Annotated in this window: 103 protein-coding genes and 6 tRNA genes (2 of these 109 only partly in view); 53 read left to right on the top strand and 56 right to left on the bottom strand. The window is 43.6% G+C overall.

Annotated features, from left to right (window positions below; translation table 11 throughout):
* The 5 genes from tssI to R7040_RS05390 form a co-directional block, all read left to right on the top strand.
* A protein-coding gene (tssI, locus tag R7040_RS05410; protein ID WP_047101024.1) for a type VI secretion system tip protein TssI/VgrG crosses the window boundary here: on the top strand, positions 1–344 show its 3' end. It extends 1,492 nt beyond the left edge of the window; only the last 344 of its 1,836 coding nucleotides appear in the window; its start codon lies beyond the left edge, outside the window; the stop codon is at positions 342–344.
* Between the two features lie 11 nt (positions 345–355).
* Positions 356–646 carry a PAAR domain-containing protein gene (locus R7040_RS05405; protein ID WP_005375969.1) on the top strand — a complete coding sequence of 97 codons (291 nt, stop codon included), beginning with the start codon at positions 356–358 and terminating at the stop codon, positions 644–646.
* Complete coding sequence (locus R7040_RS05400; RefSeq protein ID WP_318095468.1) at positions 647–1,486, top strand: NAD/NADP transhydrogenase subunit beta; 840 nt, start codon at positions 647–649, stop codon at positions 1,484–1,486. It abuts the gene before it with no gap.
* Between the two features lie 361 nt (positions 1,487–1,847).
* Positions 1,848–2,981: an exonuclease SbcCD subunit D gene (locus tag R7040_RS05395; protein WP_005375971.1), complete on the top strand. Its 1,134-nt coding sequence runs from the start codon at positions 1,848–1,850 to the stop codon at positions 2,979–2,981.
* Positions 2,982–2,990: 9 nt separating this feature from the next.
* On the top strand, positions 2,991–6,047 hold the full coding sequence (locus tag R7040_RS05390; RefSeq protein WP_213967646.1) for an AAA family ATPase: 3,057 nt from the start codon (positions 2,991–2,993) through the stop codon (positions 6,045–6,047).
* Between the two features lie 59 nt (positions 6,048–6,106).
* Here R7040_RS05390 and R7040_RS05385 read toward each other — a convergent pair whose 3' ends face one another.
* On the bottom strand, positions 6,107–6,487 hold the full coding sequence (locus tag R7040_RS05385) for a cystatin family protein (RefSeq protein WP_172563844.1): 381 nt from the start codon (positions 6,485–6,487) through the stop codon (positions 6,107–6,109).
* A 304-nt stretch (positions 6,488–6,791) separates the two neighbouring features.
* On the opposite strand from R7040_RS05385, the gene R7040_RS05380 reads away from it, so the two are divergent.
* On the top strand, positions 6,792–7,325 hold the full coding sequence (locus R7040_RS05380) for a lipocalin family protein (RefSeq protein WP_054576742.1): 534 nt from the start codon (positions 6,792–6,794) through the stop codon (positions 7,323–7,325).
* 207 nt (positions 7,326–7,532) lie between these two features.
* Here the strand turns inward: R7040_RS05380 and R7040_RS05375 are convergent, their stop codons facing one another.
* From R7040_RS05375 to R7040_RS05355, 5 genes are all read right to left on the bottom strand, one after another.
* Positions 7,533–8,528, bottom strand: coding sequence for a succinylglutamate desuccinylase/aspartoacylase family protein (locus R7040_RS05375; RefSeq protein WP_213972164.1), 996 nt, complete (start codon positions 8,526–8,528; stop codon positions 7,533–7,535).
* A 110-nt stretch (positions 8,529–8,638) separates the two neighbouring features.
* Positions 8,639–10,171 (bottom strand): putative basic amino acid antiporter YfcC, encoded by a 1,533-nt coding sequence (yfcC, locus tag R7040_RS05370; RefSeq protein ID WP_005387492.1) that lies wholly within the window; start codon positions 10,169–10,171, stop codon positions 8,639–8,641.
* 212 nt (positions 10,172–10,383) lie between these two features.
* Positions 10,384–10,704: a c-type cytochrome gene (locus R7040_RS05365; RefSeq protein ID WP_017633643.1), complete on the bottom strand. Its 321-nt coding sequence runs from the start codon at positions 10,702–10,704 to the stop codon at positions 10,384–10,386.
* A 78-nt stretch (positions 10,705–10,782) separates the two neighbouring features.
* A complete protein-coding gene (ltaE, locus tag R7040_RS05360; RefSeq protein WP_213967648.1) occupies positions 10,783–11,787 on the bottom strand; it encodes a low-specificity L-threonine aldolase in 1,005 nt (334 codons plus the stop codon).
* 22 nt (positions 11,788–11,809) lie between these two features.
* Positions 11,810–12,325, bottom strand: a complete 516-nt coding sequence (locus R7040_RS05355; RefSeq protein ID WP_151515526.1) for an NUDIX hydrolase — start codon at positions 12,323–12,325, stop codon at positions 11,810–11,812.
* A gap of 269 nt (positions 12,326–12,594) precedes the next feature.
* Between R7040_RS05355 and R7040_RS05350 the strand changes: the two genes are divergently transcribed.
* The 6 genes from R7040_RS05350 to dld all read left to right on the top strand — a co-directional run bounded on the left by R7040_RS05350 (position 12,595) and on the right by dld (position 19,342).
* Positions 12,595–14,256, top strand: a complete 1,662-nt coding sequence (locus tag R7040_RS05350; protein WP_054576741.1) for an ATPase RavA domain-containing protein — start codon at positions 12,595–12,597, stop codon at positions 14,254–14,256.
* 9 nt (positions 14,257–14,265) lie between these two features.
* The gene (gene viaA, locus R7040_RS05345) at positions 14,266–15,720 is read left to right on the top strand and encodes an ATPase RavA stimulator ViaA (RefSeq protein WP_213967650.1); all 1,455 of its coding nucleotides are present in this window, start codon (positions 14,266–14,268) and stop codon (positions 15,718–15,720) included.
* A gap of 204 nt (positions 15,721–15,924) precedes the next feature.
* A tRNA-Cys gene (locus R7040_RS05340) sits at positions 15,925–15,998 on the top strand.
* A 37-nt stretch (positions 15,999–16,035) separates the two neighbouring features.
* Positions 16,036–16,111 (top strand) — tRNA-Gly (locus R7040_RS05335).
* 239 nt (positions 16,112–16,350) lie between these two features.
* Positions 16,351–17,253, top strand: a complete 903-nt coding sequence (locus R7040_RS05330; RefSeq protein ID WP_017820200.1) for a LysR family transcriptional regulator — start codon at positions 16,351–16,353, stop codon at positions 17,251–17,253.
* Between the two features lie 382 nt (positions 17,254–17,635).
* Positions 17,636–19,342, top strand: a complete 1,707-nt coding sequence (gene dld, locus R7040_RS05325) for a D-lactate dehydrogenase (RefSeq protein WP_104980721.1) — start codon at positions 17,636–17,638, stop codon at positions 19,340–19,342.
* A 140-nt stretch (positions 19,343–19,482) separates the two neighbouring features.
* Here the strand turns inward: dld and R7040_RS05320 are convergent, their stop codons facing one another.
* From R7040_RS05320 to R7040_RS05305, 4 genes are all read right to left on the bottom strand, one after another.
* The gene (locus R7040_RS05320; protein WP_005375985.1) at positions 19,483–19,791 is read right to left on the bottom strand and encodes an AzlD family protein; all 309 of its coding nucleotides are present in this window, start codon (positions 19,789–19,791) and stop codon (positions 19,483–19,485) included.
* Positions 19,788–20,519, bottom strand: a complete 732-nt coding sequence (locus R7040_RS05315) for an AzlC family ABC transporter permease (RefSeq protein WP_017820197.1) — start codon at positions 20,517–20,519, stop codon at positions 19,788–19,790. The genes R7040_RS05320 and R7040_RS05315 overlap by 4 nt, the downstream gene beginning before the upstream one ends.
* A gap of 311 nt (positions 20,520–20,830) precedes the next feature.
* Complete coding sequence (alr, locus tag R7040_RS05310) at positions 20,831–22,060, bottom strand: alanine racemase (protein ID WP_064354819.1); 1,230 nt, start codon at positions 22,058–22,060, stop codon at positions 20,831–20,833.
* 201 nt (positions 22,061–22,261) lie between these two features.
* Positions 22,262–23,893, bottom strand: a complete 1,632-nt coding sequence (locus tag R7040_RS05305) for a methyl-accepting chemotaxis protein (protein ID WP_017820195.1) — start codon at positions 23,891–23,893, stop codon at positions 22,262–22,264.
* A 550-nt stretch (positions 23,894–24,443) separates the two neighbouring features.
* Between R7040_RS05305 and R7040_RS05300 the strand changes: the two genes are divergently transcribed.
* From R7040_RS05300 to R7040_RS05285, 4 genes are all read left to right on the top strand, one after another.
* Positions 24,444–24,530: transfer RNA gene (locus tag R7040_RS05300), tRNA-Leu, on the top strand.
* A 36-nt stretch (positions 24,531–24,566) separates the two neighbouring features.
* Positions 24,567–24,640: transfer RNA gene (locus tag R7040_RS05295), tRNA-Cys, on the top strand.
* Positions 24,641–24,947: 307 nt separating this feature from the next.
* Positions 24,948–26,471, top strand: coding sequence for an alpha-amylase (gene amyS, locus R7040_RS05290; RefSeq protein ID WP_318081112.1), 1,524 nt, complete (start codon positions 24,948–24,950; stop codon positions 26,469–26,471).
* A gap of 130 nt (positions 26,472–26,601) precedes the next feature.
* Positions 26,602–26,856: a hypothetical protein gene (locus tag R7040_RS05285; protein ID WP_005375990.1), complete on the top strand. Its 255-nt coding sequence runs from the start codon at positions 26,602–26,604 to the stop codon at positions 26,854–26,856.
* A 74-nt stretch (positions 26,857–26,930) separates the two neighbouring features.
* Here R7040_RS05285 and R7040_RS05280 read toward each other — a convergent pair whose 3' ends face one another.
* Positions 26,931–27,719, bottom strand: coding sequence for a lipase family protein (locus tag R7040_RS05280; RefSeq protein WP_005375991.1), 789 nt, complete (start codon positions 27,717–27,719; stop codon positions 26,931–26,933).
* Between the two features lie 69 nt (positions 27,720–27,788).
* Positions 27,789–28,718 carry a CHAD domain-containing protein gene (locus R7040_RS05275; RefSeq protein WP_064354817.1) on the bottom strand — a complete coding sequence of 310 codons (930 nt, stop codon included), beginning with the start codon at positions 28,716–28,718 and terminating at the stop codon, positions 27,789–27,791.
* Positions 28,719–29,507: 789 nt separating this feature from the next.
* Between R7040_RS05275 and R7040_RS05270 the strand changes: the two genes are divergently transcribed.
* From R7040_RS05270 to R7040_RS05250, 5 genes are all read left to right on the top strand, one after another.
* On the top strand, positions 29,508–31,100 hold the full coding sequence (locus R7040_RS05270) for a hypothetical protein (protein WP_212734075.1): 1,593 nt from the start codon (positions 29,508–29,510) through the stop codon (positions 31,098–31,100).
* 153 nt (positions 31,101–31,253) lie between these two features.
* Complete coding sequence (locus tag R7040_RS05265) at positions 31,254–32,444, top strand: site-specific integrase (protein ID WP_169644543.1); 1,191 nt, start codon at positions 31,254–31,256, stop codon at positions 32,442–32,444.
* A 79-nt stretch (positions 32,445–32,523) separates the two neighbouring features.
* Positions 32,524–32,913, top strand: coding sequence for a hypothetical protein (locus tag R7040_RS05260; RefSeq protein ID WP_169644541.1), 390 nt, complete (start codon positions 32,524–32,526; stop codon positions 32,911–32,913).
* A gap of 29 nt (positions 32,914–32,942) precedes the next feature.
* A complete protein-coding gene (locus R7040_RS05255) occupies positions 32,943–33,500 on the top strand; it encodes a hypothetical protein (RefSeq protein ID WP_169644539.1) in 558 nt (185 codons plus the stop codon).
* 62 nt (positions 33,501–33,562) lie between these two features.
* Positions 33,563–33,985: a DUF2787 family protein gene (locus tag R7040_RS05250; RefSeq protein ID WP_169644537.1), complete on the top strand. Its 423-nt coding sequence runs from the start codon at positions 33,563–33,565 to the stop codon at positions 33,983–33,985.
* A gap of 801 nt (positions 33,986–34,786) precedes the next feature.
* Here the strand turns inward: R7040_RS05250 and R7040_RS05245 are convergent.
* Positions 34,787–35,668: a helix-turn-helix transcriptional regulator gene (locus R7040_RS05245; protein WP_169644535.1), complete on the bottom strand. Its 882-nt coding sequence runs from the start codon at positions 35,666–35,668 to the stop codon at positions 34,787–34,789.
* Positions 35,669–35,935: 267 nt separating this feature from the next.
* On the opposite strand from R7040_RS05245, the gene R7040_RS05240 reads away from it, so the two are divergent.
* Both R7040_RS05240 and R7040_RS05235 read left to right on the top strand, forming a co-directional pair.
* A complete protein-coding gene (locus tag R7040_RS05240; RefSeq protein ID WP_169644533.1) occupies positions 35,936–36,193 on the top strand; it encodes a hypothetical protein in 258 nt (85 codons plus the stop codon).
* Between the two features lie 296 nt (positions 36,194–36,489).
* The gene (locus R7040_RS05235) at positions 36,490–36,666 is read left to right on the top strand and encodes a hypothetical protein (RefSeq protein ID WP_019280745.1); all 177 of its coding nucleotides are present in this window, start codon (positions 36,490–36,492) and stop codon (positions 36,664–36,666) included.
* A gap of 345 nt (positions 36,667–37,011) precedes the next feature.
* On the opposite strand, the gene R7040_RS05230 is transcribed toward R7040_RS05235, so the two are convergent.
* Positions 37,012–37,686 carry a hypothetical protein gene (locus tag R7040_RS05230; protein WP_025607861.1) on the bottom strand — a complete coding sequence of 225 codons (675 nt, stop codon included), beginning with the start codon at positions 37,684–37,686 and terminating at the stop codon, positions 37,012–37,014.
* Positions 37,687–38,231: 545 nt separating this feature from the next.
* The gene (locus R7040_RS05225) at positions 38,232–38,951 is read right to left on the bottom strand and encodes a DNA polymerase (protein ID WP_225492308.1); all 720 of its coding nucleotides are present in this window, start codon (positions 38,949–38,951) and stop codon (positions 38,232–38,234) included.
* Between the two features lie 114 nt (positions 38,952–39,065).
* Here R7040_RS05225 and R7040_RS05220 point away from each other — a divergent pair, with 114 nt between their 5' ends.
* Positions 39,066–40,091 (top strand): hypothetical protein, encoded by a 1,026-nt coding sequence (locus R7040_RS05220; RefSeq protein WP_169643906.1) that lies wholly within the window; start codon positions 39,066–39,068, stop codon positions 40,089–40,091.
* A 60-nt stretch (positions 40,092–40,151) separates the two neighbouring features.
* Here R7040_RS05220 and R7040_RS05215 read toward each other — a convergent pair whose 3' ends face one another.
* From R7040_RS05215 to R7040_RS05155, 13 genes are all read right to left on the bottom strand, one after another.
* Entirely contained in the window at positions 40,152–42,194 is a 2,043-nt protein-coding gene (locus tag R7040_RS05215) for a DNA polymerase (RefSeq protein WP_213965039.1), read from the bottom strand.
* Positions 42,195–42,260: 66 nt separating this feature from the next.
* Complete coding sequence (locus R7040_RS05210; protein ID WP_169643915.1) at positions 42,261–44,084, bottom strand: helix-turn-helix transcriptional regulator; 1,824 nt, start codon at positions 44,082–44,084, stop codon at positions 42,261–42,263.
* A gap of 2 nt (positions 44,085–44,086) precedes the next feature.
* Positions 44,087–44,743 (bottom strand): hypothetical protein, encoded by a 657-nt coding sequence (locus R7040_RS05205; protein WP_169643909.1) that lies wholly within the window; start codon positions 44,741–44,743, stop codon positions 44,087–44,089.
* Positions 44,744–44,872: 129 nt separating this feature from the next.
* A complete protein-coding gene (locus R7040_RS05200) occupies positions 44,873–45,493 on the bottom strand; it encodes a hypothetical protein (RefSeq protein ID WP_169643911.1) in 621 nt (206 codons plus the stop codon).
* Positions 45,494–45,636: 143 nt separating this feature from the next.
* A complete protein-coding gene (locus tag R7040_RS05195; protein WP_169643913.1) occupies positions 45,637–46,200 on the bottom strand; it encodes a hypothetical protein in 564 nt (187 codons plus the stop codon).
* Positions 46,201–46,689: 489 nt separating this feature from the next.
* Entirely contained in the window at positions 46,690–47,610 is a 921-nt protein-coding gene (locus R7040_RS05190) for an IS5 family transposase (protein WP_213895869.1), read from the bottom strand.
* 166 nt (positions 47,611–47,776) lie between these two features.
* A complete protein-coding gene (locus R7040_RS05185) occupies positions 47,777–48,478 on the bottom strand; it encodes a response regulator transcription factor (protein WP_169643992.1) in 702 nt (233 codons plus the stop codon).
* 107 nt (positions 48,479–48,585) lie between these two features.
* Entirely contained in the window at positions 48,586–49,467 is an 882-nt protein-coding gene (locus R7040_RS05180) for a hypothetical protein (protein WP_169643994.1), read from the bottom strand.
* Positions 49,457–51,841, bottom strand: a complete 2,385-nt coding sequence (locus R7040_RS05175) for a fimbria/pilus outer membrane usher protein (RefSeq protein ID WP_169644015.1) — start codon at positions 51,839–51,841, stop codon at positions 49,457–49,459. Before R7040_RS05175 ends, R7040_RS05180 begins: the two co-directional genes overlap by 11 nt.
* 91 nt (positions 51,842–51,932) lie before the next feature.
* Entirely contained in the window at positions 51,933–52,628 is a 696-nt protein-coding gene (locus R7040_RS05170; RefSeq protein WP_169643996.1) for a fimbria/pilus periplasmic chaperone, read from the bottom strand.
* A gap of 2 nt (positions 52,629–52,630) precedes the next feature.
* Positions 52,631–53,338, bottom strand: a complete 708-nt coding sequence (locus R7040_RS05165; protein ID WP_169643998.1) for a molecular chaperone — start codon at positions 53,336–53,338, stop codon at positions 52,631–52,633.
* 75 nt (positions 53,339–53,413) lie between these two features.
* Positions 53,414–53,914, bottom strand: a complete 501-nt coding sequence (locus R7040_RS05160) for a hypothetical protein (RefSeq protein WP_169644000.1) — start codon at positions 53,912–53,914, stop codon at positions 53,414–53,416.
* A gap of 77 nt (positions 53,915–53,991) precedes the next feature.
* A complete protein-coding gene (locus R7040_RS05155) occupies positions 53,992–54,498 on the bottom strand; it encodes a hypothetical protein (RefSeq protein ID WP_225492135.1) in 507 nt (168 codons plus the stop codon).
* A gap of 481 nt (positions 54,499–54,979) precedes the next feature.
* Here R7040_RS05155 and R7040_RS05150 point away from each other — a divergent pair.
* Positions 54,980–55,066: transfer RNA gene (locus R7040_RS05150), tRNA-Leu, on the top strand.
* Positions 55,067–55,102: 36 nt separating this feature from the next.
* Positions 55,103–55,176, top strand: a tRNA-Cys gene (locus tag R7040_RS05145).
* 5 nt (positions 55,177–55,181) lie between these two features.
* Here the strand turns inward: R7040_RS05145 and R7040_RS05140 are convergent.
* The 5 genes from R7040_RS05140 to rnk all read right to left on the bottom strand — a co-directional run bounded on the left by R7040_RS05140 (position 55,182) and on the right by rnk (position 60,565).
* A complete protein-coding gene (locus R7040_RS05140) occupies positions 55,182–56,174 on the bottom strand; it encodes an LLM class flavin-dependent oxidoreductase (protein WP_025767734.1) in 993 nt (330 codons plus the stop codon).
* A gap of 235 nt (positions 56,175–56,409) precedes the next feature.
* Complete coding sequence (locus tag R7040_RS05135) at positions 56,410–57,615, bottom strand: GGDEF domain-containing protein (protein ID WP_226977227.1); 1,206 nt, start codon at positions 57,613–57,615, stop codon at positions 56,410–56,412.
* A gap of 133 nt (positions 57,616–57,748) precedes the next feature.
* Positions 57,749–58,735 carry an ABC transporter substrate-binding protein gene (locus R7040_RS05130; RefSeq protein WP_005376042.1) on the bottom strand — a complete coding sequence of 329 codons (987 nt, stop codon included), beginning with the start codon at positions 58,733–58,735 and terminating at the stop codon, positions 57,749–57,751.
* A 227-nt stretch (positions 58,736–58,962) separates the two neighbouring features.
* A complete protein-coding gene (locus R7040_RS05125; RefSeq protein WP_025767735.1) occupies positions 58,963–59,922 on the bottom strand; it encodes a GGDEF domain-containing protein in 960 nt (319 codons plus the stop codon).
* 235 nt (positions 59,923–60,157) lie between these two features.
* Positions 60,158–60,565, bottom strand: coding sequence for a nucleoside diphosphate kinase regulator (gene rnk / locus R7040_RS05120; protein ID WP_005394604.1), 408 nt, complete (start codon positions 60,563–60,565; stop codon positions 60,158–60,160).
* Between the two features lie 526 nt (positions 60,566–61,091).
* On the opposite strand from rnk, the gene nirB reads away from it, so the two are divergent.
* The 4 genes from nirB to cobA all read left to right on the top strand — a co-directional run bounded on the left by nirB (position 61,092) and on the right by cobA (position 66,001).
* Positions 61,092–63,656 (top strand): nitrite reductase large subunit NirB, encoded by a 2,565-nt coding sequence (nirB, locus tag R7040_RS05115; RefSeq protein ID WP_318081111.1) that lies wholly within the window; start codon positions 61,092–61,094, stop codon positions 63,654–63,656.
* A 13-nt stretch (positions 63,657–63,669) separates the two neighbouring features.
* Positions 63,670–63,993, top strand: coding sequence for a nitrite reductase small subunit NirD (gene nirD, locus R7040_RS05110; RefSeq protein WP_005387969.1), 324 nt, complete (start codon positions 63,670–63,672; stop codon positions 63,991–63,993).
* Positions 63,994–64,188: 195 nt separating this feature from the next.
* Complete coding sequence (locus R7040_RS05105) at positions 64,189–65,037, top strand: formate/nitrite transporter family protein (protein WP_138940309.1); 849 nt, start codon at positions 64,189–64,191, stop codon at positions 65,035–65,037.
* 205 nt (positions 65,038–65,242) lie between these two features.
* Positions 65,243–66,001, top strand: coding sequence for a uroporphyrinogen-III C-methyltransferase (cobA, locus tag R7040_RS05100; protein ID WP_086047380.1), 759 nt, complete (start codon positions 65,243–65,245; stop codon positions 65,999–66,001).
* A gap of 16 nt (positions 66,002–66,017) precedes the next feature.
* Here cobA and R7040_RS05095 read toward each other — a convergent pair whose 3' ends face one another.
* Positions 66,018–66,458: a DUF4174 domain-containing protein gene (locus tag R7040_RS05095; protein ID WP_017820187.1), complete on the bottom strand. Its 441-nt coding sequence runs from the start codon at positions 66,456–66,458 to the stop codon at positions 66,018–66,020.
* Positions 66,459–66,577: 119 nt separating this feature from the next.
* Here R7040_RS05095 and R7040_RS05090 point away from each other — a divergent pair, with 119 nt between their 5' ends.
* The gene (locus R7040_RS05090) at positions 66,578–67,066 is read left to right on the top strand and encodes an NYN domain-containing protein (RefSeq protein ID WP_086047381.1); all 489 of its coding nucleotides are present in this window, start codon (positions 66,578–66,580) and stop codon (positions 67,064–67,066) included.
* A gap of 86 nt (positions 67,067–67,152) precedes the next feature.
* Here R7040_RS05090 and R7040_RS05085 read toward each other — a convergent pair whose 3' ends face one another.
* Entirely contained in the window at positions 67,153–68,484 is a 1,332-nt protein-coding gene (locus tag R7040_RS05085; RefSeq protein ID WP_318081110.1) for an anaerobic C4-dicarboxylate transporter, read from the bottom strand.
* Positions 68,485–68,903: 419 nt separating this feature from the next.
* Here R7040_RS05085 and R7040_RS05080 point away from each other — a divergent pair, with 419 nt between their 5' ends.
* Positions 68,904–69,641, top strand: coding sequence for a siderophore ferric iron reductase (locus R7040_RS05080; protein WP_213967654.1), 738 nt, complete (start codon positions 68,904–68,906; stop codon positions 69,639–69,641).
* An 89-nt stretch (positions 69,642–69,730) separates the two neighbouring features.
* Positions 69,731–71,902 (top strand): TonB-dependent receptor, encoded by a 2,172-nt coding sequence (locus tag R7040_RS05075; RefSeq protein ID WP_213967655.1) that lies wholly within the window; start codon positions 69,731–69,733, stop codon positions 71,900–71,902.
* Between the two features lie 49 nt (positions 71,903–71,951).
* Here the strand turns inward: R7040_RS05075 and R7040_RS05070 are convergent, their stop codons facing one another.
* Positions 71,952–72,143 (bottom strand): DUF2986 domain-containing protein, encoded by a 192-nt coding sequence (locus R7040_RS05070; protein WP_005376066.1) that lies wholly within the window; start codon positions 72,141–72,143, stop codon positions 71,952–71,954.
* A gap of 136 nt (positions 72,144–72,279) precedes the next feature.
* Between R7040_RS05070 and R7040_RS05065 the strand changes: the two genes are divergently transcribed.
* Complete coding sequence (locus R7040_RS05065) at positions 72,280–72,789, top strand: GNAT family N-acetyltransferase (protein WP_047101056.1); 510 nt, start codon at positions 72,280–72,282, stop codon at positions 72,787–72,789.
* A gap of 14 nt (positions 72,790–72,803) precedes the next feature.
* Positions 72,804–73,193, top strand: a complete 390-nt coding sequence (locus tag R7040_RS05060; protein ID WP_025767744.1) for a nitrous oxide-stimulated promoter family protein — start codon at positions 72,804–72,806, stop codon at positions 73,191–73,193.
* A gap of 49 nt (positions 73,194–73,242) precedes the next feature.
* On the opposite strand, the gene R7040_RS05055 is transcribed toward R7040_RS05060, so the two are convergent.
* A complete protein-coding gene (locus R7040_RS05055; RefSeq protein WP_017634647.1) occupies positions 73,243–74,403 on the bottom strand; it encodes an MFS transporter in 1,161 nt (386 codons plus the stop codon).
* 176 nt (positions 74,404–74,579) lie between these two features.
* Entirely contained in the window at positions 74,580–75,014 is a 435-nt protein-coding gene (trxC, locus tag R7040_RS05050) for a thioredoxin TrxC (protein ID WP_213967656.1), read from the bottom strand.
* Between the two features lie 162 nt (positions 75,015–75,176).
* On the opposite strand from trxC, the gene R7040_RS05045 reads away from it, so the two are divergent.
* Positions 75,177–76,271 (top strand): ketoacyl-ACP synthase III, encoded by a 1,095-nt coding sequence (locus tag R7040_RS05045; RefSeq protein WP_053349917.1) that lies wholly within the window; start codon positions 75,177–75,179, stop codon positions 76,269–76,271.
* Positions 76,272–76,357: 86 nt separating this feature from the next.
* Here the strand turns inward: R7040_RS05045 and R7040_RS05040 are convergent, their stop codons facing one another.
* From R7040_RS05040 to R7040_RS04995, 10 genes are all read right to left on the bottom strand, one after another.
* Positions 76,358–77,683: a DUF1501 domain-containing protein gene (locus R7040_RS05040; RefSeq protein ID WP_064354811.1), complete on the bottom strand. Its 1,326-nt coding sequence runs from the start codon at positions 77,681–77,683 to the stop codon at positions 76,358–76,360.
* Positions 77,684–77,692: 9 nt separating this feature from the next.
* Entirely contained in the window at positions 77,693–79,261 is a 1,569-nt protein-coding gene (locus R7040_RS05035) for a DUF1800 domain-containing protein (RefSeq protein WP_318081108.1), read from the bottom strand.
* 407 nt (positions 79,262–79,668) lie between these two features.
* Complete coding sequence (locus R7040_RS05030) at positions 79,669–80,931, bottom strand: hydroxymethylglutaryl-CoA reductase (RefSeq protein ID WP_005376082.1); 1,263 nt, start codon at positions 80,929–80,931, stop codon at positions 79,669–79,671.
* Between the two features lie 352 nt (positions 80,932–81,283).
* Entirely contained in the window at positions 81,284–82,501 is a 1,218-nt protein-coding gene (manA, locus tag R7040_RS05025) for a mannose-6-phosphate isomerase, class I (RefSeq protein ID WP_005376084.1), read from the bottom strand.
* Positions 82,502–82,625: 124 nt separating this feature from the next.
* Positions 82,626–83,966 (bottom strand): MFS transporter, encoded by a 1,341-nt coding sequence (locus tag R7040_RS05020; protein ID WP_005480243.1) that lies wholly within the window; start codon positions 83,964–83,966, stop codon positions 82,626–82,628.
* Positions 83,967–83,972: 6 nt separating this feature from the next.
* Positions 83,973–85,475, bottom strand: coding sequence for a signal transduction histidine-protein kinase/phosphatase UhpB (uhpB, locus tag R7040_RS05015; protein WP_064354809.1), 1,503 nt, complete (start codon positions 85,473–85,475; stop codon positions 83,973–83,975).
* Positions 85,475–86,083 (bottom strand): transcriptional regulator UhpA, encoded by a 609-nt coding sequence (uhpA, locus tag R7040_RS05010; RefSeq protein ID WP_005376090.1) that lies wholly within the window; start codon positions 86,081–86,083, stop codon positions 85,475–85,477. Before uhpA ends, uhpB begins: the two co-directional genes overlap by 1 nt.
* Positions 86,084–86,221: 138 nt before the next feature.
* Complete coding sequence (uhpT, locus tag R7040_RS05005; protein ID WP_005479317.1) at positions 86,222–87,616, bottom strand: hexose-6-phosphate:phosphate antiporter; 1,395 nt, start codon at positions 87,614–87,616, stop codon at positions 86,222–86,224.
* A 406-nt stretch (positions 87,617–88,022) separates the two neighbouring features.
* Complete coding sequence (gene fdhD / locus R7040_RS05000) at positions 88,023–88,853, bottom strand: formate dehydrogenase accessory sulfurtransferase FdhD (RefSeq protein WP_017634640.1); 831 nt, start codon at positions 88,851–88,853, stop codon at positions 88,023–88,025.
* Positions 88,854–88,906: 53 nt separating this feature from the next.
* On the bottom strand, positions 88,907–89,791 hold the full coding sequence (locus R7040_RS04995) for a LysR family transcriptional regulator (RefSeq protein ID WP_005376096.1): 885 nt from the start codon (positions 89,789–89,791) through the stop codon (positions 88,907–88,909).
* Between the two features lie 667 nt (positions 89,792–90,458).
* Between R7040_RS04995 and R7040_RS04990 the strand changes: the two genes are divergently transcribed.
* Positions 90,459–92,783 carry an FdhF/YdeP family oxidoreductase gene (locus R7040_RS04990; protein WP_064354808.1) on the top strand — a complete coding sequence of 775 codons (2,325 nt, stop codon included), beginning with the start codon at positions 90,459–90,461 and terminating at the stop codon, positions 92,781–92,783.
* Positions 92,784–92,978: 195 nt separating this feature from the next.
* Positions 92,979–93,455 carry a DM13 domain-containing protein gene (locus R7040_RS04985; protein WP_005376099.1) on the top strand — a complete coding sequence of 159 codons (477 nt, stop codon included), beginning with the start codon at positions 92,979–92,981 and terminating at the stop codon, positions 93,453–93,455.
* Positions 93,456–93,653: 198 nt separating this feature from the next.
* Here the strand turns inward: R7040_RS04985 and R7040_RS04980 are convergent, their stop codons facing one another.
* Positions 93,654–94,103, bottom strand: coding sequence for a YkgB family protein (locus tag R7040_RS04980; protein ID WP_053303648.1), 450 nt, complete (start codon positions 94,101–94,103; stop codon positions 93,654–93,656).
* Between the two features lie 147 nt (positions 94,104–94,250).
* Here R7040_RS04980 and R7040_RS04975 point away from each other — a divergent pair, with 147 nt between their 5' ends.
* Positions 94,251–95,051 carry a PhzF family phenazine biosynthesis protein gene (locus R7040_RS04975; RefSeq protein WP_064354807.1) on the top strand — a complete coding sequence of 267 codons (801 nt, stop codon included), beginning with the start codon at positions 94,251–94,253 and terminating at the stop codon, positions 95,049–95,051.
* Positions 95,052–95,187: 136 nt separating this feature from the next.
* A complete protein-coding gene (locus R7040_RS04970) occupies positions 95,188–95,886 on the top strand; it encodes an aspartate/glutamate racemase family protein (protein ID WP_017820174.1) in 699 nt (232 codons plus the stop codon).
* A gap of 67 nt (positions 95,887–95,953) precedes the next feature.
* Here R7040_RS04970 and R7040_RS04965 read toward each other — a convergent pair whose 3' ends face one another.
* The gene (locus R7040_RS04965) at positions 95,954–97,657 is read right to left on the bottom strand and encodes an FAD-dependent oxidoreductase (RefSeq protein WP_258470672.1); all 1,704 of its coding nucleotides are present in this window, start codon (positions 97,655–97,657) and stop codon (positions 95,954–95,956) included.
* A gap of 151 nt (positions 97,658–97,808) precedes the next feature.
* Here R7040_RS04965 and R7040_RS04960 point away from each other — a divergent pair, with 151 nt between their 5' ends.
* The 3 genes from R7040_RS04960 to R7040_RS04950 are packed head-to-tail and all read left to right on the top strand — an operon-like array spanning position 97,809 to position 98,973.
* On the top strand, positions 97,809–98,099 hold the full coding sequence (locus R7040_RS04960; RefSeq protein ID WP_005376206.1) for an ArsR/SmtB family transcription factor: 291 nt from the start codon (positions 97,809–97,811) through the stop codon (positions 98,097–98,099).
* 5 nt (positions 98,100–98,104) lie between these two features.
* Positions 98,105–98,518 carry a YeeE/YedE family protein gene (locus R7040_RS04955; RefSeq protein WP_373417491.1) on the top strand — a complete coding sequence of 138 codons (414 nt, stop codon included), beginning with the start codon at positions 98,105–98,107 and terminating at the stop codon, positions 98,516–98,518.
* Between the two features lie 14 nt (positions 98,519–98,532).
* Positions 98,533–98,973, top strand: coding sequence for a YeeE/YedE family protein (locus R7040_RS04950; protein WP_017820171.1), 441 nt, complete (start codon positions 98,533–98,535; stop codon positions 98,971–98,973).
* Between the two features lie 36 nt (positions 98,974–99,009).
* Here the strand turns inward: R7040_RS04950 and R7040_RS04945 are convergent, their stop codons facing one another.
* Positions 99,010–99,873 (bottom strand): endonuclease/exonuclease/phosphatase family protein, encoded by an 864-nt coding sequence (locus R7040_RS04945; RefSeq protein WP_025767757.1) that lies wholly within the window; start codon positions 99,871–99,873, stop codon positions 99,010–99,012.
* 309 nt (positions 99,874–100,182) lie between these two features.
* Between R7040_RS04945 and nrdD the strand changes: the two genes are divergently transcribed.
* On the top strand, positions 100,183–102,303 hold the full coding sequence (nrdD, locus tag R7040_RS04940; protein ID WP_005388026.1) for an anaerobic ribonucleoside-triphosphate reductase: 2,121 nt from the start codon (positions 100,183–100,185) through the stop codon (positions 102,301–102,303).
* Between the two features lie 83 nt (positions 102,304–102,386).
* A complete protein-coding gene (gene nrdG / locus R7040_RS04935; protein WP_005376213.1) occupies positions 102,387–102,857 on the top strand; it encodes an anaerobic ribonucleoside-triphosphate reductase-activating protein in 471 nt (156 codons plus the stop codon).
* A gap of 84 nt (positions 102,858–102,941) precedes the next feature.
* Here the strand turns inward: nrdG and R7040_RS04930 are convergent, their stop codons facing one another.
* The gene (locus tag R7040_RS04930) at positions 102,942–104,327 is read right to left on the bottom strand and encodes an MATE family efflux transporter (RefSeq protein ID WP_206225686.1); all 1,386 of its coding nucleotides are present in this window, start codon (positions 104,325–104,327) and stop codon (positions 102,942–102,944) included.
* 120 nt (positions 104,328–104,447) lie between these two features.
* On the opposite strand from R7040_RS04930, the gene R7040_RS04925 reads away from it, so the two are divergent.
* The 3 genes from R7040_RS04925 (at position 104,448) to R7040_RS04915 (ending at position 107,343) form a co-directional block, all read left to right on the top strand.
* Positions 104,448–105,305: an AraC family transcriptional regulator gene (locus R7040_RS04925; RefSeq protein ID WP_025767758.1), complete on the top strand. Its 858-nt coding sequence runs from the start codon at positions 104,448–104,450 to the stop codon at positions 105,303–105,305.
* Between the two features lie 155 nt (positions 105,306–105,460).
* Positions 105,461–106,648, top strand: a complete 1,188-nt coding sequence (locus R7040_RS04920) for an aromatic amino acid transaminase (RefSeq protein WP_025767759.1) — start codon at positions 105,461–105,463, stop codon at positions 106,646–106,648.
* An 11-nt stretch (positions 106,649–106,659) separates the two neighbouring features.
* Positions 106,660–107,343, top strand: coding sequence for an ATP-dependent zinc protease (locus R7040_RS04915; protein ID WP_213967854.1), 684 nt, complete (start codon positions 106,660–106,662; stop codon positions 107,341–107,343).
* Positions 107,344–107,472: 129 nt separating this feature from the next.
* Here R7040_RS04915 and R7040_RS04910 read toward each other — a convergent pair whose 3' ends face one another.
* Positions 107,473–108,009 carry a hypothetical protein gene (locus tag R7040_RS04910; RefSeq protein WP_017634623.1) on the bottom strand — a complete coding sequence of 179 codons (537 nt, stop codon included), beginning with the start codon at positions 108,007–108,009 and terminating at the stop codon, positions 107,473–107,475.
* Between the two features lie 154 nt (positions 108,010–108,163).
* Positions 108,164–108,538 carry a YgiW/YdeI family stress tolerance OB fold protein gene (locus R7040_RS04905; protein WP_005376220.1) on the bottom strand — a complete coding sequence of 125 codons (375 nt, stop codon included), beginning with the start codon at positions 108,536–108,538 and terminating at the stop codon, positions 108,164–108,166.
* Between the two features lie 155 nt (positions 108,539–108,693).
* Between R7040_RS04905 and R7040_RS04900 the strand changes: the two genes are divergently transcribed.
* From R7040_RS04900 to modC, 4 genes are all read left to right on the top strand, one after another.
* Positions 108,694–110,145 carry a cobyric acid synthase gene (locus tag R7040_RS04900; RefSeq protein ID WP_053308076.1) on the top strand — a complete coding sequence of 484 codons (1,452 nt, stop codon included), beginning with the start codon at positions 108,694–108,696 and terminating at the stop codon, positions 110,143–110,145.
* Between the two features lie 69 nt (positions 110,146–110,214).
* Positions 110,215–110,970: a molybdate ABC transporter substrate-binding protein gene (gene modA, locus R7040_RS04895; RefSeq protein ID WP_005376225.1), complete on the top strand. Its 756-nt coding sequence runs from the start codon at positions 110,215–110,217 to the stop codon at positions 110,968–110,970.
* Between the two features lie 27 nt (positions 110,971–110,997).
* Positions 110,998–111,687, top strand: coding sequence for a molybdate ABC transporter permease subunit (gene modB, locus R7040_RS04890; RefSeq protein WP_005376227.1), 690 nt, complete (start codon positions 110,998–111,000; stop codon positions 111,685–111,687).
* Positions 111,684–112,790 (top strand): molybdenum ABC transporter ATP-binding protein ModC, encoded by a 1,107-nt coding sequence (gene modC / locus R7040_RS04885; RefSeq protein WP_005376229.1) that lies wholly within the window; start codon positions 111,684–111,686, stop codon positions 112,788–112,790. The genes modB and modC overlap by 4 nt, the downstream gene beginning before the upstream one ends.
* Positions 112,791–112,866: 76 nt before the next feature.
* On the opposite strand, the gene R7040_RS04880 is transcribed toward modC, so the two are convergent.
* Complete coding sequence (locus R7040_RS04880) at positions 112,867–113,304, bottom strand: DUF3069 domain-containing protein (protein ID WP_005376232.1); 438 nt, start codon at positions 113,302–113,304, stop codon at positions 112,867–112,869.
* 273 nt (positions 113,305–113,577) lie between these two features.
* Here R7040_RS04880 and R7040_RS04875 point away from each other — a divergent pair, with 273 nt between their 5' ends.
* The gene (locus tag R7040_RS04875) at positions 113,578–114,537 is read left to right on the top strand and encodes a diguanylate cyclase (protein WP_005376234.1); all 960 of its coding nucleotides are present in this window, start codon (positions 113,578–113,580) and stop codon (positions 114,535–114,537) included.
* 251 nt (positions 114,538–114,788) lie between these two features.
* Here the strand turns inward: R7040_RS04875 and R7040_RS04870 are convergent, their stop codons facing one another.
* Positions 114,789–115,343 carry the 3' portion of a sensor domain-containing diguanylate cyclase gene (locus R7040_RS04870; protein WP_031778917.1) on the bottom strand. 684 nt of this gene lie beyond the right edge of the window, so the window shows 555 of its 1,239 coding nt (coding positions 685–1,239); its start codon lies off the right edge, out of view; the stop codon is at positions 114,789–114,791.

Genomic DNA, 115,343 nt, shown 5'->3' with positions numbered 1-115,343 from the left:
ATGATAAGCCTGGTGAAGAGCACATTTATCTTCATGCTGAAAAACTGTTCCAAATGCTAGTTGAAGACTGTGTTGATATCGCCGTTGAAAACAGTAAAACCGAAAAAGTGACCAATGATGTTAATCAAGAGGTTGGTCAGAACGCGAGCTTGAAAGTAGGTAAAAACTTTTCGAATGAAACGGGTGAAGTACTGTCTTTTAATGCAGGAAAGAGCGTCGAGATCAAAGTAGGTGGTGCTTCTATTCAGATGTCTAGCTCTGGAGAAATCAATATCAAAGGTAATAAAATATCCATCAACGGCTCAGCTATTGCTCTTAAAGCTGGGCAAATTTCATTGAACTAAGGTGATTTAAAGTGGGTAAACCAGCCGCAATTTTGGGCAGCTTTCATCTTTGCCCTAAAAAAACAGGAAAGATACCGCATGTCGGTGGTCCCGTCGTTGTTGGTTCACCAAACGTAACGATTGGCGGGATACCTGCGGCAAGACAAGGCGACAAGCTTATTTGTATCGGTCCTCCGGATAGTATCTCAGCAGGTTCTTCTAGCGTAACAATCAACGGTAAACCAGCCGCGAGAGTCGGCGATTCAACGTCTCATGGTGGCAAAATTCTATCTGGTATGCCTACGGTTTTAATCGGAGGCTAGATGCCACTCGCATTTCAAACGCATCTTCTATCCTTTAATGGCCGTTCACACACCGTTCGCGAGATAGCTGATGATTCTTTTAGATTGTCCGAGGAAATCCGACCCCCTGACTTTGCTCAATCAATAGATGAGCATATATTAAGCCTCGTGCGCTCTGAGCGCGAGAGTCTTGAGCAAGCTGATATCAAGGGGAATCTCTGTGTTCTTTTACCATCTTCGGTGGACAAAAGTTTGCTTAAAGCATTGATAAGCGAGCTTTCTATTTTCGTTGGCCAAACTGTCAATACTGAAATTTACTTTTATCCTTATGGCCAAGCTGCATTTTTGATGGCACTAAATCGGATAAATCGTGAAGTTAATGAAACGCAAGCGACTTGGATACTGGCTATAGAGGTTACGAGTGATGTAGAAGGGCATGTCAAACCTCAAAGCTCTATCATTTTAACCAAGTGTTTTTTTCGACATTCAGGTCTTGTGCCTGATGTTGTTCGAATTGATTTAGATGCCAAACAACAACGCATCGCCGTGGACAAGGTGTTTAAGCAATTAGGAGTAAGTTGTGAACATCCACTCAGTCAATTGTATTTATCCGTTAGTAAGGAAGAACCGCAATGGTTAAACTCAATGCAATTCTTGTCTCCGTGGGTGACCGATCAAACTCAGTATCAATTTGTTGATATCAAACTTGGCGGATTGAGTGCATGTGGCGGCGTTTTAAAAGCGTTAGTGATTGATGAGCTTCAAAGAAGCAGCCCCTGCCCAGACTTTCACGTGTTGCAAGCGGACATCGAGTCAGATGGCTATGCGGTAGGAGTAATATACAATTGGCGTAGTGAATAGGTCTGGCTATTGCTTTTCCTTCTAGTAGTAGCTGAGGTTTTAGTGATGCAAATGTTATGGGGGATTGACTCGAAACTGGCCCTTTAATGATGTTTGGACAATGACTAGGCGCAGCTTGCTTTTCAAAATAGCTTTGCTCACCGCGTTTTTACAGTGTTCTTCTCGCTTTCTGATTAAATAGCCAGCCATAGAACACAAACCACATGAAAAGCTGTTCGACTCAAGATATCCTTACCGAAATAAAATAACTTGAGTTTTGGCTTGTTCGAGATCCCACCCGTGACGCATTCCTTTTTATAAACGGTACATGGACTCTGACAGAAGCAAGCCTACTCATAGAATTGGCGGAAAGTGAATTCGAATGAAGTTTATCCACACCTCAGATTGGCATCTTGGTCGACAATTCCACAACGTATCACTACTCGAAGATCAACAAGCAGTACTCGAACAACTGATTAACTATATTGAACGCAACCCCGTCGATGCAGTTGTAGTGGCGGGAGATATCTATGACCGTTCGGTGCCACCAACGGTTGCAATAGAACTGTTAAATCGAGTCGTGAAACGCATTTGTACCGAGTTAGAAACACCAATGATATTGATATCTGGCAACCATGATGGTGCAGAAAGGTTAGGTTTCGGCTCAGAGCAAATGAAAAATGCAGGTCTCCATATTGTTAGCAACTTTGAAGAGATGCTCACTCCCATCATCATAAAAACGGACTCTGCGGACGAGGTCGCGTTTTATGGTATGCCTTATAACGACCCTGAACAGGTCAGGTTTGCCTACAAAGCCTCGGTATCCACTCATGATGAGGCTCATCAATTGCTTGTTGAGCAAATTAAAGAGCGCTTTATCTCTAAGCAAAAGCGCGTGCTCGTGAGTCACTGTTTTGTTGATGGGGCTATCGAGTCAGACTCTGAACGACCATTATCTATTGGTGGTTCTGATCGCGTGAGTCATGAACACTTCTTAGATTTTGACTACGTCGCACTTGGTCATTTGCATCAGCCTCAAAAGAAAGGCGCAGAGCATATCCGTTACTCTGGCTCTCTCATGAAGTATAGCTTTGGTGAACAGAACCAGAGAAAAGGTTTCACGTTAGTTGAACTGGACAAGAAAGGATTCGTTTCTGCAAAGCATATTGATCTTACGGCTCCTCATGAAATGCGTATTGTAGAGGGCGAGCTGGATAAAGTTATTGAGCAAGGGAAAACAGACCCCAAGAATGAAGATTATTTGTTAGTTCGTTTGATGGATAAACATGCGATTTTAAACCCAATGGAAAAACTTCGTTCAGTGTATCCAAACGTTTTACACCTTGAGAAACCTGGCATGTTAATTGGGGTAGAGCAGGAAATGGCGCAAGCAAAGTTGGCGCGAAGCGAAATTGATATGTTCCGAGATTTTTTTATTGAGGCGCAAGATAGCCAGTTGTCTAAAGAGCAAGAGCAAGCTGTTACTGACATTATTAAGCAATTATCACAGCAATAGGGACCAAAGATGAAACCAATTAAACTAACCATGCAAGCCTTTGGTCCGTTTGCAAAAACTGAAATCATTCATTTTGAGAAGCTTGGCAGTAACCCTCTATTTTTGATTAATGGTCCTACAGGTTCCGGTAAAACGTCGATCTTAGATGCCATTTGCTTCGCCCTTTATGGTGAAACCACAGGTAATGAGCGACAAGGTATTCAGATGCGGTGTGACTTATCCGCGCAAGACTTACCAACCGAAGTAGTTCTCGAATTTTCGTTACACGGCAAACAATACCGAGTTGTTCGATCCCCTGAGCAGGAAGCGCCCAAGGCCCGTGGTGAAGGGATGACGATTAAAAAGCACACTGCGGCTCTTTATGAACTCGGTGAGACTGAAACGCTTATCACCAGCAAGACGACTCAGGTTAAAACTGAAGTTAGCAATATTATTGGCTTGAATGAAACTCAATTTCGTCAAGTTATGGTGTTGCCTCAAGGAAAATTCCGAGAACTGTTGCTTGCTAGCTCTAAAGAGCGTGAAGAAATTTTTGGCCAGCTCTTTCAAACTGACATATATAAAAAAATTGAGTACGCGCTCAAAGATAAAGCGAGTGCAATTAGTAAAGCGAAAGGCGAATTTGATAATCAAATTCGAGGTGCTTTACAAGTTGCAGAAGCGAGTTCTGAACAAGAACTATTACAACAACTGGAACAAGTAACTAAGCAATTAGAGTCTGATAAAAAGAATGAGCAAGCAGCGTTAGATAAGCTCAATACTGCTAAATCTGAATTGCAAAAAGCGGAAACCTTGAATGGAGAGTTTTCGAAACGAGAGCAAGCAGAAAGCGCACTCAAGCTGCATCTAGAACACGCAGATTCGATAAAAGCTCGTCAACAGCAATTAGAAAACGCTAAAAATGCCAATAAGATAGAGTTGCCCTACATCTCATTACAAAATGCAAAAGCTCAAACGCAAGAGCTTAGGCAAAAAATCGTAGCTTTGGAAGAGAGTCTCGAAAAAGCTAATGTCGTTGCGAGAGAACAAGAAAACTTGCAGCAAAGTGCAAAAGAGGCAGCGGCAAAGGTCCCGCAGTTAACGCAACTGCAGTATCAGCTTGAAAGTATGAAAAACAAGTTGGTCGAGAAAGACAATTTGGAAAGTAAAATAACGGCGGGTTATCAACAAAAACAACAATTTGAAGCAACGTTAAAACAGTACATAGAACTAAAAGATAAGTTAACGTTACAGGCCCAGCAGGGACAGAAGGAGCTAGAGAAAGCACGAGTTGATGTTGCGCTTATTGGCAGCATCGATGCGGAAATAAAACAAAAACAACGGCTGTTACAGGATCTACAAAAGCTGCATGATCTTACTTTAGAGCTCTCTAAACTCAATGCGCTAACTGTAGGCAAGCAGCAGTCACTACACGAAGCCAGTCAGCGCTATATGCAGTGTCAACAAGACGCTGATACGATAGAGCTTAAGTGGCACAACGCTCAAGCGGCAGTATTAGCGCAGCGACTAAAAGCAGGTGAAGCATGCCCGGTGTGTGGTAGCGAAACGCATCCTAACCCCGCAACGTTTGTTGAAGAAGCCGTTACAAAAGAGCAAGTTCAGGCGGCTAGAGCTAAAGAGCGAGAAGCTCAAACCTTGTTGAACCAACTAAGCAATCAGCTAGAACAACATAACGTTGTCATTAGTCAGTATCAGAATCAGTGTAACCAGTTGAAAGAGGAGTTGGGTGAGTATGCTACATCTGAGATCTCGACGGTTCAAAATGATTTGCAAGCGATCAATGCTCAACTCCTACGTCTACAAGCTATTGATATTGAAAAGCTAGAAAAGAACGTTGAACAGCTTAATCAACGCTGCGTCGTGGGTGAAAATAAAATTCATGAGCTGCAGAATAAAATGGCGGCAAATGAATCAACCGTTAAAGCGAACCAAGAACAATTGGCTCAATTACAAGCTTCTATTGACCCAAAATACAGTTCCGCTGACTTGCTTGAACGTGAAATTTTGCTGACAAAAGAGCAAATTCTGAGTTTGAACACAGGCTTAGAAAAGGCGCAAACCGCTTTGCAGCAAGCGATATTGGAGAAATCAAATGCGGAAAGTCACTTAGCGACGAACAAGCAGTGGTTATCTGAGTCAGAGCAAAAACTTAGCCAAGCAGAATTAGCGTGGAATGAGGCACTACAGGCGAGTAAATTTGAGGATGAAAGCCATTATCTAAGTAGTCGAGTGGGAGATGATGAACTTCAAGCCTGGCAGCAAGAAATAGACAGCTTCAAACAGGCACAAACCAAGCTTGAGCAAACACTACATGATTTAAATCATGCATTGAAAGATCTTGAAAGGCCTAATTTAGAGTCGTTTAACGATAGGTTAACCACTCTGCAGGCGCAATATATTGAAGTAAGGGATCAACTTGATACCACACGCTCAATATTTGAACGTCTTGAAAAGGTTCGTAAAGATATTGCCGTGTTGCATGAGAAAAATAGTAAGTTAGAAGAAGAATACAAAGTCTTTGGTACGTTGTACGACGTTGCTAGCGGTAAAACAGGCAGCAGGGTTAGCCTACATCGCTTTGTTCTTGGTGTACTGTTGGATGATGTGCTGATTCAGGCCTCTCAACGCTTAAGCCTTATGAGTAAAGGGCGCTATATTCTTGCTCGAAAAACAGAGGGCTTCAAAGGCGCTGCGGGTCGCGGCTTAGATTTAATGGTTGAAGATGGCTACACAGGAAAAACGCGTGATGTTGCGACACTTTCCGGCGGTGAATCATTTATGGCAGCGCTTGCTCTGGCACTTGGTTTGTCGGATGTTGTGCAATCCTATAGTGGCGGTATCCGTTTAGACACTTTATTTATTGATGAGGGCTTCGGTAGTTTAGACCCAGAGTCTTTAGATCTTGCTATTCAAACACTAGTGGACCTGCAACAGACTGGGCGCATGATCGGTGTTATTTCTCACGTTTCTGAGCTGAAAGAGCAAATGGCGCAGAGGATTGATGTTGAACCATCAAGACTTGGTTCAACGGTGTCGATTAAATCTCAATGTCGCTTCGCTGTCTAATTCAGTGACTACTGTTAGATCAAAAAGCCCCTATTGTTAGGGGCTTTCTGACTAAGTCGCTACTGTTCGCAAAAGTAGCCTTCTTTTGGCGATTGGGTAATCGCATATTCGCCATCGAGGTTGCGATAAACAATCGTGTTCCAAACAGAGCCATCATCCAATTCAAACTCAATAGCATAGTTGACGCCGCTAACGATTTGCGCGTGAACATTCAGTATTTGTTTAAACGACGCTATTGTGTCCATTTTCTCTAAAACAAAGGCCATTGCCTTTTGTGCATCAGGGGTCGCGTTAAACTCATTCCACCCACCTGGCATGTTTCCTTGTGCATTACATACATCTGCCGAGGTCGTTAATTGTGTCGTTTCGCTCGGCTTTTCCTGCTGACAACCTGCAAGTAACACCAAAAGTGCACAAACTGACACTGTTTTTAATTTCATAACAATAACCTCTGTCTATAACGCAACGTATTATAGGAGGGTGATATGCCTACGAATGTCTATGTTGTGCAAAGTTTCTATATGCATAGGGTTAAATGCTGACAAAATGTACAAGCATGGTCAGCTTGTAAGTCAAAAATAGAGCAATCTTGTTAACGATTTGCTGAGATGACGAGGTTTCGGTGTTCAGTGCGCTATTGATGAAGAATTGTGATGTGTACCTATGAAGGTGATGGTGCGGCTTAGTGATCGATTTGTTATCTTCTAGAGTAAAATCAATCACTAATTAAAATTTAGGTGTTGTATGAAATCGATAAAAATATTTTTACTTTTGTCACTTGCAACTTTATTTGGTTGTACCTCGAAGCCGGATGGGGTGGAACCCGTCAATAATTTCGATTTAGAGCCATATCTAGGTAAGTGGTACGAAATTGCACGCCTAGACCATTCATTTGAGCGAGGCTTATCCAACGTTACCGCTGAGTATCAGGTTCGCGAGGATGGTGGGGTTAAGGTGATAAACCGTGGATATTCCGAAGAAGAGCGACAGTGGTCAGAAGCTGAAGGCAAAGCTTATTTTGTTGAAGATAAAACGGTTGGACACTTAAAGGTTTCCTTTTTTGGGCCAATATACTCTTCTTACATTGTTTTTGAGCTAGGTGAAAACTATGACTATGCGTTTGTTTCCGGTTACAACCACGACTATTTGTGGCTATTGTCTAGAACGCCTAACGTTGATGAGAGAGTAGTGGAGCGCTTTAAGTACGTAGCTAAAGAGAAAGGTTTCGCTATCGACGAGCTCATTTTTGTTGAACAAGAGAAACAAAGACAGCTTTAAGTTCATCAGCGTGGCTGAAAAAGCGGACAGAGGGGCAGCTTCCTAATTAAGAGCTCAGTTTGTCATTTCGCTTAACAGTAATTTGTTACCGCGTAACTTAATGTGGTCAAAATGGATATAGCCCCATCATTTGTGATTACTCGTGATGGGGCTTATATAAATTTGAGTGAGCGTCGAAAGGTTGATCTATCAACAAACGGTTATGGTTTACTTAATCAAACGAACGATCAGGGAACCTGGTGCTCGAATAGATTCAACATTGTGGCTAAGTACTGTGCCGCTTGTTGGGGCGGTGTAGCGTTTAATCTCAGCGCCAAAGCTGTCGTATTGAATCGCAAGAAGTTGGCCTTGCTCGACAAAATTCATCAAACTGACATGAGGCAGTACAAAGCCGCCGTGTGTCGCTTTCACACTGATGATTTCGTTTCCTTCCAAGCATGACGTAATAGGGTCCATATCACCTTCAACAATGTTATGCTTTTTCAGCACATTAAAAATGCCTGTTACAGTTCGACTGATAAGTTCTTGCTCGGTATATCGCCCCATACCTACTTCAACAGTAATACTTGGGACACCATGGTTATTCCAGACCGTTTCAAGGACGCCAGCATCTCCAGGATCATTTAAAATCGCATCAGGATTAATGAGGCGAGCCATTTCTAATGATTGCTCGATTCGGAAATCTGCAAACACGTAAAGTGGATAGGCCGCACCACTGGTTTGAGTGTGAAGGTCAATGGCTAAATCAGCATTTGGCTTGAGCAAATCATTCCACAATGCATATAAGTAGCGTTGGGCTTCATTGCCGTTTTGGTCACCAGGAAAAAAGCGGTTTAAGTTTGCAGGAGACGCATCAGGGTCTGCGGAATAGAAATCACGGCTGTGGTTTAGCATACCTGGCATGTTAACGGTTGGAACAATAGTGACAGTACCAGCGACTTCAGTGCCGATGAGCTCTCGAGCAGTTTGCTGCGCTGCTAACACACCATTGTACTCATCACCATGAACCCCTGCGGTAATCATGATTTTCTTGCCAGGTTTTTCACCTTTGAACACTAGCACAGGTAGGTGTTGCCACTGAGAGAGAGCATTCGTTGCGATGCGAAACCAAAACTTATGCTCGCCCGAATTTAGGTCTGCTACATTGAGAGATTGAATCACTTGATGACCTTGAATCACGTCATCGAGAAATTGTGTTGCCATTAAAGTTACCACTCCAAAACCATGAGCTAATCTAAAACCTTAGCGTCGTCATACCATGAATATTAATAAGGCGAGAACATGTCTCGCCTTAATTACCAATTGGCTTCGTTTTACGCAAAACCCATAATATGAGCTGCGATAACGACGATACTTGATAGGGTAAAGAGTAATAGAATAAATCGCCAGCAGAATTTTGCCCAGTCACCCCAGTCGATACGGCAGACACCAAGCGTTGCCATGAGAGATGCCGAAGTAGGGACGATAACGTTAGTAAAGCCATCGCCAAGTTGGAATGACAAAACTGCCACTTGGCGCGTAACTCCTGCAATGTCTGCCAGAGGGGCCAGTAGAGGCATCGTTAGTGCCGCTTGTCCGGATCCTGAAGTGACGAAGAAGTTGAAGATAGATTGGAATACATACATTAACCATGCCGCAGCCACGTCAGGAAGCCCGCTAATTACGCCGCCAGCACTGTTTAGAATTGAATTCAGTACACTCGCTTCATCAGTTGTACCACCACCAAGGATCAACAATACACCTTTTGCACAACCCACTAATAGGGCAGGTGCAAGCATAATAGCTGCACCTTCTTTAAATGCATCAGCTGCGCAGTTTAGCGTCATACCGTTCAGGCGAAAAATCGTACCGATGATCGCGACAACAAAGCCCATAGTGAAAAATTGAGACGCGATTTCTGGGATGTACCATGCGTTAGCGACTACGCCCCAAACGACCCACACCGTGGTCGCAATAACCGTAAGGATAACGAGTGTGTCACCTAGGTTCCAACGAGAATCTTGATTGCCAAGCTCTTGCTGACGGAAATACTGGTCTGTGCGATGGCTGTAAGAAAGTTTAGGATTTGACTTCACACGAGCGGCGTAGATCATTGTGAAAGCGATACCGATTAACGTAAAGCCAGCCCATAACCCCATGCGTACTGTCATGCCGGATAAAACAGGTACACCCGCAATGCCTTGCGCAATAGCGACGGAGAAAGGGTTCATCCAAGAAGTAGCAAAGCCAATTTGAGTCGCAACATAGGTAACCATTACCGTTGTGATACCATCATAACCAAGGCGAACCATAAGCGGCGCGATAATAATCGCAAACGCTACGGCTTCTTCACCCATACCAAATACCGCACCGCCTAGCGAGAACAGCAAAAATAGCACTGGAATGAATAGCGCTTCGTTACCTTTGGTCTTATCGATAAGGCGCAGGATACCGTTATCGATTGTGCCTGTGCGCATTACAACGCCGAAAGCACCGCCGATAACCAACATGAACATAATCACGCCGATTGCGCTGCCCCATTTAGAGCCAGAAACTAGCCCTTCGAAAGGGAAGTTCATCAGACCAATGCCACCACCAGAAGCAAACAGGCCAACCTTGTTGTAAACCAGTTCACCGTTTTCGTCGGTTGCATAAGAGAAAGAAGAAGGATCGATAACTGTGCGAGTTTTTTCTGCACCGTCTACCATGTAGGTCACCTGTTGGCTATCAAAATGACCAGCAGGAATTAAGTAGGTAAGAATCGCAGCAAGAATACCAACAATGAAGATCAAAATGAGGGTATCTGGCATCTGCCACGACTTAGGGGTAGCAACCGAGTCTGCTGGTTGCGCATGTGTGTGAGACATAACTTACTTCACGTCAAATTCAATAAAGCATGAAATATCGATAAAATAGAATAAAAAGTCAATATTAATGCTTATGTTGAACTATAAATTCATCAAATATTTGAAGTGAAGTTAATTTGATTGTTTTGTGGTCAAATGTTGGGTTAATGTTTCAATATGCGTTGAGTTTGGATGATTCACGAGCTTTCATAGTACATCTACAGGTGATCTAATCACTTGATTTCTGTCTGTTCTGCATAAAAAGCAGCGACATCACGAAGGTCTTCATCATTTAACATTTTTAACTGTGCTGCCATCATTTCTGCAAGTGGCCCTTTACGCTCACCGGCTTGATAAGATTTCATTGCATTGTAAAGGTACTGAGCATTTTGACCAGCAAGGCTTGGATAGGTGTTGTTCGTTGCGATGCCTGTAACACCGTGACAATAGACACAGCTAGGTGATTTGATTTTACCTTTATCAGCATCACCAAACGGCTCGGCATGGATAGCGGAAGAGAAAATAAAAGAGATTAGAAGTACAAATCTGAGCATGGAGGTTATCTATTCGCTAAAAATCATGCCGATACAATAAAGCTTCCCCTTAGGGGAAGCTCAATGATCAAAATCAAATTAAAGTAGAGATTTTATACTTGATAAGAAAGTGTCGATGTCTTTCGCTGAAATATCTTTATGAGTTACAAAACGAATTGGATTTCCAGGGGTTATCGTGATGTTTTGTTCCTTTAGTTTCGCAGCGATACTTACTATGTCCACTTGAGGAGCAAGCTTCGCGAACACGATGTTCGTTTGAACAAATTCAGGGTTGACTGAAAAAACAGGCAGTTCTGCTAAACCTTCCGCTAAGGTTTTTGCGTTGATGTGATCTTGTTTTAGCTGTTCCACTTGTTCGGTAAGGGCAAGTTTGCCTGCTGCGGCAAGAATACCCGCTTGACGCATACCACCGCCGACCATCTTTCTTAAGCGACGTGCTTTTGCTATGTAGTCTTTGCTACCAAGCAGTAGCGAGCCAACAGGGGCAGCCAGACCTTTCGACAGACAGATCGTCATTGAATCAAAGTACTGACCGATCTCTTTTACCGGAACATCAAGTGCAACGGCTGCGTTAAAAACGCGAGCGCCATCTAGATGCATCTGCAAGTTATGTTTATTCACGAAGTCACGTGCTTCTGCTAAGTAAGACAGAGGTAGTACTTTACCATTAATTGTGTTTTCTAAGCTGAGAAGCTTAGTGCGAGCAAAGTGACAATCATCTGGTTTAATCGCAGCAGCCAGTTTATCAAATGGTAGCGTGCCATCTGGGTTATTTTCGACTGGTTGAGGTTGAATTGATCCCAAAACCGCCGCGCCACCAGCTTCGTATTTGTAGTTATGTGCTTGTTGCCCACATAGATATTCATCTCCCCGCTCGCAATGCGCCATTAAACCGAGCAGATTGGCTTGAGTGCCTGAAGTGGTAAACAAAGCTGCTTCGAAACCAGCAAGCTGCGCAGCAAATTTTTCAAGCTCATTGACCGTAGGGTCATCACCATAAACATCATCCCCAACGGGGGCCTTAAACATGGCTTCTCGCATGGCTTGGGTGGGCTGTGTAACGGTATCTGATCGAAAATCCATGAATGTCTCCTTGGTCAAAGTCCTAAATATATCCGCAAAGGCGCGCTTTGCTTAAGCAAGCGATCGTTTTGGCATCGGTGATCGAGCCATCGACAATCTTTTCTTCGAGTTGCTTGATTGACAAGGTGACGACCTCAATCACTTCGTCTTCATCGCACTCGTAACGGTTTGTTTTGTTGAGCTTTTCGGCAACAAATAGATACTGTATCTCATCACAAAATCCGGCAAGAGGGGTGACTTGGCCGAGAGACGTGAATTTCTCTGCACTAAACCCAGTTTCTTCCTCTAACTCTCTTTTGGCGCAGCAGAGTGGCTCTTCGTTGCCTTCTCTGGTACCAGCAGGAAGTTCCAATAGCCATTTATTAAGTGAAGGCCGAAATTGGTGGACAAGGACAATGTGACCCTCCGCTGTAATAGGGAGAATCACCGCAGCACCCGGATGATGGATTGTGGTGTGCGTAATTGCCTGTCCTGTAGGAAGCACAACGTCTTCTTCAATCAGAGAAATTTGCTTCCATTTATGAATTATCTTGCTCATGCAGTTATGAACCCTAGCTGTTACCGCATTTTTGACGTTTTTCGACATTAACCACAAATGGTGGGAAACAAAAGCAAAAAATACTGCAACACGACGAAAGCGTTTGCACTTTAAGTGAGCAATGTCTCATAAATGGAAACTTTGATTGCTTCGTCAAGAAGGGGAAAAGCATCTGCTATAAGGGGAATTCGACAAAATACATTTGTAACAAAGTTATAACAAGTGTATAAAAATGTTAACGCAATACCACTTCAGTAGCCGGAGAACGTATGACACAAACCTTATTTGCCTCAAATGCCGAAAAAGCGCTTCTCTCAGAACGCATCAATAAATTGGCGAAAGCGTTAACGGATGGCGTTTATGAGCGTGAACATACGATCAAGCTCTGCCTTCTTGCTGCACTTGCTGGTGAAAGTGTTTTTCTTTTAGGCCCCCCTGGTATTGCAAAAAGCTTAATTGCCAAACGACTCATCCAAGCGTTCGATAACAGCAGTTACTTCGAATACCTGATGACGCGCTTCTCAACCCCTGAAGAGGTGTTTGGGCCACTGAGTATCCAAGAGCTAAAAGACAACGGCCGTTATGTTCGCTTAACTAAAGGGTATTTGCCAACTGCACAAGTCGTATTTTTGGATGAAATCTGGAAGGCGGGGCCTGCAATTCTTAACACATTGCTGACAGTGGTTAATGAGAAAACATTCAAAAATGGCAGCGATATCGAGCGTGTGCCAATGCGCCTGTTGGTATCGGCTTCCAATGAATTACCCGATGAAGATAGTGGATTGGATGCCCTCTACGACCGCATGTTGGTGCGTGTGTTTGTGAATCGAATTCAGAATAAACAAAACTTTAAGTCGATGTTGACTGTGGGCACATCGCAAGAGGCACAAGTACCAGAAGGCCTAGCGATAACTGATGAAGAATATCATCAATGGCAACAACAGCTCGACAAATTGACGCTAACCGATAATGCATTCGAAAAGCTTTTCCAGCTTAAAACGATGTTAGAAAGCAAAGTTGAAGCTCAGTTTGGTGATGTGGCCAATACCGACATGTATGTCTCTGACCGCCGCTGGAAGAAAGCCGTGAAGTTGTTAAAAGCGAGCGCGTTTTTTAATGGTCGCGATGAAATCAATCCTCTTGACCTTCTACTGCTGCAAGATTGTTTATGGAACAGTCCTGAATCGCGAGATGTGGTACGTGAAGTGGTTCAAGAGTTCGCCTTAAAACATGCATTTGATCAACAAGACGCGGAGCAGGAAATCGAGTACTGCCGTGAGTCTTTGGTTGATGTTCAACATGAACTTGAAGATGCCTACCGCATGACGTTAACGTCTGAAGCGGCAACGGGTATTTTGCGCAAAGAAACCATGCGCTTTGATACCTCTAAAGCCAAGATGTACAAAGTTGGCGCAGCCGTTAACTTAGTTAAATTGGTGGTCTTGCAAAGCAACATGTCGGTTTCAGAATCAGAAAAAGGTGATAGCCGCTGGGTTTATGTACCCAAAGATGAGTTAGATCGAGTCATTAAAGAGGGAAGCGGTGATGTGTATGGTTACGTCAATCAAAACACCAACATGTGCCGTTTACGATTTGACGTTGACGCGGCGAATAACCTAGTTATCCGTGATATCGCGAACCGAGGCATTCTGGTTAGCCTAGTGACTCAAGAGGGCTTGGATGTAGAGCTTTACCAAAAGTGGTTAACGCAGAGCGAAAAAGCCGTAAATCAGCTTAGTGAGGCAGAACACCATATGCGTAAGGTGAAAGCGAACTTTCATGATGCGCTTCCGCATAGCTTTGTTGATCCTGAATTACCCCGCCTAATGGAGTCGAGTCTGCAACAGGTCAGTCAGAGGCTTGAATCAATCCAAGCAGAAAGTGAAAAAGTTATCCAACGCTTTAAAAACTTAAATCAGTTTTTCTCATAAGGAGACGACATGCTAGGTGCAGACGGACTTAACCTCGCGCTGATGGTGGCCGACTCCGGCATCATCGATAGCGCAGTTAATGATTTGATGGCTCGTTCACAAGTCATGATGATGGCAGAAAACCGAGGTGTTAAATCTTCGGTCAAAGGTCACTTGTTAAAGTGGCGAGGCAGCGTTAAAAAACGGATCACCAAGGTATGTGAGACAGAGCGTTTCCAACAAGAGCTGTCTTTATATCAAGAGGTTATTCACTGGGATGAAGAGGCGTTTTTTGAAAACATCGAAGATGTGATTAAAAAGCTGGAATGGCACTCTGCGTTTTACATGCAAGCTCGCCGAATGATGGAAAAGAACAAAGGGATGAATAACCCTATGTTCCCACATTACTTTTGTGACCAATGGTACCAAAGCCTCACCGATGCAATAAAACAAGCGCAAGTAAGCGAGCTTGAAGCCAATAAAGAAAAGGTGCTGAATGACCTGTATCAACGTATGGAAACCATGCGTAATATGGATAAAGTCACGGAGTCGGGTGATGCTGAAAGTGTAGGGCGCCTGTGGGATATGGCATCTGCCAAGTTGAGTAAAACAGACTTAACGGTGATGAAGCGCCATGCTGAGTTTCTGAAGAAGCACCAAGGCTTGCAAGAAATTGCGGAGCAACTCGGTCGTATGGCGGGGCAAGTAAATGATCCTGAACTAAATCGTGCGCCCACTGAAGAACTTCAATTGGTCGAAGAGAAAAGTGATGAGGCGACGGATGATATTGTCGGTATTCACGAAAGCGATGATCTAAATAAGCTACTTCCCAACGAAACGATGTTTTTGGCGTATCCTGAACTTGAAGTTGTGTTCTATAAACACTTAGTTGATAAACGGCTCATGAACTATCGTACACAAGGCAAATCGCGCACGTTACGTAAAGTTAAAGCTCACCGACCTGACCATAAAGCGGTAGATATCGAAAAAGGCCCCTTCATTGTTTGTGTGGACGCGTCCGGTTCCATGAGTGGCTTTCCTGAGCAATGCGCCAAATCCATGGCTTATGCTCTGATGCAAATCGCACTAGCGGAGCAACGTGATTGCTATGTCATTATTTTTTCTACGGAACACATTACCTACGAACTAACCAAACAAGATGGTCTGCGCGAGGCGGCGGACTTTCTAACTTATAGCTTCCATGGTGGTACAGACTTAGAGCCAACTTTGATTAAATCTATCGACTTGATGAGCGGTGATAAATATAAAAACGCAGACATGGTAGTCATTTCCGACTTTATCGCGCCAAAACAACAAGACGAGTTACTGGCCAAAGTGGATGCGCTCAAAGCGAAGAAAAACCGTTTTCACGCGATTAGCTTATCGAAATACGGAAATCCTGCATTAATGTCGATGTTTGATCACACTTGGTCTTATCACCCTAATGTTGTGGGAAGATTGCTAAAAAGGGTCAGCAACTATTAAACGCCTTAATGTTTCATGGGACAAAACGAACTGAAAGCGAGATTTATATTGCTTCGTTTTAAGCCAATAAGATCGAACTTTGGTCGAATTGACTTAAAAGAAATCAAACGAACAGAAAATGAAATGTTTTTGTTTGACTATCTTCTCTCAATCCGTAAAGTAGCCACCAACGCAACGGGGTAGAGCCCTGAAGCGTAATAAAAAGGCGCCTTGGCAGAGTGGCTATGCAGCGGATTGCAAATCCGTGGACCTCGGTTCGACTCCGGGAGGCGCCTCCATTATTCTTTTGAGAGCGAATGGCTTTCGAGAATAAATGCGACACTAGCTCAGTTGGTAGAGCGCAACCTTGCCAAGGTTGAGGTCACGAGTTCGAACCTCGTGTGTCGCTCCAAATTATTCAGATATGGCCATGGCGGTATCTCGATGCCAAGTGCATCAACTTAAAACCAGCGAAAGCTGGTTTTTTTGTATCTGAAGACTGATAAATTCACACCATCTCTTTTTCATTACCTGTGAGCTTAGCAACCCCATCTCTGTCACGAGTTTCTGATATTAAGTGTGACCCGATGCTTCGCACCTCAGCCAATTTCAGTTTACAATACGGGCTTCCAAAGGATTTGACGAAGACGCATGAGAAATACCGACGATTACATCATTTTCTATCACTTGATCGAGCAAGGCTCATTCAGTGCTGCCGCTAGACATATGTCACTGACTAAATCGGTCGTCAGTAAACGCATTGCCAAGCTTGAACAAGAGCTTGGTGTACAGCTTCTCTACCGAACAACGCGAACGCTAACGTTGACTGAAGCAGGACGAGCGTTTTTTACTCATGCAAAAGCGGTTTATCAAGCAGTGGCAACGGCGGAAGAATCCATTGTGGGTTTAGGTAAAAACTTATCTGGACACATTAAAATTTCGGTGCCTACTATCTCTGGTGAATTAATTCTTCCTCAAGTGATTAATGAATTTAATCAGAAATACCCAGACATCAATATCGATATGGATCTAGATAATCGTTTCGTCGATATCATGAATGAACGTTTTGATTTGGCAATTAGAACGGGTGTGTTGCCAGATTCTAGTCTGATTGCAAGAAAGCTGGTGGATGCGAATTGGATCATTTGCGCGTCACCCCAATACCTAGCTAAACATGGCATACCTAAACAACCTCAAGCCTTGGCTAAACACAATTGTTTAGTCTATTCCTACCAAGAAACCGGAGCGCATGAGTGGGCGTTTAAAGATGGAGACGAGGTATATCAAATCACCGTCGACGGTAACCTCTGTACCAACAATTCTTCTGTATTGAGAAATGTAGCGCTGTTAGGGCTGGGAATCATCTATGTACCGCGTGTATTGGTTTATGAAGACTTAAAACAAGGCAGTCTGATTCAGTTATTTAAAGACGAAACAGCCAAATGTTTGGGTATTTATGCGGTGTATCCCTACACTCGTCAGCAACCAGAAAAAATTAAGATCTTTATCGATCATCTATACTCAAGCTTTCAAAGTCAAAACCATCGATTTTAAGCCAATAACTCAACACCGATCGTTATATTGGTGTTGAGCTTATGTTTCCATCTTCATTTCTAAGAATCCTCTTAAATTTAGGGGCTTACGCTTCTCCTCGTTTTCTTCACTAATATTGATAACAAGATACCCCGCACAACTGTTAACAAATGGTTTTGCTATTGTTTCTTTTAAGAAACGGTCTGTTTCTTACGTTAAATTTCTCAAATGTGAAAGATAAGTGACAGAAAAATAAAGAATTATTTTGTTTGTTGTTTATTGATTACGTATTGCTCGCCCGTCTGACATAGACGCAGAGAAATGGACTGCTTATAGTGGCTCAAACGCTATGCCTGCCGCTAAGCGGTGTTGTGAGCGAAGTACAATAACTAGAGATACGGATATGAAACAAAAGCAGCTGATTGAAGAATTTAAAACCATCGTTGGGGAAGAAAATGTTCTAACCGACGAGGTTAAAACGAAATATTACCGCTCGGGGTTTCGTTCGGGTAGTGGTAATGCGCTTGCTATCGTGTTTCCTAACACTCTTCTAGAACAATGGAAGATTATTAAACAGTGTGTTGAAGCAAACTGCATCATTATCATGCAGGCGGCTAAAACAGGTTTAACAGAGGGCTCGGCTCCGAGTGGTAATGATTATGATCGCGATGTGGTTGTGGTCAATATTACCAAAATCAAGAAGATTCACTTATTAGATGGTGGTAAGCAGGCGGTTTGCTTGCCTGGTGCGAGCTTACACTCTTTGGAGAAAGAGTTGAAGGCAGTGAACCGAGCACCGCATTCTATCATCGGCTCTTCATCGCTAGGTGCCACTGTGGTCGGTGGTATCGCCAATAACTCAGGCGGTGCGCTAGTTAAGCGTGGTCCTGCTTATACGGAACTGGCGCTCTACGCGCAGGTCGATAAGCAAGGCCAGTTACATTTGGTGAACCACCTTGGTATTGAAGGGTTAGGTGAAACGCCAGAAGAAATTCTAACAAACTTGCAAGAAGGGAACTTTGACCCAGCGAAGATCATTCATGATGAGCGAATGGCATCAGACAAAGAATACGATGAACGTGTTCGAGACGTGACTTCTGACATTCCTTCTCGCTTTAATGCCGATGAACGCCGATTATTTGAAGCCAGTGGCTGCGCTGGTAAGTTGGGGGTTTTTGCCGTTCGGGTTGACAGCTACCCAGTACCCGAAAAAGAGCAGGTTTTTTACCTTGGCACCAATGACCCTGCGAAACTAACGAAGTTGCGAAAAGACTTCTTATCTACGTTTGATAACTTGCCTGAGATGGGAGAATACTTGCATCGAGATATCTTCAACATGGCAGAGAAGTACGGCAAGGATGTGTTCTTATCCATCGACTTGTTAGGCACAGATAAGCTGCCAAAAATGTTCGCACTTAAAGCTAAGGTAGAAAACTTCTTAGAGCGCATCCCGTTTGTCAGTAAATATCTGCCAGACACCATTTTGTACTACGCGAGCAAGTTGTTCCCACAACATTTACCAGAGCGAATGCTGGATTTCCGTGACAAGTATGAGCATCACCTGGTATTGAAAATGAGTGATGGTGGTATTGCTGAAGCACAAAAATACCTCAAAGAAGTTTGGGCTGTTGAAGACGACTGTGATTTCTTCGAGTGTACGCCGGAAGAAGGTAAAAAAGCTTATTTACATCGCTTTGCAGCCGCTGGTGCAGCAATTCGGTACGAGACGATTCATCGAAAAGACGTAGAAGACATCGTTGCACTTGATATCGCATTGCGACGCAATGATGAAGAGTGGCTAGAAACTTTGCCTGAAGAGGTGAGTAAGAACCTTGTTCAAGCGCTCTATTATGGTCACTTTATGTGTTACGTCTTCCATCAAGATTACATTTTCAAAAAAGGGACTGACACGAAGTTGATGAAAAAGCTGATGCTAGAGCACCTCAATAGCCGTGGTGCCAAATACCCAGCAGAACATAATGTGGGTCACTTGTATGAAGCCGAAAACTCGTTGCAGAAGTTTTACCACGAATTAGACCCAACCAATACCTTTAACCCTGGTATTGGTAAAATGGACAAATATAAGCGCAATTGTAACTGCTGTGCGTAATGTGCTGTCTCACTATGATTAATAATCGTTGTTCATCGTTCAAATGATGAGCATAAGATAAGCCCTGATGACACTTGTGACATCAGGGCTTTGTGTTTTGGGTCTTTTATTGATGACTGGTATCGGCGTTGAAACAGCGACTAAAGAGCACGTACCGCGGCGGCGGCGATGATGCCTGCTGCAATTGCTGGTAGAGGCTTTTTCACGATGAACATGACAACAGCAGTAGAAAACAGTGCTGCTCTAGCACCATTATCACCCTCTACTGCTAGCGGAGCTAAAAGGGCAACCAGTACGGAGCCTGACATCGCAGTAATGAAACGTTGAACCCGTTCGCTAATTGGAATGAATGACATAACATACACTCCGCCCCAGCGGGTTATGAGCGTGACTAACGCCATAGCGATGATGATAAGCAGTGTGCCACCTATGGTTGTTTCGATGTTCATGCTTTCTTCTCCTTCCAACAAGCACCCAATACTCCGCCAGTAATGGCGCCAACCACTACGTGGCTATTCTCTGGCAAATACCAATACGCCAACATAGAAGAGGCTGCTGCTATGGCCCAAATCGCAAAGATTCTTAAGTCTTTCGGCCCGGCCACCACCATAGACAGCAGGAAGCATCCCATAACCATATCGAGCCCGAGGCCCACCGGATCTTTGATTGCGCTACCAAAATAAATGCCGATCCAGGTGCCCACAATCCAAAAAGACCACATCGCTAAGCCGCCACCAACAAGCAAGCCAAAGCCTGGTTCTTTTCTACCAAATGCATTGAGTGCCATTGCCCAGTTGGCGTCTGATGCAACCAGCATTACACCGTAACGTTTTGTTGGTGGGAGTTGTCGTAACCATGGATAAAGTGTGGCTCCCATCAAGAGGTGACGAGCATTAATAGCAAATACAGTAATAAGAACTGGAATGAGAGGAACTTCTGCTCCCCACATTTCTAACGTGGCAAATTGTGAAGCACCGGCGAAGACCAGTGTGCTCATCAACATAGTGGGAAATACATCTAGTCCAGTCTGTACGGCAGCAACACCGAAAGCGAGGCCAAATATGACCACGAACATAGAGAGAGGTAAAAGTTGGGTGAAGCCGTTCCAGACGTCAAGCCGATTAAATTCGTGCAACTCAGTGGAGGAGCGTTGAAGATGTTGAGTATTTTCTGTCATAGAGATACCTAGCTAGCAGGCAAAGGGGCAGTGCCATACGAGTGTGTTTGTTATTCTTTTGTAAACTTCATGTTTAACATCAATTAGAGGGGCTTTCAAACACTAAGTGCTATATAAAAATGAGCCATCCAAGCGGCTTTAAGAAACAGAGTGTAGAGAGTCGCACTTGGTAGTGCTAAAGAAGAGTAAAACAACAGAAATAGTAAGCTCTGTTTAATTGATAGAATCACGAGCTAGTACAAATTAGTAGATAAGAAAGAAAGCGAGCACCAGGCTCGCTTTTTCGCTCTGTTACGAATAACTTAGTAGGTTTATTTTACGTAGACACGAGGGTTCGCGCTTCCCCAAACCGTATATAGTTCAGGGAAGATGACTTCTGCGTGTTTTTCCATCTCAGCAGCTGAAATCGTTTTGCCTTGTTGGGAGCCAAACAAAACAACTTCAGAACCAGGCTCAACATCTTTGATACCTGTAACATCTACCATTGTGGTGTTCATTGAAGCAACGCCCGCAACTTTTGCACGTTGGCCATTGATCAGAACTTCTGCTGTATTCCCCATTTTTCGTGGATAGCCATCAGAGTAACCAACAGGAATGTTCGCCATTAAGCTTTCTTTGCTTGTTGTGTAGCTGCTGTCGTAACCGACTGTGCTATTTTTTGGCAGGTGGTGAACGGATGCCACGCGTGTTTTGAAAGACACGATAGAAGGGTACTCAGGGTTAGTTGGTAAGTCTCCGTATAAAACGCCACCAGGACGAACCATATCAAGCTGGGCCTCAGGAACATTAAGCGCGGTGTAAGAGTTTGCTACGTGCAGTAAAATGTTGTCGCGTTTTAGATTCGCTTCTTTAATCAGCCATGCAGAACTGTCTTTGAATGAAGCTAACTTTTGGCGCACGTCGTCTGCATTGTAGTTAGGGAAATGAGTCATGATACCAACAATATTAACACCAGCTTGTTGAGCGATTTCTAGCGCTTCTTTCTTGCCCGCTTCTGTCGTCATATCAACACCATTACGTCCCATACCACCGTCGTTCAGAGCAAGGTGAGCTTTGATTTCTTTACCAGCTTTCTCGGCTAGTTTAGACAGTGCTTTAGCTTGCTCTGCTGTGCCTATCAACTCTTCGACATTTAGGTCGATTGCGGCTTCAATCTCGCCAATATCCGCTGAGCGTACACGCATAAGTTGGCCTTTAAAGCCACTGTCGCGAACAGTTTGTGCTTCGGCGTTACTTGCAACGGCAACGCAAGGAATTTGTTGTTCGATAATAGTCGGCATCAGGCCTGCGATACCATTGCCGTATGCGTCGGCTTTCATCACGGCGCAGATTTTCGTTTTGCCATCCATGTGCGATTTAAACTGCTCAATATTATCGCGGAACTGACCTAAGTTTATTTCTAGCCAAGCGTTAGCACCTTGAACTTGCTCTGCTTTTGCTGCTGTATTGCTAATTTGAAGAGGAGCAGCAGTAGCTTGCATTACAGGAGCCGCGATTGCAGCAGCGATAGTCAGTGATAGTAAGGTTTTATTTAAGCGCATAAAGTCTCCGTACGCGTTTTTTGTATTGGTTATGTTATTGAGTACTTGGGGAAAGTACCTGACGAAGTAAAACGCTCCAAGTGGTGCTTTGGAGCGTTTATGAAGATAGTGATTTAATATATACCTAAATATACCTCAGTGATGACATTCAATTTAAGCAAATCGGGATTGATTTGATATCTACTAAGGTACCCACTGAGTTTAACTCAGTTTAAAGCGGCTCATTACATCTTTAAGAGAAATGGATAGCTGGCTTAGTTCGCGGCACGCCTGTGCGGTTTGCTCCGAGCCTTGCGAGACCTCTTGAGATGCCAAATGTATGTTTTCAATGCTGCGGTTAAGCTCTTCCGCAACAGAGTCTTGCTGGTTACAAGCCGTGGCGATTTGGGCACCCATGTCTGAGATGTCCGAAATCGAATGCTCAATGTCGCTCATCAGCTGTTTTGATTGAATGCCTTGTTCTGCACATTCTGAGATGCTGGTTCTAGAAAGTTCAGTAGCTGATTTTGCGTCTTTTGCAAGTGATTGTAGCTGCTCAATGATCGAAGTGATTTCACTCGTTGAATCTTGCGTACGGCCGGCAAGAGTTCGAACTTCGTCTGCAACGACGGCAAAGCCACGACCAGACTCACCAGCACGCGCCGCTTCAATGGCTGCATTAAGTGCAAGTAGGTTGGTTTGATCGGCGATGTCGCGGATAACATCCACGATCACGTTAATTTTATTCGATTGCTGTTCAAGCTCTGCTACGGTATCGCCTGCAGCGCCAATTACGTTTGAAACTTCTTGAATCGCGTCAACCATACCTTGGGTTTCACGAACACCGTGTTGTGTGCGGCGGTTTGCTTCGTTAGCTTGGTTCGCTGAGTCTTCAGTGTTACGAGCAACATCGGCTACGGCCGCTTTCATTTCTGTCATTGCTGTTGCGATGTGCGTAATTTGCAGCTGTTGATCTTTCATACCAGACGCAGAAATATCGGAGATTTGGTTCATCTCTTCGACAGCGCTGCTTAACTGAGTAACTGCAGCAATCACATTATCGATAACTTGGCGTAAGTCGTCTTGCATCTTAGTGGTCGCGTCTGCCAGTTCACCAAGCTCGTCATTGCCGATTGCTTTACGGTCAATGTCACTTGATAGATCACCTGTCGCGATGGCATTTGCTTGCTCAACAACAAGTTTAAGTGGGCCACAAATTAGGCGAGTCAGCACGTATGTCATGCCTACCATGATCAGTAGAATAATCACGTTACTTGCAATTGAAGAATTACTCAATCCATTTACAGAGGACAGGATATGAGTTTTGTTGCTATCCATAGCTTCTTTAAGGAGACGGATTAGTTCGCCTAACTCTGAGTCAACCGCTTCGAAAGCAGACAAAGAGTTCGCCAAAATAGGGTGGGCCTTGCTTTTGTCGTTAGCTAGCATCGCTTCATTGTACTGGTCCATAGTAACCAAGTACTTTTTCCACTGACGCATAAGACGCTGGTAAGTTTGCTGCTCTTCGCCAGGCCAGATAGTTTCACCGTAAGCGTTGAGCTCTCTAGTGATCTTTTCGCGTTCTCTAATATTGTTAGAAATTTTAGTTTTGACTTGGTCTGCGTCTTCATAAGTGTACGCAGCAAATTGAGCTCGGCGCCAGCGAGACAAATGATCTCGAATCGAATCGACCCTTTCCATTGCAGGAAGCGTATCGTCGGTATAGTTTAAAAGCTCAGATTTGATGCTTTTGAGCTCTGTAGATAAAAATACGCCAAATGCAATGTTGACGATGGCAATGAGTAAAAACGATAGCGATATCTTTTTCGCTATAGAAAGATTCTTGATAGACATTAGTGATATACCTTGTTTTTCTTATGTTGTGTCGCCAAAGTAAACCACATCCTTATATGTGATATATGTCCATTAAATTACTGCAACTCGTGTAACGTACCATTATTTATTGATATTTTCGATAATGAATTGAGCTTTGTTTGAAAATAAAAAAAGTCAATGATTTTATAAAGGTACGACCACATTCGATATAAAGTTATCGGTAACAAAATATGATGTTCTGTACGCAGTCGTGCCAAGAGTAGGGAATCAAATTGTTACAGATGTTACAACGATGAAAAGATCAGCGTTCATAACGTGATAGTCGCGTGTTTACCTCGAAGCAGTTACGGACACTAGTATGCGTATGACTTCATAGCTAATGAAAGGGAACGGGTGCTTATTGGTCTAATTGAATGCCAAATATACTAGGCAGATCGCTTTTTAAGCACTTAAATCAAAAAGATAAAATTTATTGTTGACCAGATAAATTAATCCGTTAAAGTACGGCTCGTTCTCACGGCAAAGGCCGCTGAGACAGATGGTGTCTAACCCATCGCATGATTGCGTTGCCCTGGTGGTGGAATTGGTAGACACAAGGGATTTAAAATCCCTCGGCGTTCGCGCTGTGCCGGTTCAAGTCCGGCCCGGGGCACCATCAAAATCTTTGGTGACAGAGATACAAAATCAGAAAGGCGCCTTGGCAGAGTGGCTATGCAGCGGATTGCAAATCCGTGGACCTCGGTTCGACTCCGGGAGGCGCCTCCACTATTTCGAAAGCCAGTCTTAAATGACTGGCTTTTTTCGTTTTTAGTCCACCTTTTCGTAACCCTTCGCGCTTTCCTAAAGTCTCCCATGTTTTGATCACCATTCAATATTTTTAACGCGCTAATCATTGATTTTATAAATGTTAGACAACTCAATAATTGTATAGTGTGATTGGTGATAGTTTCTCTTCGATTGTAATCCGAACTTTTTGTATTACAGGCAGCAACCTAGCTAGCGTCATAGTTAGTATCGCTTGGTGCGTATATGCAGAAAGGAGGATTCTAGTCCTTAACGTGAGAGAAAAATAATGAAAACATTCAACCTTAAACCTACACTTTTACCCTTAACTTTGCTGCTCAGTTCGCCTGTAATGGCGGCACAAAATGGCACCATGATGCAGTATTTCCATTGGTATGTGCCAAATGACAGTGCGCTCTGGACACAAGTTGAAAACAACGCTTCGGCACTATCTGGCAACGGCTTTACTGCGTTATGGTTACCGCCCGCCTATAAAGGTGCTGGTGGTAGCAACGACGTCGGTTATGGCGTTTATGATATGTATGATTTGGGAGAGTTTGATCAAAAAGGTTCGGTGCGCACCAAGTATGGCACCAAAGATCAGTACCTAAGCGCCATCAATACTGCCCATAAAAACAATATCCAGATTTATGGCGATGTGGTGTTCAACCATCGCGGTGGTGCGGATGGAAAGTCTTGGGTTGATACCAAGCGAGTCGATTGGAACAACCGAAATATTGAACTTGGTGATAAATGGATTGAAGCGTGGGTAGAGTTTGATTTCCCTGGGCGCAACGACAAGTACTCAAACTTTCATTGGACGTGGTACCACTTTGATGGCGTGGACTGGGACGATGCTGGCGAAGAAAAAGCTATCTTCAAATTCAAAGGTGAGGGTAAGGCATGGGATTGGGAAGTGAGCTCGGAAAAAGGCAACTACGATTACCTTATGTACGCTGATCTAGACATGGATCACCCTGAAGTTAAGAAAGAACTTAAAGACTGGGGTGAGTGGTATATCAACATGACTGGTGTTGATGGGTTTAGAATGGACGCGGTGAAGCACATCAAATATCAATACCTGCAAGAATGGATTGATCACCTACGTTGGAAAACAGGGAAAGAACTATTCACGGTCGGAGAGTACTGGAACTACGATGTGAATCAGCTGCATAACTTTATCACCAAAACCTCTGGCAGCATGTCTTTGTTTGATGCACCGTTACATATGAACTTTTATAATGCGTCTAAATCGGGTGGTAGCTACGATATGCGTCAAATCATGGATGGTACGCTGATGAAGGACAATTCAGTCAAAGCGGTAACCTTAGTAGAAAACCATGACACTCAACCTTTGCAGGCTTTGGAGTCGACGGTTGATTGGTGGTTTAAGCCGCTCGCTTACGCGTTTATCTTATTGCGTGAAGAAGGCTATCCATCCGTGTTTTATGCAGATTACTACGGCGCGCAGTACAGTGATAAAGGGCATGACATCAATATGGTCAAAGTGCCTTACATTGAAGAGCTAGTAACACTGCGTAAAGATTATGCGTATGGCAAACAACATTCTTATCTCGACCACTGGGACGTAATTGGTTGGACTCGAGAAGGTGATGCAAAGCATCCACATTCAATGGCCGTGATCATGAGCGATGGACCTGGCGGCTCGAAGTGGATGTATACGGGTAAACCAAGTGCTCGCTACGTAGACAAGTTGGGTATCCGAACTGAAGAAGTTTGGACTGATGCGAATGGTTGGGCTGAGTTCCCAGTAAACGGCGGATCTGTCTCGGTTTGGGTTGGCGTTGAATAATCCATTCCTGTGATTTTGATACAGAGTAGGCAATTCTTGATAAATCTTTTCAATGAATCAATGTGTTATTTGATATTCATTCAACAAATGAGTAACTTATATTTGAGCATAATCTAGAGGAAGATAAAGAATGGAATCTATTGCTGATGTATTGGTTGTGGCTATTGTGTTCGGTGCCATATTTGGGGGCGGGATAATAAAGTTAATCTTGAACCATCGTAAAGAAGTAAGAGCGTTGGAGATATCTGAACGTAATACGATGAGCCGAGAAGAACAAGATAACCTTAACAAGCAAATTGGTGACTTGAAGCGACGTGTTGAAGTGTTAGAGCGAATTGTCACAGATAACAAATATCAACTTGAAAAAGAAATTGCCTCTCTGTAGATCACCACTTAATCGTAAAGCCGGCGAAGTCCGGCTTTTTCGTGTCTGTACGTCATACCTTTCGGATGTTTAACTCAGCGTTCATCAAAAAAGTCTTTGTCGCGAATGTATTTACTCATAAAGTGATAAGAGAACGGTCGCATTAGCCAACTAAATAAGGAGCGCCCAAGCCGTATGAGCGTTGGGGTGTTCTCGTATATTCTCCCGTTATATAACCATAGCATTTTGCCTACATGCCAATACAAAAAAGGTACGGGCGGCATAAAGGTCACGATGTCGATGTCGCAACAAATCCTGTATGTTTTGTGCCCCAAACGGTAGCGTTTCTTAAACGTCCAATCCCCGACAGCGGGCTGTCCGAAAGTGACCACGCGTTTAATGCTTTTGGGGTATTTTTTCTCAATATAGTCAGCAAAAACACTGCCAATCGCGCCACCTGAAGAGTGGCCAGTAATAGTGATTCTTTTTCCCCTGAGAATAAGTGGTACAACGATACCTTCGAGGCGTTCGATCACGGTCAACCCTAACCGATCTTCATTCCGGCTCGGTAAACTTTCTTGGAACAACAGATGATAGAAACCCGCGTGAATGCGATAGTTTAGTCCCAACCTTCGACAGCTTCTCGTCCACATCGCGAAGTTCAACAACCAATCACTGATACTGTGTGAGCCTTTAATCACTACGACCACTTCACTCTGTTTTTTACTCCAGAGCACGCGAATCATAATCTTACCGTGTTCATTTCTAATGACTCGTTGCCCATTAGGATCGAACCCGTATTGAGTTTGCCTGAAGACGCGAGGGTAGGCGAGATTACAAAGCACCGCATAGCGCTCGTATTGGTATCGTTTTAATGGTTTCACGTTAACTTTCTTAGTGGAGCCTAACGGTTGACTGTAATTAATGAATATTAAAAATACGTGAACCTTGATTTAGGGTCGGTAGAGATTCTGTGTATTGGTATCGCGAATGAAAGACTCAAACTGGCTTAAATGCGTCAAGATGGTTTGGCGAGAGAGTTCATGATGTTCGCTAAGTACGTTAATTAGCTTTTTCAAAGCCTTACGATCTTGTTTATTGAGATTTGCTGTCTCTTTGAGTTGTGCGAAAAATTCAATTTGACTTGAAGTGTCGTTAAAGTCACCGAGCTTGTCTTGCAATAGTTTTAGTTGTTTCACGTTGTTTTTGTGCTGTTGGGAAGGATAGAGCGTGGAAAATCCTTCTAACAAATAACGCAGCGCTTTGCACTTTATCCGCATCGAATGAATCACACTGTCGCGACTTTTGTCCGAGATCTTGCGTCGTGCTTTATCAACTTTTTTAAATTGATCGGAGATTTTTTGGCTTGCGAAGAGTAACGCAGGTACGTTGCTATCCACTCGTTCGTGTTGCGTACTTCGCAGCAGACTATTCCTGACCAAAGTGCAGTGCGTTGTGTATTCTTCTGTAGCTAGCCAACGCGTAACTTTTGCCTGTTCGTAAGCACGTTCGGCTTCGATAAAGCCAAAAAGCTGCTCAAGAGACGATTTGTGGTTTGGGAGCATTTCAATGTATTGGTTTTTGCCCAAGATAAATACGTCCAAATCACGCAGCTTATTTGTTTTCTTCATCATTATTTTTAAATGAGGTTTCAAAATACGCTGCTCAAAAGGAGGGATCAGTTCGCGAAGTAGTAAGCATAGTGAGCGTATGCGCCTTAGTGTGACGCGATACTGGTGTGTATATTCAGGGTCCAAGTCATGGACGATCCCCTGTTCCAGAGAGCGAGCATAATCAAATTCAGTAAGTAAGAAGTGGGACACTACGAAGTCGAGTTCGGAATCAGTATGTAGCGGTAATTGAAATGATGACTTTCGAAACATGATGAGCGCTTATTTGTCCCCTGCAGTACGAGTTAAGTTTATACCCATACTGCCAATTTGTGCGACTTGTCGATTCCTCATTGACATGAAGTGATGAAGCAAAGTAAACGAGAGCAAAACATGCTGATGTTCTTGTGAGCAAAATGATCGCCCTTTGTTCGTTTGAGTTGGCTTTTTAACCATTTGAATAAAAGAGACTAATTTTTTGTTGACCAGATAAATTAATCCGTTAAAGTACGCCTCGTTCTCACGGCAAAGGCCGCAGAGACAGATGGTGTCTAACCCATCGCATGATTGCGTTGCCCTGGTGGTGGAATTGGTAGACACAAGGGATTTAAAAATCCTAGAAAAATTGCGGTGTCGTAATCAGTAAAAATCATATCAAGCCGGCTTAATGCTGGTTTTTTTGTACCTGAAATTCAGGGTAAGCCTTCTCCTCAAACCTACCTCCTGTCTATCTCCTGTTCTCTGTGCAGATTTCCTGTGCGATTAAAGTGTCAAGAATCTCCTGTGCTGATGAACTGTGCGTGATTTACGTGCCAATATAGCCAAGGCTGAATTGCTGTGGGTCTCTTGTCTGTGTCCGGTCTGGTGGGGCGTGATGAAGCGGACGCGAAACCTAATAAAAGTTTTTACTTAAGGGTTAGTGTCCACTTTATAGAAAATTAACTAGTAATCATCCCGGCCCAAACGTTATCAGTTCACAATTTTTGGCAAGTATGCGCATGCTGGAATATCTTTCTTATGCAGCGTGTTGATATGATTGTGTGCTAAAGATCAGCTTGAAATATGTCTATCGAAAACCTGTTTGTTGAAGACATTCAAGATTCATATTTGGAAAAGGGCGAGTTAATGAGTAAAGTATCATTGTTTTTTGGTGCTGGTGCCGAAATTGGCTATGGTTTACCGTCAGGAGGGAAATTTGCCCTCGACATATTTAGAATGGATGTTGCTGAAGACAAAAAACGGTTAAGAGAAGCAAGGGAAAAAGTCAATAAACGCTCAAATTATGCCAAGAATTGGCTACCACAAGACTATGAGAAGAAGCCCATATCATCATTTGGTAGAACTCAATATGAAAGCTTGGTTAAAAGTAGTTTAGAGTACAAACGTTTTGATATTATTAGATATCTATCAGAATTTGACTCTAGAGTCTCAGAATTAGCCCGTAAGTTTGATGAAACATTTGATAGAAACATACGCGAAGCTTTTGAAAGGGTTTTGGGTATATCATTTGGTTCAGAAACATTTAGCCATGAAATTAGAATTTCTGGTATTTTGGGAGATTATAATCAACTGTTCTCAAGCGACTTTTTCTCGAGTTACTTGAAAGCACTTGAGCTCCCATCCACGGATGAAAACTTCTTTATAAGAAAAAGGTGCCGTGACTTTTGTCGTTCTGTCCTTGAGCTGCTTATAGGGGCTTGTGGCGAAGAATTAGTGCATAATTTAAATGATGGCATTTTTGAAAAGAAACCTGATGAGATTGACATATTTGATGATCTCGGGGCTATTTTTTCTTTAGATTATAGAGGGGCAGGTTTGACAGGCCTCGAAGTTATCTTAGATGGCGAGCCAATTGCAATAACAGCTGATACAAGTGATGAACACCTTATATGTGCATTTGCCCTAGAAATTCTTGAAGATATCTTTGCTGCTTCACTAGACTATCAATCACTGATTGATTCTAACTGGCGCTATCTTTATAGCCCAAAAACAGATTGGGCCAAATTTTGCAAGATAAATATATTTTTGAATACGGCTCAACGATATATATCATCTATAGCTGATAAATTCCATGAGAAAATAATAAGTGGTGATGGTTACTATCATGATATTCTAAATATTAAAGAAGAGCATGAAATTAAGGCTATTGGTACAACGAACTATAACAACTTTATCGGAACAATATCAGATGAAGATGTTTATTATTTGAATGGTTCAGTTGATGACTGCTATGATCCTTACCTAAATACTATTGTATCTAAAGAAATCTCAGCCGATAGTCAGCATTTTACAGTTCCATTTTTATTTACTCAAAGTGGGATTAAACCTCTCACATCAATTAAAATGTCTGAACGTTATGTGAAATTATACAATAACCTAAAGGAGTCTGATGTAGTCGCAGTTATAGGCTATGGTTTTAATGTGGATGACGGGCATATTAATGGCCTATTCCGTTCTTGTATAGAAGATGATGGAAAGGAACTAGTTATTTTTCACTACACAAATGACTTTGGTGCAGAATCTGATTTAAAGCTTAAAGAGTATTATCAAGAAAGATTGAGGTTGAAAGACCATTCAGGAATTACCGTTATTAAAGTAGGGAATGACCGGAAAACACCTGAAGGTAGTTTTTGGTACGATACGTTGAGAGAGTAAAACAGTTGAACTTTCTTTGTCAGTAACCTGGAATAGATGTGAAGCCTGACTTGTCTGTATTACATTAGGCTTCGTGTCCGACTTTCTTCCGGATTAGTACAAAAATTAGACATATATTCTTATTGAGTAAGCCAGTAAAGAGGTTCACTTAATATGGAGAAACGTTTTAAATTCACTACGGCTAAGATCACTAGCTTACCTTCCAATGATCCTAATTCTCGGTCCACTGAAGCAGAGTATTCCTGTTCCGAATTATCGGGCTTCAAGGTTCTGGTTGGTAAAAATGGGCGAAAGAAGTGGTTGGTTCGATATACTTTGAATGGTAAAAAAGGCTCTTTATCTCTTGGTACGTTTCCAGAAGTTTCCTTGGCGGATGCAAGGAAGCAAGCGCAACGTATTAAGCTAATGGTTGCTGAAGGAATAGATCCAAAAAACTCAACCGTCAAACCAGACATACCTACTGTATCTGAATACTTCAACAATCACTTCATTAAAATTTCTAAGTCACGCAAGAAAAGCTGGCGTCATGATATAGCAAGATTTAACCACTGTGTTGATATTTGGGATATCAGTTATGACCAGCTTAAAGTTTCACACATACAGTCCATGGTTGCAGGATTGATGGATAAGGTTCATTTACGTGGTAAGAAGCTAAGTCGTTCAACAATTAACCGTGTGTTATGTTTGCTCAAGCTAATGGGCCGCATGATAGAAGAAGAGTACTCCATTCCCAACGTTGCGGCTCGTGTTAAGTTGTTTCCAGAAACAGGAGCTAGGGAGCGATGGCTATCGCCTCAGGAGATAAAACGGATTTTCGAAGAGCTAAGAAAACCGGATTATTGTCCTATTCGTAGCCGGTTTATTATTCTGCTTTTCATGCTGGGATGCAGAGAACGCAGTCTCAGGGCTGCTCGTTGGCCAAATATTGACCTTGAAAATGGTGTGATGCGTATACCAAGGGAAGACTCAAAGAATGGGTTTCAACACCAGATCCAGCTTACACCCCAGGCGATTCAAGAGTTTCGTTTTTTGCTAAGGCTCAAGAAGAAGGGGAACCCATATGTATTTCCAGGGCAAAAAGAAAAGTCACACATCAGCCAACCTCGACATTTGTTCAACAAGATCAAAAAAGAATTGATGCTTAAAGAACCCGATCAGATCGTTTTTCATACAGCACGTCACTCTTATGCATCATCACTTATATCTGCAGGCGTTGATGTTGGTGTGCTAAAGCAACTTCTCGGCCATAAGTCCATTAGTAGCACAATGCGTTATGCGAGAGCTGGGAATGAGTCTCTTCGTCAATCTTCGCAAGTTCTAATCCAATTAATCGACGAAGCCTAATCGCTTCGATATTAAATCAACATATCAAGCCCGAACTCAACGAATGAGTTCGGGCTTTCTTATATATGGAGTTTTGAAAATGAAAATAATCACACAATTCAATGAGCTTGACTCTCTACCATTATCGAAAGAGACGATAGCAGCTTTACGACACCACATGACTGAACCATTCGAATTTGATGATGTAATTACTGCTGAATTCTGGCAAGAGGTTAGCACTAGCCTGATATTAATCGAAGAGTCAGATACGGATGAATCCATTAATCAGCAACCAGAGAGTGTTCAGCATCTTATTCGTTTTGTACAAAACTACCCCGAAACGGTTTACCTTATTAACAGTACTGACACGGATTTTATCATTGCCCTTGCCATCATCACATCAGCAGGGGGCGGCGTTTATTTAGTTAGTCCGACATCAAATACGTCTCACCCTGTACAGGTTTTGTTACCGCACGCAGAGTCGCTATAACTCAAGCCAAACAATAAGGATAAATATCTATGTCCCGCAAAACCGCCAGTAATAAAAATAAAGCCGATAGCGAGGTAGAAGTTATGGAAGAAAACTTACAGACAGGAATGGAACCGGAGAAAGTACAAGAGACACAAGACCAAGGTAATCAGGAAGCAATAGAGTGTGAGAATACTGCCACTTTGCTATCAGGGAAAGCTAAAAAGCTTAGTCCAAAGAGCGAGAGTTACATTTATTTCGACTTGGTCAAAACAATAGAAGATGAAGAACTGCATCTAAAGCTAACGGGCAATGATAGTGGGGGCTTATTTACCAAAGAACTCATTTCAATAAGAAAATTGATAAATATTCTTAAGGAGTACAAAGATAAATCATTTAAAAGTACAGTGTTAAAACCAGCAATAATCGGCGGAAGTGCTAATAATCCCTCGTTTACAGCTAGTGCACTGAGATCTGATACGATTGGACTAATAAAGGCTGCGCCGAATAGTCTGTTTCTTCACGTTCTGTCGACAAATTTTGATGAACGTCGTGATCAACTGCTCGCATTAGTTGACGCTGACACCTCCACCGAAACTACCGCATAAACCCCTTTCATACTGCGCACTAATCAAGAGCGCAATCCTCGAAAAATCAAAGAGAAATTATTATGAAACTGACCTATGGCGAAAAGCTAGGGCTACCTGTGTCTGATGCTTTTAAACAACTAATTAATGAAGAAGTCAGTAAACATCAAATCAACAATGACGTTACCGCAATTACGCTTAATTACCGTGATAGTTTATATACACCCGAAGATGGAGGATTTCACCCAGTAGAGCTACGTTTTGAGAAAAAAGATAACTGCTGGCATCTGGCTTACCTGACTGACTTTTCCTATGCTGGCCTTTACTCTGAACTTGAGAAAGAAATTGATTTCGATGTGACTCACGATGTCGCTTTCATCCGGTTCATGGGCGAAGTACCACTAAGCAGGCCAGATGTGCAGGACTTCTTTAAAACTTACCAGGCTAACTTTATCAGCTATGTAGCAATGGAAGCTTACGATGACGTTAAGCTAACTGTGGACTGAAGGAACGACCAGACCGGGACAAGAAATGAACAGGAGAAATTTTCACGTTGCTCTGGTCTGTACATTGGACAAGCCATCATGCCAGTGAAAACAAGGTGCGATGGCTTTTGCCTTTTCATTACTGGTCACCGAGCCAAGGGATTAGAAAATCCTTGAACTTCAAAGCCAAAGGAGGAGATCTGAATGACCTTGTGTCAAATCAGTAGTTGGAACTGTCAGGGAAAATTCCCGAGAAAGTTAGCGTTCGACTCATGGCTACATGTAAAAGCAAGGGCTGAAAACAGGTGCGTTGTGTTTGTGGAAGGTCAAAGCGGCCACGGAGCCTAAATCACATTGTTATAAGGTGAACTGGCCGGTTGATGGGGGACGGATTAGTAATCGGCTATTCCGGCCCCATTACTATTACTGGCAATGAGGAAGGGTAATGGATCGCCAAACGGACAATTTTCGTTAAACGTGATGCACTCTAACGATAGCCAGAGGTGATTGAATCTGTAATTTCAATAGCTATATATTATTAACAATTCGGCCCCTAGCGGGTTATTTATTAGTTTATTAGGATGTACTAAAAAATAGCAACGTTTTAAGTTTTCCCTTATTCGGTATCAGTCTACGATTCCATCAAGTCAAGGGCTTTGTATGCGGAGCATGGAAAGACAAGAAAATGGCTCATACTGGAATGTTCAAGGCTAGGGCCGAGGAGTTGGGTAACTCGCGGCTTGATTATGTAGCGGGGTGTCTACGACGGAGATGTCAGCCAACACCAAGATTTAGACGGTGATTGACTAGGAACTGTGGCTTTTACATGACGGTGTTCAGGTAGATCTGAAGTTCTTGCTTCAACTGGTACCGCAACCAGTCGGGTGACAATACCTCTGCATCAGGAAGCCACGCCTTTAGCTGACGAAGCAAGTGTGGAATGTTATTGGTTTGGTTACAGGCTAATACGTCTCCGGAATCCAGTACTTTCAACATTCGAAAATCATGGTCGGTGCTTTCATTGAAGAAGGCATCGGCAATTCGTCCCCGAATCTGTATAACCACGTCAACAGGAGTTATTAACTCAACATCTGATCGCCAACCAGTGATGCTCTGCTCGACGTTAGTATCGGGAGAGTATTTGTCCTCATATCGGACTAACTCGGAAATTCTGGCAACTCTGAGTAAATCTAGGCGGTTTCTGTGTGCTCCGGCGAGATACCAGAGTCCTCTATCGTTCACCAACCGGTATGGGTGGAACTGATCATAGGCCTGTCCATCGCAGACAAAGCTGATTACGTGCCGTAGTTGAACCGATTCGATAAGTTTCTGGAACATAGAAGCGTTTTCGCTGATGTCTTCAATCCGTGGGTTCTTGAATAGAAACGGCGTCGTCGGTTTGTTGTTAAGCACTCCGTTACTCAGGTAGTGCTTGCCTGAAAACAGGGTGTCGAGTCCCATGTTGGCAAGTAATGTTGATATTTCGTGGTTAGTCTGCTTACCCAAGACTTTTGGATCAAGAAAATAACATGCACCTTCGCGTTGAATAGGGAGGTAATTTAATCGCTCATTGAAATCCCTCTGCAGGGTTCTTTCACTCACACCGAACTCTCGCCTCAATTCTTCCAGATATAGCCGTTCTCCCGTATTCAAACGGGTCAAAATAATACCAAGTCTTTTCGCTAGGGTGTCGTGTTCTTTCATGCTACGCATTTTAGATAGACCACTCGTCAGGGCATGTCGTGCTTTGAGAGAATCCGATTATTTCTAGCTAAACTTCATAAGGTTACTGATATTGCTATAGCTTTTATTGGTCGCCACAGCGTATGTCTGACAAGGCATATATAACTTGAGTGAAATTGATTCACTCGTCTCGACACTACCTGTCGATCACCCTCTTTAAACTATTAACCATTCTCGCTTTCGGTGCCTTTACCGATGGCGTCATGACGTATTCAAGGAAACAACACAATGAAAAAATCAATCATCCTGCTAGGTCTAACGTGTCTATTCGCTACCACATCATCATTCGCTGGCGGTACGCTCGGCGGTAATCCGGCTGACATTTCGAAGATAGAAAAATCCTGGAATGGGAAAGCAGGTAAACAAGTTTACTCTCAGTCTGGCCCACGTATTGAGTGGTATGCCGATGCCTGTGGAACCATGAATGGCAAAGTCATGGATGTGGCGAAATGCGGTCTAGATACCCCTAAAGGTAAAGCACAATAAGTTTCGTTGCGGAGCTTGGCTCAAGGTACATCGGTTTCGAATTGGACTCTCTAGGCCGAGGTATCAATGAGCTTCGCAACACCCCATTACTTCATCCAATAAACAATAAGGAGTCTTTATATGACGATTAAATCAATCACAACCCTAGTAACAACCTGTCCGGCATGCGGTGAGCGTGCTTATGATGATGGTAGCTGTCAGGTGTGTGGTCACTCTCACTAAGCAGTGTTACAAAAAATTAGAGGACCATGTTCTTTACTGAGCATGGTCCTTTTTCATATATAAAAGAGGCAAACATGCAAAGCAGAACCTTTTCACAATCGTCATCCCAATCCAAAAAGAACACAGGTATTCGTGCAGCGAAAATAGGTGCAGCTCTCGGAGCTAGGTACTATGGGGCCTACGGTGCTTTAGCTGGTGGAGTTGCTGGGTTTTTGATCGGTATTGTCGCCGACGAGGTTATAGATGATTGACTGAGCGCCAGAAGAGCAGGGGAGAACCCTCTGCTTTTTTTTGTTAAGGGGCAATGAGGCTCACAAAAGTGGACGTGTTTCCTTAGTAAATGACTCATTAAGGAATGTCGTCCACTTTCGTTCACGCAGTGATTACACTTGATTTTTGAGTTCTGAGTGTCTCCAAATTATTTTTGGACAGAAGTTACTTAGAGTTTCTACTTAAAGTAGCAAAACACGAATAACTTCAAGTATGGAAAATTCACTTAAGTTCAGTGTCCACTCTGACTGGAGCAGATCAAATTGAAGATATATCTGAGTCTGTACAACCATTCCCAAAAACTATACCTCTTCGTGGGCTAATATTTAGTTTGGAAAGTTTCTGATAAGCCGATATGTAATTTTGGTATTGTCGGCTTCCAAAACATCAATCACAGCGCCCTTATAACCAATTTGATTCGACTCACTTAGGTCATACTCTGCTTCATTATTAAAAGCTGGTCTTGCCATGTCATTGGAAAACTCACGGTAACTAATATTGATTTTATTTCCTACCTTACCGCTGTATATCAAAGTCTGTTGGAAACTGTCTTGGAACTGGGACATTTTCTTAGTGATAGTAAACTTACCATAAGCATCATCTACACAAGACTTCGCACCAAAGATGGTTACAAAACAAACTTCATTTTGTTGATTATTTTCTACGGCAATGCCCTGTATAGGGTCCGCTAATGCCGCTTTAATAACGCCAACAGGAGAGAAAAACTGTTGCTTGTTATCGTATCCGAGTTGATTGTAGTCACCCTGAGGTATGTCATACGCCAAACTTTTAATCATGCTTGATACGCGTAATACGCTCATTTCAGCCATTGTGCCTTTGCTAACCAAATGGTCTCCGACATAAGCTGTTTTAACTTCACCAACAGATGGATAGTCAACTTTAGTGACCGAGTTCGCTGGCGAACCATTGTATTGAACAGATGTACAGCCACCCAACGCAGCTAACGACAACCCTACTAAAAGTAATTTATTATTAAACATATAGTTCCTTTATTTTTAGCCCCATTGAACGGCATATAGTATACACACTTGATTGCATTTTAAAATAAACGTTATTCTTGAGGATAAAGTTAATCGCGGTATAACTTTTTGTATGGTGATACAAATATTCTGCTTTATTTCTCTGAAACTCGAACATTATTTCTCCACTATAGAATGCTTTTAACTCTTTTAGCAGCTTTTCATACTCCTATCATGCAGCCTTTCCAATCATAGTTCATTTGATAATCAATAGGTTAACGAGAGTTGTTGGATCTTAGATTACAAAATGACGCATAATTTTTAAATTGCTTACTTCGACGCGCCCTCGGAAAACTTTGGGTAAGGGGAACTTTCATCCAAGAGAAATTAATTAGCTTCAGTGATAACAAGAAAAGGGGGCATAAGTGTGCTAGGGAATTGGTACCACTAAGAGAGCTATCCAATCAACTAAGTATCGATTTGCCCACTAATCACTATTTGAGAAACAGAAAAAGTGGACACAAAACCTTAATACTAAATCCATTAGGCCTTGCGTCCAGTTCTGGTCATTTAGCTAGCCACACATCAAGTGTGTTCGGATCACCATCTTTGGTCCAACAATCTGGTTGGCTTATGTTGATATCGGCTCTTATCTTCAACTGAGGGTACATCTCCTGCACTACTTGGGTCATGATCTGTGCAGTTAACTCGCTGACTGCGCTTAGGTGTTTTTTCGGTGCTTCGAAAACAAAGGCATCGTGCATCGCAACGATCAATTTGGCGTCGTAACCTTTATACAATTGATGAAGTCGATTTCCGGCTGCTTTGAACAGTGCCGCAGCTGTACCTTGCACTGGCATGTTCACCATCCAGTTTTTCTCAGTATGGCCGCGCTTAGCGTCCAATTGGCGGTATCGGTGCAATCCCGTTGCAGTGCTTACATGGCCTCGCAGAGCGCCATACTGGGGCATTCTCTCAATGGCTTTTTGTAGTTCGGGAAACATCGATAGAAACTTATTCATCAGTTCCGAGGCCTTGTTGACACTGATATTGAGTTTTTTCGCTATTCCAATGCTGGTGATACCGTAAATTAGGCCAAGTGTGCATTGCTTCATGATGGATCGTTTCTCAGAATATTTTTCTTTGAAGGCCGACGAATCGCAGCTGCGGCATTCTGATTCTAACTCATCACAAAAGAACTCTTGCGCCATGGCTGTGTATAGATCGCCTTGGTTATACATCTTGACTAAGTTTGAGCCGCCATACACGCCAGCAGCAATCGCCACGGAGTTGGAGATACCACGTGGTTAAGAGTCTTTTAAAGTCATGTAATAGGATTGGTGGTCATTCCCAATTGCTGTACTATGCGCCTTTGATTTGGCTGGGAAAAGAGAGGGGCAATGGGTTACATAATCAGTAGCAGCGATCCAGATATTATTACTATGAAAAAGTTGTACGGAGATGATCTGGACGTATTCCATCCAAAACATAAAAGAACACACTTACCTGGAACAGAAGCGTACGGCTGGTCTCAGTTAGATCTGTTTTATGGATCCTTGATGAAGCTTTATCTTCGCCACTGTACTGAGCATTGCAAATTTTTGCTGAATGTGAGTGAGAGAAACTTCTCGATCGTGATGAATGTTCTTCCGAGACTTGTTGAGCATAGCCAGCAAGATGAGCGGCTGTATGAGCTGATAGGCAAAGCGTTGCGAAGCATCGATACCTTGGTATCAGATATGGTATCCAGTATTGAGTTTTCAGAAATAATGGCGCTTATTGACGAAGATGAACCGACAAAGCCATTTGTGCCGCCATATGAGCTTGCTTTAGAGAGAAGCAAAGAAAGTTGGTTTCAATTGACGCAGTACTGTGTTGATAAAGGGACCGTATCGGAGGTGACAAAAGATCTTACGTCAGATACGAAAATCCGAGGGCACCATGTTTTTGCAGTACTGGCGCTCAACTTGACTCACTTCCTGAAAGAGCATGAATCGTTATGGACCTTAAATCAAGCTAAGCGCTTGCTCCCTCTGATTTACTCTTTGATAGAGAAAGCTGAAGAAGAGCAAGTGCAGGAAAGATCAACGAAGAAGAAAAGACAGGTAAAGTGTCCCGATCTTTTCTTAGCTAACCAGCTTGGTAAGGCTGGGCGTAAAAAGAAGGCAGAGAGCACGACAGACAAACAAGACATGGAAAAAGTCTACCTGTCTCAGGAAACAGTTAAGCTGGTGTTCTTAAAAGGCTGGCTCTACCACATGACCAACGATGAAAAAGAGTATGCGCAAACACAGTTAGTGTATGAAATCATCGATAAATTTAATTTGTCAGATGGTCAGGGTGATAAATCAAAATCGGTAAATCGTTGGCTCAGCAAGATCAAAAAGCCAGGTGAATTACTAAAATATTACGCGGGTTCTGAATAGTCGTAATCAGATGCTAAAGGCTGATTGTGGGGGTAGCATTGCTAACCCCTCCATATACTGTTAACGCTCTGCAATCCAACGTTCAACACTGCCTGCATCCCCATCTTTAGTCCAGCAATGAGTGGCAGAGTCATTCAGGTCGATGCGTGGCTTGAGTTCAGGGAAGAATTCAACCACAGTCTGAATCATCACGTCGATTGTCAATCGTCCAACCTCTGGCATCTTGTCTAATGGGGCTTCGAAGATAAAGGCATCATGCATAGCCAAGATCAGCTTAGCACCATAGGGCTTGTAAAGTTGGTAGAGTCGATTCCCCGCGATCTTAAACAGAGCGGCAGCTGTTCCTTGAACAGGCATATTCACCATCCAGTTTGTCTCGTGGCGGCTTAGTGCACCGCTATTAGAACGGTGGCGATGTAATCCGGTACTGGTGCTCACACAACCCCGATATGCTGCTTGTTGTGGCGCGGTTTCCATCATGTGTTTCAGGGTAGGAAACATAGCTAGGAACCGATTCATCAACTGTTTGGCTTCGAGTTCTGATATCTCAAGACGGCTACCCAGTCCGAAGGGGGATAGGCCGTACAGAATACCGAGTACACATGTTTTCATGATATCCCGCTTGTCTTTGTGCTTATGCTTGAAAGTGTCGGAATCGCATTGCCGATCTTCGTCATCCAGGTCGTTGGCATAGAACTCCTGAGCCATGACTGTGTAGATATCCCCCGCGTTGAACTTAGCAATCAGATTCTTATCGCTGTAGACCGCAGCTGTGATGCCGACTTCAATCTGGGAATAGTCCGCTTCACCGATTCCATTTCCTGTCTTCGGGATGATGAGTGGGCGCATTGCGCCAGGTAGTCCGAGCAGGTTCGGGCTGGCACAAGATTGTCTCCCGGTTACGACTTCCAGCTGTTTGTGCTCTGGGTGCACGCGACTATCGGAACCGATAATAGTAGGCCGAAGCAGTATATCTCTCTCAATGGCTTGAACCTTGCTAAATTCAGCCAGTAGGCCGATAGCAGGGTGGATATGGGCCAGATCTTTCAATAGTTGTAACTTGAAGCTGTATTTGCCGCCCTTGTTAAAATGATCGAGTAAGTTGAGTTGACGGAAAAACGTTTCTTTTTGTTGGTGACTATTGGGATTGTCTAACCCCATTTGTGCCAGCTGACTTCTGAGCGCTTCCAGCTTAGGCGTACTGGCATTGAGCACAGCGTTGCATTTTTCCCGATCAACACTCACCCCATGCCACTCCATGGCTGCATTGGTGATGGTCCAGGGCATCTCCACCGTGATAAGGTGGTGGTAACTTCCCTGGAGGGTTAACTGCTGCATCTGAGAAAGGTAAAGCTTTGCTGCAACAATAGCGTCTTCAGCTGCATAGTGGATCTGCTCGCTGGTAAATTCTCCACTGTCATAGTCAATAAAGGAGTGCTGCAAGTCTGATTTCACCAAATTGAATCGGTGGTGAATATCATAGCGGCTCGCCACGGTATTCAATGCATAACGGATCCGATTGTTTTCAGCGTGCTCTGCTCTGGCGCAAATCTCTGCGTTCTCTGAATCAAATACCTGATCATTGTCAAACACATGCAGGCCCAGATATCGTGCTCTCTCGGCGATACAGGTGTCCCAGATAGTGCGAGGCTCAGTCAGACCCAGTTGCCAGAGACAATGTAACTCGGCTTTGGCATGGTGGGCGATATAGGTCGTGGGTAGATCAAGTAATGGCTGAAGTCGTTTCGTATCTTTGAGTTTAGTTAAATCAATAACATAATTGTGAAGATGCAACTGATTGCCTGTGTTGGTCATCAAAGTAACAGCCATCAATAGGGGTTGAATACTTCGGATATCCTGTTTTTGCTTGTTACCTCGAAGTGGGATTGCGAGGCGGCTGAACTTAAACTCAAAGTCTAGTGACACGCCGGTCAATGGCAACTGATGAGCTAGATGTATCAGATCTTCCAAGTCTTCTTGGGTTCCAATGTACGTCACCGCCGCTGAATCTAGTGGTGGCAGCATTGGCAATATAATAGCACTTTTCTTTGGCTCGAATTCGGCTTCGTTAAATCGTTTTGCTAGTGCGGGCAATAAATTCATAATCAATATTCTCTCTTGGAAACGTAGGGCCTCCGGGTGGCCAGCAACCCTATAAAAATGGTTTTATTAGGACTTTTGGCCACTCCAGTAGCGACGGACGGTGCGAACGCCTATACCCAACTGCTCAGCAACTTGCTTTTGTGTTAAGCTTTGTTGTTTAAGTTGCTGTATTTCTTGCTTTTTAGTACCAGTTGTTCGTGCGCGCTGACTATCAATGCCGAAGTGCTCGCGTATTTCTGCCAGATTGTTGAACTCAGCATCGTACTGATAGTTAGGGTGCGGATTGTTCTGGAAAGTAATAACCTCACATGGCGATGTGAAAGGACGCACTCGGCCTACAGCCTGTATCACGGTGCCCATTTCTAGGGTCTGCAACATCGGGTCAGTCAGTTGAGCTACATCGGTATATCGGTACTTATTGTCAGCAATGCGGGCATGACGGCGGCGAGGGTTCGGCAGTACTTTGATTTCCATTTCCAGCTGCTCATCACTGGCTCGCATGTCTTGTAGGGCATTCGCTAATATGGTTTTGGTAACGTAGTAGCTATTCAGACAGTAAGCACAGTCGAATTGCTCGAACTGGTTAATGCCAATTACACCGTAGTGGATGACTGGTATCTGAGTGATGGTGCCATTGGAATCGTATTCTTCGCCATCGACGATTTGAACATCATCTATACTACGGACGGTTAGCATCTCATTCAGCGTATCAATGCAATATTGCTTATGCTTTTTCTTTGAGATCAGCAGCACTCGTTTACCTTCCCGGATGCGCTTGAGAGTTAACTCAAGAAAAAAGTCCAATATCTGTGGGGAGTTCTTCAGGAAATGACCAGATGTACCCAGAGAAGAGGCAATATTCAGCCACTGAGTACCATCGCCTTTAAAGGCTGTGTCCTGATAGAAATTGTGAAAATTAAGCCCCAGCTTATGGTTCAGCAATGTTTCATGAGTCGTGCCGCTGTAGAGTAGAACATCGCAGTCCGCCGCAAGTGGTGTTGCAGAAAAGCGTATATCACCGAACTCGGTTTTCTCGCGTGAATCTAAAGGCGAATTCATCAGTGCTTGCAGGTCAAAGTGAATGTTGCGGAATTCTCCCGGCCAGTGGCGCTCCCCAATAGTAACCAGCTCTCGGATTTCCGTCGGATAGATCGAGGGCATAGACCATACGTCAGGCTCTCTCAGGTCATCTGTTGCTGCATTGAGTAGGCTTTGCAAGGCAAACACGCTGGCGGCCTTGCGCTTCTGAGAGATGTCTGATTCGCACAAACAGAAGATTAGGTTCGCTATTTCTTCTTGCGTGATAGTGCGGCTATATGGTGTTAGCGATACCGTCGCTTCATCAAAAATAACCAGTACATTCTGAGCTTCACACTTAGCTTTCATTCGAGCAATAAAATTCAAGTCATTTGTCAAATGGGCTTGGGTAGCGAAGAGCACTTGGGTGCCGCGCAAAACATCACCAAATTGATCTTTCCAGTGGCATTTCTCTTGATTAGGACATAAGGCGCAAATAGTGCGTTTACCAAGTATAGAAAGGCCACGCTGTTCATAGTCCGCCCAGTCAGCATTGCGCTGCTTACCGCACAGCTCTTTAGGACGCGGGCGGAGATTAGTGATTTTGATATTTTCAGGCGGGAACTGGATATAGTCGCGCTCATTGATGATAGCGCGAGTGGGGGCCAGCACGATGATCAAATCATACTGACCTGATTCTATGCCATATTCTATCACTTGATCCATATTGGTAGATTTACCCACACCTACCGCCCAGTTAATCAGCAGGTGAGGGTGCTTCTTAAGAAGTGACAGGACATAGAGACCATTATTTTCTTTTCTGAAACCAGCAAGCGCCATAGCGCTGCTGATTTGATTCAGAGACGAGTTCATTGTTAAGCCGCCGTGTAGCCATAACATTGAAGCATCACTTGGATACTCGGTATTGCTGCCAGCTCTTCGCTAGAACACTTCTGGAACACGTCGCTCAGTTTAAACTCCCCGTTAGCGTAGGCATTATTAAAAACTTCGATCTCTGACTGGCCCAGATCGATGTTCTCAGGTATCGGTTTTAAATCCACGGTATAGCTGTTACGGTGACGACTCATGAGTATCATCATTGGCTCTACAGCATCAAAAACTGGCAGGATTTGCGGCAGAGCTGCTTTGGGATGGGTAGCATCGGTGATTGCCAGAATCTCAACTTGACGAGAGCTGAAGTTAAATACAGGTAGCAGTAGGCGGTTGTATGCTTTGTTGCCAGCACGACATAGCGGGCAACCATTACCGTTACACAGGATGTAGCCTTTCTTCTCTGGCGTATCAATCCAGTGAATATTCACATCTTCATGCTCAACGGAAAAAGCCATGAAGGGAGTTGCGCTTTCGCCCACTCTTGCTTGTTCAAGTACGGTTTGGCTTGGCACGGTATTAGCGGCGGCACGATCTTTAAGTGTCTGGAGTTTCTTTTGTGTATCGTTTAATGATGCTTCCGGAGAAAGGGCACCAGATACGACAGTTGTGACAGCATTAGTTTGGATATTAGTGTTCATATTGAATCCTTCTAAACATAAAAATTTGTTGAATGGGGGCCTCTCTGGGGCCACCCGTAGAATGTAAATGGAATTGTGATTTCGTCCTATCAGAGTGTGTCTCACCCATTCCCACTGAGTGCTAATTCATTAAGCTTCAGCTGGTTGTGTAATCTTTGAGTGGTGTTGCTGACTGTAGTCGAGGTCATGTCGTACAGCGGTTACAATGTCAAAATGCAGTCCAAGGAGACGAGAAACCTCGGTTTGTTGGAGCTCTTCTTCATCCATGAACTCACCCCAGTAAGGCACGGTGATTTGATGTAATAGGCTTCCAAAGATGGCAAGCGTGCCTTCGACGGAATAGGACTTGCTTTCAATCAAATGTGAGAGAAAGTCGTATAGGAACTGCGGATATCCAGGCATTTGATAATCATAAGATGACCAGAACTCTTTATCTTCAAAGTGGATGCCTGCAAACTCTGAGTGCGCGTCGAGTTCTTCTGGAACTTCGAAATAGATGAGAAACTCACTGTCGATGAAATGATTTATGCGACGAGCGTTTTCTTCCTGATCATTCGTGAAAACATCTGAATTGTGACAAATACTAAAGGCACCTGGACCAATATTTTCTGCCCCGATAGATATTCGGTTTTTATTTGGGTTAATGCCCAGGTCTTCATTCGAGTAGAACGGGTCGGTGATAAGACCTAAATATGCCTCAACATAGGCTGTCAGTGGCTTCGGAATAATAGCTTGTACTGAATTGTTCATAATAAATCTCCGTGTTGTATTGGCCGCTTAATAACTTAAGCGGTGATTTCAGGGTGCAAGAGGCCGTCACCGATATTTCACGGCTAGTTGCTTAATTAATATGTGTTTATTTTTCGTGCGGTCTGAATAAACAGACTTAAGTGTTAGTCGCTTTGGTGTTGAAGTCTTACATCGTGGGCAATAGCTCTTTCGACATCAAAGTGGTCGCCCATCGTTCCGGCTAGTCCGGTATGAAATAACTCCTCTTGGTGGAATGTGATTGCACTGGTAATCGCACCAAATATTTCCAGCATAATGTCCAACGGAAGCGAAAGGTTGGAGCGAAGGTACTCATAAGCTTGGTACATCTGCAGAGGCAGTCCTTTGTTATTGTCAAAGTCGTACACGGCTTCAAATTCCGCAGGTTCTACACCCTCGAAGGTTACTTTAGTTGTCAGTATGTGGGTATTACCTACTAGATGTTCAGATTCTGTTCTGAAGTGATCGGTCAGTCTTAAGAAACGTTCGTGGTCATACTCTCCGTTAGTACAGATCAGCGACTCAGAGTTGTTAAAGGCCATGATCAGGCCGCCAAATTCAGAGTCTCCGTATGCGACCAGTTCTACAGTTTCATCTTGCTCGTTAACCAGAGAGTTTTCGTTACCAACCAGTAGGTTAGTCAGAATCTTAATATCTTTTTGGATGGAAGCTGGGATTCTGTTTTCCATGGTTTAGTCCTTATCAAATGTTTCAATATGTGAGCGAACTGCTCAGTCAGGAAGGATTATGTAGTCAGAGCCCAAAATAGGACAGGAAATAGAATCTCACGGATTCCCATAGAGTGGGTCTTGGGGCTATCTGGTTGATTTGTAATGTTATTTACGTAGCGTTTATGTCAGGTGGCGGGGACGTAAATACAGTAAAGTGGCCACGAAGCCTTTAAAAATAATATGTTAAAGGGTTGGTGGCCACTTGGTGAGTTCGAGGTCTGTGATCTGGCCTAGAAATCTGTTGTTGAATATGCGCTATGTTGTATTTATATCAAAATAACAAGCAATCAATAGGCTGGGTAAATGGAACAAATCTCAATAATTCACGTGGCTATCGCTGGTGCTGTCATCGTGGTGATACTTGCGCTTGTCAGTAGCAGAAAAGTAACACGAGGCTTTGTTGCTTAATTCGATGAGAAGACATGGTAGCCCCATGTTGTTCAGTTCTTAAACAACATACTGAGTTTCAGGCATACCTAGCCCTGTAAGCTTGTTCAGCGCTTTGATCATAGCGTAAGTCTCACCAACTTGAGCGTTGTAGTCCCTCAGGCTTAATTTCCCACCTAACAACTGTTTTACCCGATACATTGCTGTCTCTGAGAGCGAGCGCTTATGATAACCATACCGCTTTTTCCATTTCTTGTTAGAGCCGTAGAGCTTCTGGCAACCCACTGCTAAGTTGCGAGGAGGTCCTCGTTCCCAGAAGGCTGCCCCTTCTCGTGGCGGAATGAGCGGAACAGCTCGCTTGAGCCGTATGGCATCATGGCAATTCCTTGTGTCATAAGCACCATCGCCTGATATCTCAATGATTTTACGACGTGTCTGCTTAAGCAAGTTGGGAAGTACTTCGGCATCGGTTACGTTAGATAAGCTCAGCTCTGCTGCGACTATTTCGTGGGTGCTAGTATCTACTGCGATATGCAGCTTACGCCAAACCCTACGCTTCCCGTCAGTACCATGCTTCTTGACCTTCCATTCGCCTTCGCCATAAACCTTGAGGCCAGTGGCATCAATGGCTAGGTGTTGTATCGCACCTCTGGTTTTAGTTTTAAATGAAACCTCAACTTCCTTAGCTCGACGGCTTATACAGGTGTAGTGGGGACAAACTAGCGGGATGTTAGCCAGCTTAAATACCGAGTCTAGAAATCCTTGCAGTGCTCTCAACGGCATAGAGAATATGCGTTTCACCATCAGTGCAGTAGTAATGGCTAAGTCGCTGAATTGGCGAGGTCTGCCGCGCTTGCCTTGTTTGTTTTGCTTCCACTCGGCTATCGCTTCCTCATCAATCCAAAAGGTCAGAGAACCACGGTTTATTAAGGCTTTGTTGTACTGCGTCCAGTTAGTTGTTTTGTAACGAGGTTTAGGCATGAGGCTACGATGATTAATGGGTGTAGCCGATCAGATCGTAGCTTCTTGATTTAGTTCCATCGATTTAAGCAACAAAGCCAGCTCGCGGGTGAATAGTTACTATCAAAGAACTGATAGATGAATTAGATGTTTTCACCGTGAATTTAGTTTGCAAGCAATGAAAAGGTTAGTGATGATACTGGGTAAATAAAATTTTATCATAAATAAAGCTTGCCTTTTGAATGGCTTCCTTACGGTTATTTACTTTTAATTTTTTATATATGTTGTAAACATGTGTTTTAACGGTACATTCAGCGATAAATAAATCTTCAGATATCTCACGATTGGATGCGCCTTTGATGACAAGTTTAAATATTTGAATCTCTCTCTTGGTTAAATGAGTCTGTTTCGCTTGCAGCTGTAGTGCATAAGGACGAATGTCGGTTATCATCTCTGTCATTACTTTTCTTGGCAGCCACAGATCACCATCAATTACGCTTTTTAAACAACGCGTAAAGTGCTCTATAGGTGCATCCTGGTAGATAATCCCTTTCAAATCTATGAGATACATTAATTGTGTTTCTGCTACTATCATTTCTCCAATTTCTTTAGGAAAATCATAAATTATCCATTTATTGGATAATACCTGTGATAACGTTACTTGGATATCGATAACCTTTTCTAAGGTTAGATAACTAATAAGAACGAGATCAGAGCTGATGGTCTTAGTAGATTTATTAATTTCTTGTAAGCATTTTCTTTCAAAAGAAAAATAGCCACTTTTGTTTATTTCTTGTATTATAAATTGGTTGCTAATCCCGTCATCGCCTATCAAAAGTATATGCTTTATAGCCCGATTACAATTATGTTCTTGTTCTACATAACTCATAGTTATAATTTCCGTTTTTTATTGTGCTCACTTATAGATTAGTCAATTCTAGGTAACAACGCGGAAGTTTGCCAATGTGGTATTCATATTTTGATATATGTATCGCTTTATGGCTGTTGGGATAAATTAGGTTCGATTGATATCTGCAATGTGTCTTCGTATTGACCTCCAGGTTTTTCTTCTGCGTTACCAATAACAAAGATCAGAGGAATAGGTTGACCAGTCGTAGCAGCGTGACGTGGGATACGTACACTAAATTGTGTAAGATTGACGTAGTCGTTGTCGAAGATAATTTGATAGGGAATATCCCACTTGGGTTCATGTGATTCGTGGCGTAATGCACCATGATTTGATGACTCCAAAACAACCGCATAGGCAGAGTTACTTTGAACCCATAGGTTAGGCGATGAATTGATTACTTTGTTTGAGTGTAACGTTCCTAAGTCAAGGTCATAATGTGGTTGTGATAATCCGTAAAAATGAATTTTCGCTGCTGGTGGTACATCCACAGTGACAGGAAGCAAAGTAGGACTTATTTCTATTTTGCCGTCTATTTGTGCATATGACGTAGCAACTTCTAATACGCCTCGATAGATCCCTGACGTTAACCATTGTTTAGCGGGAAAGCGCATTTGTACGGTTGCAGCAGGTTGGTTCTCGGTCAAAGTAAAGCGCCATTGATTAGCTATTGTGTTACCTGATTGCCCACTCCACTCGAAAAAGAGCGAATCTTGACGGCTACTTTTCAATGATTTACTTGTATCGTCAAGCTGTAAAACTAAGTTCAGTTTGCAGCCCTCACCAATAATATTTGCACTCACACGATAGGTATTGGTTGTTGCAAAACTGCTGTTATTGAAGACATCGTATTTTGCTTGTGTTGATACTGGTTGGATAGACAGAGAGTTAGCTTCACAAGCCCAAACAGAAGGTATATTAGCCAATGGTAGCAAGAACAACGCGCTCCGCTTTAGTTGTTTAATCGACATATAACTCTCCTAATCTGATCAAGGTGTCACTTCGTTCACTAAGATTAATAACTACTGACTCTTGTTCTTTAGTGTCAAGAACGAGTTTGTATTGCCCCGGTTTTAATCCAGAAATCGCAAAAACACCACTACGGTTTGTAAAGAATTCAATTGGTTGTTGCTGTGTTTTACCAAGGTACTGCGCAAAGCCCGCAACAAGTGAAATAGGGCTGTTACTTTGACGATCGAACAGTTTACCAATGACGGTTAATACCGCATCAGAACCAATTTGCAGTTGGAATCCTTTTTTATAGCCAGGTTTAACCCAAAAAGCGCCTTCTCCGAGATCGTAACCGGGTGGTAAGTTTTCCACGTCGTATCCGATCACTTGGCTGCTATAGGCCACAAGGTCAGGAACCAACGCAGAAGAGTCTTCATAGAGATAGACGCGTGCTTGCTTACCGTCTCGGGTAGGGTCGATGGCAATGTCGTTCTCTGCAAGGCTTTCATGTTTATTAATGATGGCAAACGCTTCTCTAACGGGTCTTCCTATTGTCACTGATGACCCTGCAAATGCCACCGCACTACTAAGCTTAAGATCGGTGCTATGATTTCTCGTATTATCACTGATGCTCTCAAGGCGAGAGGTGTGACTCGCGCTTAATTCATAGCGGTTTGCCGTATAGTTAACCCCAAGATTAACATCCGCGTCAGTCTCTTTGTTATTAATGGCACTGGCAAATGCAGAAACGCCGCCAGTGCTTCCAATATTATTTTGATAACTATAATCTAAGGCACTTTCATTGAGTTCTGTTGAATAACGACCAACGACACGTGTTTGTTTGCTGAGTGGCCAACTTAAGGTGAGAGTCGTGCTAATGTCATCGCTCCCCCTCTCGTTATTCTTATAATTAACACGAGCGCTCCACGTGGCGGGTGTATCGAATAATCTTGCAGATAGGCTGGGGCTTACAATCCAATAGTCGTTTTTTTTATCAACGCCAGCTCGATAATTTAGAGTAACAGCCGCGCGTAATGAACGTGAAAGATAGATGGATCCAAAAGCACTAGCATAATGAGTCGTTAAATTAATATCACTGCTTGATGCTTCATATGCCGATATTCCACTGAAGCTATTGCTTAAATATTCATAACTGAGGCTTAACTGTGGCTCTAGTGAGTTTGATTTAGAAAATTCGGCATCGAATGCTACTTTATAAGCGTCACCGCGACCATAAATCGGATGATCACTGTGTGAAGCGTTTAATTCAGTAATGCCTAGTTTAGAAGCGAAAAGTGCGCTAGCACCATATTGGTATAGGTTTTCACGCACTTGAGAATTAACTCCTAAGGTTAACCAAGGTGAGACACCAACATCGAGATAACCGTGAAAAATACGTTCATCCGTGAGGTATTCTAATTGTTTATTTTGGATTTCTGATGGAACGCCATACATGATACTGTATTCGAATTCGCCACTGTTTAATAAATCATTACCGGTCGCAATCGAAAATTCAATGCGTTCTTCATTTCCTGAACGATCAGTAATAACGAGCTCAATATCATTGTTTCCTTGTGCTAGTGGAATATCACTGAGATTATAACTGCCCGCACCAAGGGTTAATCTTTGTACAGGGATGCCATCGATATACACATCGACATTAGACGTGCGCTGGAGTGTGAATGATTGACTTGCACGAGGGCGTACATTTTTGGTGGGTATAAGAGTGAAGTCACGCGTCACGCCAACTCCCAAAATGTCTGTTCCATCTTGAAAAGCTTGACCACTGTTGTACATATCGCCTATTACTACTCGAGTACCTTGTTGGGGGTAATCGATATTAAGGCGTGTGCCTTCTCTAATGTAGCTTGAACCGGTTAGAGAACCATTTTCTATAAAGGATTCATATTCAAAATTAAGCATGCTTAGATTGAATGCTGAGTCGAATCGACTGCGATATAGGCTTTCTCGAGCAGAGTCTTCGTCGACAAATTGACTTTCATTGGCGGAAAGCGACACATTCACATAGCCACTCAAAAGGCTTGGCTTCGCATAATTATATAAATTTCCCGCTTCGCTCATAGATAAATTCTGTGTCAGGCTGGACTGTGGTGGGATTGTCAAGACACATTCTAATGAAGCAAAATCAAAGGTTAAACTTACCCCTGTTTGTGCGAAGTGCTGTTGAGACAATATGTCATCACCACTGGATTCTTTAAGCGCATTTATTACCTCTTGTGTCACAACTGACGTTAGGAGAGACAGGGTGTCCTCTTTGGGTAATAAAATTTGGTTGTCTGCCGTAATGGTGATGTCTGCTTCACCTAATATAGTATCACTGACCCTTAGTAAAGAGGTGAGTTTAATATCTCGGCCAGTTGGATTAAGCACCATTTCTTGGCTGTGGGCAGCAGAATTTATTATGAATAGAACCAAGCAGCACATGAAAGTGGGCGTAACCAACGTGCGCATGATCTTAAAAATGTCAGTTTTCATAACCATGATATATGCCAACGGGTAATTGAATCGAAGAAGAATGTACAGTAATAGTAGAATGAGGCGGAACAAACTGCTCACCCAGCGCCTTATGCACGGTCTGATTAATATCATCAGGAAGGTTGTCGAACCTGAGTAATGAAGTGAAGGTAAATCGATTCCCGGTGTTAGTGAGCGTTAAACTACCATGTTCACCAATATGTAACTTTATGTCCGGTTGAAGAGAAGACGAGTGAACGTGTAACAGTGCATTGTAGTGGATCTGTAGATTAATCCCAGTAGACAAACCATTCACCTTTTCAACTTGAGTACTGCTTCGATTTATATCGGCGGTGCTAAAGCGGATAAAGTAACTTTGCGACATTTCGAGAGGCACTTTACTTAGCCATTGTATTCTAAATGTTTGACGCTTTCCGGGCGCGAGCATTGCTGCGGGCGGAAACACCAAAATGTCTTCATTTGGTGAGCTAGACGTAGACGTTTCAAACGTACCATTAGGCGCAAATGTCAAACGTCGAACGTTGGCTTCAAGTGCGAGCGTTTTGGTTGAGTTGTTGGAAACTACCAACTGCGAAGTTAGTTGATGATCCGTATTTAGCTCAATGACCGTGGGGGAGAGTGTAATTCCAAACGCTTGAGTATATATAAAGCACACTATCACTCCGGCTAATAAACGCCATTGCATCGTTACTCCTCCTGTTCAATATCAATTGATAGTGTACGAATGTTGAAGTTCTCGAGTGGCAACATTTCAAAAGAACGTTTGGAGTGGGGCAATACTAACGTCCCTGAGATACGTTGTGAAATTTCATTTCCTTTTAAATAAGTAGATTGAGTGCCATCGGATACTTTCCACGTCGTGTTGGTTAATCGTCCGTAACTGTTGCCGCTATTCAGCACATCTAGAACCCAATTGTCTTTGTCGTTTTGTTTTATACTTGTGACGGAAAACTGGGGCGAGGTGTTTTGCGGACGAACATTGATGAGCGTGTTGAATCGAAGAAGTAAACTCACTTGGCCTTGATTGCTGCTGGCTCGTTCCACTTTAACTTGTTTAACCGCAACCCGATACGCTTTAGATTCAGTGATGGATGGATCGCCTAAGTAACGAATCATAACTGATTGTGCCCGGCCTGGTTCTATAATGGCAGTGACGGGTATGACCAATAATTCTTCATCCGCAGGCACAATGGTCTCGTTACCATATTCATCCATGGTCATGAAATAGGGTTGTAGTTCTACCGTCAATGGCACAGTAGAGGTATTCTCCACCCGCATCGTCATTTGAGCACGTTTCCCTAATGGTGCCATCTCGGCAGACATCGGTTCTACTTTAAAAGCATGTGCGAACATACACGTAAACGACAAAAAGAAAAATGTGAACCAACGAATCATAGCAGTGAGCTCCATCAAAAAAATCTTACATGACAATAAAGGAGGAGGCGAAATACGCCCCCTCATTCTGTACGTTTAGTTTGAGGTGATATTCACAGTTAATGTGTCAGAGTAGCCACCAGCCCAAGGAGATGTCTCGGTAGTAACAATGTCAATTGATGCACCTACACCAGTAGCCAAATTGCCTGAACCACCATAAGATTGAGAAGCTGAAACATCGTTTAGACCAGGGCCACCCGGTGCGTTCAATGTAAAGGATGCTAAACCGCCAGCAGGGTTAAATGTTGCGTCATATTTTAGAGCAAAGTCTTCATTATCATCCGACTCCAAACCACCTTCCGCACTGGTCATGGTAACGGTCGCACCATCTGCATCATTACATTTCAATTCCAGACCACCTACACTAACGCTTTGAATTGTTGAGACGTTACCAAAGTCAATTAACTGTGTGGCAAGGCCAGTCACTTCACAAACAGGTGATACATAACCAACTAACTGAACGTCACCTGGAGCGGCGTAAGCGTTAGCACCAAAAATAGCGGTTACAGCAGCTGCACAGAGTGTTAGCTTTTTCATAAGAAATTCCTTTCACTTTTGATTGTTGGCTCAATTACGGCTGAGCGTATATTGCTCTGCAGTTATTTGCAGAGTTCCTACTTTGTTACGCTATGAATTGAAGGGTATACTTCAATTTCAATAACGTCATGATAATAACCCGCATAAAGCAAGTTATTTTCGAGCGTTACCCTAAGTACTCCTCGTTGAGTAAAAGGAATAACACCAGAGCTGTCTATCATTGCGGGCGAAAGCAATTGTCTACTAAGTCGACTTTCATTTAATCGAAGCTCATCGACTTGCAACGATAATTCGTAATTTTCAATTAATTCAACGCCCTGATGTTCATATTTAAGGCCACCATATTGAGAATTGATGGTGATCCCCAAAGGGCGATTGCAATATAGTGAGAAGGGCAATGATTGCGTCTTCTGCTCAGAAAAGGTCATCACATTGCCTGATAAAAAAGTAATCTCACAACGATCTTTAATTTGACCTGCTAACCCCATGGTCAAGGTGTTCGCACGGACATAGAAAGGGATCGATAGGCTCATAACCGTTAGCGTTATCACGAATCTACGAAGAGTAAAAAATATTTTAGTCATTTACTCGCCCCTATCTGTTCAATTGCATTCGTTGTTTAACAATTCAAACTATAGAAAGCACAGACTTTGGCATAGTAGTAAAAAAAGTTGATTATTAATGGAGAGTAGGAGAAATAGTATGAGTTTAGTTAAAAGAAATGAGCCCATTTGTTTGCAATAGGTTGATATAAAATGAGTTGTATTTATTGAGGTTAAAAGTTAGCGAATAAAGAATATTTTACTTATTGTAAATGTCTGATTTATAAACTAGCAGAAGTATGCGTTTACGATATGTTTTCAGGCAACGAATTGCTAGTACAAAAAGGGGATAGGAATCGACATTTCTGGTATTAATTTATACAAATAGGTGGATTTATCTCCAGTCAGTTGATAAATAGAATATTTTTTGTTGACCTAAAATTATTATCCGTTAAAGTACGCCTCGTTCTCACGGCAAAGGTCGATGAGACAGATGGTGTCTAACCCATCGCATGATTGCGTTGCCCTGGTGGTGGAATTGGTAGACACAAGGGATTTAAAATCCCTCGGCGTTCGCGCTGTGCCGGTTCAAGTCCGGCCCGGGGCACCATCAAAATCTTTGGTGACAGAGATACAAAATCAGAAAGGCGCCTTGGCAGAGTGGCTATGCAGCGGATTGCAAATCCGTGGACCTCGGTTCGACTCCGGGAGGCGCCTCCATTCTTTTACTTGTCCATGAGTTCCGATAGTAACCTGTAGGATCTCAACTTCTCAGATTGTTCAAACACCATCGTGTTTACCATAATTTCATCTGCCCCAGTGCGTTCCAAAAGTTTCTCAATTTTCTGTCTTACATATGTTTGATCACCATGGATAGATTCACGTAATTGAGTTTCAACGTGAAGCTTTTCCTGTGTTGACCATAGTGGTGCCATACTTTTCACTGGTGCGCGAAGTTTTTCGCGATTGCCGCGAATCATTTTTAAGAATTTTTGCTTCTCTGTTGTCGCGAGAAAATCTGCATGTGACTGAGTATCCGCTACGATAACGTTGGCACAAATCATCACATAGGGTTGAGCTAAATGCTCGGATGGGACAAACTCATCTCGATAAAAGTTTAGAGCACGAGACATTGCATCTGGAGCAAAGTGTGCAGCAAATGCGAAAGGTAAGCCTCTCTTAGCTGCTAAACGTGCGCTGTATGTACTCGACCCCAGAAGCCAAATCGGCAGAGATGTGTTGTTACCTGGATAAGCCGCGACTGGTTGATTTCGAGATACGGGACCAAGAAAGAAATTAAGTTCCTCCAACAGCTCTTCAAAGTCAGGATCCATATGCTCTGGTTCCCGCCTTAATGCATGCATTGTTTGGTAGTCGGTGCCTGGTGCGCGTCCTAATCCGAGGTCAATACGACCAGGGTATAATGCCTCTAACGTTCCGAATTGCTCTGCAATAACTAGTGGTGCATGGTTAGGTAACATGACTCCACCTGATCCTAAACGGATCGAGTTCGTGTGCGCTCCAATATGACTGAGTAATACACTGGTTGCGGCACTGGCGATGTCGGGCATGTTATGGTGTTCAGCCATCCAAAACCGATGATAGCCCCAGGACTCGATTGATTGAGCTAATTCAACGGAGCGTTCGAACGTTTCGGTGAAGTTTGTTCCGTCGGACACGGGTGCCAAATCCAGAACAGATAAACGAGGAAAAGACATAGGATAGTTATAGCCTGTTAATGAATCTTAACTATCATATGGTGGTGAAAGTTGACGTTTAAAAGGGGAGGATTAACCATTCACAATGGATTATTTTTCTTCAATGCCTGGAGAGCGTTTAGCTTACGAGTTTAGCTTTTGCTATGTGATAAAAGCGGCTTTATTACTGTAAGTGGCCACAGTGGTCGATGTCGTTGAATATTCGCATGTAGAACGTTTCCACAGCTACTTTAGATTAAAACATAGGCCTCTTTAACAGCGAACTGCTGTTGTCGACAATAGTGAACGAGCTAGCTTTAGAACGTTTTGACTGATACATAGACTTGTCTGCCGCTGTTAATAATTCATGTACATTCGACCCATGCTCAGGATAGAGTGCAATACCAATGCTAGCTCCGACGCATAACTCTTTACCTTTAAAATGAATTACTTTTTCTATTTCTTGGATATAGCGTAGTGCACATGCAGACAGAGACGTACCTGTTGTGTGTGAACGATGAATAATAATAAATTCATCTCCACCAAAGCGGCCTACCATGTCTGATTCGTCGATAATACTTGATAATCTACTAGCTACAGATTTTAACACTGCATCACCTGCCTCATGGCCATGGCTATCGTTAATATCCTTAAATAAATTTAAATCTATAAAAAACAAACTAAAACTATTCTCACTGCCTCTGAAATTACGCGTAAGCTGGATCAAATGTTTTTCTATTGCTCGACGATTGTAGATATTAGTTAAGGAGTCGTGCTCAGACAAAAATACCAAACTTTCTTTTTGACGATTTAGAACTGAAGTTTGATTCTCTACTTCTTCTTTAAGTTTTGATTTTGATATTGTTGTGTGGTTTAACAATGCCGCCATTTTATTGAAGTAACAAGACAGATTTTCAAATTCCGTGAATTGATTTTCTGAAGGGATTTTATAGTCAAAATTTGACCTGCTTAATTGTTTTATTCCATTTATAAACCTTTGAAAGCTTCTCTTGAACTTTATTTTTATATAAAAGCATAATAGCATAACAACCAGAGAGATAAAAATAATACCTGCTTGAGTGTAATAATTTAAATTTTGTAGTTTTGTAGACTTATTATTAAGTATTTTTTTATAAATATATATTATTTCATTATTCATATCCTGGGATACAATGTTTATTCTGGATTGTATGACAGGATTTGATTTATTATAATTTACGACTGAATCATAATGGCGATCTTTGTCTAGTAAATGATTATTTTCGTATTGAACTAAAAAATACAGTTCGAGATTCATTTTTTTTAGGTCTTTAGTAAGGTATAAAACATCTTCATTTTGAGATAATAATTCGTTTAATTTGTTATGAGAAATCATGAATTGTGTGAAATTGTTTTTTCCCCTATTTTGAGTGTAAGCCCAAAGATAACTACTTAATGACTCTAATGATATTTGTATGTCCATTATTTGGTTTAATTGTTTCTTGGCTTTATAATCTTCTATTTTTATGAAGCTTATGTATACTATAACGCTGATACATAGTATTACGCTTAGACTGAATAGTGATGCTAAATAGTGGTTTAACGAACGATGCATTTTAATCTAGACCATCAAAATATGAATTGATATAGTTTTCTTTAAATATTTTTCTGTAATTTGGAATCTGTCCTTCTACATAGTTTTGTTTTAATGCCCAATTAGCTTCTGATTGTAATGTAAATAATAAAGAATTCGTTAAATTTAATCGAAAGTTATAATCATCCCAACTCCAAGATATTTCTTCAACTGTTGTGTTAAGTTTTTGTGATAGTATTTTCATTGTTAAATGAGGGTTTTTATCCATCCAGTTAATTGAGTGATGAAGTGACTTTATTATTTTCATTACTTCTTGATCTGATTTTTCAATGTGTATTTCTTTTGATACAAGCAAAAAGTAAAGTTTATACACGCCAATAATTCCTATGTTCTTTACTTCTTCATTTATTCTATTCTTGGCCATAAATCCGTATGGCTCCCAAGTAGATATTGCATCGACGTTTCCTTGCATTAAATGATTTATAATAACCTGCGTTGTTGATGATATTTTTTCTACTTTTTCTAAATCAATGTCATTTACCTGTAGCAACAAGTCTAAGTAATATTCGCTAGCGCTCTTTTTTATTACACCAACCTTTTTTCCTGGTAATTTATCTATACTTTCTATGCCAGACCGCTTTTTAGTTAGCAGCTTAATATCATTCGTAGAAGATGCAAAAGAAGTGATTAATGCTAAATCTTTGTATTCAAAGCTTTTAAACATCAGTACGCTTTCAGAAAAAGTGGCGTAATTAACATGGTTTTCTAGAAGTAGGTTTGAACATTCGACCCCTCCAAAGCACATGATAAGTTCGACGTTTAAATCGTTTTCTTCAAACGCACCTATGTGCTCTGCAATGATAAAAGGGGCTGACAGAGGCGTCTTAGATATACCGATTGTTGTAGGTTTGTGGATAGCATTTGATACCGTTGTTAACTTTAAATAAGCAACTACTAATGCAGAAAGAACTAAAATTATGATAACTGTAGAAATCTGTTTTGTATCCATCAAAAACAACTCCCTTCATAATAGTAGTAATTAATCTATCAGTTAAATGAGTGTAGTTGCTTATTGGGTTGATGCTAGGAGAGGAGGGGATTTATTTGTATCGTGCCAAATTTATGAGTACCTAGGGGTAATTTCGGTAACTGGCTTAGATATAAAGAATTTATCTTTAGTTAGTTCAAGTTGTAGCAAATGACTGATTTCATAACATGATGATTTATGGAGAGATATCAACTTTTTAAGTTGAAAAATTGTACTCCATTTTTGCCATTTTTCTTTATCTCATACATTGCGTGATCGGCTTTTTGATACACTTCATTAAACGGTTGCTTTCCTTTGTTAAAGAGACAAACACCGATACTCATTCCTATCGTTACTTTATGTAAGTCTTGATTTATCGCTGGAATGATTGAATCTAAGAGTTGATTGCAAAGTTGGGATATTTCCTCTCGACTTGAATGCCAGTTTAAGATAACAAATTCATCGCCTCCTATGCGTCCAACTTGAGACTTGCTTGACGCAAGCTCTGTTAAGCTATTGGCGATATTGATGAGGAGGGTGTCGCCAGTATGATGGCCTAGCTGGTCGTTAACTGCTTTAAAATTATCTATATCAACAAACACTAAAGCAGACTGCTGAGACGGTTCGGTTTGAGGTTGATGATTAAAGTTTTCCTCAATTGCTTTTCTATTTAACAATCCAGTCAATGGATCACTCGAAGCCAACTTGGCCAGTTGCTGCTCATAACGCTTTTCTTTTGTAATATCGATATGAGTACCCATCATCCGTAGTGGTTCGCCATCAGAACCATACTCGACGATGCGCCCTCGATCGTAGACCCAGCTATCACTGCCGTCTTTATGAATCATGCGATGCACTACCTCATAAAGGTCGGTCTTGCCTGCTAGGTGATCTTCAAATGCACCCACCGCAAGATCATAATCTTCAGGGTGGAGATTGTTTTTCCACGTTTCAACCGTCGCGGTTAACTCATGGGGCTGATAACCTAGCATTTTTCCCCACTGCATATTGAATATCGTCAAAGTACCTGAAGGAATATGCTGCTCCCACAAACACAGTCCATTACTGTCGAGTGCAGCATTCAACTTTTCTTGTAGTCGCGCATTCTTCCGCTTCAGCTCTTCATTTTCTTTTTCTAAGCAGGCAATTCGAGTTAGATATTCTTCCATTTTGCGCATAATTTACGTCGTTTTCGGAGCGACAATATACGAAAAATACTTTGCAATTTCTATGATTGAGCTTGGAGATATAAGTATTGAATATGCGGTAAATAATAAAAAATCGGTGATGTTACTTAAGAGCAGCAAAGTAAATACTTGGAAAAAGAAGGAAATAGGGGGCAAGCGAGGGGCTCTCCTGGTGCAAAGTCTTAAATGGAGGCCTTTGCACCGGGACTACTGAGGGTTAGCGGTTTAGTGCACCACAACGCTCAGGCTGGTATGTGATATCGACAATTTCAATTGTCTTCACTTGATTATTTGGCATTGGCCATTCAAGTTTTTGACCAACAGACAAACCGATCAGTGCGCTGCCTACGGGCGCAAAAATAGAGATATCATCACTGCTTTTCAGTTCAGAAGGGTAAACCAATGTCTTTGTCATGGTTCTATCTTCACCTGCAAATTTAAACTCTACAGTTGAGTTCATCGTGACCACGTTATCTGGCATTTGTTCTGGCTCAAGAACTGTTGCTCGGTCGAGCTCTGCTTCTAATTCCACAAGCTCCGCTGCGATGTTTGGCATTTTATCCAACAAGGCCGTGATTCGGTTCATATCTAAGCTTGAGATGTAGATAGAATTGTTTTCTGACATTTTATGACTCCCAAATAAAAGGCCGCCTCACAAAAATGGGACGGCACTCTATATGTCAATTACGGTATCAATCATATGGACGCTATTCCATATGAACTAAACCTGATTTTAGTCTTTATAATGCGACTTAGCTAGTAAAAAATTTTTATTGTGAAGCTTGATTTTTCTAAACCTTTCAATCACTTCAGATATTGTTCTCTGATCACCTTGAAACGGTGAAGTCAAGTGAGTGCGTCGTTTAGAAGCAAAACAGGATTTATCGTAGGTGTGCTCGGTTTCGATGGTCAGCCTTACTTCATAAAGCAAAACGGTATAGTCCGTTGCTAGTATGGCTTCGGTTATCTCAGTTTGTTAAAACTACCAATATCCGTTAATAAATTACTTTTTATTTCGCAATAGTCAGATAAATACGTTCATCTACCCCTTTAGGGTAGTTTGAAATTGTAATTGATTTACATCATGTATTAATTTTCTTTCACAATTAACAATGAGCTCAGTGATAAGAACCTAACCCTTAGGAATTATAATGAGCAAGTTGAAGCTAGTAGTCATCGGTAACGGTATGGTAGGGCACCGTTATATTGAAGACTTAGTCGAGAAAGCTGATATGTCTAATATGGACATTACGGTTTTCTGTGAAGAACCTCGTGTCGCATACGACCGTGTGCACCTTTCCTCTTACTTTTCTCACCATACTGCAGATGAACTTTCTTTAGTGAAAGAAGGCTTCTACGAGAAACACGGTATTAACATGCTGATCGGCGAACGCGCGATTAACATCAACCGTGAAAACCGCATTGTTTACTCAAGCACTGGCCGTGAAGTTCAATACGACAAGCTGATTCTTGCTACTGGCTCATTCCCATTTGTTCCACCTATCAAAGGTCACGAAAGCAAAGACTGTTTTGTTTACCGTACTATCGAAGATCTTAAAGCGATCGAAGCGTGTGCGAAGAAGAGCAAATCAGGCGTTGTTGTCGGTGGTGGTCTGCTAGGTCTTGAAGCAGCAGGCGCACTGAAAGCACTGGGTGTAGAAACGCACGTTGTTGAGTTCGCGCCAAAGCTAATGGCTGAGCAACTTGACCTGGCTGGTGGTAACCAACTTCGTCAAAAGATCGAGCGTATGGGCGTGAACGTTCACACCAGCAAAAACACGCTTGAGATTGCGGCAGAAGGCACAAACGCACGCAACGTTATGCGTTTTGCTGACGGTTCAGAGCTAGAAACAGACTTCATCGTATTCTCTGCAGGTATTCGCCCACAAGACAAACTAGCACGCCAAATGGAGCTAGAAGTGGCACCTCGTGGCGGTGTTGCTATCAACGACCATTGTCAGACTTCTGATGAGAACATCTACGCTATCGGTGAGTGTGCGTCTTGGAACGAAATGTTCTACGGCCTTGTTGCTCCTGGCTACAAGATGGCGACCGTTGCTGTTGACCACCTACTAGGTAACACAGAAAGCAAATTCGAAGGCGCTGACATGTCTGCGAAGCTGAAACTTCTTGGCGTGAAAGTAGGCTCTATCGGTGACGCGAACGGTCGTACTGAAGGGTGTAAGAGTTACGTTTACCAGAACGAAGAGCAAGAAGTTTACAAACGTCTTGTCGTTTCTGAAGACAACAAGAAACTGCTTGGCGCGGTTATGGTTGGCGATACGTCTGACTACGGCGACCTGCTTCAACTTATGTTGAACGAAATCGACCTACCAGAACACCCGGATGCGTTGATCCTTCCTGCACACGCAGGCGCTGAGAAACCAGCACTAGGTGCAGATGCTCTACCAGAAAGCGCAGTGATCTGTTCTTGTTTCGACGTGACAAAAGGCAAGATCGCACAGGCGGTTGCTGATGGTAATCATACGCTTGCTGACATCAAAGCAGTGACTGGCGCAGGTACAGGCTGTGGTGGTTGTATTCCTCTAGTGACGTCTGTTCTAAATGCTGAGCTTGCTAAATCTGGTATCGAAGTGAAGAACGACGTGTGTGAGCACTTTGCATACTCACGCCAAGAGCTGTTCCACCTAATCCGTATTGAAGAGATCAAAACGTTTGATGAGCTTCTAGAGAAATACGGTAAAGGTTACGGCTGTGAAGTTTGTAAACCACTGGCTGGTTCTATCTTGGCTTCTTGCTGGGGTGAGCACATTCTTAAGCCACAACTGGTTAAGCTGCACGACACGAACGATAACTTCCTAGGTAACATCCAAAAAGACGGTACTTACTCTGTTATCCCACGTATGGCGGGTGGTGAAGTAACACCTCAAGCACTGGGTGCGTTAGCGAACGTTGCAGCAGAATACAACCTATACACCAAAGTAACCGGTGCTCAACGTATTGGTCTGTTTGGTGCTCAAAAAGACGATCTTCCAGAGATCTGGCGCAAGCTTATCGACGCTGGTTTCGAAACAGGTCAAGCGTACGCAAAAGCCCTTCGTATGGCGAAGACCTGTGTTGGCTCAACGTGGTGTCGTTACGGCGTTCAAGATTCTGTTGGTCTGGGTTCTTACATCGAGAACCGTTACAAAGGCATTCGTACACCTCATAAGATGAAGTTCGGTGTTTCTGGCTGTACTCGTGAGTGTGCGGAAGCACAAGGTAAAGACCTTGGTATTATCGCGACTGACGCAGGTTGGAACATGTACGTATGTGGTAACGGTGGTATGAAACCTCGTCACGCAGACCTACTTGCAAGTGACCTAGATAAAGAAACACTAATCAAGTACATCGACCGCTTCATGATGTTCTACATCCGTACTGCTGCGCCACTACAACGCACATCAGTTTGGATGGAAAACATGGAAGGTGGCGTTGACTACCTACGCGAAGTGATTGTTGAAGACAAACTTGGCATCAACACTCAACTAGAAGCTGATGTAGCGAAGCTTGTAGACGAGTACGAGTGTGAGTGGACTGCGACCATCAACGACGAATCACAACTGACTCGTTTCGCGCACTTCATCAACTCTGACAAGCGCGATGAAAACGTTGTGTTTGTACAAGAGCGTGAACAGCACCGCCCTGCAACCTTCACGGAAAAACATCCTGAAGCGAAAGGCGACATCCTACACGTAGCGATCATTGAAGCATAAGGGAAGGTTGATTATGTCATTTGAAAAGATTTGCCAAATCAGCGACATCGTACCGGGCACAGGTGTTTGTGCACTGGTTGATGGTCAGCAAGTTGCGGTATTCCGCCCAACACAAGCAGAAGAAGTGCTGGCGATCAGCAACACAGACCCGTTCTTCCAATCAAACGTGCTTTCTCGCGGTTTGATCTGTGAGCACCAAGGCGAGCTTTGGGTGGCTAGCCCACTTAAGAAGCAACGCTTTAACCTGACAACAGGTGCGTGCATGGAAGACGAGCGTTTTAGCGTGAAAGCGTACAAAACCCGCGTAACCAACGGCGAAGTAGAAATCTCTGCGTAAGCTTGGTTTTCATTCCCTCCTCTTAGGGGGAGGGAATGAACTGAAACCTAGATTCAATAGACAAAGGCTTTCCAAGCATCATCTCAGGGGAACAGGGAAGCGAGGTGTTGTAGACAGCGTTCAGGTGTCAACGGGAAGCCTTTCTCTATTCAATCTTTAACTTTTTAACTTTCAATTTTGGATAAGGACACATTCATGTCTACTGATTTTAAGCCTGCAGAATTCGTGCAAACCATGATCAATGTTGGTGAAGCGAAAACCAATACAAGCACGCGAGACCTTCTGCTTCGCGGTACGATGGCTGGCGTTATTCTTTCGCTTGCGGTGGTGGTTGCTATTACCGCGATTGTACAAACGGGTATCGGCCTTGTAGGAGCACTTGTTTTCCCCGTTGGTTTCGTAATTCTAAGTGTGATGGGGTATGACCTAGTAACCGGTGTTTTTGGTCTAGCGCCTCTGGCTAAGTTTGCTAACCGTCCGGGCATCACTTGGGGTCGTATCTTCCGTTGTTGGGGGCTTGTAGGCTTGGGTAACCTTATTGGTTCTCTGATCGTTGCTTACCTAGTGGCTATCTCTCTAACAGGTAACTTCTCTCTAGAACTGAATGCAGTAGCGAAGAAATTTGTCGTTGTTTCTACCGCGCGTAGCCTTGGTTTTGAAAACATGGGTATGGACGGATGGATCACGTGTTTCGTACGCGGCATCTTCTGTAACCTAATGGTGTGTCTAGGCGTTATCGGCAACATGACAGCACGTTCAGTATCTGGTCGCGTAGCAATGATGTGGTTCCCAATCTTCATCTTCTTCGCTCTAGTATTCGAGCACACAGTAGTAAACATGTTCCTATTCCCACTAGGTATGATTCTAGGTGCGGATTTTGGTATCGCGACTTGGTTGAACTTCAACCTTATCCCAACCATCCTAGGTAACATTGTTGGTGGTCTAGTAATGACTTGTATTCCACTGTACCTAACTCACGCTAAAACTGCGCCTTCTATCAATGCTGAAGAAGAAGTAAAAGCGCAACCTGCAATGGCTAAATAACCATTAACGGGTAATTCGCTTAATATGGTCCCGCTTCTGGATGGGCGGGACTATTCTCTAACTAGATTTCAATTTTTAACTTTCACTTTCGCGACATATTTTATTGATTTAGCTATAAAAAGTAATAACTCCTTGGGGTGATTTTAACCTTGAGTTAATGACTTGAGTGTTACTTTTTATGTCCAAATTTTCGATAGGCGTTGATATGACTACTGCTCACTCATCTTTAAACAGCGGCTTTATTTCTCTTGTTGGTGCAGGTCCAGGTGATCCTGATTTGCTCACAGTAAAAGGCTTAAAAGCCATTCAAGCGGCTGAAGTTGTTGTATACGACCGTTTGGTGTCGAAAGACATTCTAGAATTGGCTCATGCATCAGCAGAGATGATCTACGTAGGTAAAAAATTAGACTTTCACTGTGTGCCTCAAGATCAAATCAACCAAATCTTGGTGCAGAAAGCACAAGAAGGTAAGCGTGTTGTGCGTCTGAAGGGCGGTGACTCATTTATCTTTGGCCGTGGCGGTGAAGAGTTAGAAGAACTAGCGGAATTTGGTATCAAATACGAAGTGGTTCCGGGTATCACAGCAGCAGCGGGTGCAACGGCTTATGCTGGTATTCCATTAACACACCGCGACCATGCGCAAAGCGTTCAATTCATCACTGGTCACGTACAAAAAGATGGTCGTGAGATTGAGTGGCATTCACTGGCGCAATCCAACAACACGCTTGTGTTCTACATGGGTTTGAAGCAAAGCGGCCACATTATGGATAAGCTGATCACTCACGGCTTAGATCCTGAGATGTCATGCGCCATTATTGAAAACGGTACGCGCCCGGAGCAGCGCGTGTTCCAAGGAAAGTTGAACGAGTTATCGAGCATGGCAGAGCAAGCTGTGAGCCCAGCATTGATTGTGGTTGGTAGCGTTACTCAGCTGCACAACAAATTGGATTGGTTCGCAAAGTAATACTGCCCAGAAGTGACTATATTTTACAGGGGCTTTGTTGCCTCTGCATTTCTTGCTTACGCATAGGCATTTGATCAATGAGGTTGTTGATAAACGGCCAGTCTGTTTCTGCGCCCCAACGGTGCTTTTCTAGACCATCTTTACCAAGCAAAATAGCAGTATGAGAACCTTTTTCGACCGCATAAAGACGAGCTAGCATTTTTAGGTCGAACTCTTCTTTAAGCCAAGCAGGAAAAGTATAACCTTGTTCTGTAATGACCAGTGTGACGACATCTCTGTCTTCCAACTCACACTCATTCATAAGTGTTTCTAGCAAGAATTGTTTGACGTATTCATCATTTTCCGGCGCAAAGTAGAGCACACTTCTATGTGGCCAGTATTTGGAGTGCGCTGGATAACCAAATGCTGTCGATGACAAGATACAAGAAAGCAGTATCACTAGTAACTTTCCGCCCATGACAGTTCCCCTAGAAACCCAAATAACTTTTTATACGTTAAGTTTAGTGGAATTGGCTCATTGTGCTTTTTCCAAAACTGGCATAGGGTAGGCAGCAAATAAATTGAGCGTAGAAATAGATGAGTTCGGAAAGCAAACAAAAAATCGCCATTTTGGTTGATGTACAGAATGTGTATTACACCTGTCGCGAAGCGTATCGAAGCAATTTTGATTACAACCAGTTTTGGTATGTCGCCACACAAGGGAAAGAGGTGGTAAGTGCTCGTGCTTATGCCATCGCGAGTAACGATCCAAAACAACGTCAGTTCCACCATATTCTTCGTGGTGTTGGATTTGAGGTGATGCTTAAACCCTACATCCAGCGTCGTGATGGCAGCTCGAAAGGCGATTGGGATGTGGGTATTACTCTCGATGCAATTGAAATTGCTCCCGAAGTTGAGGAAGTGATTCTAGTTTCGGGAGATGGAGACTTTAGTCTGCTAGTAGAGAGAATTCAGCAGTGCTTCAATAAAACGGTGACCGTTTATGGTGTACCTAAGCTAACATCCCAAACTCTGATTGATTGTGCCGACAATTTTGTCGCGATTGATGACGATTTCTTGCTGTAGTGAATAGTGCAATAAAGAAAGGCGAGTCACTCAGGCTGTACGAAACGTACAATGACTCGCCTCTAATTTATCGTTGATTTGGCTAGTTACGAAGGAATGATCATTTGCCCTAGCAAGTAACCCAAGCAACACGCACCAATCACGCCGATTAAGCCCACAGACATGAATGAGTGGTTGAAGTACCACTTACCAATCTTAGTTGTGCCCGAGGTATCGAAGTTCACAGTCGCGATATCTGAAGGGTAGTTGGGAATAAAGAAGTAGCCGTATACCGCTGGCATTAAGCCGATAAGCAGCGCAGGTTCCAAACCTAAGCCGAGACCAACAGGCAGCATCATGCGAGCCGTTGCAGCTTGAGAGTTCACCACAACCGACACAATGAATAATGCAAGCGCGAATGTCCAAGGATAGTTAGTTACCATCTCTACGATGCCAGATTTAAATTGAGGCATAGCGTACTGGAAGTAGGTATCTGACATCCATGCAATACCGAAGATAGCAATCGCCGCCACCATACCAGATTTAAATACCACCCCATTTGGTACGTCACGCGGGTCAGTTTTGGTCGCAAGCAAAATGATACCGCCGAAGCAGAGCATCATCATTTGAATCACAACTGCCATGCTGATTGGCTTCGAGCCATCTACGATGGTACGAATGTCTGGCCACATCGCGATAATGACGATAACCAAGATCGATGCAATGAACAGCAATACAGAGTTACGAGCACTTGTTGGTAGTACTTCATCAAGAGACGTTGCAGTTGTGTTGAGGATTTTTTCTCTCCACACTGGATCTTTCAAACGCTCTTGGTATTCTTCATCGTCGTCTAGCTCTTTACCACGCTTTAGGCTGTAAAGTGACATCAACAACGTACCGAATAGCGTTGCAGGTACAGTAACGAGCAAAATTGAGAGCAGAGTGATCTCGTGTTGAATATCAGAGAGTTGCGCCAAGTAGTAAACTACGGCCGCTGAAATTGGCGAGGCTGTGATTGCGATTTGAGACGCGACAGAAGCGGCAGCCATAGGACGCTCTGGACGAATGCCGTTTTTAAGCGCAACGTCGCCAATGATTGGCATGATAGAGTAAACCGCGTGACCTGTACCAAGTAGGAAGGTCATAAAGTAAGTCACGAACGGAGCAATAAGGGTGACGCGTTTTGGGTTCTCACGAAGCACACGCTCGGCAACTTGCAGCATGTATTTCAAACCGCCAGCGGCTTCAAGAATGGAAGCACATGTTACCACCGCTAAAATGATCAACATAACGGTGACAGGAGGAGAGGTTGGCGGCATCTTAAAGATGAATACTTCAATCACCAAGCCAATTCCGGATACGACCCCAAGGCCGATACCACCATAACGTGAGCCGATATACAGCATCACGAGCAAAAATAGAAACTCAAGATACAACATGTGGATTTCCTTATTCAAAGCAGAGGGCTACATAGCCAAATTACCTCTTTGTATTGTCTCGATATTCAGAAAGAAAATACTTCATGTTGTTCACAATCCGCTGGATAAGAAACAGCAATATTCAATTATTGGCAATAACTCACGCTACACCGGGAAACTGTTAACACAGTTTTATCAGGGTGTTTTTATGCTGTGTATTTTTGCGATCATGTGAGCGTTAAATGCGAAGAGGTTTAAGAGTTTGTTGCTATTCATCGCATACGTAACCAGACCTTACAGCTTCACAGAACTCGGAAATACATTCATAACTAACCCTAAGACTGCTTCTTTGTTATGAAAACGCAAAGGATAATAGTTTGCATTGCGATTGGTGCTTGGGTATAAAGGTGTCAGAATGACTACACCAACAATAAGCCATCATGTCTGAGCAATTTTTCCCGCAACTGTTTCAAACTTCGAGTGAGATTACACCTTACCTACACGGTGATATCGGCGAGATAGGGCAAGAAGCTATCCATATCGAGAATGATATCAACCCGATCATCCAAGGCCTTTACCAGCAAATCTCGGAGGCTCATCCGGAAGCGGGAAAAGCATATTGGTTGACAAGAACGTGGGATTTACTTTGTTGGCAGCCAGTTTATGTCGCATTCATCTCTATTTACGGTTACCACACGTTGCCAAACATTCGCGAGATAGCGCAGCACCTCAAACCTTGTTTTGTTTCTGGGTACCGATTCGCCGACGAAGCGCATATACATGGCGAGCCAGAAGCGTTGATAAAAGAGGCGGGGCGTCAAATCCGAGAACTGTTCGACTTCTATCAACAAGAGATGAGTCAATGGACACGCATTCGTCCTGGCTTCACCCATCAATTGATGTCGGACGGAATCATGGCTTGTTTAATTCGTCTCCAACAGCGCTTTCCGCAAATGACTAACTCGATACTTCAGGAGCATGCGGTCTTGTGGCTAAGCGCAATGGGTTTGGATGTTGATAATAGCCGCTCACTTCATGAGACGGAATCTGATCAGCCGCTAAAGTTAGTAAGAAAAAGTTGTTGTTTAGTCTATAAGTGTGAAGGCAGAAAGCTTTGTGCAGATTGTCCTCGTTTAGAGGAAAATCGACAGCTTATGAGCAAGAAGGTTCTCAATTAACATTTATTTAACTTGTGTAACAGTGCTCGATTTGAGAGTGAGAATAAGTATCATTGCATGCTCTTGTTGACAACAAAAAGATAAATACAATGATGAAAAGGACGTTTTCTTTCAATCTCATCGTACTTGCGATGAGCAGTGGATACGCAGTTAGCTCAATAGCAGCAGAAAATCTTCAACAAACATCGACTCCGAGCGATGAGCAATTGGTTGTTGTAGGCAGTGTGATGCCGAAATCGATCTCCGATATTCCAGGAACGGTTTGGTTTGTTGGCCAAGAAGAGATTGCTCAGCAATATCGTGCGGGCAAGACACTGGGTGATATTCTTTCTGCGACCATCCCTTCTTTAGACGTCGGCACCGGTGGTCGAACTAACTATGGTCAGAACCTTCGCGGTAGAGCAATGTTGGTAATGATTGATGGTGTCTCGTTACAGTCTTCTCGCCCGATTAGTCGTCAGTTAGACGCAATAGACCCATTCAACATCGAGCGAATTGAAGTACTATCTGGTGCAACCTCCATTTATGGGGCAGGCGCTACTGGTGGTGTTATTAACATTATCACCAAGAAAGCGTACTCGGATGACTTGTCGTTTGAATCCTACGTGAGTGGCACTACAGGTTTTAATAGCAGCGATGACTTTGATTACAAACTCGCTCAGTCTATCTCGGGTGGTAATGAGCGAATTACCGCTAGAGGTTCGGTTGTGTACACCGAGACACAAGGTGCATTTGACGCAAATGGCGACATTGTCACCCCAGACATTTCACAGGGCTCTTTGCAGTATAATTCAACGCTCGATGTTATGGGATCGACCGAGATTCAAATCTCCGATGCCAGCAAGTTAAACCTTGTCGCACAATACTATGACAGCCAGCAAGATTCGCCATACGGTTTGTACATTGTTAACAATAAATTTGTTGATGTACGAGAGGGGTTCGATTCCGACCGTGAACATGGTACAGAGCGAGTTCTCTTAAGTGCGAACTACGCTCACGACAGCGTATTCGGTCATCAACTGATAGGCGAGTTATCTTACCGTAGTGAAGACCAAACCTTTACTCCTTATTACCAAAGTGCCTCTCAACAAAAAACAGAAGTTTTTGCTGGGCGCTTAGCATTAGCTAAAAGCTGGGAGTCATTCAAACTTGTTTATGGTGTCGATGCGTACTTAGACCGTTTTGAAAGTAACCAGGCTCTGTTCGATTCAACCATTGCGAACAGCTCTGGGAACTTAATTAATCGAACCTATGCCGAAGTGGGGCGTTACCCAGATGTTGATGTGGCGTCTTACGCAATGTTTGTCCAAGGGGATTACCAAATCAATCAAGATTGGTCAGTACAAGCAGGCTACCGCTACCAATACATGGACAATAAGATTGATGATTTTGTTGCCTATAGTATACAAAAGAAGATCGCATCGGGTAATGGTGTATCAGCGGATGCGGTACCAGGTGGCAGCACTGACTACTCTGTGAGCTTATTTAATTTGGGCACCATTTATCAGCTTAACGATGAATCTCAGCTTTGGGCGAACTTCTCTCAAGGTTTCGAACTCGCTGATCCTGCAAAGTACTACGGCCAAGGTAGCTACGATGCCGCGGATGCAAATGGTCACTACGCGTTGAACAATAGCATTAACGTATCTGACTCAAAAATGTCGGGCATCAAAACGGACAGCTATGAAATTGGTTACCGATTAGATACGGATACTGTCGCACTGCAAGCGGCGGGTTACTACTCGGTGTCGGATAACTCAATCAAGTATGACAAGAAGACGCTCCTAATCACCAATGTTGATGACGAGCAACGTGTATACGGTGCCGAAGCAAACATTAACTACTGGGTAAACCGTGATATTTTGTTAGGTGCATCAGGTCACTATGTGGTTTCTGAGCTGAAAACCAACGGTAAGTGGGAAGATCTAAGTGCGGGTAAAGCAAGTACATCAAAAGCGAACGCGTGGGCGGCTTACTATCAGGATGGCTATTCACTACGTCTACAAAGCCAGACGATGTTTGATTACGAAGATGACGCAAACAACAAACTAGATGGATACACTACGTTTGATCTTCTTGGTAACGTAACACTACCTATCGGGCAGTTAGGTTTTGGTATTCAAAACCTATTTGACGAAGACTACACAACCGCTTGGGGACAACGTGCGCAGATTCTTTATGCAGCACACTACGATGCAGCAGCGTACGACTACAAAGGAAGAGGTCGCACATTCACACTGAACTACAGTGTTGAATACTAAAGCTAACTCGCTCCAAATATCAAAAAAGCCGCTTGAAGCGGCTTTTCTTTTAGGCTTGATCTGTCTGCGCTGTGTCTACAACGTTTTCCGTGTGTTCTGAAGCTTGGTTTTGTTCTTCAGCTTCCATTTTCGCGCGTTCAGCTTTGGAGATATAACGCGGCTTATTGCTCTTATGTAGCTTAGCGTTATGCTTCTTCTGCTTCGCTTTCAAGATCTGATTGATTTTCTTCTTGCGGTTCATGGTGGTGGTCCTTTAATTTAGCGAGGCAGGATAGTTACTTTTTTATCAAGTTACAACTAAATAAGCGCCGGTATCGGTCGCAAAATTCAAGTACGTTCCTATGTCCAATCATCTATCGCGTTTTAATGGAGCCCAAATGAAAACACTGTACACCGAACGTTTGATACTGCGTCTTGTGAGTGTAAATGATGCACCATTTATACTAGAACTTTATAACCACCCAGACTTCTACCGTTTTGTCGGAGACAAACAAATTCGTACCGAATATGAAGCGGCGCGTTACATAAAAGAAAACATGCTACGCATGCAAAAAATTAGAGGCGTGAGTTTACTCGTTGTAGAGAAGAAAGAAGATGGACAACCCATCGGGATTTGTGGGTTGGTTAAACGTGACACATTACAACACTATGATCTCGGATATGGATTTTTACCTTCCGCTTATGGCTTCGGCTACGGAACGGAGTCTGCAACCGCAGTGCTGGAATACGCTAGAGAGGAAATGAAACTCGATAATTTGGTTGCCATCACCAACAATGACAATATTCGTAGTATAAGTTTGCTCAAAAAACTGGGCTTTGAGTTTGAACGAGTTGAGCAGCAATATGATAATGGCCGCACGTTAGAACTTTACACAATGATGTTGTGATTTTTGGATAGCGCATGAGCGATATTTTACTTGGCAAACTCGCCACTGAATTTAAGACAGTAAAAGCCATGGTAGAGGTTTACTGTCATGACCATCATGGAACAAAACGTGACTTATGCTCAGAATGTCATGAGCTGCTTGAATACGCAGAAGTGCGCCTCGACCGCTGTCCTTATGGAGAGAATAAACCGACGTGTAATAAATGTCCGATTCACTGCTACAAACCAGAGCCGAAAGAACAAATGCGTTTGGTCATGCGTTACTCTGGCCCCAGAATGTTACTGAAACATCCCATCTTGGCGGTTCGTCATTTGCTTCATGAAAAGCGAATGGTACCGGAAAAGCCTGCAGCGAACGCGTCAAACCGTCACAAGCGTTTATCTAAACAAAAATGCGAAGAATAAAAAAACGAGGGCGACATGCCCTCGTTTTCGTTGAGTAGAAGCGGCGTGGTTAGAGGCCAGCGGCCATACGCTGCTTGGTTTTGCTCGCAGCAAGTAGCATGTATACGCCAGTCGCAACCAAAGCGGCAAACAAGTAGCCTAGCAAGCCGTGTTCTTGGCCCATAAATTTATCAGCGACAACAGGACCAGCAACAGAGCCGATGCTGTAGCTAAACAGCATGACTTGTGTCGCAGAGACAATAAAGCGTTCATCAAGTCCTTCGCAACCTAAGTTGATTGCAATCGGGTACAAGGCAAAAGTAGCTGCACCTAAAAAGAATAATGCAGCAGCCAATACCACGGCTGACGAGGAAATAAACGTCATACCGATCGAAAAAATACCCAAAATACAGAAAAACGCCATTAGCACTGTGCGGCTCATGTATTTGTTTAACGCGGTCACCATTGGTTGAACTAGCATGCCACCTAGAATCACTAGCGCCATCAATGTACCAATGTCTTGATGGCTAATTTTACGGTTAGTTAACTCAACTGGCATTAATCCGTAGATCGCGCCTAAGGTCAAACCTGAAACAACACAACCAATAATTGCTGCATGGTTTAGTTTGGCAATTTGCTTAAATGATAAAGCGGTTGATTCATGGCTGTTTGGCTGCTCACACTCAATGAACATTAGCACCAGCATCGCCATTAAGATCAACGTCGTGATCGCAATAAACGGAACGCCGCCACTTACGCCAAGCACGCCAATACCAAACTGGCCTAATGCTGAACCACCATAAAGCGATAGCATGTACAAGCTCAAACGTCTCGCACGCGATGCTTCGTCTCCAGACATTAGCCAAGATTCAACAATGACAAAAACACCAGCAACCGCGATACCCGCAATAAAGCGAGCGGCAAGCCACATCAATCCGTTAGCAAACACGGGTAGTGTGACGATAGTTAGCGAAAATACGGCCAAGCAACCAATAAACGCGTTACGGTGACCAACTTGACGTACGATACGTTCAATAAAAATAGCACCGGTTAATAAGCCGCCATAAAACACACTCGCCAACCAACTCGCGTAATCTGCTGAGATGTTGTATTCACCGAGCATGAGAGGGATCAAGCTCATTAAATAGCCCGAAGCCACCGCATAAAGAGACAGTGCGACGACTGGAACTGTAACTCGTGGTGATGCTGCAGGAACGACTGTGTTTTCCACTGTTTTGCGCCTATAAGTTAAATGAAATCTAAGGGTTATTCGGCGCGAATATGAGGCTAATAGTTAGGCAAGTAAAATGATAAATTTAAGTCGTTTCGATAAATAATATTTGTTAACTAGATAGGTTGATAAGTTGCATAAAAACGCCAACCTACAAACAAGGTTGGCGTGGAAGATTATTTAGTAAGTGCTTGATTTAACCATTGATCAAATTGAGTTTTAGGTAACGCACCATTGATCATATCAACACGTTGACCATTTTTGAAAACCATAATGGTAGGAATGCTGCGAATACCAAATTGCGCCGCAAGTTGTTGTTGAGCTTCGGTATCAATCTTAACAAAACGAGCCGTTCCGGCTTGCTCATGAGCAACATCAGAGAAAACAGGAGCAAAACCAACGCACGGGTTGCACCATGGGGCCCAAAAATCTACTACAACAGGCATATCACTTTGTAATAGAGCAGAAAAGTTATCTTGTGTACCTTCGATAGGCGAGCCGTCTAAAAGTGCACTTTTACATTTACCGCAAGTTGCAGATTCGGCAACGCGCTCATTAGGGACACGATTTAGACCGCCGCACGAAGGGCAGCGAGTTTTAAACGATGGCATGACTTCTTCCTTTATTACGTATTGATGAAAACATGACTTACCAGTCAGCCTCATTATTTGTATACTTATTTTTTAACCTGCCGAAATAACGCAGCGCAGGTTTGTATTTGAGCCTAAGGTTCTAAGAAATTTTATTAAAATACAACAATAAATAGGTCTGCGATGACAAATTACTACGCTGAAATTACAGGTTGGGGGAAATGTGTTCCGCCAGCCGTGCTCTCTAACGATGATCTTAGCACTTTCCTCGATACTTCCGATGAGTGGATTCGTACCCGCACTGGTATCGAAAACCGCCGTATTAGTCATGTAAACACGTCAGACATGGCGACCGTTGCTGCTAAACATGCATTAGCTCGAGCAGGCGTCGATGCAACAGACGTGGATTTAATCATTGTGGCGACTTGTTCACCAGATTCATTGATTCCAAATATCGCGTCTAAGGTACAGCAGAACCTAGGTATTCGTGCAGCCGCTGCCTTTGACTTAAATGCCGCATGTACGGGATTTGTCTATGGCCTAGAAACGGGCACACGTTTGATTCAATCAGGTAACTATCGTAACGCGATCATTATTGGTGCGGAAAGATTGTCTTTCTACATCGATTGGGCAATGCGAGATACCGCTGTTCTATTTGGTGATGGTGCGGGCGCCGTTGTGTTATCAAGAACGGAAAAAGAAACGGGTTTACTACAGTCTCAAATCGGTTGTGACGCAAAAGGCCGAGATATTCTGTCCGTACCAAAGTTTGGTACTTGTATGGATCGCTTTGCGGAAGACAACGGTTACTGGGATTTCAACTTTGTAGGACAAGAAATTTTCAAACGTGCAGTAAAAGGCATGGGGCTAGCTGCGAAAACCGTACTGAAAGCATCACAGTTAACGACGGAACAAATCGATGTTGTGATTCCGCATCAAGCGAATATTCGTATTATTCAAACCTTGTGTGACCTGTCTGGAATTCCACACGACAAAGCGTTTGTTAACATTCAAAACTATGGCAATACTTCAGCTGCGACGGTGCCAATTGCATTGTGTGAAGCGGTAGAGCAAGGTCGAGTTAACCCTGGTGATAACATGCTTCTTGCTGCGTTTGGTGCAGGTTTGACATGGGGGGCGGCAGTATTGAAATGGGGTGACCGCGTAACGCCAGTTTCTGAAAGTGATGCGGTTCTGCCTGAATGTGAGCAATCCGCGTTAGAATTACTTGAGCGTGCCATTAAGCTGTGTAACGAACGCCGTCGCGACGAGGTGTAACGGACACTCTGCAAACATAAGATGAGTAAGGGAGCGCGAGGCTCCCTTATTTGATGATGCGTTCTACAGCTAACCTGTAAAATATCTTAAGCCATAAAACCTAGGTTTGAATGAGTAAACTTACGGATGTTCGGGAACACATATTCCAGTGCAGCGTTATCACTCACGCCCATCCACTGCGCTAGTGTTGAACCAACTTGATCAGCGGCAATTTTGGGTATGAGTCGGCCTTGAGAGTAATCATCGTTTCCGCCCAGTATTAGTTCCGGCCATGTACCGATAGGTTGTTTCCCATTTACCGCGCCTCCAATTAATAGTTGATGGCCACCCCAGCCATGATCGGTACCATTTCCGTTGCTCATCATCCGTCGACCGAAGTCAGACATAGTGAAAGAGGTGACTTGCTTGTTTAGCCCTAACCGTTCGACCGCACGATACATTGCTAAAAGGTTTGTCGCGAGATCCTCAAGTAGCACTGGATGACGTGCCAATTGCGAATCGTGCAGGTCATACCCAGAGTGTTTAACGAAAAAGACTTGTCGTTGCTGCTTCAGGACATCTTGGCTTGCTATCAATTTGTACACGGTTTGCATCTGCTTGCCGAGCGTCGATGACGTAAACAGCGGCTCGTCAGCAATGTGGTTGAGTTGCTCGCTCAGTACACTGCTCATTACCATCGACTCATCAACCATCAAATTAAAATGACCATTAAATGGATTGTCAGTTTGATGAGAGAGAAGGCGATCATAGATCCCCTTGTATAGCGGGTTATCAATCGCGGTAAGCTGAACTGCACGATCTTTTTTCAGGACGGTTTGGCGGTGTTCCATTGCCCGTAACCAAAGCGAGTTGCCATGCACACTGTATAGCGGTGTTATTTCTGATTCAGAGTTTAATACATCCAACATTCTGCCAGCCCAACCAAGATTTTTAGACTCGCTCATTCCACCAAGTAACCAAGCGTCTGTTTGAGAATTATGAGAAAACAGTTGCTCGGGTAGTGATGCTTCACCTTGCTCAATAGCTTGTTTGGTGACGGGATGGTTGAGAATGCCACTATTGAGCACGATGCTGGCATCGCCTTGTTCGAAAACGGAAGTTAACGCATTTAACTTTGGGTGTAAGCCGAGCTTCACTGGGTGATTTGAGCTATCGACAGCACTCAAATTGATAGGGAGTATGTCTTCTTTGGCGACAGAGAGTGGCCCTCTGACTTTGGAATATTGATGATAGTGCGCCTCCGATAATGGCAGTACGGTGTTGAACGCATCGTTTCCGCCAGCTAAATACACACATATTAATGCTCGAAAGTCATTGGATGGCGCTGCGAGAGAGTAACCTGGCAGACTAAGAGAGGCTAGTGCGCCCATTGATAGCGTGCTTTGTATAAAATGTCGTCGTGAAATATCCATAATTCACTCCTAATCCTGAATATAGAATTCGTCGCCAGAAATGGCGGTAAATATCACTAGAGCAAGTTTTGTTGTTGGCACATAGTCCCCACGATAATCATTCAGGGCGGTGAGCATGAGCTCTTTCAATTCAGCAGAAGCCGTTCCAGCAAAGAAACGCTCGTTAACCAATTCGACTAAGGCACGGTGATTGTCCAGAAGAAGATAAAACTCGTTAAGATCGAAGTGGTAGGAATCACCACCTCCTCTACGAGTGCTGGTTAACATATAGTTGACCAAATCGGTATAAACAGACCAATTGAGAAGTTCATACTCTGGAGAGTTAATACCAGACTCCGTAAACTCGTTAGACGGCTGATAGTCTGGAGAGTAAAAATTAAACACGGAAGGAGAACGAAGCGGCCCTTGATTAGCGATGTTCATCATCGTTGTTGCGTCTTCGTAACGTGATCCTTTAACCGTAAAACCTGATGCTCGATGAAAATTAGTCAGGACCAGTATCGGTTCTTTCACTTTTATAGGCGGGGTATCCGTCATCCCTAATGCTTCAGGGTCGAGCAATATGGCTCGAACAACGGCGGTTAGATCGCCTTTTTCTCCTTCCCCATTGTTGTTAAATATCGTAGCAACACGCGCGACGTACTCTGGGCTTGGATTTGAACTGACCAAACGTTGGATAAGTAACTTTGAAACAAATGGAGCAACATTTGGGTGAGACATCAACATATCAATCACTTTTGAAAGCTCTTCTTGTGCGGTTAGACCCGGTGGGATCACGTTCCCTAGAAATCGCTTCTCGCCGGTGTCGTGTCTTTGACTGATAACTCGCATCGGTTTCACGAATGCGATGTCGGAATTTTTCCATCCAGTTAATGCTCGCGCGAGCTCTTGAATATCAGTTTGATTGTACGTGGGGATAGGTTTGCCTGTTGCGTGGTTTAGCTTTTTACTGCCATCTAAATTGAGTTCATACAAACCGATAGTGAATAACTGCATTAACTCTCGAGCAAAGTTCTCATCGGGAAGCGTTCCTGTCGCACTATTTTCTTTTGCACTACCGAGCATAGACAAATAGCTCCCCATGACTGGATGGATGGAAACGTCATACAACAGGTCTCGGTAGTTGCCAAACGCATGCTCAACCAACAGATCGTAGTAATTCACTAACCCTGTAGGTTTGCTGGAAAGAACGCCGCCATAACGAGAAACGACTACGATCTGACTCAATGCATAAGCCGTTCGCTGCCTAAGCTGATCTTCAGCAGTAACAACAATTTGATACCAAGCATTTTCTCGGTTTGACTGTAGGCCTTTAGAAAAAGGCGTTTGATAAAGTGGTTGATGGTAGGTTGCTGGCAGGTTGATTTGTTTCTGTATCCAATCCTCTAACCCGTTTTCCCTAACCTCATTAATTAACGCAGGTGTTGGTCCAAAAGAGGTTTGATAGAGAAAACGCGCAACGGTTTGATCGGATGGGGATTGCTGTATTTGTGCTGATAAATTAGACACATGGCTCAGCAATAAGATAGCCAATCCTAGTACCCAAGCAGAGATTTTATTTAGCTTCTGACGTCTCATAGTTAACTCGCTTACCCGAAGTAACGATTTAAGTCCATTTAACGGGAGTTATTAAGCTCTTTTGAGCTGTTTAGTAAATTTATGAAAATCAAGCAGCTGCATAGGCGAGTATAGTAGCTATAAGTGGTGAACAAAAAACTCAAACGATGAATTTGGTACTATAGTGCTAGAAGTTTTTGATGCTATTTTTTCTAAGATACTGATATTAAATATGGCCAATGAAGAGTAACAAGCAGAGATATCGCAATGGATATAGAAGGGGGACAGCTAAAGTACGGTTAACAAGAGATTGGTATGTTTGTTAAGGCTTAAGTTAGTTTCAAGAAATTATTGAGCCAATAAATAAAGTCCATTGGTTTGCACAAGAGAAAACCACACGGATGTTCTCTTGTACAAAGCAACAAAGGTTATTTTCGGGCAAGCTTATGGTGAGCACGAGAAAAGTGATCGGCACAAAATGCGCCCACAATCGAGAGTTCGCCAGCCAGACAAAGCGAAGCTGCGACTTCGGCTAACGCTTTCGCATTGCCGTTGCCGTGCAAACCCAAAATATCCAAACATGCTTTTTGCGTTGGAAGGCCAGTACCACCGCCAACCGTTCCCACCATGATGTTTGGCAAGGTCACGCACGCGTACAAGTTGCCTTGAGCGTCCACATCCATACGAGTGATACCAATGGCAGACTCTGCAACGCAAGCGGCATCTTGACCACAAGCAATGTAAAGCGCGGCAAGGGCATTTGCGTAATGCGCGTTGACGCCAATTGTCCCGCTGAGTAAACCACCCACCGTGGTCATTTTGCCAAATTGAACCATAGACTCCGGCGTCGTATGCAGATATTTTTCCACCAACTCAGCAGGAATGGTCACTTCGGCGGATACTTTCTTACCGCGTACCGAGCGCAGTGTGTGTGCGTTTGGTTTTTTGTCGCCTGATAAGTTGCCATCCAAGAATGCTTGAGTTGGTTTGATTGGGCTGGTCGCCAAAATATGATGGAACACTTCGTTTGTTGCGATGGTCACCATGTTTTGTCCGGAAGCGTCACCAGTCACGTATTCAAAGACCAAATAAACATGGTTTCCTTCGATATTTACATTGATGTCTTTGAGTTTGCCATGTGAGGTGGTGGATTCCGCAATTTGACGAAATACGTCAAACTGGGTCACAACCCAACTGACGAACTGGCCGGCGTCAGCAAGGTGATTAAAGGCGAATACTGGTGTTCGGCTCACCCCTTCACTTAGTAACAATGCGCTCGCGCCACCAGCGGCGGTGATAAGATTTGCGCCACGGTTGTAGGAAGCGACTAACGCGGCTTCTGTCGTTGCGAGCGGAACCAAAAAGTCATCGTTCGCATACAAGCCGTTGACGCGCAAAGGGCCTGCAATGCCGACCGGCACATTAACAGTACCAATGAAGTGCTCGATGTTGTTGGAGTAAGCATCGCAATGTGACTGCGTGAAAGGATCAAGGAGATGATCTTTATTGGTCACGTGTTCCAATACTTGCCAACGGCGCGCCAAATGCTTATCCGACAGGCCAGGGCTTAAGCAGAGACGTTTCTCTGGCTTGTGAAACTTCGGTTCTAATGCCGATTGAATCTTACTGCTGGTTTCGATATCGGAAAGGGCGGAGCTTTGAACAGGGTTATCTTGGTTTAACTTCGGCATACAAACGTTAACTGAAAAATCGAACCAGAGATTGTAGTGATTGAGGCTTTGATTACAACGTTGATTATACGTTTTGCAACAAATACCACTGTGCAAGCGCCTTTATTATCCAAGTGATTTGATATTGGAGCGACGAATTTACCGGACATAAATGGGTTTTGACAATGAATGTTGCAGTAAATGGCAGATCCGGGAGGTTATGCCTCTTAGAGAAACTGGCCTGTAGGTGTTTGGATTCGACAAGGTGTAAGCATGAGTGCCTTAAAAGCGGAATGGTTCAATCTATGAAAGGAATAAATTGTCTAACCCAGTCCCTTGGGTCAGACGTTAGTTTGAATCAGTTATTCAAAAACTAGTTGAAGGCGCGAGCCACACGTCCCGCACTTTGAATACGGTAATGACCAACGTAAGCAGGAACAAATACAGATTGTCCTTTCGAGGCAGTTAACGTCTCACCGTTATCACTGATGAGTGTCAGGTCGGCATCAATCGCCATCAAAATCTCTGCGCTATTGGCATCAACCACTTCATTGTTCGGTTGGTTAAGAATGCTGAAACTAAAGTCTGCCACTGGAACGGGGTAAAGGCTCTGGCAACCATTGGCATTGGGTTTTAGGACAAGGCTGTGAAACGGCTTAGGCACAAAGTCTGTGCATTTAACCAGTTCTTCAACATCCATATGTTTCTGCGTGAGTCCTGCACGCAAAACGTTATCTGAGTTCGCCATGATCTCTAATCCCGTACCTTTAATGTAAGCGTGTGGCGTTCTTGCGCTCAGGAACATGGCTTCGCCAGGTTGCAGCGTGATGACATTCAACAGTAATGGCGCAAACAAGCCGACATCGCCAGGGTATTGAGTGGATAGATCCAAGATGAGCTGGAAAACGTCGTTGTTAGTACCTTGCTCTGATTGGTCTGAAGCTTGGGCAAGAAGCTGTTTCAGTGCACGCTCTTTTGTTTCGCCTTCCATGGTCAGAATGTGCACAAAGAAATCGCGTAAACCTTGTGAGTTGATTTCGCGTTTGAATGCATCTAGCGGTGTGCGTAGCTCATTGATATCGCAAAGGCCAAATGCCTCAATAATCTCGTCATACGAACGAAAACCGTTCATGGCTTGGTAACTTGTCAGCGCGTACACCAACTCAGGTTTATGGTTTGGATCCTTGTAGTTACGATGGCTTGCGTTTAGTGGGATCCCGGCACTTTGTTCTTTTTCGAAGCCTATTTCGGCATCTTGTTTGCTTGGGTGAACTTGAATCGACAGTGCATGTTCGGCCGCTAAGATCTTAAACAGAAAGGGCAGGTCGCCAAATTTCGCTGCGGTTTCTGCTGATAAGTAAGCGGGTTGGTTTTGTTTGATCAGTTCAGACAAAGGCAGCGTGTTTTGCTCAACCTGAACTTCAGAGCAGCCGTTTGGGTGAGTACCCATCCATACTTCTGCTTGAGGCTCATTCGTTTCGTTAGAAAAGCCAAACAAATCGTGAATAGAAGAGGTGCTTCCCCAGGCGTAGTTTTGGATTTTGTTGTTCATTTGAAAGAAGCTATGCGATGAAATAGTGTTCAAATTCATGAATTTTTCCCATAGTTAACCCTCCGAACTGAATCGGAAGAAAAATTGAGCAGAGATACGTTAAATAAGGAGGGCGAGCGCGGTTAGGTCACTCGCCAATTTGCCCTAAGGGCGATAAGTCGATTTACAACCGAGGCTTTGGTTCGAGTGGTTTTCGTGATGGCTGCGCTTGCAAAAATGGCAGCAACAAAAGGCCAATGACGGCTGCACAAACTGAAATGGTGATGAAGAAACCCGTCCAATGATATTCTTCAAGAATTAACGCCAGTGGATAACCAGACAATGCTGCGCCCATGTAGGCGAACAAGCCCACGAATCCTGTTGCCGCGCCGGCAGAATCTTTGTGAGAGCACTCCGCCGCCGCCATACCGATCAGCATTTGTGGTCCAAAAACAAAGAAGCCGATGGAGAACAATCCCGCCGCTTGGAATGCAAAGTTGGTCAGAGGCATCAGCCAAAGCGCAGAGACAGATAAGAAAATCCCAATCGCGAACAGCAAGTTCATTGGCCCACGGTTACCGCCAAAGAGTTTGTCTGAGCCCCAACCCGCAACCAATGAACCAACAAAACCGCCGATTTCAAACATAGACAGAGCAGCGTTGGCGTTAATCAGGCTATAGTGATGCTGCTCGGTCAAGTACAGGTTTCCCCAGTCATTGATTGCGGTACGAACGATGTAAACCAACACATAACTGAACGCGAGCAGCCAGATGTATTTGTTGTTAAATACGTACGATTTCAGAATTTCGCGGTAGGTGAGGCCACGTCCGTAATTTTCTTGCGCAAGTTCTAGCGCGTCGTTGCGCCATTGGCCGACACTTGGTAAACCCATTGTTGTGGGTTTGTCGCGCAATCGCCAACAAACGAATAGACCGAGTAATACACCGATGATGCCGGGTAGAATAAAACCTTCACGCCAGCTGTAGTGCAACGTTAAATAGCCCACCAAAATAGGGATCAGCGCGCCACCAACGTTGTGTGCGGTGTTCCAAATCGCCCATAAGAAGCCACGCTCGGAACGTGAATACCAAGTCGTTAACAGCTTGGAGCATGAAGGCCAGCCCCAGCCTTGGAACCACGCGTTTAAGATCCACAGAGTAATGAAAGCCGCGAGTGAGCTAGAAAAGCCGAACGCGATGTTGACCAGACCTGTCGCAATCAATCCTAATCCCATGAAATAACGAGGATTAGAGCGATCCGAAATCGTGCCAGAAATAAACTTCGAGCAGCCGTAGGTGATGTAGAAAAGCGTACCGATAAGACCCAAATCGCCTTTATCTAAGCCAAGATCGGTAATCATCGCTGGTGCGGCGTAGTTAAAGGTCTTACGGGTAAAGTAGAAACCTGCGTAGCCGATGTACATCCCCAACATAATGTGCAAACGCCAATGGCGGTAACGCTGGTCGATTTGCTCGTTGCTTAGACTCGGTTGAGTAAATTTAGGTGAACGTAAAAATCCAAACATCTTGAGTTACACCTTAGGTAAAGTAATGCTGATTTGTGTGCCAGTCACTTGATCGCTGGTGGAGTAGATAACCATTTTTCCACCTAACGCGTGCACACGCTCTTGCATGCCGCGAACGCCCATGCCTTTCATACTCTCCTGAACTTTGAAACCGACACCATCATCGTGAATCATCAATGACATCGCCGTTTCTCCAATTGTCAGTTCAATATTGATCAACTGCGCTTCTGCGTACTTGGCTGCGTTATTCAATGACTCTTGGCATAAACGGAATAGGGTGACTTTGAGCGTGTCACTCAAGTTGGTGTAATCGCCTTGCCAGTTCAGTTGAACAGTCGTTCCGTGATTGGCAAATTCCATCTCTCGCGTCAGTTGCTCGACGGATTCTTTCAAGTCCAAATCATCCAGCATTTTTGGTCTTAGCTTGCTTAACAGTCGCTTAGTGGTGTCGTACACGTTGAGGGAAAGCCCTTCGATCATGTCGGCGCAACCCACGCGTGTTTCTGTGTTATTTACCCGCTTAATGATGTTGGCTTGTGTGCGGATTGCCGTGATGTTCTGGCCGATTTCGTCATGTAGCTCGCGCGCAATATCGCGTCTTACCGATTCTTCCGCTTTGATAAGCTGGCGAGACAAATTCTGATTGCGTGCAAGTTCGCCGCGCAGTTTGTGATTGAGGTCTTTTTGTTTCTGAACCCCTAAGCCGAGCATAATGCCGGTGATGGTTTGCGCCGAGAGAGATAATAACAAATCGGTGATTTCTAGATTTGATACGCCGCTGCGAGCCGCAATCAGAGCAATGCTGTTGAGCATGGTGGCGAGCAGGGCTCCTTGCCAGCCGTAACGAAGTGCCAACACGATGATTGGGATAGCCATACAAAATGGCGCAAATCGTTTTAGCTCTTCAGGTAAACTGGTTTGCACCAAAATACTGCCGATCAAAAGCAGCGCATAAAGCACGATATGACGCACCTGAAATACAACGGCATTACTAAGTAGGAGAGAGCTAAGCGGAGACCAACGACTTTGGAACAAATAGCTCCACAACAGGTAGCACATAGGCACCACGAGCAAGCCTCCAGAAATGCTAGCCAGCCATACCATGTAAACAGAAGGCACGTGAAATCCGACCGCCATTACGTTGATGAAGGCGGTAATGATGATCACAATGCCCATGACGGCTAAGTGGCGGTTTTGGTCACCGTAGTAGTATTTTTTCGCAATCAGAGTGACCGGGATACTGGCAATGCTCGCAATCAGCACGGTAAGCCACTGCGGTTGACCCAGTAAGATCGCAAGTGCGATGGAAAGCCCCCACTCTGAAAGATAAATCGTTGGCCAATAAGCGGTGCGAGTGTGTAGGGCGACACCTAATCGTAAAGCGAAAGGAAACAATAAGATCGCCAGCTCGGGATCATTGACAAAGTAATAGGCAATCACCCATAAGCAGAACCAGGCGCAAGCCATAACAAAAAGTCCGCAAATGGTGGTAACAGCATAAGCTCGCATTAAAAGGACTCTTGAGAAAATAGTTTGGCGAGCTCAACGTTGTTTTTCACGCCGAGTTTGTCGATGGCATTCGCACGATGAACATGCACAGTCTTGTGGCTCAAGCCAAGCTCTGCCGCGACAGACTTTACATCCAACCCAGTGGCAAGTAGCTGACATACCTCGTTTTCACGTTTTGTCAGTTGGCATAGAGAGGTGGTGTTGTCGCTAGGCGTTGCAAGTTTAAGTGCAATATCTGATGTGAGGTAACAGCCGCCAGAAGCACTGGTTCTCACAGCTTGAATAAGTTCGTCTGGGCTACAGCGTTTACTAAGATAGCCTTTTGCACCTAGCTTTAGTGATTTTTCCACCATCGCAGGGGAGTCATGCACGCTAAGCATCACGCAGGCAATGCCAGTTGGTATTTCGCTGAGAAAGTTTAAGCCGCTTTCATCTGGCATGGAAATATCTAGGATGACGACGTGTGGGTGTACCGCAGGCAACCCTTTTCGCGCTTCGGCGACAGAGCCGAATTCACCAACAACGGTAATATCACTTTCTAAATTTAATAATTGTGCGAAACCTGAACGCACGATGACGTGATCATCAACTAGAGCAACATGAATCATTATTACAACCAAATAGAGCAGACGACTAACAACAATAAGCTCCAACAGGAGCTAATAGAAAAATCTTTAATGATACTGAATTGAGCCATGCTTTTTAATGATCTTGCGCGCTTTACCGAAGTAAAGCGCGCAGAGAAGTTAGGCTTGGTTTTGTGCAAGTTGAAGCTTCTTCGCGTGTCGAATCTTCTTCTCTTCCGCGATAGCGACGAAAGCAAGCAAAACAATACAAATCATGGCGGAGGTATCTAGGGCTGCGAAGGTACCTTTCCAGCCTGTTAAACCGAAGATTGGTGTACCGTCTGCAATCATACCGAGACCAAGTTTCGCGAAGCTGTCACCGATTAGGTAAGCGAATGTACCTTTCACACCGTCAGCCACACTGATTGCTTTTTTAGGAACAAAACCAACCGCGGCAACACCGATAAGAAGTTGCGGACCAAACACCAAGAAACCAAGTACGAATAGAGATGACAAGTACATGAATTCATTTGTTGCGTGTTGGTAGAACTCAAGCGATACGATGATCAAACCAAGAGACACACAAGCAACCAATGCGCGGCGACCGTTTGCTAGGTCAGATAAGTAACCCCACATCAAAGTACCCACAAGCGCACCGACTTCGAACAGAGTAAAGCCAGAGATTGCCGTTTCTTTTGACAGACCAAGCTCTTGGTACGCGTATACCGTTGACCATTGGTCGATACCAATACGCACGATGTAAAGGAAGATGTTGGCAAAGCAAAGTAGCCAGATAACTTTGTTTTTAAGAACGTATTCAACAAAGATTTCTTTTTTGGTCATCTGGTTTTCTTCAGCGGCGGTGTCTTCTTCACTCACTGCTTCATCGAAAAGTTCTTCTACTTTACCTAGACCGTAAGCTTCTGGTGAGTCGCTACCAAAGCGCATACCGATAAAACCAACGATGATCGCGATGATAGAAGGGAACACGAACATGCCGATTACGTGTCCGTCGAATAGGTAGTTGGCACCGAAAAGAGCAACACCCGCTGCGCCCGCACCACCAACGTTGTGTGACATGTTCCACAAGCCTAGGTAAGAGCCGCGTTTGTTACGAGGTGTCCATTTTGTAATGGTTGAGTAACTAGAAGGGCCACCAGTACTTTGGAAGAAACCACTCAGAGCGTAGAAAGCCACCATCAAGAACAGGCTTGCACTACCGCCGCCCATGCTGAAGCTGAAACCAAGCATTGCAAGACCAGAAAGGATCAGCATAAAAGGGAGGAATTGCTTGGTGTTCTTACCGTCAGCGTAGTAAGACACAACGGTTTTACCGATGCCGTATGTGATGGAGAAGCCAAGGCCAATAAGACCTAGGTCTGTCATGCTCAAACCGTAAGTTGAGATCATGTCGTTTTGCGCGACATTGAAGTTCTTACGAATCAAGTACATGGTTAGGTAGCCGATAAATACGACCAAGTAAGATTGGATGAACGGTTTAAACCACATCTTTCTTCTAACTTCGACAGGAAGATCGAGGGTCGGCTTCCGCACCTGTTCGAGGAATTTTAACATGATGAACTCTCTTGTAATTGTTTTAGAAACACAACGGCGGCCGTTATGCGCTCTTGTTACCTTTGACTGAGCGGAATTCTAGAGAGTGGTTTTGTAAGGCACATGAGATGGTTGCCTAGATCGGCTAGGAAAAATTCCTAGAAATGCCTAGGAAGGCGGAAAAGCGTGAAAAGAGTCACACAAAATCCTTACTAATTTATGGGTTTTTGACAGGGTTCTTATCGGGTTGGAAAGCGTTCAAATGCAAGCAGGTTAATATACGCAAGCTTAGTGCTGACAAGGGGTGAGCACGTTTGGTTGGAGAGAATAGTGTCTTGTCGCTAAGTATCAATTGGGAACGAGAAGCAAACAACAGAGACCCAGAGGTCTCCGTTAGAAATATTAGGAATTCGATTAGGTTGACGTGTTAAGGCGCGGGGCTGTATAGACGCGGCGAGCCGTGTTTTGGCAAGTGAATTAGGTTCAAATGGTTTCTTCTTGCCCATTCGACAGTTAACGCTGTAGGCGCAGATAAGCAAACCAGAGTGGGGATACGCGCGCGAACGGCTTTGTGGATCAACTCCAAGCTGCAACGGCTTGTCATGATTGCGAAGCCACTTTGAGGCTCGATGTGATTGTTGGTCAATGCGCCAATCAACTTATCTAGCGCGTTGTGACGGCCGATGTCCTCTCGGCACAACTTGATGTTGCCTTGTAAATCTGCAAATAAAGCGGCGTGTAACGCGCCAGATTCACGTGCGGCTTCTTGATGCAGTGCGACTTTGTCTCGCAGCCCTTCGAATACATCGGAGCGCGGAGGAAGAGACGGTGTTAGCGGTGCCAAATCAGGCAAAGCTTGTTCCAGAGCCTCTACACCACAAATGCCGCATCCGGTTGTGCCGGCAAGATTTCGGCGCTGTGTTTTTAGCGCCCAGAAAGCGCGGTTGCTGATTTCCACTTCCGCATAGTGAGATTCGTGATCGCCACCAATTTCAATGTCTTTAATCTCTTTGAAATCGTGGACGATGCCTGTGCTTAGGCTAAATCCTTTCACGAAGTCTTCCAGATGGCCTGGCGTCACCATCATGACCGCTTGGCTAATGCCGTTATAGCTGATAGCTAAGGCGGATTCACTCGCCAGCGACATTTGTTGCACTGGGCGGCCATCAATCAATTCTCGGTAATTGAACGCACTTGGTTGAGGTGGTGCTTGATTGAAATCGGACAGTTCAAAATAAGATTGAGTAGTACATCTCATGAAATCACCTCATAAGCCGTTATGTATGCCAAACATTGACGTGTGGGTTGTTGTTATCGATTGAATATGTTTTTTGCTTCTGCGAAGCACTGATCGGTTAGCGCGGAGAAGGGTTCTTGTTTTCGCTTTAACAAACCTAGTGGGGCGTGAACGGCGGCTTCTTCGATAGGGATAATGCGAAGCGTATCGTTCAACTCTTCTAATCCACAGTTCAGCGGCATAATGGCGCAACAAAGGCCACTGGTTACTGCTTGGATCAAGTGAAAGGTGGAGTTACTTTCAATGACGGTTTGCGGAACTAGCCCTTTACTCACAAAGCTAAGATCAATTGAGTGGCGATAGTGCATACCCTTCGAAAGCAGCCCTAGCGGAATGTTATTGAGTGACTCCCACAACACTTCAGATTCGGCAAAATCAAAATGACGCTCATCGAATAAAACGCCAAGTTTGGTCGAGTCGAGCTCGATAACATCGAAGTAAGCGGTGTTAACTTGATCGACATAACACATCCCCAAATCTAGTTGATTGCGATTGAGTTGGTCTATGATCTGTTCGGTCGTCATGGAGAGTATTTGAAAGCGTAACTCAGGGAACTGGTGAGCTAATGGTTTGAGCAATTGCATCGGGTTTTGGCTGGCGAGTGGCACCATTCCAAGCCGAAGAGAGCCGACCAACTGACCACGGCAGTTGGCGGCTTCAGCTTGCAATCCATCATGAGCGGCTAAGACGGTTTTTGCCCAAGCTAAAATGCGTTCTCCTGCTTCAGTAAACCCTTCAAATCGTTGACTTCTTTGGATTAATTCGAGATCGAGTTCTTCCTCTAAGCTTCGGATTCTCATGGACAAGGTAGGCTGCGTAATGTGGCACAATGCGGCGGCTTGACCAAAGTGTTTGGTCTGTTCAAGTGCGATGAGATATTTAAGTTGTTTGATATCCATAATGGCTTGTTAACCTTGCGTTGTGAGTCACATGTACGGGGGGAACTCCCTAAAAAGGGCACAGCACTACCGTACTTTTTAAGCGCTGGAGCGTTTTAACTGGGGAATGGAAAACCAAAACCAAGTCAAGAATAAAACCACACTCAAAATTGATCTGAATCAAGGCTATTCCTGATATTAATTAGGGTCAAATTTAAAGTATCTATAGTGTGATAGATATTATCTATTATCAAGAGGGCCGATTTTATTGAGTTCGTTAAGCGAACTAGGTGGAATCTGATGGGAAAACGATTAACCTCATAAATTGTATTGATTAAAAATGTGACGACCGTCAGTGGAAAAATTCGTCATAGATTTTGCTTATCACTCGGTCAGGATTATCAATTGGACGCATATTGAATAACGACTTAATCTTTGATTTAGATCAAGGCGCAACAATGCGAATTGAATCTAACAGTCTTAGAAACAGTAGGCGGGTATCCGATATCAAGAATCTAGATAAGTAAACGCTCGGACAAGCGAGAGCATGTTGAGTGGTTACTTATTTGGATTAAAAAATACATGGATTAGAAACTAAGCCCTTCAATACTTCCGCATTATCTAAATAAATAACGCGCTTGTTTTCACGGGCACCCTGCTTGCTGGTATATCTGCGAGGAGTAAAGTCGTGAGCCAAAAAGAACAAATAAAAACATACAAAGGTCCAGCTGGTGGTTGGGGTGCACTGAAAGCCGTAACCAGAAGTTGGTGGGGCAGTGAAAATGCAGTTAAAAACATTCGCACCATGCTCAAAACCAACCAAAATGGCGGTTTCGACTGCCCGGGATGTGCATGGGGTGAGTCGCCAGATAGTGGTAAAGTCAATTTTTGTGAGAATGGCGCGAAAGCAGTAAACTGGGAAGCGACCAATCGTCTGGTTGATCCTGAGTTTTTTGCCAATCACAGCGTTTCTTCTCTCTCAACGCAAACCGATTACTGGTTGGAATACCAAGGCCGTATCACGCACCCAATGCGATACGATGCTGAATCCGATCACTATGTGCCAGTCTCTTGGGATGAGGCTTTTGCACTTGTCGCGAAACATCTCAATCAATTGGATTCACCACACCAAGCTGAGTTTTATACCTCTGGTCGTGCAAGCAACGAAGCGGCGTTTTTGTATCAGCTATTTGTGCGCGCATTCGGTACCAATAACTTTCCAGATTGTTCCAACATGTGCCACGAAGCCAGTGCTATCGGGATGAAAGACACCATTGGCGTTGGTAAAGGCACAGTGATCTTTGATGATTTTGAAGAAGCTGATGCGATTTTCGTGATTGGTCAAAACCCGGGCACGAACCACCCACGAATGCTTGAACCTCTGCGCGAAGCGGTGAAACGTGGTGCACAGGTTATCTGTCTAAACCCGCTGAAAGAGCGCGGATTAGAGCGTTTCCAAAACCCACAAATGCCGATTGAGATGTTGAGTAATGGCTCAGAGCCTACAAACACGGCGTACCTGCGTCCTGCTTTGGGCGGAGACATGGCAGTATTTCGTGGCATCGCGAAATTCTTGTTGCAATGGGAACGCGAGGCATTGCAAAACGGTGGAAAAGCGGTATTTGATCGTGAATTCATCAAGCAACACACAACAGGTATTGATGAGTATTTGGCTGAAGTGGACGCAACCTCTTGGGAACACATCGCGGAACAATCGGGTCTTGATTTAAGTGAAATCGAGATGGTGGCGAGCATGTATCGACGTGCAGAACGTGTGATCATGTGTTGGGCGATGGGGTTGACTCAGCATCGTCACTCTGTACCAACCATTAAAGAAGTCGCAAACGTGCAAATGTTACGAGGTAACGTTGGTAAGCCGGGCGCGGGTCTTTCACCAGTACGTGGTCACAGTAACGTTCAGGGCGACCGTACGATGGGCATTGATGAAAAACCTTCAGATCTGTTGTTGGATCGCATTGAAAGTCGATTTAACTTTGCCGTCCCGCGCGGTGAAGGCCACAACACTGTGCAAGCCATTAAAGCGATGGAAGAAGGGCAAGCGAAAGTATTTATCGGTTTGGGCGGTAACTTTGCACAAGCAACGCCAGACACAGAACGTACGCACAACGCGATGCGAAACTGTAATTTAACCGTACACATTTCGACGAAGTTAAATCGTTCTCACCTTGTCACAGGTAAAGATGCGCTTATTCTTCCGTGCTTAGGCCGTACCGAGATTGATCAGCAAGCAACTGGCCCACAAGGCGTGACGGTTGAAGATACTTTCAGCATGGTGCATATCTCATTTGGTCAGCTAAAACCGCGTTCGGAGCATTTGCGTTCAGAACCAGCGATTATTGCCGGTATTGCCAATGCTACACTCGGGGCAAAACCAATTGATTGGTTGTGGGCGATTGAAGATTACGACCGTATTCGCGATTTGATTGCCGACACGATTCCGGGCTTTACCGACTTTAACCATAAGCTTAAACACCCGGGTGGATTCCACTTGGTAAACCCAGCTGCTGAGCGTCGATGGAATACACCAAGCGGCAAAGCACAGTTCAGCTCTAGCGAGTTGCCGAAGCAGTTGATCAGCGAAGCGATACTCGAAAAAGGCCAAAAGCCAGATTTGATCTTGCAAACCATGCGCTCACACGACCAATACAATACGACACTTTACGGCTTGAATGACCGTTATCGTGGAGTATTTGGTATGCGCGAAGTGCTGTTTATCAATGAAGCGGATATTCGTAAACTCGGTTTTGAACCGGGCGACAAAGTGGACATGGTGTCATTGTGGGAAGATGGCGTTGAGCGCCGTGTGAGCGGATTTACGCTTGTTGCCTATGATGTACCAGCAGGTCAGGCGGCGGCTTACTATCCAGAAACAAACCCATTAGTTCCTTTGGACAGTTATGGGGATAGAACGTTTACGCCAACCTCTAAGTTTATTGCGATAAAATTGGAAAAATCGACATCCGATAAGATCGCTTTGGTGGAAGCGGAATAGTGACCAAACCGGCACAACGACATTTCCGATAAGCAAACGGCTGATATTAATTATCAGCCGTTTTTAATTGCGCTCAGTCTGCATTTAGTGCGCATAGCTTGTGTATAATGTTAATGACATTATGCTGCTCGATAATAGACAGATAAGGCCGATTTGAATCTAATTTCAAGTAGTAAAACTAATAAGAAGATGCTTATGACCTTGAAAAATATAATTAAATTAACAATCAGTCACTTAGTGGCAGTTTCTATTGGCATTGCGATAGGTATCTATACTTTACCGATCCTTATTGCACCACCTGCGCCGACCGATGAACAAGTTGCTAAGAGCAAGCAAGGTGCAGAATACAGCGCAGTGTTTAAGAGGGAACTCAAAGGTAGCGACGCTTTTCATTGGGGAGAGGGAGAAATTCATTTGAGTTCTGAAGTCATTACGTTGGTAGGAAAACTCGCTCCCGGACCAGACTATAAACTCTATCTATCTCCTAAGTTTGTCGAAACGGAACAAGAGTTTAATGACCTTAAATCTGAGATGAGCTTAATTGGTGATGTCAAAACGTTCGATAACTTCGTTGTTGAGGTTCCTCAAAGCACTTCAATTTCTGAATACAATACGGTTGTTGTATGGTGCGAGACATTCGGTGAGTTCATTACTTCGGCAAAGTATCAATAAACCTTAGCAGTAGAGTAAAAGGCTTTTCTTTTCACTTTACGCTAGGATGTTGTTTCGCATCATTAGAAGGCAAAGACTCTTAAACATTCTAAATTTAAGAGTCTTTGTTTAGAGTTATTGACAGAACCATTCGACTTGTAAGTCGTTTGCACCTTTCAGGCTACGTTCTGGAAAAACAAGATTTCGAACTATTTAGAGTTATTCTCTGTTTGGCTTGTTTCGTTCGATGACGCTAATCGCAATGGCTAAAAATAGAATATCTTTTACTAAAAAGAAGTTTGTCACCAAAACCCCATCAGACACTTTCCATGTATTCGGTGTTGTAATTAGAAAGCTGAGTGTCGCAAGAAAAATAATTGCGGCGGCTATGCCAGAAAAATAAGCGACTCGTGTGTTTTTAAGGCCAACGATTAATCCAATAGCGACAATGATTTCTGTTGCGCCAATGATGTTTGATACGGTTTGAACTGACATCACATCATACAACCAACTCATCAGAAAATGATTTTCAACGAGCGGTTGTATAAGCTTGGCCTCTGTAGGTGTGAATTTATAAATACCAATCCATATTAGAACTAAAGAAACGCCGAAAACTCCGATAAGATATCCAATTGAGTCACATTGATGATGGCTTTTTACGTTTTGCATAATTAACTACATTCTCCTGTTTGTTAGCGCTTCCAACAAGACCTATAAGGTTGGTAGAAAATTTCATAGGTTTTTTTTGCTCAAACAACAGATATTAAAAATCACGTGATACAGAATTACGTGTTTGATAGAACTTAAGGATATTTCGTGGAAGTTAAAATTTTTCAGGTTGACTCGTTTACATCAGAGGTTTTCAAAGGTAATCCCGCGGGTGTTTGTATCACAGAGTCAAGCCTTGATGAGGAAACGATGTTGGCCATCGCGGCCGAGATGTCGTTATCTGAAACGGCATTTCTGTCACTCAGTACAATGCAACTTCGTTGGTTTACACCGAGGACGGAAGTTGCTTTGTGTGGACACGGCACACTTGCAACGGCGCACGTTCTGAAAGAGCAGGGGTTATATAATACTGGAGATACGATTGAGTTCGTTACGCTATCTGGGGTTTTAACTGCACAACTCGATCATGAAGAAATTCATTTGGTGTTTCCTGCTCCAACTTTAGATATGCGAGCTAGTATTAACAAAGACTTACTTCATGGTTTGGGGTTAGATGCCGCCAATGTAGTCGCCTACGGTCAGTTTGATAATAAGCAGTTGGTCGTCATTAATGATGAATTTGTACTTGAACAGCTCGACCCTGATTTTGGTGCGCTGCTTAAACAAAAAGGCCGTGGCGTCGTCATCACTGCTCAATCAAGCACTGACGCCGATTTTGTCTCTCGATACTTCGCGCCTTGGGTGGGTGTTAACGAGGACCCAGTTACAGGCTCTGCACATTGCGCTTTATGTGTTTACTGGGCTAAAAAGCTCAACAAAAAGCAACTGAAAGGCTTCCAAGCCTCTAAGAGAAGTGGGGTCGTTCATACAGAGTTGTTAAGCATTGAGCACGTTAAACTTTCTGGAAGTGCGGTAACTATATTGCGAGGATATATGAGAATCGCGTAGCGGTCCCTGTGGGAATGATTTTATTTTCGTGTTACCCAATGCTCAATAGTGAATACGCTTGAATGCTTCTTATTTAAGTGGTTAATTTTGTTTGTAACCCCCCTGACACGGTGGTGTATAACGATTGGAGAGTTATATGAAAACTATCGGCCTTCTAGGTGGTATGAGCTGGGAGTCGACGCTTAGTTATTACAAATTGATCAACGAAGGAGTCAAAGAGGCGTTAGGCGGCCTAAATTCCGCAAAAATTTGTATGTATAGCGTGAATTTTTCGGAGATAGAGAAACTTCAACATCAAGGTAAATGGGAAGAAACGGCAAGCATTCTATCTGATGCTGCATCTTCAATAGAAAAAGGGGGCGCTGACTTCATTCTTATTTGTACTAACACAATGCACAAAGTTGCGCCTCAAATTGAAGCCAGTATTAATATCCCCATACTACATATCGCAGACGCGACTGCTGAGTTACTTCGTGAGAAAGGGGTTCAAAAGGTCGGACTCCTTGGTACTCAATTCACAATGGAGCAAGACTTTTATAAAGGAAGGCTTTCCGACCGTTATGGGCTTGATGTCGTCATTCCCGATCAAGACGACCGCTCTAAAGTACATAACATTATTTATAAAGAGTTATGCCAAGGTGAAATCAAAGAGGAGTCAAGGACGATATACTTGCAAATTATTGAAAAACTAAAAGAGCACGGAGCTGAAGCTGTGATTCTCGGGTGCACTGAAATTGCCTTACTTGTAAACCAAAGTCACACCGAGGTTACACTACTTGATACAACTTCTATCCATGCTCAAGCAGCAGTCCGTTTGGCAATTGAAGGTGAATGATCTACGCTTTCTTTCCTGCAAAAAAAGAGAAAACCAAGCACGTGGTTTTCTCTTTTTTATTATCAAGTTATAAGCGAGCAAATTTGAGAGTTCTGTATCCACCAATCAAGTTGCGGGCTTTGTAACCATTGTTGACCAGCTGACGGTATGCTACGTTACCGCGTAACCCAACTTGACAGTAAATCACGATCTCTTTGTCTTTAGGAAGTTCGTGCATGCGACGACGTAGTTGATCGACAGGAATATTAATTGCACCTTCAAGATAACCAACGGACTCCAATTCACCAGGATTACGAACATCAAGTAACAGTTGGTCTTCTGTCAGTGAATCCATTTCATCATAATGAATCGCGGTCGCATCGCCTTTGATGATGTTATTTGCCACAAACGCCGCTTGGTTAATTACATCTTTAGCAGAGCCATAAGGTGGCGCGTAAGTTAGCTCAAGGTGTTGCAGTTGTTCTACCGTCATACCAGCACGCTGAGCAACTGCCATTACGTCGATACGTTTATCAACACCGTCTTTACCTACTGCTTGCGCACCTAATATTTTACCTGTTACTGGATCAAACAGCATTTTGAATGACACGGTTTCTGCACCTGGGTAGTAACTCGCGTGACTTGCTGTATGCACATACACTTTTTCATAAGCGATGTTTTCACGTTTCAGCTGTTTCTCGTTTTTACCAGTAGAAGCGACGGCTAAATCAAAGATCTTACAGATCGCCGTGCCTTGCGTACCTTGGTAAGTTTCTTGGCGGCCAAGCATGTTGTCTGCTGCCATTCGGCCTTGACGGTTTGCCGGGCCCGCAAGTGGCACTAGAGTTTGCTCGCCAGTCACGAAGTCTTTCTCTTCTACCGCGTCGCCGACAGCGTAGATCGAAGGATCGCTGGTTTGCATGTATTCATTGGTATAAATACCACCAAGAGCGCCGATTTCTAAGCCAGCTTCTTTTGCTAATTTGGTCTCGGGGCGAACACCAATTGCCATAATCAGAATATCGGTGGTGAGTCTTTCACCATTGTTTAGTGTTAATTCCAATTCACCTTCTAGATGTTGGTGTTTTTCGCTCTCACCAGAGTCGAAACTTGCCACGTGCTCGTTAGGTACGAATTTCACCGACTCAAGTGCGACGCCAAGTTTAAGTTCGATGCCTTTCTCACGAATTTCAGCATGTGCGAAGCCAGCCATTTCTCGGTCAACGGGCGTCATCACTTGATCCGCCATTTCAACCAATGTGGTTTTTACGCCAAGCTGGTGGAAGGCTTCCATCATTTCCAAACCGATAAAACCACCGCCAACGACTGTAGCGTGTTCAACTTTGTTGGTTTCGATCGTCTTAATGATACGATCCATATCTGGAATATTACGCAGTGAGTGCGTTAACGGGTTATCAATACCGGGAATAGGCGGCACAACTGGACCTGCACCAGGGCTAAGTAGAAGGAAGTCGTAACTCTCTTGGTATTCAGAGCCATCAAGTAGGTTCTTAACCGTAACCGTTTTATCTTGGCGGTTAATTGAAACCACTTCGTTCATCACACGAACATCAACATTGAAACGCGCTAAAAAGCTCTCAGGCGTTTGAAGAAGCAGTTTGCTGCGTTCTTGGATATCGCCACCAATGTGGTACGGCAAGCCACAGTTTGCAAATGACACAAATGGACCGCGTTCAAACATAATGATTTCTGCGTCTTCACTAAGACGACGAGCGCGAGCTGCTGCAGATGCACCGCCAGCAACACCACCAATAATCACGATTTTGCTCATGGATTTCTCCTACTGAATGATCGAAAGCGTCTACACCTTACTTAAATAAATTAGCTGTGTCTAATGTTAATTTGGCTACATTAGCATTGACTTAATAATGTTAATTAGTAATATCTAATAAAAATTAACGTATTGATGAAGGGGCATAAGAATGGGCGACAGTATGCTACAAAGCGCGACCGAAGCGAGTGAGCTGCTTAAAATTATGGCTCATCCAGAGCGCCTAATCGTGATGTGTAAGCTGATTGAAGGCGAGAAAGGGGTTGGTGAACTGTTTGAAGGTTCATCATTAAGCCAATCTGCTTTTTCACAACATCTCACCGTATTGAGAAAGCACGACATTATTAAAGCTAGAAAAGTTTCTCAGCAGGTATTTTATTCAATTTCTGATGAAAGAGTTGGTCCGTTGGTTGAGGCCTTTAAGCAAGTTTTCTGTAAGTAATTAGTTTGGCGGTTGCTATGTTTGAAGTTCCTTGGATGTCGCTGTTGGGCGGCATAATAGTTGGCGTATCAGCGATAACACTGATGCTATTTACTGGCAAGACTGCTGGGATCAGTGGGATCTTAAACGGTGCCGTTGAGAGCGCAGACCGCGTTTGGCGAATTGTTTTTTTAATTGCGATGGTATTAGGTGGCTTGTTTGCTGTTTATGTTCTTGGCGGGCATGTACCAGATCAGTACAGCGGTGATCTTATTTTAGTTATCGTTGCTGGCTTGTTAGTCGGTGTTGGTACGCGTATCGGCAATGGTTGTACTAGTGGCCATGGCATTTGTGGAATAGGGCGTTTCTCAATCCGTTCTGTGGTCGCGACGTGTACTTTTATGGCCACAGCCATGTTAACCGTCTTGCTAGTATCGTGAGGAATAGTGTCGTTATGAAAACTCACGTAATGAAAAGTATTAAGCAAATGTCCGTTGTTGCATTTTCTGGTGTGCTCTTTGGTATTGGTATGGTGGTCTCTGGTATGGCAGATCCGGCAAAAGTGATCGGCTTTCTTGATATTACCGGTTCATGGGACCCAAGCTTAGCCTTCGTTATGGGCGGAGCACTTGTTGTGTTCGTTCCTGCTTATCTTTTATTAATAAAGCCAAGAAGCGAATCTGTGTTTGGTGATGAGGTTGTCTGTCCGACTTCTAAAACGATAGACAAAAAGTTAGTCGGTGGTGCAGCACTGTTTGGTATTGGTTGGGGCTTACTGGGTGTGTGTCCTGGTCCTGCGGTTGCCAGCCTTTTTACTGGCAACACACAAGTTCTGCTCTTTATAGCGGCAATGTTGGTTGGGTCATTCACCGCTAAAAGAGTGGTTCGTCAATAAAGAAAGTACTTCAACGTTAAAAAGAGTACTTAAACGCTAAAAAGTGAGTGTCGTAGAAACCGGGCAATGGTCACTCAGTTTATAGTCGAGTACATCTTGTGTTTTGAAAACGGTTTGAACACCAGACGACGCCTTTAAATCACCACTCGCAATGATGTGGTCTATCACCGAGCGGAATTGGTGGGTTTTATTCGGATTACGATTAGAGCGCACTTTACATTCCGCTTTAGTGTCTTTAGTCACTAGCTTTGCACTAGTATTGTCCGATATCACGTCCCACAACCAATCTCCTTGATAACCCAAGTTGTGGTTAAAGTCGCCAAGCACGACATAATGTTGTTTGTTGTCCTCGCGCGCCTTTATCCACTTAGCTAGTGCCTGTCCTTGTTGTTTCACTATCTTACAATCGCGGTTATTACGATACGCGCCACTGCAACCCGCTTTCAGATGTACAGAGAGTAGGTGAGTCTCGTTTTCTTGGTTTGGATTTAAAACAAGGTAGCTCGCGAAGCGAAGCTTGCTGTTGCCTCGTGTGATAGAGAAGTCTGGCTTGTCTAATACGCTTACGCCATTGCGCACGGCAAAGCCTGTGTATTGGTTGGTGTCGTTAAACTGAAGGTGTCGGTTGGAGGCGTTTGAACGATCGGAAAGATAAATAGTGAAGTCATTGCCAACGGCTTTTTGGATGGCAGCAGCACTTTCGACTTCTTGAAAAGCAAAAATGTCGGCTTGTGTTTTATCCACATAGTGGGTCAGCTTTTCAAAATCTTGTGGTGTTCTCGACACTTTTCCACCATCTATAGATAACCATTCTATGTTCCAACTGGTTAGGTTGATGGAGTTTTGAGCAAATGAAAGAGAACTAAAAAGTAATATTAACGTAACAAAAAGTGATCGCATTTTGGCCTGTTGCACTCCTATCTTTTAGCGTATTCCTTTCCATCCTTTATCCTACAAGACCTCCAAAAATAGCAAGTAGATTTAGTACCAATTTTGCAATTTTCATGGTTTTCTTCGCAACTGAGATCAACGCCAATAAGATCGATTTCTTCTTGTTCGCTAGCCAATCTTTATTGATCAAAATCAATGTTTTCGAGTGGTGCTTCTCGTTAAATACGCCACAATATATTGTGTTGCCAGAATAAAAAATAACCCCATATAGTGTGTTTGTGGATAACTCTGTGAGTATGCTCGGGTAAGGAGAACAAAGTGAAACCAATCGTAATCAAACGCGACGGATCAAGAGCTCCGTTCAACAGGGATCGTATCCAAGCAGCAGTTGAAGCAGCAGCGGAAAACAAAGATAAAGATGTCGCTATTTATGCTCTTAATGTGGCTCTTGCTGTCGAGTTACAGTTAAGAGAACACGATGAAGTTCACATCCATGAGATTCAAGACTTAGTCGAAAATGAACTCATGCAAGGTCCTTACAAAGCCCTAGCGCGTTCTTACATTGAATATCGCCACGATCGCGACATCGCTCGTGAGAAGCAAAGTGCACTAACTCGCGAAATCGAAGGTTTGATTGAAGAAAGTAATCTGGATCTAATCAACGAGAACGCGAACAAAGACGGCAAAGTAATTCCGACTCAACGTGACTTGTTGGCTGGTATCGTAGCGAAACACTACGCGAAGACGCACATTCTTCCTCGCGATGTGGTTCAAGCGCACGAAGTGGGTGACATTCACTACCACGATTTAGACTACGCACCGTTCTTCCCAATGTTTAACTGTATGCTTATCGATCTTAAAGGCATGCTGACGCATGGTTTTAAAATGGGTAACGCTGAGATTGATACGCCAAAATCAATTTCGACTGCAACAGCGGTAACAGCACAAATCATTGCTCAAGTCGCGAGCCACATTTACGGCGGTACAACCATCAACCGTATTGATGAGGTTCTAGAACCGTACGTAATCACAAGCTACGAGAAACACCTAGAGATTGCAAAAGAGTGGAACATTGCTGAGCCAGAAGAGTTCGCAAAAGCGCGCACTGAGAAAGAGTGTTACGACGCATTTCAATCTCTAGAATACGAAGTAAACACGCTGCATACAGCGAACGGTCAAACCCCATTCGTTACGTTCGGTTTTGGTCTTGGTACAAGCTGGGCATCCCGCCTGATCCAGAAATCGATTCTGAAGAATCGTATTGCAGGTCTAGGCAAGAACCGTAAAACAGCGGTATTCCCTAAACTTGTATTCGGCATCAAAGATGGTTTGAACCACAAATCAGAAGATCCAAACTACGACATCAAGCAACTTGCGCTTGAGTGTGCGTCTAAGCGTATGTACCCAGACATTCTTAACTACGACAAAGTAGTGGAAGTAACCGGTTCATTCAAAACGCCAATGGGTTGCCGTAGCTTCCTTGGTACTTACGAAGAAAACGGTGAGCTGATTCACGAAGGTCGTAACAACCTTGGCGTCGTGAGCTTGAACCTTCCTCGTATCGCTATCCGTGCAAACGGAAGCGAAGAGAAATTCTACGAGCTTCTAAATGACCGCCTACGTCTTGCTCGTAAAGCACTAGAGACACGTATCTCTCGCCTTGAAAACGTGAAAGCACGTGTGGCCCCAATCCTATACATGGAAGGCGCATGTGGTGTTCGCTTGAAAGCAGACGACTCAATCGCAGATATATTCAAAAACGGTCGTGCGTCTATTTCTCTTGGTTACATCGGTGTACACGAGACAATTAACGCGCTATTCGGTACAGAAGCGCACGTTTATGATGACGCTGTTTTGCGTGAAAAAGCGGTCGCGATCATCAAGCATCTAAAAGATGCTGTGAATCAATGGGCTGACGAAACAGGTTATGGCTTCAGCTTATATGCAACGCCAAGTGAAAACCTATGTAGCCGTTTCTGCCGCATCGATGCGAAAGAGTTCGGCGTAATTGAAGGCGTAACAGACAAAGGTTACTACACCAACAGCTTCCACCTAGATGTTGAGAAGAAGGTGAACCCATACGACAAGATCGACTTTGAGATGCCTTACCCAGAAATCTCAAGCGGCGGCTTTATCTGTTACGGCGAGTTCCCGAACATGCAACGTAACGTTGAAGCACTAGAAAACGTATGGGACTACAGTTACACCCGAGTGCCTTACTACGGAACTAACACGCCAATTGATGAGTGCTACGAGTGTGGTTACAACGGTGAGTTTGACTGTACAAGTAAAGGCTTCACTTGCCCAAGCTGTGGCAACCATGATTCAACCAAAGTGTCAGTGACACGTCGTGTTTGTGGCTACCTAGGCAGCCCAGATGCACGCCCGTTTAACTTCGGTAAGCAAGAAGAAGTGAAGCGCCGAGTTAAACACCTGTAAGGTTAACTACCACTCGTTTTACACTTTGAAAATCAACTTTAAACAGGTTGATTTTCTCTTTCGCGATAACACAGAGACGCATTATGAATTACCACCAATACTATCCAATTGACGTTGTTAACGGACCGGGTACGCGCTGTACGCTGTTTGTGTCGGGTTGTGTGCATCAGTGCCGTGGCTGTTATAACCAGTCGACGCAACGTTTGGATTCTGGTGTACTTTTCACGCAAGAAGCGGAAGACAAAATCATCGCTGACTTAAACGACACGCGTATCAAACGCCGTGGCTTGTCGTTGTCGGGTGGAGATCCGCTTCACCCTGCTAATGTGCCTCATATTTTGAAGATAGTGAAAAGGGTGAGAGAGGAGTGCCCAGGTAAAGACATTTGGGTTTGGACTGGCTACACGCTGACGGAACTGAATGACGCGCAAAGGGAAGTGGTGCAATACATCGATGTTTTGATTGATGGTAAGTTTGAACAAGACAAGAAAGACCTCAATCTCGAATGGCGTGGCAGTTCAAACCAAATCATTCATCGATTTACGGACATCTAATCAAGCATTCTCCGCACATAAAAAGAGCTCACGCGTGCAGAACGGGTGAGCCCTTTTGGTGTGAGTTCGTTAATGTCTTTTTGGTTACGCTGTCACCGATTGGTCATCTTCAACCATATTATTTATCCAACGTTTAGATTGAATACGGTAAGTCGTCAGTACGCCTTTCACTAACTCTTCCGCGAGCAGAGACATCAAGACAAAATGCAAAGGCAGCCCTAACACCATGCCTGTGTAATAAGTAAGGGGGATGCCAATAGCCCACTGACCGAACGTGTCGATGAAAATGCTATAGCGAATATCAGCGCCACTCTTTAGTACGCCGCCAATCCCAACCATGTTAAACACCCTCAAAATCATACCTAGCGCCATGACTAAACATACGTTAAGTGCCATGTCTGCATCGGTTAACGGGCTCAGTACCAATAGGTGATGAATCATGGGCGAGCTCAACCACACTAGGAAAAACAGCAAGGTGGCTAAGATTGCGCTGGTTAACACATACCACCACGCCGTTTTCTCGACTCGGTCATAATGTTTTGCACCAATATCATTCCCAAGAAGAACGGATGCAGCGACCGCAAATCCCATAAAGGTTGAAATCAGTACCCCTTCAATCGGTGATAAGAATGAGATGATCGCCAGTTCTGAAACGCCCAATTGACCATAGATGATGCTGTAAACGATCAATCCACCAGTCCAAAGCGCATCGTGGACCAACATGGGTAAAGAAACCTTAAAGTACTTTTTTCGATACTGTTTTAAGCGGCCTTGTACCCAATCGAACTTAGTCGGAATTAGGTAAGCATATCGTTTGTAGAAAAAATAAATCAAGACGGCCGTTTGGAAAAATCGAGAAACAAAACTACCTACGGCTGCACCAAATACGCCCCATTGAGGGAAACCAAGTAAACCAAAAATCAATACATAATTAAGCGCGACGTTAACGACAATGGCGGAGATACTAACGTTGGTTGCCAGTTTGGTTTGGCCCACGGAGCGCAATACCGCTTCAATCGGTACTACTATCGCCGTAGCAATGAGGCTAAAGCCCGTAACCACAAGATAATCACGTGCATAAGTGACGTATTCAGGATCGTCTGACATAAAAGAGACGATCTCTTCATCAAAAATCGCATAAAGAACGATAAACGGCAGCGTCACCAAAATGGAAATAAACCAAGATTGCGCCAACGTTCTGCGAATTCCGGCTAGGTTTCCTGAGCCGTAGTATTGAGAAGCAAGTACGGTAACTGCACCGCACAGGCCAAAGACAACCGCTAGGTTGAAGAAAAAGATACGATTTCCAACTCCAACTGCTGCCGTTGCAGATTCTCCGAGTAGGCTTACCATGAAAATATCCACGACGCCGAGCAAAGCAAAAAGCATGGACTGAAGTGAAACAGGTAGGCCAATCGTAATCAGCTTTTGCCAAAATGCTTTATCGATGTATTCGCGTGTTAAGAGCATCGCATTTCTCCTTAAAGATTAATGCGAGTAGTTTATCCTCATGATTTGGCGGTGTATTTTTCAAAGGAATCCAAAACCTTTGTAAAACTCTCTACTAACGCACATGTGAGCCAATAAATCATGGAAGATAAACAAGAACGCTACGCGATTTCAGAAAAAACTTATCAAGAGTTTATTGATCACAGTCGAGTATTAGCACTTGAGGAGAGAGGCATTGTGCAGTGCGGCATTGCCACTTGTCGTGACTTCTTCTCTGTTTATCGTAAAAACCAAAAGAAACACATGCTGCTCTATACGGTGCGTGGTAAAGGGTGGCTAGAGAGTGGGACTTATCGATACGATTTGGAACCGGGCTCGTTGATTACAGTACCCGCAGGTGTTGAAAACGGTTTTGGTATAGAAGAAGAACCTTGGCAGATCGCGTGGCTTTTTCTTGCTCCTGATAGAGAGTGGCCGATATTAGAATGCGATGTTCGCTACCAGCTTTCATCTACACCTGAAGTGATGTATGCATGTATCCAAACGTTACTACGCAGCATTAACCTTCCAATCGATTATGGTGGTGCGGTAGGTGAGCATAGTGTGGCTCAGTTAGAGCTGATGTTAAACATGCCGCCCTCAGAGTCGATATCACGCAGCCAATTGAGGCTTCGGCGTGTATTTGACCTTGTCCAACGTCAGCTCCATAAGGATTGGAGCGTTGAGCAGGTGGCGGCTCTATATCCATGTTCGGAGCCTCATTTGCATCGACTGACTCAAAAGCAGTTTGGTCGAAGCCCAATGGCACATTTAACGCGTATGCGCATGGAATATGCTGCTAGGTTACTTCGTTCAACAGAATGGCCAATTCAGCATATTGGAGAAATAGTCGGATATCCGACCAGCGCTAACTTTAGTACACGTTTTAAAGCGTGGTCGACCATGACACCAAGAGAGTTTAGAAAAAACGGTAGAGTGGATTGGTACAACGAGGAGTGAATCGTTCTTTTTCTGAACGATAGAGCGCACAAAACTCACCGCAATCCAGAATTTTGTTCTCTAATTGATGAAATAAGTGAAAAATCATTTCGTCATTTTTTGCGATGGTGTTAACGTGAGGTTCGGTACTTGAATTTCAAAGGGTTATGACTTTCATGTTTTCTAATCTCCCAACTCCCGTATTAGATCCTATTTTATCTCTATCCGTTGCATACCGTAACGATGAACGTCCAAACAAGGTTGACCTTGGCATTGGCGTATACAAAAACAGCGCAGGCGAAACGCCGATTATGAAAGCCATTCAAATGGCGCAGGATGTCGTTGTTGAAACTCAAAAAACCAAGTCTTATGTTGGTCTTGCAGGTTGCGAAGAATTTAATAAAAGCATGATCAATTTGCTACTGACGGGAACGTCTGCAATGGATCGTGTTGCAGCTATTCAAACGCCAGGTGCAAGTGGTGCGCTGCGTATGCTCGGTGATCTAATGAAGATCGCACAGCCAGATACGACGGTTTGGATTTCCAACCCAAGCTACGTAAACCACAAGCCAGTGATGGAAGCAGCAGGCCTTAAAGTTAAGTTCTACCACTATTTCTCTTCGGAAACGAAACAAGTAGACACCGAAAAAATGATGGATGATCTTGCGAAAGCTGGGCCTTCAGATGTGGTACTTCTTCATGGTTGTTGCCACAACCCAACTGGTGCGGATATTGACTTCTCTGCTTGGCAAGCCATTACAGAATTGTCGCAGAAGAACGGTTTCATCCCATTTGTGGACATTGCTTACCAAGGCTTCGGTGATGGCCTAGAAGAAGACGCAAAAGGCCTTCGTTTTATGGCAGATAACGTTGAAGAGATGTTGATTACTACTTCATGTTCGAAGAACTTTGGTCTGTACCGTGAACGAACTGGTGCAGCGATTGTGGTTGGTAAGAACATGCATGATGTAACCAATGCAAAAGGTAAACTCCTCACTCTAGCTCGCTCGACTTACACGATGCCACCCGACCATGGTGCAGCTTTAGTTAAGACCATTCTGCAAGATGACAATCTCACTTCCGTTTGGAAGCAAGAATTGAGTGAAATGCAACATCGTTTGGTTAGCCTTCGTCAAAGTTTGTGTAACGAGTTGAGAAACAACCATAATACAGATCAATTTGATTTCATTGAGGGTCACAAAGGCATGTTTACTGTGCTAGGCTTTAGTGGAAACCAAATGGCGCAACTGCGTGAAGATTATGGCATTTATGGTGTTGGCGATGGTCGAATTAACATTGCCGGACTTACCGAAACTCATATTCCATACGTAGCGGACGCAATTAAGAAAGTATCTCAAGCTTAATTGGAGTGTGGATGAAAAACTGGAAACTGATTCTGCCGCTTATGATGAGCGGCAGTTTAATTGCTTGTACGTCAACTCAAACGACGCAGGAACCTGTTGAGCCAGAGTCGCCAAAGGTCGAAGAGCCCGTTAAAGTCGAGCCAGAAGTGAAACCTGATGTAGATCCAAAGCCAGAGGTGGAGCCCAAACCAGAAGCGAAACCTGAGAAAAAGCCGGAACCAAAGCCTAAGAAGCCAGTCAAGGTCACAAAAACACCCGATGGCATGTTAATTCTTGGTTCTGAAGAATGGGTTTATGTTCCTGAAATTGACCAGACTTTCAAGGCTAGAGTCGATACAGGTGCGACAACATCATCAATTAGTGCGACTGACATTGTTCCGTTTGAGCGTGATGGTAAAGACTGGGTTAAATTTAAGATAGATTTAGGTGACAAAGACACCAAAGAATTTAAAGTACCCGTTGAGCGCTGGGCTAAAGTTAAGCAGTCTTTGTCAGAAGAGGTGGATAAACGAGCGGTGGTAAAAGCCTACATTACCGTTGGGGATCACAAAGAAAAGACAGAGTTTACGTTAGCGGATCGCGGACATATGACGTTTCCAATTTTGCTTGGTCGAAGCTTTTTTAGAGATATTGCCGTTGTGGATGTATCGAAAAAATATGTGCAAGATAAACCTAAAAAAACCGCTAAAAACTGATGTATTAAAGCTAGTTTCTGCTACAAGCTAATAATTCTTGATTAGCAAAAAATGGCCTCCAAAATCGGAGGCTATTTTTATTGAATCATATGCTTGCTTGTGATGCCCTGGTAGTCATAGTCATGTCCACTAAAATGCAAAACGAGCAGACATTACAATTTGCTGGCCATAGACACCATTATTTTTAAAATCTGCACCAAGCGATAGTTGCTGAGTTGAGTGGAATCGTGCGCCTAGATTGTAAATGGTATTCGAATCGTCATTATCTATGATTTGGCCGATACGGCCATGTAGCTCAACATTTTGCATAAACCAAATACGAGTGCCAATATTCACTTCCGTGCGCCACTCGTCGCCGACTTTATCACTGCCGTTCTCTTTAATGTTGTGTACCAACATTTGGCCATAAATATCTGCAAATTGGCCTGCTGGCCCATTAAAGCCTATACCACCAGCAATGTCCCAGTCTCCGCTGAATTCACTGTCTGCGCGAGCAATGAAATGGGTATTCTCTGTAAAGTAGGTATTGAACTCGCCACCAAATGTACCAGGGCTAGTGCCCATGCGAAATTCCATCGTGTTGTAGTTGAAATTATTTGCATGTGCGGAAAGTGGCAAAATAGCACACAAACCAAAGGCTGCAACCTTTAGAGCTTTACCTAGCATGGTGTCTCCGGGCAAGATGAATAAAATGAACAAAAAAATGGTCTGCAAAAAGCAGACCAAGATTGATAAAGCTATCATTTTAAGTGCTTGCCGTCACTATTTAGCTGTAATCGTCACTACATCATGTTGATATGCACAGCAATCGGGGTTTGTTTTACATGACCACGAGTTGTTCGACTTCAATCTCTGGTTTGTTCCCGCCTTCAAATTCGCCAAACAGACGGACTTTAGTCGTATGATCAATCGGAGTATTTAGCTGAATATCGTCATCGAGTTCGACCATCACTTCACCGGAACCATCGCTAAAGACAAACTTATCCGCGCGAACTTGACGCAATAAGTTACCTTCAACGACCACATCTTTTTCAGTAAACATATTGGAGTCGTTTAGCAAGGCATCCAATTTTTCCACAGTGACAGGACCGTTAAACTGCAAGTTTGATTGGTTTTGAGCGTTATCTTTCGCGAACGCGATAGAAGGAGCAATAGCTAAGGCGGCGATTGTTGCGATAATTGTATTCTTTTTCATGTTACATCCTCATCGGTTTGTTTTGATGGGGTCATTAAAGCAGGGCTTGTTTGAACCAATGATGATTTCAACATTCATATTCTATTCATTTGCTTGAGTAAGTGGGGACGATGACGTTATGATTGTTCATCTTCCTCTATTCCTTACAAATGTTCATGAAATCAGCGATCCCATCTTTAATGGTTCAAGGCACCACTTCGGATGCCGGAAAAAGTGTCCTTGTGGCAGGTTTATGCCGTGTATTAGCACGAAAAGGGATAAATGTTGCCCCATTTAAGCCACAAAACATGGCACTAAATAGTGCGGTAACCAAAGATGGCGGTGAAATAGGTCGAGCACAGGCCGTTCAGGCACAGGCGTGTAATATTGAGCCAACCGTACATATGAATCCGGTTTTAATTAAACCTAACAGTGATACAGGTGCTCAGATCATTTTGCAGGGTAAGGCGATTTCCAATATGGATGCGGCTGGCTTTCATGATTACAAGAAAGTGGCGATGGACACGGTGTTAGATTCCTTCTCTCGTCTGACTCAAGAATTTGATTCGATCATTATCGAGGGCGCGGGGAGTCCTGCTGAAATCAATTTACGAGAAGGCGATATTGCAAACATGGGTTTTGCTGAGGCCGCTGATGTACCAGTGATCATTGTTGCTGATATTGATCGTGGTGGAGTGTTTGCACATTTGTACGGAACACTTGCGTTACTTTCTGAATCTGAACAAGCGCGAGTAAAAGGATTTGTTATCAACCGTTTTCGAGGTGATATTCGTTTATTGCAATCGGGCCTCGATTGGCTAGAAGAAAAAACAGGTAAACCTGTACTTGGTGTACTTCCTTTTCTTCATGGTTTGAATTTAGAAGCAGAAGACGCGATCACTGCGCAGCAAGAGTTGCACTCTGAGGTAAAACTGAATGTTGTTGTGCCTGTTTTAACCCGGATTAGTAATCATACTGATTTTGATGTGCTGCGATTGAATCCAGATATCAATCTACGTTATGTAGGTAAAGGCGAAAAAATAGATAAAGCCGACCTTGTTATTTTGCCTGGGACCAAATCAGTGAGAGACGACTTAGAGTATCTAAGAAGCCAAGGGTGGGATAAAGATATCTTGCGTCATATTCGTCTTGGTGGAAAAGTGATTGGTATCTGTGGCGGCTACCAGATGCTTGGAAACTTGATTGATGATCCAAACGGCGTCGAAGGCCAACCAGGTCAAAGCGAAGGACTTGGCTTGCTTGATATCACTACGACGCTAACTAACAGCAAACAGCTTACAAACACACAAGCACAGCTTTCTCTTAACGGCAAAACAGCCAATGTAAAGGGTTATGAAATCCACGTAGGGCGAAGTGAAGTACGGGGCCTGCAACCTCTTACATTCAGTTCCGGTGAAGCGGAGGGGGCGATCAGCGAGTGTGGCCAAATCATGGGAACCTACCTTCACGGGTTCTTTGACGAGGCAGCTGTCTTAAGCCTGGTATCAGAATGGGTAAACGGCACCCAAATCAAACAACAAGACTTTGAAGAGTTAAAGGAGCAAGGCATTAATCGCATCGCAGATGCGATAGAACAACATGTGCGCCTTGATTTTTTGTTTAAATAGCCCATTAACTGATTGAACTTTATATTTAAATAACCTGTTCTTTCGCTTGCCTTGTATTGGAGTATCTCTATGAAAGCATGGAAACAGTATGCTTGCCTTACGGTAGTATTAAGCATTTCATTTTCAGCAAACGCATCAACGAACCTAAAAGTGTATGCAGCCTCTTCTATGACGAATGCGATTAACGAGATCGCGCAAAACTTTGAAGAAAAGTATGACGTTTCTATTACTCCCGTTTATGGTGGTTCTTCTTCTATCGCTCGACAAATTATCAATGGCGCACCAGCGGATGTATTCATTTCTGCGAACACGAAATGGATGGATTATTTGGTCGATAAAGACGTCATTTATCGTGACAATGTCACAAATCTAGTGCGCAATAGCTTAGTGTTGATTGCTCCTCAGTCTTCAGAATTAACCTCATTTAACTTTTCTGATGCAAAGGCATGGGAGAAGGCATTGCATGGAAATCGTCTTGCTTTAGGCAATCCGACGTCAGTACCTGCTGGTATGTACGCGAAAGAGTCATTGACTACACTGGGTGTATGGAAAGCGGTTCAAACTCACGTCGCACCAGCAAAGAATGTGCGCTTAGCTTTGGCGTTGGTTGAACGTGGAGAAGCGCCTTTAGGTGTGGTCTACAAAACCGATGCTCAGTTAACTGATAAAGTCAAAATTGTCGGCGAATTTGCGAGTGATACGCATGCGGCTATTGTTTACCCGGCTGCAATTGTGAATGATTCTACTGAGTCGGAGCAGTTCTTCCAGTACCTAAAATCGGACGAAGCCGCACGCGTTTTTGCTCAATATGGCTTTCAGCAATAAACCGGCCTTCAATTATAGGAACGAAGCGTGACAGAACTGGAATACCAAGCCTTAATGTTAAGCCTCAAAGTAGGCGCGTACGCAGTACTTTGGCTGATTCCTCTCGGCGTTTTTCTTGCTTGGCTACTTTCTCGAAAAACGTTCTTTGGTAAATCGATTCTCGATAGCTTAGTTCATTTACCACTGGTATTGCCGCCAGTGGTAATCGGCTATTTGTTGTTGATTTCTTTAGGACGACAAGGGTTCCTTGGAAAGTGGCTCTATGAAAACTTAGGGGTAGTCTTTAGCTTTAATTGGAAAGGGGCAGTAGTCGCTTGTCTTGTCGTGGCTTTGCCTTTGATGGTTCGTTCAGTACGCTTAAGCTTAGATAGCGTCGACCCTAAATTGGAGCACGCAGCCTCTACGTTAGGCGCTTCTCCTTTAAAAGTGTTTCTCACCATCACGTTACCACTGACCATTCCCGGAATTATTACGGGCACGATGCTGTCATTTGCTCGTAGTCTTGGCGAATTCGGGGCGACGATCAGTTTCGTCTCTAACATTCCGGGTGAGACCCAAACGATTCCGCTGGCAATGTACAACTTTATTGAAACGCCAGGTGCAGAAATGCAGGCGGCTCGTCTGTGTATCATTTCTATCGCGTTAGCCTTGTCTACATTAATGATCTCTGAATGGCTAAATCGTAAAGCGGCAAGCAGATTGGGTGCGAAGCAATGACGATTAAAGTCCAATTTAAACAAATGCTTGGTGAGACTGACTTCGACATCAAACTTAAGTTACCCTGTAACGGAATTAGTGCCTTGTTTGGACGATCTGGTGCTGGTAAAACGACGTTGATTAACATCATCAGCGGATTGGTAACTCCAAGGCAAGGGTATGTTGCGGTTGGTGAGCATGTTTTGTTTGACAGTGAACAGGGAATCAACCTACCAACGCACAAGCGTGGTATTGGTTATGTGTTTCAGGATTCACGTTTGTTTCCTCACTATTCGGTTCAAGGCAATTTGTTATATGGCGTTAAAGAAAAAGATGACGAGTATTTTGATGCAGTCACCGAACTCTTGTCTATCAAACCGTTACTAAAGCGCTTTCCGGTATCACTTTCTGGTGGTGAAAAGCAACGTGTTGCGATTGCGCGCGCATTGCTATCTAAACCCAATTTGCTTTTGATGGATGAGCCACTTGCCTCACTCGATATGCCAAGAAAGCGTGAGGTAATGCCTTTTCTTGAGGAGTTGTCGGAGAAGGTAAATATCCCTATTATCTATGTCACACACAGTCTCCAGGAAATTTTAAGGCTTGCTCAGCACCTTGCAATTATTGACCAAGGTAAAATTTCGAGTTCAGGTAAGCTTGAAGAAGTGTGGGCTTCTCATGCTATGCGTCCATGGCAATCTTTCTCAGATCAAAGCAGCTTATTTGAAGGCCGGATTGCTGAACATCATGAACGTTATGCACTGACTTGTATCAGCCTTGCACCTAATGTATTCCTGTGGGTGCAAAAGATTGACGGAACACCAGACACGCCAATACGCTTGCAAGTGCGTGCCAACGACGTTTCTATCACGCTCGAGCAGCCCAAGGCGACGTCGATTCGAAATATTCTGCCTGCTATTGTCGATTCCATCGAAGTGTTTAACGCAGCCGATGACAAACAGAGTATTAATGTATCACTCAAGCTAGACGAGAAATGTTATTTGTGGGCAACGATCACACCGTGGGCCCTTGACGATCTCAACCTAAAAATTGGTAGCCGTGTTTTTGCACAAATTAAAGGTGTCAGTGTGACACAAAAAGATATGGCACTAGCGCCTCATTAACCGTTTAGACTGATTTACGCTTCATGATCAAAAAAGGCCGCAAAGTGCGGCCTTTGTTACTAGAAGAATGTCGGAATTACTTCGCGAATACTTCTTTGAATTCACGCTTAAGAAGTGGGTCACGACGTGCTTTCTTAAGTTGCTTAACCATGTCTTTCACACAGTTGTGAAGCACATTATCAAGTAGTTGAGCACGGTATTCTTCTTTATCTTCATCTGTCATGTTTTCTGGCAGATTAAGAGTCGGAAACTCTTCCATCACATTAATACCAGCGAATGCTTGGCCTACAGAAACTAGAGCATGAAACTGTTCAAAGTTGTCTAGAATGTTCTGTGCACTTGCTGGCATTTCGTCCCATGATTCACGTACCGCTTCTTCAGACACTTCATGGATAGAGGTAACCATTTCGAACATTTGCTCTGGAACTTCGTCAAATTCGATAACTTTACGTAGCTCTGGAGAAATGCTGGCTAGATCGATTTTTTTGCTTTCGCTGTTAGTTGCTTCTGACATGGTGTGTCTCTCATTACAAAAAGGCGGGAATATTAATACCAAATGCATCAAATAGCTATACCCATTAGTCCGCAAGATGACCAAAGTGAATGAGTTTGTTGAACTTCTGCTCACAGGCTATGATTAGATAGGGTAACGTCCAGTCTAACTGCTTTATGCAATGGATTCCGTGATATTCAAACAAAAATATAGCACTTAATTATGAGTCGAATGCAACAACTCTATGAGTATGGTATATGTTTAATAAAGACATAATTAAAAATGGAACGCGTTATGCAACCGACAGGGACATCGATGCGAATCCTTCTGGTTGACGATGTTCAGCTAGACAGGATGCAGTTGGCTATTCGTCTAAAGCAACTTGGACATATTGTAAAAGCCGTAGGTAGTGGACTAGAGGCGTTAAATACCTACGAGAGTTTTGATCCGGAACTGGTGTTACTCGATATATCAATGCCAGATATGAACGGTTTTGAAGTCTCTCTTCATATAAGAGAAACGTTTCCGGATTGGATCCCAATTATTTTCTTGAGTAGTCACGAAGAGCCAGAAATGATTGCTAAAGCCATAGACGCGGGCGGTGATGACTATTTAATTAAGCCGGTAGATAAACTGGTACTGAACTCTAAACTTATCGCAATGCAGCGTATTGCTCATATGAGACGAGAGCTTAAGCAAGCGACAGCTCAATTAGAGCAAGTTAATCAACTTTTGACTCAACAAGCGAATGAAGATGGCCTAACCAAACTCTATAACCGCCGTTATATCGACCATAAGTTGGAATCGATGGTTGCATGGCATGGCCGTCACAACATGCCAATGGCTTTGATTCTATTGGACGTCGATTTTTTTAAACCGTTTAATGATAATTACGGTCATATTGAAGGCGATCGTTGCTTGCAAGCGATTGCGAATCAACTCAAGGCTACTTTTTGTCGCTCTGGGGAATATGTAGGTCGATATGGTGGAGAAGAGTTTGTCGTGTTGCTAGGGTGTACCGACACTCAAACAGCAGAAAGAGAAGCCGAGCGTATACAAGAGGCTATGTATTTTCTCGATTACCCACATGAGTATTCTAGTGTGTCAAATAGAGTGACAGTGTCACAGGGTGTTTTTGTTTTTCAACCGACAGGGAAAGAAGTGCAATCAGACTTGTATGCAACCGTTGATAAAGCGCTATATACCTCGAAGTCTTTGGGAAGAAACACACATACTTTAGTTAATTCTCTTTAAAAACAAAATCTTATGAACGCCACTCTTTTTGTTGCGTTGTCACTTTTTGGTGGTTATTTTAAAGCTCACTCAAAGTAAGATAGGCAAACAGTGCGAACGGAATGTCGCAATCGGGCGTATACCTTATACCTTTGATTAGATAGATAACATCGGGATAGTGGCAACGATGAGTGCAGTTATTATGCTGATGGGGAAGTTCGGTTTTGTTGTAAACCCAGACAAGCTTGTTAACTTTCACGATTGGTGAGAGTCTAACGAAGCTTTATGCAGTTACGTCCGGCCTTTTTCGCTTTGTAAAGTGCTTCGTCCGCTGATTTAATGACGTCCAGAGGAGCTTGCCCATTCCGGCTATCAGCAACTCCGAAACTTGCGGTAACAAAAACCGACTTTCTTTTCGAACTGTTGCTACCACGACGTTTTTGTCCTTGTTTATGGTTCTCAGGGCGAGATTCTTCATCGCGTAATATCATCTCGTATTCTGCAATCGATTTGCGAGCTTCTTCCAAAAAGTTCTTACATTCGTCAGTGTATTTGCCTTTAAAAACGATGGTAAATTCTTCTCCGCCAAATCGATAAACTTTTGCGCCGCCTGGGGTTTTAGTGAGGCGCGAAGCGACCATTTTTAGAACGTCATCACCAGTATCGTGACCGTAGGTGTCGTTAAACTTTTTAAAATGGTCAACATCAAGCATTGCGATCGTGAACTTCTTACCCATGTGTTTTAGATCGAGATCAAGTGCACGTCTGCTCGGAATCAGCGTTAGGCTATCGGTGAAAGCCAGTTGATGGCTAGCGGAAGCGGCATA

This window comes from Vibrio sp. 1069 (assembly GCF_033340555.1).
The sequence above is the reverse complement of the archived record's forward strand: the minus strand, read 5'-3'. Positions and strand labels throughout refer to the sequence as shown.

What these genes read in the sequence shown, in the direction of transcription:
- nirD (WP_005387969.1), top strand. Translation starts at nt 63,670, where the DNA reads ATGTCATTTGAAAAGATTTGCCAAATCAGCGACATCGTACCGGGCACA.
- uhpA (WP_005376090.1), bottom strand. Translation starts at nt 86,083, where the DNA reads ATGATTCATGTTGCTCTAGTTGATGATCACGTCATCGTGCGTTCAGGT.
- R7040_RS04910 (WP_017634623.1), bottom strand. Translation starts at nt 108,009, where the DNA reads ATGCTAGGTAAAGCTCTAAAGGTTGCAGCCTTTGGTTTGTGTGCTATT.
- R7040_RS05040 (WP_064354811.1), bottom strand. Translation starts at nt 77,683, where the DNA reads ATGGATATTTCACGACGACATTTTATACAAAGCACGCTATCAATGGGC.
- nrdG (WP_005376213.1), top strand. Translation starts at nt 102,387, where the DNA reads ATGAATTACCACCAATACTATCCAATTGACGTTGTTAACGGACCGGGT.
- R7040_RS05240 (WP_169644533.1), top strand. Translation starts at nt 35,936, where the DNA reads ATGAAAAAATCAATCATCCTGCTAGGTCTAACGTGTCTATTCGCTACC.
- R7040_RS04985 (WP_005376099.1), top strand. Translation starts at nt 92,979, where the DNA reads ATGACCTTGAAAAATATAATTAAATTAACAATCAGTCACTTAGTGGCA.
- R7040_RS05045 (WP_053349917.1), top strand. Translation starts at nt 75,177, where the DNA reads ATGACAAATTACTACGCTGAAATTACAGGTTGGGGGAAATGTGTTCCG.
- R7040_RS05320 (WP_005375985.1), bottom strand. Translation starts at nt 19,791, where the DNA reads ATGAACATCGAAACAACCATAGGTGGCACACTGCTTATCATCATCGCT.
- R7040_RS05070 (WP_005376066.1), bottom strand. Translation starts at nt 72,143, where the DNA reads ATGAACCGCAAGAAGAAAATCAATCAGATCTTGAAAGCGAAGCAGAAG.
- R7040_RS05390 (WP_213967646.1), top strand. Translation starts at nt 2,991, where the DNA reads ATGAAACCAATTAAACTAACCATGCAAGCCTTTGGTCCGTTTGCAAAA.
- modA (WP_005376225.1), top strand. Translation starts at nt 110,215, where the DNA reads ATGAAAGCATGGAAACAGTATGCTTGCCTTACGGTAGTATTAAGCATT.
- R7040_RS05135 (WP_226977227.1), bottom strand. Translation starts at nt 57,615, where the DNA reads ATGGACATACAAATATCATTAGAGTCATTAAGTAGTTATCTTTGGGCT.
- R7040_RS05180 (WP_169643994.1), bottom strand. Translation starts at nt 49,467, where the DNA reads ATGTCGATTAAACAACTAAAGCGGAGCGCGTTGTTCTTGCTACCATTG.
- amyS (WP_318081112.1), top strand. Translation starts at nt 24,948, where the DNA reads ATGAAAACATTCAACCTTAAACCTACACTTTTACCCTTAACTTTGCTG.
- R7040_RS05090 (WP_086047381.1), top strand. Translation starts at nt 66,578, where the DNA reads ATGAGTTCGGAAAGCAAACAAAAAATCGCCATTTTGGTTGATGTACAG.
- R7040_RS04900 (WP_053308076.1), top strand. Translation starts at nt 108,694, where the DNA reads ATGAAATCAGCGATCCCATCTTTAATGGTTCAAGGCACCACTTCGGAT.
- R7040_RS05355 (WP_151515526.1), bottom strand. Translation starts at nt 12,325, where the DNA reads ATGAGCAAGATAATTCATAAATGGAAGCAAATTTCTCTGATTGAAGAA.
- R7040_RS05155 (WP_225492135.1), bottom strand. Translation starts at nt 54,498, where the DNA reads ATGACTAAAATATTTTTTACTCTTCGTAGATTCGTGATAACGCTAACG.
- R7040_RS05245 (WP_169644535.1), bottom strand. Translation starts at nt 35,668, where the DNA reads ATGAAAGAACACGACACCCTAGCGAAAAGACTTGGTATTATTTTGACC.
- ltaE (WP_213967648.1), bottom strand. Translation starts at nt 11,787, where the DNA reads ATGGATTTTCGATCAGATACCGTTACACAGCCCACCCAAGCCATGCGA.
- rnk (WP_005394604.1), bottom strand. Translation starts at nt 60,565, where the DNA reads ATGTCAGAAAACAATTCTATCTACATCTCAAGCTTAGATATGAACCGA.
- R7040_RS05190 (WP_213895869.1), bottom strand. Translation starts at nt 47,610, where the DNA reads ATGCCTAAACCTCGTTACAAAACAACTAACTGGACGCAGTACAACAAA.
- R7040_RS05185 (WP_169643992.1), bottom strand. Translation starts at nt 48,478, where the DNA reads ATGAGTTATGTAGAACAAGAACATAATTGTAATCGGGCTATAAAGCAT.
- R7040_RS04920 (WP_025767759.1), top strand. Translation starts at nt 105,461, where the DNA reads ATGTTTTCTAATCTCCCAACTCCCGTATTAGATCCTATTTTATCTCTA.
- R7040_RS05305 (WP_017820195.1), bottom strand. Translation starts at nt 23,893, where the DNA reads ATGTCTATCAAGAATCTTTCTATAGCGAAAAAGATATCGCTATCGTTT.
- R7040_RS05020 (WP_005480243.1), bottom strand. Translation starts at nt 83,966, where the DNA reads ATGTTTGGATTTTTACGTTCACCTAAATTTACTCAACCGAGTCTAAGC.
- R7040_RS05275 (WP_064354817.1), bottom strand. Translation starts at nt 28,718, where the DNA reads ATGTTTCGAAAGTCATCATTTCAATTACCGCTACATACTGATTCCGAA.
- R7040_RS05065 (WP_047101056.1), top strand. Translation starts at nt 72,280, where the DNA reads ATGAAAACACTGTACACCGAACGTTTGATACTGCGTCTTGTGAGTGTA.
- manA (WP_005376084.1), bottom strand. Translation starts at nt 82,501, where the DNA reads ATGAATTTGAACACTATTTCATCGCATAGCTTCTTTCAAATGAACAAC.
- R7040_RS04880 (WP_005376232.1), bottom strand. Translation starts at nt 113,304, where the DNA reads ATGTCAGAAGCAACTAACAGCGAAAGCAAAAAAATCGATCTAGCCAGC.
- R7040_RS04965 (WP_258470672.1), bottom strand. Translation starts at nt 97,657, where the DNA reads ATGAGCAAAATCGTGATTATTGGTGGTGTTGCTGGCGGTGCATCTGCA.
- R7040_RS05220 (WP_169643906.1), top strand. Translation starts at nt 39,066, where the DNA reads ATGGGTTACATAATCAGTAGCAGCGATCCAGATATTATTACTATGAAA.
- uhpT (WP_005479317.1), bottom strand. Translation starts at nt 87,616, where the DNA reads ATGTTAAAATTCCTCGAACAGGTGCGGAAGCCGACCCTCGATCTTCCT.
- R7040_RS05270 (WP_212734075.1), top strand. Translation starts at nt 29,508, where the DNA reads ATGTCTATCGAAAACCTGTTTGTTGAAGACATTCAAGATTCATATTTG.
- R7040_RS04950 (WP_017820171.1), top strand. Translation starts at nt 98,533, where the DNA reads ATGAAAACTCACGTAATGAAAAGTATTAAGCAAATGTCCGTTGTTGCA.
- alr (WP_064354819.1), bottom strand. Translation starts at nt 22,060, where the DNA reads ATGCGCTTAAATAAAACCTTACTATCACTGACTATCGCTGCTGCAATC.
- R7040_RS05260 (WP_169644541.1), top strand. Translation starts at nt 32,524, where the DNA reads ATGAAAATAATCACACAATTCAATGAGCTTGACTCTCTACCATTATCG.
- yfcC (WP_005387492.1), bottom strand. Translation starts at nt 10,171, where the DNA reads ATGTCTCACACACATGCGCAACCAGCAGACTCGGTTGCTACCCCTAAG.
- R7040_RS04945 (WP_025767757.1), bottom strand. Translation starts at nt 99,873, where the DNA reads ATGCGATCACTTTTTGTTACGTTAATATTACTTTTTAGTTCTCTTTCA.
- R7040_RS05085 (WP_318081110.1), bottom strand. Translation starts at nt 68,484, where the DNA reads ATGTTGTATCTTGAGTTTCTATTTTTGCTCGTGATGCTGTATATCGGC.
- R7040_RS05235 (WP_019280745.1), top strand. Translation starts at nt 36,490, where the DNA reads ATGCAAAGCAGAACCTTTTCACAATCGTCATCCCAATCCAAAAAGAAC.
- R7040_RS05060 (WP_025767744.1), top strand. Translation starts at nt 72,804, where the DNA reads ATGAGCGATATTTTACTTGGCAAACTCGCCACTGAATTTAAGACAGTA.
- R7040_RS04925 (WP_025767758.1), top strand. Translation starts at nt 104,448, where the DNA reads ATGGAAGATAAACAAGAACGCTACGCGATTTCAGAAAAAACTTATCAA.
- R7040_RS05400 (WP_318095468.1), top strand. Translation starts at nt 647, where the DNA reads ATGCCACTCGCATTTCAAACGCATCTTCTATCCTTTAATGGCCGTTCA.
- R7040_RS05075 (WP_213967655.1), top strand. Translation starts at nt 69,731, where the DNA reads ATGATGAAAAGGACGTTTTCTTTCAATCTCATCGTACTTGCGATGAGC.
- R7040_RS04905 (WP_005376220.1), bottom strand. Translation starts at nt 108,538, where the DNA reads ATGAAAAAGAATACAATTATCGCAACAATCGCCGCCTTAGCTATTGCT.
- R7040_RS05230 (WP_025607861.1), bottom strand. Translation starts at nt 37,686, where the DNA reads ATGTTTAATAATAAATTACTTTTAGTAGGGTTGTCGTTAGCTGCGTTG.
- R7040_RS05030 (WP_005376082.1), bottom strand. Translation starts at nt 80,931, where the DNA reads ATGCCGAAGTTAAACCAAGATAACCCTGTTCAAAGCTCCGCCCTTTCC.
- R7040_RS05105 (WP_138940309.1), top strand. Translation starts at nt 64,189, where the DNA reads ATGTCTACTGATTTTAAGCCTGCAGAATTCGTGCAAACCATGATCAAT.
- R7040_RS05375 (WP_213972164.1), bottom strand. Translation starts at nt 8,528, where the DNA reads ATGGCAACACAATTTCTCGATGACGTGATTCAAGGTCATCAAGTGATT.
- R7040_RS05285 (WP_005375990.1), top strand. Translation starts at nt 26,602, where the DNA reads ATGGAATCTATTGCTGATGTATTGGTTGTGGCTATTGTGTTCGGTGCC.
- R7040_RS05210 (WP_169643915.1), bottom strand. Translation starts at nt 44,084, where the DNA reads ATGAACTCGTCTCTGAATCAAATCAGCAGCGCTATGGCGCTTGCTGGT.
- R7040_RS04960 (WP_005376206.1), top strand. Translation starts at nt 97,809, where the DNA reads ATGGGCGACAGTATGCTACAAAGCGCGACCGAAGCGAGTGAGCTGCTT.
- R7040_RS05315 (WP_017820197.1), bottom strand. Translation starts at nt 20,519, where the DNA reads ATGACAGAAAATACTCAACATCTTCAACGCTCCTCCACTGAGTTGCAC.
- R7040_RS04915 (WP_213967854.1), top strand. Translation starts at nt 106,660, where the DNA reads ATGAAAAACTGGAAACTGATTCTGCCGCTTATGATGAGCGGCAGTTTA.
- R7040_RS05250 (WP_169644537.1), top strand. Translation starts at nt 33,563, where the DNA reads ATGAAACTGACCTATGGCGAAAAGCTAGGGCTACCTGTGTCTGATGCT.
- R7040_RS05080 (WP_213967654.1), top strand. Translation starts at nt 68,904, where the DNA reads ATGTCTGAGCAATTTTTCCCGCAACTGTTTCAAACTTCGAGTGAGATT.
- R7040_RS05035 (WP_318081108.1), bottom strand. Translation starts at nt 79,261, where the DNA reads ATGAGACGTCAGAAGCTAAATAAAATCTCTGCTTGGGTACTAGGATTG.
- R7040_RS04995 (WP_005376096.1), bottom strand. Translation starts at nt 89,791, where the DNA reads ATGGATATCAAACAACTTAAATATCTCATCGCACTTGAACAGACCAAA.
- R7040_RS05165 (WP_169643998.1), bottom strand. Translation starts at nt 53,338, where the DNA reads ATGATTCGTTGGTTCACATTTTTCTTTTTGTCGTTTACGTGTATGTTC.
- dld (WP_104980721.1), top strand. Translation starts at nt 17,636, where the DNA reads ATGAAACAAAAGCAGCTGATTGAAGAATTTAAAACCATCGTTGGGGAA.
- R7040_RS05130 (WP_005376042.1), bottom strand. Translation starts at nt 58,735, where the DNA reads ATGGATACAAAACAGATTTCTACAGTTATCATAATTTTAGTTCTTTCT.
- R7040_RS05195 (WP_169643913.1), bottom strand. Translation starts at nt 46,200, where the DNA reads ATGGAAAACAGAATCCCAGCTTCCATCCAAAAAGATATTAAGATTCTG.
- R7040_RS05395 (WP_005375971.1), top strand. Translation starts at nt 1,848, where the DNA reads ATGAAGTTTATCCACACCTCAGATTGGCATCTTGGTCGACAATTCCAC.
- R7040_RS05330 (WP_017820200.1), top strand. Translation starts at nt 16,351, where the DNA reads ATGAGAAATACCGACGATTACATCATTTTCTATCACTTGATCGAGCAA.
- R7040_RS05095 (WP_017820187.1), bottom strand. Translation starts at nt 66,458, where the DNA reads ATGGGCGGAAAGTTACTAGTGATACTGCTTTCTTGTATCTTGTCATCG.
- R7040_RS05380 (WP_054576742.1), top strand. Translation starts at nt 6,792, where the DNA reads ATGAAATCGATAAAAATATTTTTACTTTTGTCACTTGCAACTTTATTT.
- R7040_RS04875 (WP_005376234.1), top strand. Translation starts at nt 113,578, where the DNA reads ATGCAACCGACAGGGACATCGATGCGAATCCTTCTGGTTGACGATGTT.
- R7040_RS05200 (WP_169643911.1), bottom strand. Translation starts at nt 45,493, where the DNA reads ATGAACAATTCAGTACAAGCTATTATTCCGAAGCCACTGACAGCCTAT.
- R7040_RS05385 (WP_172563844.1), bottom strand. Translation starts at nt 6,487, where the DNA reads ATGAAATTAAAAACAGTGTCAGTTTGTGCACTTTTGGTGTTACTTGCA.
- R7040_RS05205 (WP_169643909.1), bottom strand. Translation starts at nt 44,743, where the DNA reads ATGAACACTAATATCCAAACTAATGCTGTCACAACTGTCGTATCTGGT.
- R7040_RS04980 (WP_053303648.1), bottom strand. Translation starts at nt 94,103, where the DNA reads ATGCAAAACGTAAAAAGCCATCATCAATGTGACTCAATTGGATATCTT.
- viaA (WP_213967650.1), top strand. Translation starts at nt 14,266, where the DNA reads ATGCTAGGTGCAGACGGACTTAACCTCGCGCTGATGGTGGCCGACTCC.
- R7040_RS05125 (WP_025767735.1), bottom strand. Translation starts at nt 59,922, where the DNA reads ATGGAAGAATATCTAACTCGAATTGCCTGCTTAGAAAAAGAAAATGAA.
- R7040_RS05215 (WP_213965039.1), bottom strand. Translation starts at nt 42,194, where the DNA reads ATGAATTTATTGCCCGCACTAGCAAAACGATTTAACGAAGCCGAATTC.
- R7040_RS05170 (WP_169643996.1), bottom strand. Translation starts at nt 52,628, where the DNA reads ATGCAATGGCGTTTATTAGCCGGAGTGATAGTGTGCTTTATATATACT.
- nirB (WP_318081111.1), top strand. Translation starts at nt 61,092, where the DNA reads ATGAGCAAGTTGAAGCTAGTAGTCATCGGTAACGGTATGGTAGGGCAC.
- trxC (WP_213967656.1), bottom strand. Translation starts at nt 75,014, where the DNA reads ATGCCATCGTTTAAAACTCGCTGCCCTTCGTGCGGCGGTCTAAATCGT.
- uhpB (WP_064354809.1), bottom strand. Translation starts at nt 85,475, where the DNA reads ATGCGAGCTTATGCTGTTACCACCATTTGCGGACTTTTTGTTATGGCT.
- R7040_RS05160 (WP_169644000.1), bottom strand. Translation starts at nt 53,914, where the DNA reads ATGAAAAAGCTAACACTCTGTGCAGCTGCTGTAACCGCTATTTTTGGT.
- R7040_RS05255 (WP_169644539.1), top strand. Translation starts at nt 32,943, where the DNA reads ATGTCCCGCAAAACCGCCAGTAATAAAAATAAAGCCGATAGCGAGGTA.
- cobA (WP_086047380.1), top strand. Translation starts at nt 65,243, where the DNA reads ATGACTACTGCTCACTCATCTTTAAACAGCGGCTTTATTTCTCTTGTT.
- R7040_RS04930 (WP_206225686.1), bottom strand. Translation starts at nt 104,327, where the DNA reads ATGCTCTTAACACGCGAATACATCGATAAAGCATTTTGGCAAAAGCTG.
- R7040_RS05140 (WP_025767734.1), bottom strand. Translation starts at nt 56,174, where the DNA reads ATGTCTTTTCCTCGTTTATCTGTTCTGGATTTGGCACCCGTGTCCGAC.
- R7040_RS05350 (WP_054576741.1), top strand. Translation starts at nt 12,595, where the DNA reads ATGACACAAACCTTATTTGCCTCAAATGCCGAAAAAGCGCTTCTCTCA.
- R7040_RS04970 (WP_017820174.1), top strand. Translation starts at nt 95,188, where the DNA reads ATGAAAACTATCGGCCTTCTAGGTGGTATGAGCTGGGAGTCGACGCTT.
- modC (WP_005376229.1), top strand. Translation starts at nt 111,684, where the DNA reads ATGACGATTAAAGTCCAATTTAAACAAATGCTTGGTGAGACTGACTTC.
- fdhD (WP_017634640.1), bottom strand. Translation starts at nt 88,853, where the DNA reads ATGAGATGTACTACTCAATCTTATTTTGAACTGTCCGATTTCAATCAA.
- R7040_RS05365 (WP_017633643.1), bottom strand. Translation starts at nt 10,704, where the DNA reads ATGCTCAGATTTGTACTTCTAATCTCTTTTATTTTCTCTTCCGCTATC.
- R7040_RS05265 (WP_169644543.1), top strand. Translation starts at nt 31,254, where the DNA reads ATGGAGAAACGTTTTAAATTCACTACGGCTAAGATCACTAGCTTACCT.
- R7040_RS05175 (WP_169644015.1), bottom strand. Translation starts at nt 51,841, where the DNA reads ATGGTGCTTAATCCAACTGGCCGAGATATTAAACTCACCTCTTTACTA.